Raw genomic sequence first — 115,343 nt, 5'->3', positions numbered from 1 at the left:
ATGGCGATCGAGGCGATGAAGGCGGGCGACAGGCCGAATGCGATCGGCGAGCTGATGCCGTCGACGGCGCTGCCGATGTATTCCGTGCGCGAATTGGTCACCTGATACGCGAGGCCCCGCGCCATTTCCAGCACGCCCAGAGACACAATGAACGAGGGAATGCGCCAGCCGACGGAAATGAGGCCAGTCGTCGCGCCGCACAGGGCGGCGACGAACATGCCCAGCAGGGCCGCGCTCCACACGGGCCAGCCCCAGTGCACGACGGCCAGGGACAGCACGGAAGCGGCCAGCGCCATCACGGAACCGACGGACAGATCGATGCCGCCGATGATCAGCACGAACGTCATGCCGACGGCCATCACGACCAGCGTGGGGATATTGTTCGACAGGGTGCTCAGGGTGGCCAGGGTGAAGAAATTTTCGCTGGCAAACGAGAACAGCACGCACATGGCCAGCAGGGCGCCGATCAGGCCCGCATAGTTTTTCAGGTCGGCCAGGCTGCGCTGCAGATACGATGGGGAAGAAGTAGTGGTCATGGGAATCTTTCCGGCGGATCAGGCCGCAGCTGGAGTGGAATTAGGGGTCAAATAGCCGGAGAAGGCGGCCGACAGCAGCGCGTCCTGGCTCCAGGCGCCGCGCTCGAAGGTGTCGACGATGCTGCCCGCGCTCATGACGGCGATGCGGTCGCAGATCAGCATCAGTTCGCGCAAGTCGCTCGAGACGATGACGAGGCCCTTGCCCTGGCGCGCCTGTTCAGCCAACACCTGATAAATATCAAACTTGGCGCCGATATCGATGCCACGCGTGGGTTCGTCGAACAGCATCACGGGGCAGTCGCGATACAGCCAGCGGGCGATCACCACCTTTTGCTGGTTGCCGCCGGAGAGCTCGGCCACCGTTTGCGCGCTGTTGCGCGAGCGGATGCCCAGGCGCTCGATGTAATCGTCGGCCACCGTCGCTTCGGCCGCGTCGTTGAGCCAGCCCGCGCCACTGACGGTGTCGAGCGACGCCAGGGTCGTATTCACGGCGATCGACTGGCGCAGCAATAAGCCTTGTCCCTTGCGGTCTTCCGTGATCATGGCGATGCCGGCTTGCACTGCGGCCTGCGGAGAGTGCAAGGCGGCGGGCGTGGCGCTGTCACCGAGGAAAATTTCACCGGCGTCGGCGCGGTCGGCGCCGAAGATCAGGCGCAGCAATTCCGTGCGGCCCGAGCCGATCAGGCCGGCGATGCCGAGGATTTCACCGGCACGCAAGTCGAACGAGGTCGGGTTGACGACCTTGCCGCGCGCCAGTCCGCGCACGCGCAGCAGCGGCGCGCCGATGGTGCGGCCGCTCAAGTCGACCGCATCGTCGGCCGAACGGCCCACCATCAGGCTGACCAGGTCGGCGGCGGAGTGGCCCGCGATGTCGTCGTCGCACACGAGCTGGCCGTCGCGCAGCACGGCGATGCGGTCGGCCACGCGCTTGAGTTCTTCCAGGCGGTGGGAAATATAGATGATGCACACGCCGTCGGCCTTCAGACGCTCGATCTGCAGGAACAGCAGCTCCACTTCGCGGTGCGTCAGCATGGCCGTGGGCTCGTCGAGCACCAACAGGCGGCAGGCGCCGATCAGGTTGCGCGCGATCTCGATCATTTGCTGGTGGCCGATGCCCAGCTCGCCGACCAAGGTCCACGGATCGAGGCCGCCCAGGCCGACTTTTTCCATCTGTTCGCGCGCATCGCGTTCGAGGCGCGTACGGTCGATGAAGCCGAAACGCTGCGGCAGATTCTTCAGGTACAGGTTTTCCGCGATCGACAGGGTGGGAATCAAATTGAGTTCCTGCATCACCATGCGGATGCCCAGCGCTTCGGCGGCGCCGCGCGAAGCGGGCTGGTAGGGTTTGCCGTCGAGCAGCATCGTGCCCGTGGTGGCTTGCTCCAGGCCGCAGATGATCTTCGACAAGGTGCTCTTGCCCGCGCCGTTCTCGCCCGTCAGCGCCAGCACCTGGCCAGGGGCGAAGCGCAGGCCCACGCCACCGAGGACGGGGCCGACATAGGACTTGCCGATGTTATCGAGCGTTAACAAGGGGATGGCGGCTGGCGCCGGGGGAATGTCGGTGGGCATGATAAAACTCCGCGGTGGTGGCGGCGGGGCCGGCGCGCGCGTACTCAGAAGTATGCGCAGGCGCCGGTCCCGGCGGGATCAAACGATCAGGACTTGGCGCCCTTGGCGACCAGTTCGACCTTGGTTTCGATGACGCCACCAAGCTCGGCCTGTTTCTTCTTCTGCGCCAGGGCTTTCAGCACGGTCTCGATGCCGAACACGGCTTGCTGCGAACCGAACTGGTCGGCGGTAGCCAGCACGCGGCCATCGGCCAGCATCGGCTTGATGGCGTTGATGTTGTCGTAACCGACGACGAACACTTTGCCCGTCTTGCCGGCCGCCTTGATGGCGGAGACGGCGCCGATGGCCATGTTGTCGTTACCGCACAGCAAAGCCTTGATGTTCGGGTTGGCGTTCAGCATGGCGGCGGCCACCGTGTTGGCGGGAGCGATTTCCCACTGGCCCGACTGCACGCTGACGACCTTGGCGCCGGCCGCGTTCATGGCGTCCTGGAAACCCAGGGTGCGCTGCTGCGCGTTGTAGGTGGTGGAGACGCCTTCGATGATGCCGACCGGATCGCCCTTCTTGATTTGCTGGGCCAGGAAGTCGCCGACGACCTTGGCGCCCTTGCGGTTGTCCGGACCGACGAACGGCACGGTGATGCCCTTCTCTTTCAGGGCGCCCGCGTCGAGCTTGTTGTCGATATTGACGACGATGATGCCCGCGTCGATGGCTTTTTTCAGCACCGGCACCAGCGCTTTCGAGTCGGCCGGGGCGATCACCAGCGCATTGACGCGCGAGACGATCATTTGCTCGACCAGCTTGATCTGGCTCGACGTATCCGTTTCATCCTTGATGCCGTTCGACAGCAAGTCGTACTTGGCGGCATTGGCCTTCTGATGCGCCTTGGCGCCATTTTCCATGGTCAGGAAAAATTCGTTGGCGAGCGACTTCATCACCAGCGCCACCTTCGGTTTGGCAGGCGTCTGCGCCATGGCCGGCACGGCGGGCAAAGCACATACCAGGACAGCGGCGGCAATCATTTTCAGGCGAATACGGGATGTCATGAGCGTCTCCAGAGTTGTTGGTCAAGCACGTGTACTGCATGCTTTTTAGGAAATTCGTTGCGCGCAAACGTTTGCGCGAAGCGAATAGTGCCTCAATGCCCTATTACAGTGCAAGCAAAACTGTATGTGCGGTGCAGCAAAAAGGGAGCGCCCAGAGGGAAAGGGACAGGCCGAGGCGATCGGCCTGCCGAGGGGAAATGCGCGGAAGTCAGGCGTTTGTTGCGGGACGGGCGCTGACCCACTGCACGGCCAGCACGCTGGCCAGCACCAGCAGCAAGCCCAGCATCGACCAGCCCGTCATGGCCTGGTCCAGCAAGGCCCAGCCCAGCACGACGGCCATCAGGGGACTGAGCAGTCCCAGCGAGGAGACGGCCACGGGCGACAGCCTGGCGATGCCGCGGAACCACAAGGCATACGCCAGCAGGGCGCCGGCCAGGCACAGGTAGGCGTAGGCCAGCACTTGCTGCGCGGACAAGGCCGGCAAGGGCGCGTCAGCCAGCCACGCGACGGGCGCCAGCATCAGGCCGCCGAGCAGCAATTGCCAGCCCGTCAGCGCCAGCACGGGCAAGTCCGGTTTCCAGCGCCGCGTCAGGTAAGTGCCGGCCGCCATGCAAGCCGTGCCGCCCAGCGCGGCGGCGATGCCGACGGGTTCCCACACCGTGCGCGGCGACAACAATAAAACGCCCATGCCGGCCACGCCCAGCACGCTGGCCCCCAGGGCCAGGCGGGCCGGACGGCGCCCTTCCACGCCCCAGGCCAGGCCCATCACCAAGAGCGGCTGGATGGCGCCCACCACGGCCGCCAGGCCTCCCGGCAAGCGGTAGGCGGCCACGAACAGCAGCGCCTGGAACACGCCGATATTGAGCGCGGACAGGACCAGCACGCGGCCCCAGTCGCGCCGAGCGGGCAGGCGCCGCATGATCAGCAGCAACAGCAGGCCGGCCGGCAGCACGCGGATCAGGGCCGCCGTGAAGGGCCGGCCGGGCGGCAACAGTTCGGACGTGACGATATACGTGGAACCCCATATCAGGGGCGCCAGCGCCGTGAGCAGAATATCGCCCCAGGCGGGACGGGCAGAAGAAGAACTCATGCAACTATCTCGACATTAAGATAAAAGGCCAGTGTGGGCGCGAACTATCTTGATGTCAAGATAAATACCTGCCTTCCCTGCCTGCCTGGCGGCGAAAAAAAACCCGGCATGGCCGGGCTTCTGGAATGCTGCAAGGCGGCAAGCTACGCCGCCTGGACAGATGCTTAATCGCGCATGCGGCGCAGGGTGGTCACCCGCATGCCGCCCATGCTGATCTGCGCCGTGCTGCCATCCTCGCTGACGATAATGTCCATGGCCGCATCGCCCGCGCCTTCCGGCGTGATCGTCACGGTATTGCCTTTGGTGCTGAAGGTGGCCTTGGTCGAGGTCCCGTTATTGATCACGCTGTCGCGTGTAAATTCCAGGACATTGCCCATCGCCGCCTGCCATTTCCCCACCGCCGGGTGGCCGCCAAAGCTGAACACGCTTTTCAGCTTGTCCAGCATGCCCGCGCCCTGCGCGGCCGGCGATTTGCCCAGCACACCGGTCATGGCGGCCTGGCTCATCTGCGCTTCGTCGATGACTTGCCACTGCTTGTCGACCAGCGCCAGCGGCAACCGCACTTCCAGGTCGCCGTCCGGCAGGCGCTGCAGGATCAGCGCGCGGTCCGGCGACTTGGCAAACCACGCCGCCTCATCGGTCAACGCCAGGGTCGCCTTGGCCATCGCCACGTGCTGTGCGCCCAAGTCGCGCACCTGATCGTAGCCGCTGACCTTGGCCACTTTCACGCCCTTGGCCACGCACAGCTTGTCGCCGCGCAAGGCCGCCTTGCCCGGCGCGGCCAGCGCGTAGACAAATTGCGATTGCGCAACCCAACCGCCGCTGCTTTGCTCGACGGGAGCGCTGTACAGCCCGCTACGCACGAGGATATCGAGCCATTGCCGAGTGGAACTATCGTACGACGCCACGCGGATCTCTTCCTTCTGGTACGGCAAGTTGGCAAGGCACAGCAACTTGTCGCGCGCCGCCTCATCGGTCGCCAGGTGGGCATCGATGGCGCGGCTGAAACTGCTGGACGAGGCTGCCTCTGGCGCCAGCAACCACGCCAGGGCGCCGCCGGCCACGATGACGACCGCCAGCACGCCGCCGGCAATGACGAGGTGGCGCCGCTGCACGCCGGACAGCGCCGGTGTCGCGGCCGGCGCGGGTGCCGGGGCGGCGTTGACGGCCTTGCCGCACTCGTCGCAAAAGCGCGCGTCAGGCGCGTGGGCGGTGCCGCACTGTTTACAGAATTGCGCCATGGTCTGCCTTACTTGAGTTTATGCGCGCATTCGCCGCAGAACACGTCATCGGACGCGACCGGAGCCTTGCAGCTGGGGCACTGCAGGCTGTCAGCCGACGCAGCGGGAGCGGCTGGCGCGGCGGGGGCGCTCGCCTGCTCGGCCAGGGCACGCGCGCGCTCGCGCGCTTCCTCGGCTTTTTTCTTGACCGTGGCCAGGCCGTCGTTCAGGCTCGCTTCCGAGGCGCTGAAATCGACATTGCGCGTGGCGCCCAGATAAATGATGCACACGCCCTTGGTAAAGATCAAGCCTGGCACCACGGCCGCGGCCGCCATCAGCAAACCACCGCCCAGGCCGGCAGCGACGATGTAGCCGGAACCGTAGCCACCGCGGCCCAGGCCCGTAGCCATCGCATACAGATCCATCTGGCCCAGGCTGAGGATGCCAGCCGACATGCCCGAGGTGAGCGACACGCCGGTACCGAGCACGCCAAAGATCAGCAGGGCCACAAACGCGGTGATCAGGAACAGCAGCACTTCCAGCAAGATCACGGACACCAGCTTGGTGCGCACGATCTGGTTCAGGCGGGCAATGATCTGGAACACGCTGGCGCCCGACCAGGCGGCAGGGCCGGCCAGCGGCAGCATCACGTAGAACAGTGCAAACACCAGCACGCCCAGCACGATGGCCGACAGCGGGAAAACGACCGCGTACAGCACGGGGCCGAGCACGGGGATCTTGCAGACGAACAAGAGGATGGCGATGGCGATCATGGCCGCCAGCACGATCAGGAATTCAAGGAAGACGACCGCGATCAGGCGATGGCTCGTGTACAGCGAAACGAGCACGGCATCCACCAGGCTCATGCCCGGCTGGCCTTGCGCATCGCGCATCAGCAGGATGCCCACGGCGTTGGAACCGTAAAACATCACGAGGAAGGCCATCAAGCCACCGAAAAAGGCCAGCAGCGGACTGCTCATGCTGCCGGCAAGCATCGTCAGGACGCCACCGACAAGCACGGCGCCGATAAAGGTCAGGGCCAGCAAGGCAATCGCGCGGAAGTTCCTGATGGCATCGGTCGCTTCGATCAGCGAACCCACGGCGGAGGAAAAGGGAAGAGGTTGATGTGCTTCGGTGGAAATGGTCATGTCTAGCCTGGAAGGGGGAAATCGGAAGGGGACGGCCTACCCGGCCGCCCCTTGGTATGGATGTGTCAGTAGGCCAGCGCCAGTTGCAGGTCGGACGCAGGCGCCTGGCGCTGGACGATCTGCAGCTTGACGTCCTGGCCACCGACGCGCTTGCTATTCAGGTACAGGGCCGTGCGTACCGGATAAATACCCTGCGGCACGCCTTCCGGCATGGGAATCGAGAAGCCGCCCTTGTAGGCGCCGCTGCCGTTATTGCTGCTGACCACCTTGCGCACGGTTTTGATCAAGTCGCCATTTGGCTTGTACAGGCTCAATTCCTCTTCCACCAGCGGGTTCGGATCGCGCGTGCCGGCCGCCACTTCGATATACGAATTGGTCTGCGCTTTCTGGCCCGGACGCACGGAGGAAGGCGTAAAGCCCGTCTCGTATTTCACCAGGGTCGACTGCTCGGGCAGCTTGCCCTTGTTGGCCACCTTGTAGTCGGTTTGTACCTGCTGCGCCGTCTTGACTTGCTGGCTTTGATAATTCAAGGCCACGCAGGCGAGCGCGCCCAGGCTGGCGCCGAGGGCCGCGCCGCGCACGGTATTGTTGCCACCGCCCAGCAAGCCGCCCACGACGGCGCCGATGCCGGCCAGCATGGCCGTATTGCATTCGCCGCTGGCCGCTTCCGTGCCTGCGTTGCCGGTATTGCCGGTATTGCCGGTATTGCCGGTGGCGCCAGGGCCGCCTGGCGCGGCGCAGCCGGCCAGCATCGAGGACACGACCAGCATCGCCACCAGGGGCTTGGCCTTTTGTTTCAAGTTTTTCACGTTATTCTCCGGGAAGTTCAAAATAGGGGGAAGGCAAGCAGCGCGGCTTACTCGATCTGGATTTGCGACAGCGCCTTGTCCTGCGCTTCTTTCGCCTTGCGCTTGATGTCGAGCGCGTAGCGGTTGCCCGTGTCCATGCGCAACACGGCATTCGCGTTGGCAACGGCACAGTCGTATTTGCGCTGGCTCATGCAGTGGCTCGCTTCCGACAGGCTCTCCGTGATCACGCTTTCCAGGCCGCTAGTCTGTTTGACAGGCGCCGGTGGCGGCGTCACCTTGACGGGCTTGGCCGGCTTTTCCGCGACAGGTGCCGGTGCCGGTGCAGGAGCCGGTGCAGGAGCTGCCGCTGGCTCAGGCTCAGGCTCGGGCTCAGGCTCGGCAGCAGGTGTCGCGGCTAAGTCGGCCGTCGTGGCGCCATCGAGCGCCGGGTCGCTGATGGCCAGCGGCTGCTCGGCGTCAGTCGTCGTTTCTTCGGCGGCAACCGTCGGCGTGGGGACTGGCCCGGGTTCGGCAGGCTTAGCTGACAGGTAATAGTATCCCCCTGCCGCACCCACGACCACCACCGCCGCGACGGCTGCGACGATCAGCTTGATGCGGCTGCCACCGGCCGGGCTGTCGGCCGGCACCTCGGATGAGGGAGCCGGCGCTGGTTCGGGATCAGCACGGCGCTTTTCCAGCACGGGCGGTGGCGGGGGTGCGACAGGCTCCGCCACTGGCGCCGGGGCAGGTTCAGGGACGGGCTCGATGATGGGCGCATTGACCGGCTCCGGCAGCGGCACCGGCGCGGCAACGGGCGCCACGGCAAAGCTGAATGCGCACTTGGGGCAGAACTTGGCATCCGGCTTGCAATCATGGCCGCACTGGCCACAGGATTTGCCCGGCGCGGGGGCGGCGGCGCCAGGAGCAACGGCAAACGTCGTACCGCAGAAAGCGCAGAATTTTGCGCCCGGCTTATTCTCGGCCTGGCAGGAAAGGCATTTCAATTGGCATCTCTTTTCATATCAACGCTGGAAGTCGCGTACGCTGGCGCTTGCCAGAATGGCAGCTTTGTTGCCGTACGGCTAAATATCCAACGAGTATATTTTCAAACACCAAGTTGCCACAAGGGAAAATTGCCTTTTGCTCTATTCAATTCTTAAATATTGGTAAAAATTCTGCCGCCCCCACATTTTTGCGCCCCATCCTGGTGCGCAGATAACAAAAAACCCGGCAACGCTGTCTGCGTTGCCGGGTTTTCAGGCGATGCCCGGGGTGCCGAGGACCGTTTACTTGCGTCCGCCCCGTGCCGGCGCGGCATGGCCGCCCTTGGCGGGCGGCTTGCTGCCACGCCCCATCGGCACGGCGGCCGGCTTGGCCTTCGTCTTGATCGTCGACAGGATCGATGGGCGCACCTTCGACTCGACGGCGGTCGCCTTCGGCGCGGCGGCCGTGCCGCCCAGGGCGATGCGGTTCTTGCCCGGCGTGACCTTGAACTTGTCCGGCGTGCCGGCGCCATGCGTCTGACGGCTGCGTTCGCCCGCGGCCAGGCCGCCCGATTCCGACGACGTCCAGGCCGGGATCAAATGCTTGTCGCCATTGCCGATCAAGTCGCCACGGCCCATGTTGACCAGCGCTTCGCGCAGGATCGGCCAGTTGGCCGGGTCCTGGTAGCGCAGGAACGCCTTGTGCGTGCGGCGGATCTTGCCGCTGCGCGCCGTTTCCACCACTTCCGAGTCTGCCGTGACCTTGCGCAAGGGATTCTTGCGCGTGTGGTACATCGTCGTGGCCATGGCCATCGGCGTGGGCATGAAGGTTTGCACCTGGTCCAATTTAAAATTGTTCTTCTTCAGCCACAGGGCCAAATTGAGCATGTCCAGGTCCGTCGTGCCCGGATGGGCGGCGATGAAGTAGGGAATCAAATACTGCTTCTTGCCTGCTTCCAGCGAGAAACGGTCGAACATTTCCTTGAACTCGTCGTACGCACCGATGCCGGGCTTCATCATCTTCGACAAGGTGCCCTCTTCCGTGTGCTCGGGCGCGATCTTCAGCAAGCCACCGACGTGGTGCGTGACCAGTTCCTTGACGTACTCGGGCGAACGCACGGCCAGGTCGTAGCGCAAGCCCGAGCTGATCAGCACTTTCTTGATGCCCGGAATGGCGCGCGCCTTGCGGTACAGCGAGATCAGCTTGCTGTGGTCCGTGCCCAAATTCACGCAGATGGACGGATACACGCAGGACAGGCGGCGACACGACACTTCGATCTCTTTTTCCTTGCAGGCCAGGCGGTACATATTCGCCGTCGGACCACCCATATCGGAAATGGTGCCCGTAAAGCCTTTGGTCTTATCGCGGATATGCTCGATTTCGCGCAGGATCGACGGTTCCGAACGGCTCTGGATGATGCGCCCTTCGTGTTCCGTGATCGAACAGAAGGTGCAGCCGCCGAAGCAGCCGCGCATGATGTTGACGGAAAAGCGGATCATTTCCCAGGCGGGGATATGCGCCTTGCCATAGCTCGGGTGCGGCGCGCGCGCGTAGTTCATGTCGTACACGCCATCCATCTCGTCCATGGCCAGCGGCAGCGGCGGCGGGTTGAGCCACACGTCGCGTTCGCCGTGCGCCTGCACCATGGCGCGCGCATTGCCGGGATTCGATTCCAGGTGGAACACGCGCGAGGCGTGCGCATACATGACGGGGTCATCCTTGACGACGTCGTAGGACGGCAGGCGCACGACCGTCTTGTCGTGCTTTTCCTTGGCCATGGCCAGGCGCTCTTCGCGGCTCATGATGCGGATCGGCTTGATGACTTCGGCCGATTTCGACGCATTCTCCGTCGCGCAGGCGGTCTTGTCTTCCTGCACCATCTCGTACGGGCTGTAGTGCGGGTCGATCTTGCCGGGCACGTCGACGCGGGTGGAGTTGTGCACGCCCCAGTCGTCGCCGGGCAGCCAGCCGGCCGGCACCATGAAGGCCGTGCCGCGCAAGTCGCGGATATCCTTGATCGATTCGCCAGCGGCCAGGCGGTGCGTCAGGTCGACCAGCGCCCGCTCGGCATTACCGAAGATCAACAAATCAGCCTTGGAATCGGGCAAGACGGAACGGCGGACCTTGTCCGACCAGTAATCGTAATGGGCGATGCGGCGCAGCGACGCTTCGATGCTGCCGATGACGATGGGCACGTCGGAATACGCTTCGCGCGCGCGCTGGGCGTACACGGTGACGGCGCGGTCCGGGCGTTTATTGGGTTCCGCATTCGCCGTGTAGGCGTCGTCGGAGCGGATCTTGCGGTCGGCCGTGTACTGGTTGACCATGGAATCCATGTTGCCAGCGGTAATGCCGTAGTACAGGCGCGGCTTGCCGAGGATGCGGAAGGCGTCGGCCGACAGCCAGTCCGGCTGGCTGATGATGCCGACGCGATAACCCTGCGCTTCGAGCAGGCGGCCGACCAGGGCCATGCCGAAGCTCGGATGGTCGATGTAGGCGTCGCCCGTGACGAGGATGACGTCGCACTGGTCCCAGCCCAGCGCGTCCATCTCGGCACGCGACATCGGCAGGAAAGGCGCCACGGCAGCGCGGGCAGACCGCTTGGGAACGGTCGCAAATAAATTGGTAGGGGAGCTCATAGGGTACGGATTGTACCGGAATTGGCCATTTCCAACCTGACGGCCTGCTTTTTACTGTTGGATTTGCGTACAAAAAAACGTTTATTTTTCAAACACTTGGGGAAAGAAGGCCCGTCCCGGCAGGACAAGGCCCAGCATTTCCCGCAACTTGCTTAAATGCCCATGTTGGCGAGAATTTCACCCAATTCCCGCAGCGCCGGCTCCAGTTTCGGATGCTTGACGGCGAATTTGGCCGACAATTCCTGGCTGCGTTCGGCCAGGCCATAGGTGGTCGACTCTTCTTCCTGCTCCTGCGCGGCGCGCTTTTCCATCAGCAACTTGATGTCGACATCGAGTTTTTGCAGCAAACCATGCAGTTCTTCATCAACGGGGCCGCTGGTTGCCAGTGTCGAATGCAGTTGTTGCAGCGATTCCTTGAGTTTGCTATCCATGTTTTTTCCTGTCAGTCAGTAAATTGCGTGTCCAGGAACAATTGTTCCACCTTGCTCCTGGCCCACGGGGTCTTGCGCAAAAACTTCAGGCTCGACTTGATGCTGGGATCGCTGATGAAGCAATTGATATCGATGTGCTTGGCCAGACCGTCCCAACCGTAGTGGGCGTGCAGGCGCGTCACGATCGCTTCCAGGGTGATGCCATTCAAATCTTGCTGACTCATATACTCTTTCGACTGCCTTGTTGTTTCTATCTTACTCAATTCTACGCCGCCGGCACGGAAAGCTTGCGTGCGCCATGTCAACGCAACGCAAGCTTCTGATGAGGACGGCTTACTTGGCGTTCAAGCCGCGGCGTTCCAGCAGCGGTTCCACGGTGGCGTCGCGGCCGCGGAAGTCACGGAACAGTTGCAGCGCATCGACGCTGCCGCCGCGCGACAGCAATTTGCTGCGGAACCAGTCGCCATTCTTGCGCGTCAGGCCGCCGTTTTCCTTGAACCAGTTGACCGATTCCGCATCCAGCTTTTCCGACCACAGGTAGGCGTAATACGCCGCCGAGTAGCCGCCCGAGAAACTGTGCGAGAAGTAGCTGGTGCGGTAGCGCGGCGGCACGGGCGCATAGTCGACGCCCGCCTCCTTCAAGGATGCCGCTTCAAAAGCCAGCACGTCCGTCGGGATCTGGCTTGGCGCCAACTGGTGCCAGCGCTGGTCCAGCAGGGCCGCCGACAGGTATTCCGTCGTCATGAAACCCTGGTTGAATTTCTTCGCCGCCGTCACTTTATCGAGCAATTCCTGCGGCATGGCCGCGCCGCTCTGGTAGTGCTTGGCGTAGTTTTGCAGCACTTCCGGCCACACGGCCCACATCTCATTGACTTGCGACGGATACTCGACGAAGTCGCTCGGCACGCTGGTGCCGGCAAAGCGCGGGTATTTCACGTTCGAAAACATGCCGTGCAGCGCATGGCCGAATTCGTGGAACATGGTCGTCACTTCATCGAACGTCAACAAGGTCGGCTGGCCGGCTGGCGGCTTCGGAATGTTCAATTGGTTGGCCACCACCGGATGCGTGCCCATCAGAGACGATTGCGACACGTATTCATTCATCCACGCGCCGCCATGCTTGTTGCCGCGTGCATAGAAGTCGGCGATGAACAGGGCCAGCGGCTTGCCGTTGGCGTCCAGCACGTCGTAGACGCGCACGTCCGGGTTGTACACCGGCAAATCCTTGCGTTCTTTGAAGCTGATGCCGTACAGTTTATTGGCGGCAAAGAAGACACCGTTGTTCAGCACCCTGTTCAATTCCAGGTACGGTTTCAGCTCGTTTTCATCGAAATTGAAGCGCTGCTTGCGCAATTTGTCCGTGTAGATGGCCCAGTCGGCTGCCGCCACCTGGAAACCGCCTTTTTCCGCGTCGACCACTTGCTGCAGGTCGGCCGCTTCGCGGCGCGCGTTGGCGACGGCCGGCTTGGCCAGTTCCGACAGCAAGGTGTTGACGGCCGTCGTCGTCTTGGCCGTCTGGTCTTCCAGCGAATACGCGGCATAGTTGGCGTAGCCGAGCAGAGTCGCCCGTTCGGCGCGCAGCTTGGCCAGCTTCAGCACGATGGCGCGGTTGTCGAACTCGCCGCCCTGGCTGCCGCGGTTCAGCGACGCATCCATCAGACGCTGACGCGTCTTGCGATCCGTCAATACCGCCAGCGGCGGCTGGCCGCTGGTGTTCACCAGGGCGATGAGGAACTTGCCCGTCAAGCCACGTTCCTTGGCGGCGGCGGCAGCCGTGTCGATATCGCTGTCCGTCATGCCGGCCAGCTCGGCGCGCGTGTCGACGACGATGCTCTTGGCATTCGTTTCCTTCAGCACGTTTTGCGCGAAGGCCGTTTCCAGGCCCGCCTGCTCGGCGTTGTAGGCTTTCAGCTTTTCCTTGTCCGCATCGGACAGCTTGGCGCCGGCGCGCACGAAGTCCGTGTGATAGCGTTCCAGCAAGCGCAAGGATTCGGCATCGAGGCCCAGCTTGTCGCGCTTGGCGTACAAGGTGTCGATGCGGGTAAACAGTTTCGGATTCAGGGTGATGGCGTCGCCATGCGCGGCCAGTTTCGGCGACACGTCCACTTCCACCGCTTCCAGCACGGCATTGGTATTGGTCGAGGTCATGTTGCTGAAGATGCTTTGCACGCGGTGCAGCAGCTGTCCCGTGCGCTCGAGGGCCACGATGGTGTTCTCGAACGTGGGCGCCTGGCGGTTGTTGGCGATCGCATTGACTTCGGCCAGCTGGCGTTTCATGCCTTCGGCAAACGCCGGCGCGTAGTGCTCATCCTTGATCAGGCCGAACTGCGGCATCTGGAATGGCAGCGGGCTGGCTTTCAGCAGGGGATTCTGCGTACTGACGGCGGCGGCCGGTGCGGCGGTGGCCGCCAGGGCGGAAGGGGCGGCGTGGGCCAGCATGATGCTGGCGGCGATGACGAGCAGTTGTGGACGGATCATGACATCTTTCAGAAAGCGCGGGGAAGAGCCGCGATCGCGTCGCGGGCCAGTGGCAGATCATAGCAGCCTGTCACACAGGCGTCATCCGGCACGGCGGATACTGTGGCGCATCCCGCCAACTGCGCGGTTTACCACGGTTTTCAATCACAATCTCCAAATAAAAATGGCCGCCCGTTGCGGGGCGGCCATCGATGTTCTGCACCGGCCAGGCCGGTGACGGGGGATTACTTGCCGTTCAAGCCACGGCGTTCCAGCAGCGGCTCGATCTTCGCATCGCGGCCGCGGAAGTTGCGGTAGATGTCGAGCGCATCGGCGCTGCCGCCGCGCGACAGCAATTTGCTGCGGAACCAGTCGCCGTTCTTGCGCGTCAGGCCGCCGTTTTCCTTGAACCACTCGACCGTGTCGGCGTCGAGCTTTTCCGACCACAGGTAGGCGTAATAGCCGGCCGAATAGCCGCCCGCGAACGCGTGCGAGAAATAGGTGGTGCGGTAGCGTGGTGGCGCCGGGGCGAAATCGACGCCCGCGTCGCTCAAGGCGGTTTTTTCAAACGCCAGCACGTCGGTGGGGATCTGTGCCGGGGTCAGCTGGTGCCAGCGCTGGTCCAGCAGGGCCGATGCCAGGTATTCCGTGGTTTTATAGCCCTGATTGAAATTGTCGGCCGCCGTCACTTTCGCCAGCAGCTCGGCCGGGATGGCCGCGCCCGTCTGATAGTGCTTGGCGTAGTTTTGCAGTACTTCCGGCCACAGCGCCCACATTTCATTGACTTGCGACGGGTATTCAACGAAGTCGCGCGGCACGCTGGTGCCGGCGAAGCGCGGGTATTTCACGTTCGAGAACATGCCGTGCAGCGCATGGCCGAATTCGTGGAACATGGTGTTGACTTCGTCAAACGTCATCAGGGTCGGCTGGCCCGCTTCCGGCTTGGGAATGTTGAGGTTATTCGCAATCACCGGCTTGCGGTTCAGCAAGGTCGACTGGCCCACGTAGGCATTCGCCCAGGCGCCGCCGCGCTTGTTGCTGCGCGCGTAAGGGTCCAGGGTGAAGATGGCCAGCTGCGTGCCGTCTTCGTTGAAGACGTCGTACACCAGCATGTCGGACGTGTAGACGGGCAAGTCGGTGCGCTGCTTGAAGGTCAAGCCGTACAACTTGCCGGCGGCAAAGAACACGCCCTTGGTCAGCACGCTGTGCATTTCAAAGTACGGTTTCAACTGATTTTCATCGAAGTTGTAGCGTTCGGCACGGACCTTGTCGCTATAGAAAGCCCAGTCGGCGGCGCCCACCTTGAAGCCGCCTTTGCCTGCATCGATGACCTTCTGGATATCGTCCGCTTCACGGCGCGCATTGACGACGGCCGGCTTCGCCAACTCGCCCAGCAGGGCGTTCACGGCGGTGGTGTCGTGCGCCGTCTGGTCTTCCAGCGAATAGTCCGCATAGTTCGGGTAGCCCATCAGCGCGGCACGTTCGGCCCGCAGTTTTGCCAGTTCCAGCACTTCCTGGGTGTTGTCGAACTCGCCGCCACGGCTGCCGCGCGCCTGCGAGGCGGCCATGATGCGTTCGCGCACGGCGCGGTTGGTCAGCAGCGACAGCGGCGCCTGGCCCGTCGTGTTGACGAGGGCGATCACGTATTTACCGTCCAGGCCGCGCTTCTTGGCCAGGCCGGCGGCCACTTCGATGGCGGCCGGCGACAGGCCGTCCAGTTCTTCACGCGTATCGACGACGACGGCCGATGCGTTCAATTCCTTCAGCACGTTTTGCGCGAACTTGGTCGACAGGGCGGCCAGCTGGCCGTTGTAGGCGCGCAGTTTTTCCTTGTCGGCCGCCGACAGCTTGGCGCCGGCGCGCACGAAGTCCGTGTGATAGCGCTCGAGCAGGCGCTTCGACTCCGCATCGAGGCCCAGCTTGTCGCGCTTGGCGTACAGGGTGTCGATGCGCTTGAACAATTTGTCGTTGAGCATGATCGCGTCGCTATGGGCCGCCATTTTCGGCGCCAGCTCGCGTTCCAGGCCCTGGATCGTCTCATTCGTGTTCGAGCCGGACATCACGGAAAACACGGTGCGCACGCGGCTCAGCAACTGGCCCGAGCGCTCCATGGCCACAATGGTGTTGTCGAAGGTCGCTGGCTTCTTGTTGTTCGCAATCGCGTTGATTTCCGCCAGGTTGGCGGCCATGCCGGCCGTAAAGGCGGGCGCGTAGTCAGCGTCCTGCACCTTGTCGAACGGTGGATAGTGGAAGGGCAGGCTGCTGGCCTGCGCAAACGGGTTCGAAACGGGCAAGGCGGCGGCCGCGGTAGCGGCAGTGGTTGGCGCGGTGCTGGCGGTAGCGGCAAAGGCGGCTGGCGCCAGCATCAGGCTGGCGGCGATGACGAGCATTGTTGGACGGGTCATGTCTTCTTTCAAGAAACGCAAGAGAGCCGCGATTGTGTCGCGGGCCAGCCTGAAATAATAACAGCCTGACACACTTGCGTCACCAGCAACTACTGATGGTAGCGCGCCGGCCGGTGATGAACGGTTTTCATGCGCTCCGCACCACGATGCCGATTTAGTAATGCGGCGGACGTTCGTTGACCAGCCCGCCATTCGCCTGCTGCGCCCCGTCGCGCACGTGCTCGCCCAGCTTGTGCAGCATCGCTTCCAATTGGTCGATGCGCTTGCCCTGCTGGTACACCATCTGGTTCAGCGATTCGACCAGGTCCTCCTGCTGCGCCAGCTTGATTTCGATATCGACGAAACGTGTTTCCATCTGTTCTGCATTGTCCATGGTGCTCTCTGTGACTCCTGACTGAAAGCGGCATTCTACCGCCGCAGCGGCGTGAGCCAGGACAAACCTCGTCCATTCCCCATCGGTCAGACGGCCATTTCTGCCTATTCTTCCCTGATGGCTGGATCAAACCGCTTGACGAATGAGAACAAACGATTACAATGATTGAACCAACACCAACCGAGCCACTGCTGATCGACACGCGCAAGACGGCCGAATACCGCCGCTGGGAAGACTCCCTGCACGACGTGGCGGCCGCCGCCATTGACGCGCGCATCAAGCATTTGCAGCACGGCAAAAAGGGCGACTGGCGGGCAGTGGGCGAAGGCGTGTGCGAGCTGCGCTTTTTGCAGACGGGGCCAGGCTGGCGCGTGTATTTTCACGAAACGAATCGGGGCACCCTGATCTTGCTGCTGCTGGGTGGCAATAAATCGAGCCAGCAACGCGACATCAAGCAGGCGCAAGCGATACTCAAGGACTTGAAAGCCCGGCAGGCGACCCTGAAGAAAGCGGCGGCGGCATCCACAGGAGCACGAAAGAAATGAACCAAGACATCCATAGCGACACCTTCGACCTCGACGACCTGGAAGCATTAGGCCTGAGCAAATTCGACCCGACGCAACACCTGACCAGCAAGGCCGCCGTGGCCGCCTACATGAGCGAAATCGTCGCCACGGGCAACGCCGAACTGTTCCAGTCGGCCATGAACGACGTGGTGCGCGCCTATGGCATGGGCAAGGTGGCGGCCCGGGCCGACATCACGCGCGAAGGCGCCTATAAAGCCTTGCGCGAAGGCAGCAAACCGCGCTTCGACACCATTTTGAAGATGCTCGATGCGCTGGGCATGCAACTGGCCATCGTGCCGAAGGCCACGCCGGACGGCACCGTGGAAGCCTGAGCGCCGCTCACGCCTTCGGCGCGGCCAGCAAGGCCTTCATGCGCGCCAAGCGTTCCTTGGGCGAAATCACTTCCGCCTCCGTGGGCACGGCGTCGCCCACGTCGAGTTGCATTTCCTTGATGAAACGCGACGGGTCGCAATGGACTTGCTCGCCCGCCCGCTTGCGCTTCTTGCACCAGGTGACGTGCAAGGTGCGCTGCGCGCGCGTGATGCCCACGTACATCAGCCGCCGCTCTTCCTGGATGCGCGCGGCGATGGTTTCGGCCGGCGCGTCGGGGTCGCCCTTGTGCGGCAAGATGCCCTCTTCCACGCCGACCAGAAACACGTGCGGAAACTCCAGCCCTTTCGACGCGTGCAGGGTCGACATGCGCACGGCGTCCTGCTCCTCGTCCTTGCCTTCCAGCATGGTCATCAAGGCCACCATCTGCGTCAGTTCCAGCACGTTCTTTTCTTCGCCATCGCGGTCCTTGCCGCCACGGCCCCGCTCCTTGAGCCAGTTGACGAATTCCAGCACGTTCTGCCACTTGCTTTGCGCCTGCCGTTCCTCGAAGGCATCGTACAGATACGATTCGTAGTGAATTTCCTTCATCATGTCGTCCAGCACTTCGGCCGCGTTGTCGCCGCTGCCGGCCGCGCCCGGGCGGCTGGCGCGCGATTCGAGGTCGTTGATGAAGTTGCAGAAGTCGCGCAGCGGCCCCAGCTGGCGGTCCGTCAGCTTGGCCTCGATACCGCCCTTGAACACGGCCTGGAACAGCGAACATTGCCACTGCCCGGAAAACGCGCCCAGCACTTCCAGCGTCGACTGCCCCACGCCGCGGCGCGGCGTCGTCACGGCGCGAATAAACGCCGGATCGTCGTCCTCGTTCGCCAACAGGCGCAGGTAGCTGATGATGTCCTTGATCTCGGCCTTGTCGAAGAAACTCTGGCCGCCCGAGATCGTGTAAGGGATGCGCTCCTTGCGCAGACACTGTTCGATGATGCGCGCCTGGTGGTTGCCCCGGTACAAAATCGCGTAATCGGAAAATTTGTTCTTGCGCTCGAAATGGTCGGCCGAGATCATGATGGCGACCTGCTCCGCCTCCTGCTCGTCCGTCTGCATGCCCAGCACCTTGATCGGCTCGCCCAGGCCGTGTTCCGACCACAGCGACTTTTCAAACAGCTTCGGGTTGTTGCCGATGACGGCATTGGCCGCGTTCAGCACGCGCATGGTGGAGCGGTAATTCTGCTCGAGCTTGATCACCCGCAGATCGGGGAAATCCGTCTCCAGGGTTTTCAGGTTTTCCACGGTGGCGCCGCGCCACGCATAGATGGCCTGGTCGTCGTCGCCCACGGCCGTAAACATCGGCTTCTTGCCGATGCCCGTCACCATCAGTTTCACCAGTTCGTACTGGCAAGTGTTCGTGTCCTGGTATTCGTCGACGAGCAGGTAGCGCAGGCGGCGCTGCCACTTGTCGCGCACGGGGCCGTTGTTGCGGAACAGTTCCACGGGCAAGCGGATCAGATCGTCGAAATCGACGGCCTGGTAGGCGGAGAGCGTTGCCACATAGCTGCGGTAGATGCGCGCCGCGTTGGCCTCGTCCTCATCCTTCGCTTGCGCCAGCGCCATGTCCGGGTCGATCAAGCCATTTTTCCACAAGGACATGGCGTTCTGGATGCCACGGATCACCTGTTTATCGGTGGTAATGGCGAGGTCTTGCACCAGCGAAAAACAGTCGTCGCTGTCCATGATGGAAAAGCGATCCTTCAAGCCCACGCCATTGGCTTCCTGGCGCAGGATTTTCACGCCCAGCGAATGGAAGGTCGACACCGTCAACTGCTTGGCCTGGCGCGGCTGTTTCAATAGCTTGGCGATGCGTTCCTGCATTTCCAGCGCCGCCTTGTTGGTGAAGGTCAAGGCGGCGATGGTGCGCGGGTCGTAGCCCCGGTCTTCGATCAGATGGGCGATCTTTTGCGTGATCACGCGCGTCTTGCCCGAGCCGGCGCCCGCCAGCACGAGGCAAGGGCCGTCGAGGTAGGTAACCGCTTCGCTTTGGGGCGCATTCAGACCGAACTGTGGTGCTTTGGACATCAGGGTATTTCCGCAGGGAACAGCAGCCCATTGTAACAGCGTCGCACCCGCCTTTTGCACGATGACACCTGCCTGAAAAACAGGCAATGGCATTGATATATCGCCATATGCCGCCATCTTGGCCGATGTAATGTGTGCGGCGATGTCACGCCTGGAGTACCATTCCGCCTATATCGCCCGTGCGCGCCCACTTACCGAATGGCAGTCCCATGAAATTTGAACACTTGATTGAAATCAACGATCCGCTCAACCCGCTGATCGACACCTTGAGCCTGGAACAGGTCTGGCGCGGCCTCGTCCTGCGTGCCGAGTCGCCGAAGCTGTTCGTGCCGCACCTGGACGAGTGCCAGATCAGCGAGCGCAGCGACGCCGGTTTCGCGCGCAGCCTGCGCTATGGCGAACTGGTCATCAACGACAGGGTGGTGCTGATACCGCAACTGCAGGTGCGCTACGAAGTGCCGGCGCAACAGGATATCAGCGCCTCCTCGCTGGTGATGACCATCGAAATGCCCGACGAAGCCAGCATGTGGGTGCGCTTCCAGTATGACGACGGCCACGACGCGGCCACCGATGCGGCCAACGCCCTGTACGACGACTTCCGCCGCTCCGCCTACAAGGAGTCCGACATCGACACCGTGCGCATCATGCGCGAACTGGCGCTTGAGGGACGGCTCGATGCGGGTCTGCTGAACTAAATCAAACTCGCGCGCTGCGGCCCCACAGCTGGTCGGGCCGGAACTGCAAGCCCGCCTGTTCCGCGCTGAGCACTTCGCGGATGGCGTGCAAGTCCACGCGCGTATCGCGCCGCAGCGGCACGTCCAGGCGCGCGCCACGCGGGCCGATCAGCGACTGCACATGGGGCGTGGTGGCGTTCAAGCCCTTGCGCGTGACGACGCCGATTTCCCCATTGAGCAATTTGACGAAGGTGCCGACCGGGTAGATGCCCAGCTCGCGCACCAGCAGCGATGCCAGCGGCGCATCCAGGGTGGCCTTGTCGGCCATCAGCATTTCGCGCAGGGCCACGTTCGGCAGCAAGGGCTGGCGGTAGCTGCGCTTCGACACGCGTGCGCAATAGCGGTCCGCCAGCATGATCAGGCGCGCGCCGATGCCGATCGCCTCGCCTTGCGTGCCCAGCGGATAGCCGCTGCCATCGATATTTTCATGGTGCTGCAGCACGGCCTGCAGCCAGACGGCGTCCGTGACACCCGTCGCGCGCAGCAAGTCGACACCGGCTTGCGGATGGGCGCGCAAATAGGCGCGCTCCTGCGCGTCCAGCGGCCCCGCCTTGTGCTGGAAATCCGCATGGCGTTCCAGCATGCCCACGTTCATGCTCAGCGCGGCCAGCACCACGCTGCGCACGACCTCATCATCGAGTTTCAGCGCACGCGCCAGCAAAGCCGTGATGACGGCCGTGTCGACGCTGTGACGCACGGCAAAGTCGCCCGCGCCCTGGTTGTGCAGGATGCAGGCCAGCGCCACGTCGGCGTCCAGCACAACGGCCTCTTCCACCAGCTGCGCCAGCGGCCCCAGCGTCAGGTGGCTGCCCGCCTGTCCGGCGGCAATGACCGGCAAGACAAGGGCCAGGCCAGCCGTGACGAGGTTCAGCATGCGCAGGGCCGACGGCGCTTCCGTGGCCGTGCGCGGCACGTCGGCACTGGTATCGGCGATGACGCCGCGCGCCAGCAGCAAGGCGATCTGGTTCTCGCTGCTGATGACATGGCCCAGCCTGGCAAGCAAGCCGCCCGTTTCGCCATGCACGTCCCAGGGCAGGGCCACGCCCAGCGCGAGTTCTCCCGCGTAAATGCGCCGAATTTTCACATCGTCTCCGTCATCGCTAGCCGCTCCCCCTTTTTACCATCAGGGTGTCGTGGGCATGAACCATTTGAAATGTTTTTTGCTATTAATCAATATTTCAATGTGGCAGCGATGATCGCGCAATCATGTGAGCTTGTCTACAAAATTATATAAATAATAAAATTGCATCAGACACCAGGCGAGCAATCGGCGCAGCCGGGCGCGTGTTCCGGGTCTTTTTCCAGGTGCAGCGCCAGCTCGCGCAGGGCCGTGCGCACGCCTTCCTCGATGACGGGGTGGTAGAACGGCATGTCGAGCATGGCCGGCACCGTCAGCTGCGCCTGGCACGCCCAGGCCAGCAAATGGCCCAGGTGTTCCGCCCTCGGGCCGATCAGCTCGGCGCCGAGAAAGCGCTTGCTGCCAAATTCCGCATACACGCGCAGCAAGCCCTGGTTTTGCAGCATGACGCGGCTGCGGCCCTGGTTGCCGAACGACACGGCGCCCACGGCGAAACGGCCCGCGTGGCTCACGCACAATTGCTGGTAGGTCGCGCCCAGGGTGGCGATCTGCGGCTCCGTGAAGGCGATCGTCAACGGCGTGCGGCGCAAGCCCGGTTTGACGTCAGGAAAGCGCGCCGCGTTCTCGCCCGCGATGCGGCCCTCGTCGGCCGCCTCGGGCAGCAGTGGCAAGGCGTTGTCGGCATCCCCGGCGATGAAGATGGCGCTCTTGCCGCACTGCATGGTGTGCCGGTCATGCAGGGGAATGCCATGGCGGTCGAGTTCGATCTGCGCCGTTTCCAGGCCGATCTGGTCCACATTCGGACGGCGGCCGATGGCGGCCAGCAGATACTCGAACTGCTCGGTTTTTTCCACGCCCGCATCATCGCGGCTGGTCAGCAGAATGCCGCTGCCGTCCGGCGTTTTTGCCACGTGCGCGACGCCGGTCATGAAACGGATATCGAGTTCGCGCGCCAGCACGGCGTCCGCCTCGCGCAGCACCAGCGGGTCCGTCAGCTGCGCGACTTTATTGCCGCGCGCAAACAGGGTCACGCGCACGCCCAGCCGCGCCAGCGCCTGGCCCAGTTCCAGGCCGATCACGCCGCTGCCGACCACGGCGACCGATTGCGGCAAGTCCGTCCATTCGAACACGGCGTCGCTGGTGATGACCCTGTCGCCGCCCGCCTGCCACTCGGGCGGCACGATGGCCGTGGAACCGGTGGCGATCACCACGCTGGCCGCTTCCACCACGGTATGTTCATCGACTTGCAATGTGCCGGGGGAAATAAACCGCGCATGGCCGCGCAGTTTTTCCTCATCGGCAATGGCGTTGACGCCATCGAGCACGAAGCCGACAAAGCGGTCGCGCTCGCTGCGCACCCTGGCCATCACTTGCCGGCCATCGATGCGCACGGGGCCAGGATGCACGCCAAACGCCGGCGCGGCGGCCACGGCATGGGCCGCCTCGGCGGCCGCGATCAAGAGTTTGCTGGGCATGCAGCCGACCCTGGCGCAGGTCGTGCCGTACGGCCCGCTTTCGATCATCAGCACGCGCTTGCCCTGCATGCGCGCCGCCTTGTGCGCCGTCATGCCGGCCGTGCCGCCGCCGATCACGGCCACATCCACTCGTATCGTCTTCATGCTGCTATCCATCCACTGAGGTTGCTCACAGCGTTCGATACTACCCGTTTGGTGAAAATAAGGTTTTACTTTGCAGCAATATATGCATTAGTATAACTAATCATTTTTAAAATTTATAAGCTGAGCTAATGGGATCACTCGATTATCGCGCGCTGGCCGTGCTGGACGCCGTCGCCAGCCATGGCAGTTTCGACAAGGCCGCCCTGGCGCTGGGCATCACCCAGTCGGCCGTCTCGCAGCGCATCAAGGCGCTGGAAGACGCCAGCGGGCGCTTGCTGATCATCCGTGGCCAGCCAGCCGTGCCGACGGGCCTGGGCCAGCGCCTGATCGTGCATCACCGCAACGTCAAGCTGATGGAAGCCTCGCTCGACATCGACCTCGGCAACAGCGTCAGCATGCCGGAAATCGCCATCGCCATCGATGCCGACAGCCTGGCCACGTGGTTCCCCGACACCTTGCCCGCCCTGCTGGCGCCGCCGCGCTGCCAGCTCGACGTGCGCCTGGCCGACAGCGATAGCGCCCTGCAAATGGTGCGCGACGGCTCCGTGTTTGGCTGCGTGTCGGCCGAGGCCGGCACAGCGCTCGACGCGGCGGCCGCCACCAGCGTCACGCCGCTGGGCACCTTGCGCTATGTCTGCGTGGCCACGCCCATGTTCGCCGGGCACTGGTTCGGCGACGGTTTTATGGCCGAAGCGGTGCAACTGGCGCCCGCCGTCGTGGGCCAGCACGGCTTGCTGGCGCGTTTTCTCGCTGAACAATTGAATCTGCGCGAGGCGTTTCCGCACCACACCTTGCCGGTCGAAGCGGCGCGCCGCGCCTGCGTGCTCGACGGCCTGGCGTACGGCCTGATGCCGCAGCGCCTGGCCGCGCAGGCGCTGGCGACGGAGCGTCTCGTCGATCTGCTGCCGGGCCGCACCCTGGACGTGCCGCTGAGCTGGCATGCGTGGACCCTGGACACGCCGTTTACCAAGCTGCTGTCCGAGCAGATCGTCAAGTCGGCGCGCGATTATCTAAACTAATTCAGTGAATTAATTTAAATATCCAGCGGGTCCACTTCCAGCGACCATTTCACGCGCGTCTTCATGGCGCGCAATTCCGCCAGCCATTCTTTTAAAAACGCCTGCAAGGCGGGGCGCGAGGGCGATTCCAGCAGCAGCTGGGCGCGGTCCACGTTGTACACGCGCGTCATGCTCATGGGAATCGGGTCATTGATGGTCACCTGCGGGTGTTCCATGCACTCTTTCGCCGCCTGCAGGAATTCGATGGCAGTGGCCAGCTCGGGCGCCTCGGCGCGCAGCAGGGCCTGGAACAGATACGGCGGCAGCGCCGCCTGCGCCCGCTCTTCCAGCAAGGTCGTGGCGAAATGGTCGTAATCGTGGTTGACGACGGCGTCATACAGCGGATGGCGCGCATAGCGCGTCTGGATCAGCACCTCGGACACGCTGCCGCCTTCCGTCTGCGCGGCGCGCCCGGCCCGGCCCGCCACCTGCATCAATTGCGCGAACAAGCGTTCGCTGGCCCGGTAATCCTGGGAAAACAGGGCCGTGTCCGGATTCAAGATGCCGACCAAAGTCAGCTTTTTGAAGTCGTGGCCCTTGGCCACCATCTGCGTGCCGATCAGGATATCGACTTCGCCCCGGTGCACGGTGTCGAACGCTTCCTGCGCGCTGCCCTTCTTGCGCGTGGAATCGGCATCGATGCGCAGAATCCGCGCCTCGGGAAACAATTGCTGCAAGCCCTCTTCCACGCGCTGCGTGCCGCGTCCCAGCGGCTGCAAATCGACGTTACCGCACGTGGGGCAATGACGCGGAATGCGCAATTCCAGGCTGCAATGGTGGCAGCGCAGCCGGTGTTCGGGCTTGTGCAGCACCATGAAGGAGGTGCAACGGGTGCAATTGCTGATCCAGCCGCACGATTCGCAGCAGATGACGGGCGAATAGCCGCGCCGGTTCAGGAACAGCAGCGACTGCTCGCCCCGCTCCATGCGCAGTTTCAAGGCGGCTACCAAATGCGAAGTCAGGCCATCTTTCGGCCGGTCGCGCTCCATGTCGAGAATCTTGACGCGCGGCAACACTGCATTCTTGACGGCCCGTTCGCGCAACTCCAGCTTGCGGTAGCGCCCCGTTTGCGCGTGGTGCCAGCTTTCCAGCGACGGCGTGGCCGAACCGAGCACGATGGGAATCTGCAATTGCCAGGCGCGCCACACGGCCAGGTCGCGCGCGGAATAGCGCAAGCCTTCCTGCTGCTTGTAGGACGGGTCGTGTTCCTCGTCGATGACGATCAGTTTGAGCTTGGGCAAGGACGCCAGGATGGCCAGCCGCGTGCCGAGCACGATGCGCGCCTGGCCCTGGTGCGCGGCCAGCCAGTGCAGCATGCGCTCGCCTTCGGACAGGCTGCTGTGCAGGGTGGCCAGCATGACGCCGGGAAAGCGCGCGCGGATATTGCCTTCCAGCTGGGGCGTCAGGTTGATCTCCGGCACCAAAATCAGGATTTGCGCATCGTCCTCGCGCGCCAGCACCTGGGCGCAGGCCTGCAGATACACTTCCGTCTTGCCGCTGCCCGTGACGCCATACAGCAGGGTCGGCTTGAAGCCTTGCGCACCGCCGATGGCGTCGGCCGCCTCTTGCTGGGCAGGGTTGAGCGCCGGCATGTTCAGCGGCGTGCCGTCGTGCGCATCGGCCAGCTTGGCCAGCTTCTTGATGGCGCGGTCGAGCGCCACGGTGGTGAGCACGCGCAAGTTCTTCGGCAAGCCCGGCAGCGCCACTTCACCGAGCGGACGCTGATAGTAGTCGGCGGCAAAGGCGGCCAGCGCCAGCCACTGTTCCGACAGGGGCGCCAGCTGGCTGCGCACGGCCAGCACGTCCTTCAATTTCGCGGCGGGCACGTCGGTGCTGTCGGACACGCCGACGATCAGCCCCATCACTTCGCGCCGGCCGAACGGCACCAGCGCCAGCTGCCCCACTTGCGGCAGCGGCACGGCAACGTCCGCATCCGCCGCCGCGTTCCAGCGGTAGTCGAACAGGGCGTTCAAGGGCGTGTCGAGCGCGATGTTCAGGATGCACGACGTCAAAATGCGCTGCGACATGGGGGTAGGGCCTATCTCAATAAAAAAGCGCGCCGCACGGTCCATGGCGCGGCAGGATGTCAGGCATCAAGCCAGCCGGCCATGATACTTGTTTCGTCCCTCAAACGCCTAACGGCAGGCAGGACAGCACGCCCTCGTGCCTGAAGAAAATTCTGTGGATAACTTTGTGGACAAAGCAAAATTAACTTTCGGAAAAATGTGGACAGAAAATTTCGATCGCCGTCAAGAGCGGCACGCAAGAAAAATTAACCATTCAAAATCAATGACTTAAAAATTGATGCCCGGGAGCCTGGAAAACCGCCGGGCATTTCCGCCGCTGTGCATAACTGAACCATTTGTAATTTATTCAGGCAGAAATCAGCACCATTTTAAGGCGCCCGATCCGGCAAAACAGGGGCGGAAGGCGGCAAAGTTGACAATTGCCGGGCAAGCGTTCGTTTTTAGCTGCTGAGCGGCGAAACATTGTTCAATTATCATGCAGTGCAACATGCACTTCAGGCGAAACCTGAACATCGACGCTAAGTATCGGTTAACAAAATACTTTTCAATTTTATCCACAGAATCTGTTGATAACTTTGTGGACAATGAAGGAATAAGGCTGGCAAACAGAAGAACAACCTTATCAATTGCAACAAAGTCCGCCGAACAAGGCATTTTTTATGTCTTAATAATCAAGCACTTGCGGAGAGTTCCCGGGCATGGCTTTTCGACTGCCTCTTATTTCCGCAGCAAAAAAAATTGTGCATAAGTCGGTATTTTCTTGCTAGGGCGTAGCAAAGAAAAAGGCAGGCTTCCACTGGAAAGCCTGCCTTGTGCGCCCCTTGCGCCAGGGGAAGCGGGTGCTTACTGGCCGCTGCGCATGGCGCGGCTCATGCTGTGCACGGCTTCCACCATCGCTGCCACGGATTCCGGCGGCGTGAACTGGGAAATGCCATGGCCCAGGTTGAACACGTGGCCCGTGCCGGCCGACGGGGCACCGAAGGCGTTGAGCACTTTCGCCACTTCGGCGCGGATCTGCTCCGGGCTGGCGAACAGGATGGCCGGGTCGAGATTGCCCTGCAAGCCCACTTTATGGCCCACCAGCTGGCGCGCGCGCGTCAGGTTGACGGTCCAGTCCAGGCCCACGGCATCGGCGCCGATGTCGGCGATCTGCTCGATCCATTGGCCGCCGCCCTTGGTGAACACGATGGCGGGAATCTTGACGCCATCCTTGTCGCGTTTCAGCTGCGCCACCACTTGCTGCATGTAGGCCAGCGAGAACTCCTGGTAGGCGCCATCGGCCAGCGCACCGCCCCAGGAATCGAAAATCATCACGGCTTGCGCGCCGGCATCAATTTGCGCATTCAGGTACTGCGCCACGGAAGTGGCGTTGATGGCCAGGATGTGGTGCATCAGGTCCGGGCGGTTGTACAGCATCTTCTTGATGGTGTGGAACTCCTTCGAGCCGCCACCTTCCACCATGTAGCACGCCAGGGTCCACGGGCTGCCGGAAAAACCGATCAGCGGCACACGGCCATTGAGTTCCGTGCGGATCTGCGTGACGGCCTTGAAGACGTAGTCGAGCGACTCCAGGTCCGGCACTTGCAGCGCCTTCACGTCCTGTTCCGTGCGCAGCGGGCGCTCGAACTTCGGGCCTTCGCCATCGGCGAAATACAGGCCCAGGCCCATGGCGTCAGGCACCGTCAGGATGTCGGAAAACAGGATGGCCGCGTCGAGCGGGAAACGCTCCAGGGGCTGCAAGGTCACTTCCGTGGCGTAATCGGGATTCTTTGCCAGGCCCAGGAAGGAGCCTGCCCGCTCGCGCGTGGCGCGGTATTCGGGCAGATAGCGGCCAGCCTGGCGCATCAGCCAGACGGGGGTGTGCTCGGTCGGCTGGCGCAACAGGGCGCGCAGGAAAGTGTCATTCTGAAGCGGAGCAAATTGTGGCATGGCAGGCAATCGAGCTTGGAGAAGCGGTATTATCGCATCCAATCGCCGCCATTTCATTGATTCCGGTGCCGCTTTGCAGCATTTGCCACGCACAGCGATGACTTTCGTTGTGCCGGCCCTTCCATTATGATGATGCACGCCGCCGCGCGCCCTGACCCTGCCTGGCGGCCCGACGATCCCCTCACTATACGGAGCCCGCATGACCTCGACCGCATCCAGTACCCCTTATGGCACCTGGCCATCGCCGATCAGCGCGACCATCGTCGCCGCCGGCGCCTCGCCACTGACGCAGCTGGCCCTGGGCGGTGCGGATGGGAACGATGTGTACTGGCTGGCCGGGCGCGCCAGCGAGGCGGGCCGCAACACCCTGCTGCGCCAGCGCGGCGCGCGCATCGATGAACTGACGCCGGTGCCCTTCAATGTGCGTACTCGCGTGCATGAGTACGGCGGCGGCGCGTATGCCGTCGCCGGCGATACCGTGTATTTCTCGCATTTCGCCGACAACTGCCTGTACCGCGTGAGCGGCGACGGCGCGCCCGCAGCGTTCACCACGGGCGGCAACACGCGCCATGCGGACTTCGTCGTCGATGCGGCCCGTTCGCGCCTGATCGCCGTGCACGAACAGCATCCGGACGCAGGCCATGCGCAGCCGGAAAACTGCCTGGCCGCCGTCGGCTTCGACGGGCGCGAAACGGTGCTGGCGCACGGCCACGATTTTTATGCGGCGCCACGCCTGTCGCCGGACGGCAGCCAGCTGGCCTGGATCAGCTGGGACCACCCGCGCCTGCCGTGGCAAGGCACGGAACTGTGGCTGGCCGACGTGCATCCGGATGGCAGCCTCGGTTCGCCGCGCCTGATCGCCGGCGGCGCGCGCGAATCGATTTGCCAGCCGGAATGGTCGCCCAGCGGCTTGCTGCACTTCGTTTCCGACAGCAGCGGCTGGTGGAATCTGTACCGCCTGCACGGCGCCGACATCGAAGCGCTGTGTCCGATGGAAGCGGAATTTGCCACGCCGCACTGGACCTTCGGCGGCAGCATGTACGGTTTTCTTTCCGACGACGAGATCGTCTGCACATATATCCAGGCCGGCATCAGCTACCTGGCGCAACTGAGCGTGGCGGCGGCCAAGCTCGAGCCGATTCCCCACCCGTACCAGGAAATCCGCGAACTGCGCGTGGGGCCCGGCTTCGTCGCGCTGCTGGGCGGCAGCCCCACCATCGCGCTGGAACTGGCGCGCATCGATTTGTCTAACCATGAGCTGGAAGTGCTGGCGCAATCGATCGCACAGTTACCCGCACTCGATTATCTGTCGGTGCCGCGCAGCTTGAGTTTCCCCAGCAACAATGGCCGCACGGCCCACGCCTTCTTTTACGCGCCCACGAATGGCGACGTGCAGGCACCGGCGGGAACCTTGCCACCCGTCATCGTCATCAGCCATGGCGGCCCCACCAGCATGGCCAGCAATACCTTGAAACTGGCGACGCAATACTGGACCAGCCGCGGCATCGGTGTGCTCGACGTCAACTATGGCGGCAGCAGCGGTTTCGGCCGCGAATACCGCGACGCGCTGCGCGGGCAATGGGGCATCGTCGACGTGGAAGACTGCATCGCCGGCGCGCGCTACCTGGCCGCCAACGGCCTGGCCGACCCCGAGCGCCTGATCATCCGCGGCGGCAGCGCGGGCGGCCTGACGACCCTGTGCGCATTGACCTTCCACGACGTCTTCAAGGCGGGTGCCAGTTACTATGGCGTGTCCGACCTGAAGGGCCTGGACGACGATTCGCACAAGTTCGAATCGCGCTACACCGATTACCTGATCGCTTCGCAGCCGCAAGCCGAGGCGCTGTACCGCGAGCGCTCGCCCATCCACCACACGGATAAATTGTCGCGCCCGATGATCTTCTTCCAGGGCCTCGATGACAAGGTCGTGCCGCCGCAACAGTCGCAGCTGATGGTCGACGCCCTGCAGGCGCGCGGCGTGCCCGTCGCCTACGTGCCGCTCGAGGGCGAGGGCCACGGCTTCCGCAAGGCGGAAAACATCGCGCGCACCTTGGAGGCGGAACTGTATTTCTACCAGCGCGTGTTCGGCCTGCCCGTGGCGGCCGGCGATGCGCCCGTGCAGATCGCCAACTTGCCCGCATGAGCGAACCGAGTGTAGACCAACAGCTGCTGGACGAGTTCGCCGCACTGGAGCAGCACGAACAGATGATCCTGGCCTTGCTGGCGATCACGGGCGAACCGGTGGGCAAGCATGCCGTGTATGAACACTTGCAGCGCGCCAACGTCGTCGAGCCGGACGGCACGCCGTTTTCCCTGCTGGTGGTCACCAACATGCTGCAGCGGCTGACGCGTCTGGCGCTGGCGTCGGAAATCGTGGGACGCGGCTTTGCCTGCGAAGCGCGGCTGCGCTGGCCCGCCATGCGCGCCGCCATCGAGCACCTGGTGTTTCGCGACCTGTGCCAGGCCATCGAGCTGATCAACCCCGTGCGCCGCAACTGGGATGGCTATGTGGAATTGCGCAGTTACCGGCAAGGCGTGGCGCGCCTGCGCATCGCCCTCTTGCGCAACGATGAGGTACGCCACGTGGCCGCCATCCTGGCCGCCTGCATGGCCTGCTATGAAGCGCAGCAGCTGCATCCGCTGATCGAGATTTTCGGCCGCCCGTTCGAGCCGGAGATGCTGTCTTTCGTCATGCCGCAACTGCAGGACGACATCCTCGCCGTACTGCTGGGCAACGCCCCGCGCGAGCCGGCCACGGCGCACGCCATCCGCGCCTATGCGCGCGCCCACCACGCGCGCCAGGCGGCCGCCGGCGACCATATCGGCGCCGCCCTGCCGCTGGCACTGGCCGAAGACGCGCTGCTGTGCGGCGAACTCGACACGGCCGCGCGCTACCTGGCGGGCCGGCAGGGGCCGCAGGTGCTGTTTATCGACAGCAGCATCGCCCTGTTGCGCGGCGAACATGCGCACGCCGTGGCGGGCTTCGAGACGGCCCTGAAAGGGTTGCGCAAGGAAGCGGGCAAGCGCAAGCTGTGCTTTACGGGCATCGGCGGCCACCTGTACGTGCTGGCCCTGCTGCGCGGCAACGACGCCAAGCTGCTGAAAAGCGCGGAAACCTACCTCGACATCGCGCTGCACGCGCAGCCGAACCACGACAGCATCGTCTACCAGCAACTCAACACCTTGCGCCTGGTGCGCGCCGGCGTGCAGCTGGCGGAAAGCATCCCCACGCGCAGCTGGGAAACGGCACTGCAGGCGCAGCTGTTCCAGGGCTTGCTGTACTACTGGCTGGCCCTGCCGCAATTGAACGAACGCAAGGATCAACTACGCCTGCTGGTGCAGCAAGCGGACGCGGCCGGCTACGATTTGATCGCCGCGCAGGCGGCCGGCTTGCTGGGCTTGATGGGCGAACCGCAGCAGGAGCGCTATGCGACGGCCAAGCGGGCGCGGCACGGCTTGACGGACATGGCGCCATGGTTCGAGCGCCAGGAAGCGTGGCAGCGCCAGCTGAGCGCCCTGATCAACCTGCAACAGAACGCGCCCGCCGAAGCGCTGGGCGGCGTCTCGCGCCTGGTGTGGCTGGTGGCGTTCGACCCGCGTTTCGGCTTGACGGCCGTGGAAGTGCGCGAGCAGAAACGCGATGCGCGGGGCGGCTGGAGCAAGGGCCGCGCCATGGGCTTGAAACGCCTGGCCGAAGAGGCGGGCGACATCGATTTCCTCACGCCGCAAGACGCCCGCGCGGCCGGCAGCATCGCGCCTTTTAAACAATATTATTCGTCGGCGCCGCGCTATGAAGTCGAGCTGGACAAGGCGGCCATCTTGCTGGTGGGCCACCCGCTCGTCTTCTGGCTCGACCACCCCGACACGCGCGTGGAATTGATCGCCGGCGCGCCCGAGCTGCTCATCAAGTCGCACGAGGGGCAACTGTGGCTGGGCATGCAGCCGCCCCTGCCCGACAACGGCAGCAACGTCGTGGTGCAGCGCGAGACGCCGACGCGCTTGCGCGTGGTGCATATCCTCGACGAACACCGGCGCATCGGCGCCATCGTGGGCTTGGGCCTGTCCGTGCCCCTGCATGCGGAAAAACAGGTGATGCAGGCCATCGGCGCCATCTCGTCCATGGTCACCGTGCAATCGGATATCGGCGGCGGCGCCGGCGACGCGGAAGTCATCATGGCCGACCACCGCCTGCACGTGCACCTGCTGCCCTACCAGCAGGGTCTGAAAATGCAGATTCTGGTGCGCCCCCTGCTCGACAATGGCGCCTATTACGCACCGGGCAGCGGCGCCGAGAGCGTGTTTGCCGATGTGGCGGGCCGGGCCGCGCAGGCGCGGCGCGACCTGAACGCGGAACGCGAAGCGCAGCGCCAGCTCATTGGTAAATGCCTGGTGCTGGAAGAGGCGGAAGAAGAGCATGGCGAGTGGCTGCTGGGGCAGCCCTCGCTGGGCCTGCAACTGCTGGTGGAACTGCAGGCGCTCGATCCCGCCGGCATGGTGCTGGCGTGGCCCGAAGGCGAAACCATGCGCGTGTCGAAACGCATCGACAGCGGCCAGATGCGCCTGAACATCAAGAGCGAGAAAGACTGGTTTGCCGCCAGCGGCGAAGTGCAGATCGATGAAGACAAGGTGATGGATTTGCGTGCCCTGCTGGATTTGATGCAGAACAATAAGAGCCGCTTCGTGGCCCTGGGCGACAACCAGTTCCTCGCGCTCAGCGACGAGCTGCACCGGCGCCTGTCGGAGCTGGCCGCGTATGGCGAGGCGCATGCCGATGGCGTGCACATCCACCCGCTGGCCGCCTTCGCGCTGGAAGAGCTGGCCAACGACGCGGGCGGCGTGCAGGCCGACAAACTGTGGCGCGAACACTTGCTGCGCCTGCGCGCCCTCGACGACTATCAGCCGCAGCTGCCCAGCACCCTGCAGGCGGACTTGCGCGACTACCAGCTGGCCGGCTACCAGTGGCTGGCGCGCCTGGCGCACTGGGGCGTGGGCGCCTGCCTGGCCGACGATATGGGACTCGGCAAGACTCTACAGGCGCTGGCCCTGATCCTGGCGCGCGCGCCGAACGGCCCCACCCTGGTCGTCGCCCCCACGTCCGTGTGCATGAACTGGATCAGCGAGGCGCAGCGCTTCGCGCCCACCTTGAACATCAAATTGTTCGGCAGCGGCGACCGCGCCGACATGCTGGACACCTTGCAGCCATTCGACGTAGTGGTGGCCAGCTATGGCTTGCTGCAGCAGGAAGCGGCGATGTTTGCCGCCGTGCATTGGCATACGATCGTGCTCGACGAAGCGCAAGCGATCAAGAATGGCGCCACCAAGCGCTCGCAAGCCGTGATGGCGCTGCAGGGCGACTTCCGCATGGTGGCCAGCGGCACGCCGCTGGAAAATCACCTAGGCGAATTATGGAATTTGTTCCGCTTCATCAACCCCGGTTTGCTGGGCAACCTCGACCAGTTTAATTTGCGCTTCGCCGGCCCCATTGAGAAAGATCAAGACAAGCGGGCGGCAGCCGGCGCGCGCCTGCGCTTGCGCCGTCTGATCGCGCCGTTCATCTTGCGCCGCACGAAGACGCAAGTGCTGTCGGAATTGCCATCGCGCACGGAAATCGTGCTGGAAGTGGCATTGTCGCCGCAGGAAACGGCGCTGTACGAATCCTTGCGCCGCGAAGCGCTGGAAAAGCTGGCCATGGTGGAAGGGCCGGCGTCGAAGAAAGCCATCCAGATCCTGGCGGAAATCATGAAGCTGCGCCGCGCCTGCTGCAATCCGCAACTGGTGGCGCCCGAGCTGGGCCTGGCCAGCAGCAAGCTGGCGGCCTTCGCGGAGCTGCTGTCGGGCTTGCTGGAAAACCGCCACAAGGTGCTCGTCTTCAGCCAATTCGTCGACCATTTGACCCTGATCCGCCAGCACCTGGAGCAGCATGGCGTCAGCTACCAGTATCTCGACGGCAGCACCCCCATGCAGGAGCGCAAGCGCCGCGTCGACGCCTTCCAGGCGGGCGACGGCGATGTCTTCCTGATCAGCCTGAAGGCGGGCGGCATGGGCATCAATCTGACGGCGGCCGACTACGTGATCCACATGGACCCGTGGTGGAATCCGGCCGTGGAAGACCAGGCTTCGGACCGCGCCCACCGCATGGGGCAATTGCGCCCCGTCACCATTTACCGGCTGGTGGCGAAACATACGATCGAGGAAGGCATCGTCGAATTGCATCAGCACAAGCGCGACCTGGCCGACAGTTTATTGGAAGGCAGCGACGCGGCCGCGCGCATGTCGGCCAATGACATGCTGGGCATGCTGCAGGAGGGCTTGAAGCGATGAGATTGAAAAAATAAGCGGCGCCGCCGCGTTCCATGCGATGATCCTTTTTCCCAGTTTCTCTCCCACGCCATGACCGACTATATCGCCACCAGCGCCGGCCAGCGCGCCACCTTTTTGTGCGGCAAATCCTGGACCGCCTACGTCAGCACCTTCCTCATCGCCGTGCTGCTGTTCTTTGCCGCCCTGCCGCTGGCCTTCAAGTACAACGCGCGCGCCGCTTTCGTTGTGCTGATCGGCTCGGCCCTGATCGTCGGCTACCGCCTGCTGACGATACGCAGCTATCAGCTGTATTACGACGAGGCGGGCGTGTGGCTGGCGTCCGGTATCTTGCCGTGGAAAAAGAAGCTGACGGGCGTCAAGTGGCGCGACATGGATGAAGCCGTCTATGAAACGAACTTCTGGAGCTGGCTGTTCCAGTCCTACACGGTCAGAGTCAGCCAGCGCTACACGCAGGACATCGAAATCCACGCCACCGGCATGGCGCGGGGCAAGGATGCCGTGGCGGCCATCAATGCGCGCCACCAGGACATGCTGCGCGGCAGTGCCATCGTCGTCTAGCGCCGCGCGCGCCCGGCGCAAAAAACTGCGCAGCGGCGGCAATTGATGCTAATCTTTGGGCCGCCCAGGCATGCAAGGCCAACCTTTCAATAGTTGTTTGTTACCTATATTATCAGTTTATTATTTTCTGATGAAGGCAAACAACAAAATATTCAAGAGATAAACTATGCTGATAAAAAATAAAGTTGCGCTCGCCGCATTGATGATGGCCTTTACCCTGACACCGGCCAGCGCCGCCAAGAAGCCGCAGAAGCAAGGCAAGGCAACGAGCAGCAGCAGCAAGAAAAAAACCGTCGCCAAGAAGGCGGCCGTCGTCAGCGCCGCCACGGCAGCCACAGTGGCCGCCGTCGCCAGCGAGAACAGCAGCGACCGCTCCATGAATAACCTGAGCGGCCAGTTCCTCACGGCCCTGTGGCGCCTGGACCCGGAAAGCGCGATTTCGGTCGGCAAGTATGATGGCGCCGCCAACCTGAGCATTCCCGACGCGGCCAGCCGCCAGAAGCAACTGGCCTTCATCGAAGAATGGCTGGGCAAGTTCGGCAAGCTGAATGCCGGAAAAATGTCGGACAAGCAACGCACCGACCTGGCCTTGCTGATGAATAAACTGCAATCGGACCGCTGGTATCTGACCACCTTCCGCGAATTCGAATGGAATCCCGCCCAGTACAACGTGGCCGGTTCCATCGACTTCATCCTGAACACGGAATACGCGGCCCAGCCGCAACGCCTGCGCACCTTGCTCAAGCGCATCGCCACCGTGCCGCAATACTATGCGGCCGCGCGCGCCAGCATCGTCAACCCCACGCGCGAACACACGCAACTGGCCATCGCCCAGAGCGCCGGCGTGCTGAGCGTGCTTGACGACCTGAACAAGACGGCACAGGGTTCCATCCTGACACCTGCGGAAAAGCAGCTGTACAACGCGCGCATCGCTGCGGCCCGCACGGCCGTGCAAGGCTATGCGGCCTGGCTGACGGAACAGGATGCCGCGCTGGCGCAGAACGGCAACGCGCGCTCCTTCCGCATCGGCAAGGAGCTATATGAGCAAAAATTCGCCTACGATATCCAGGCCAGCGTGAGCGCCGAGCAGATGTACCAGAAAGCCCTGGCGGCGCGCGAAAAGCTGCTCGAGCACATGGATAGCCTGTCCGATGAACTGTGGGTGAAAACCATGGGCGCCACGGCCAAGCCGGCGGACCGCACGGCGAAGATCGGGATGGTGATCGACAAGCTGTCCAGCAACCACGTGGCGCCTGCCGATTTCGTGCCGGAAATCCGCCGCCAGATCCCCGAACTGCAGGAATGGGTGACCAGCCACAACCTGCTGACGATGGACCCGAAAAAGCCCCTGGTCGTGCGTGAAACGCCGGCCTACCAGCGCGGCGTGGCCGGCGCCAGCATCGAGGCGCCCGGTCCGTACCGCCCGCAGGACCGCACCTATTACAACGTGACGCCACTCGATGGCGAAACGCCGGAACAGGCGGAAAGCAGCTTGCGCGAGTACAACCACTGGATCTTGCAGATCCTGAATATCCACGAAGCCATCCCCGGCCACTACACGCAGCTCGTGTACGCCAACAAGTCGCCGTCGCTGGTCAAATCCATCTTCGGCAACGGCGCCATGATCGAAGGCTGGGCCGTGTATGGCGAGCGCATGATGCTCGAATCGGGCTATGGCAACAACGCGCCGGAAATGTGGCTGATGTATTCGAAGTGGAATTTGCGCAGCGTCACCAACACCATCCTCGACTACAGCGTGCACGTGCTGGGCATGACGGAAGCGCAGGCGCTGGACCTGCTGACGCGCCAAGCCTTCCAGACCAAGCGGGAAGCGACGGAAAAATGGCGCCGCGTGCAGCTGAGCTCGGTACAACTGACCAGCTATTTCAGCGGCTACAGCGAAATCATGGATTTGCGCGAACAGCGCAAGCAAGCGCTGGGCAGCAAATTCGTGCTGAAGGATTTCCATGAGCAATTCCTCAGCTACGGCAGCGCCCCCGTGAAAGTCATCAAGGAACTGATGAATTAACTGGCACTCGCCGTCAGCTTGCAAAGGGCGCCGCGGCGCCCTTTTTTTGCCTTTGCATCAGCATTTGCGCCAGCGCAAACCGTCGCGGCCCATGGGCGTTAATCTGCTGTGAAGGCAGGCGCCACCGCACTCCTCACTGGCAATTGCCGATTTTCCTGCTAGGCTGGATATAGGAGCGTCCATGCATATGCCCATCCAGTTCGACACCCTCGATTACGCCAAACGCCTCGCCTCGGCCGGGGTACCCACACAGCAGGCGGAAGCGCATGCGACGGCGCTGGGTGAAGTACTGGGTTCGGCCGTGGTCGTGCATGGCGAGCTGGCGGCGCTGGAGCGCAATGTGCTGGGGGAAATCAAGCTGGTGGCGCAAAAGGTCGACACCCAAGCGGGCGCCCTGGAGTTGAAGATCGGTGCGCTGGAACTCAGACTCGATACCCGGATCGACGCGTTGGAACTCAGACTCGATACGCGGATCGATGCGCTGGAGCACAAATTCAATACCAGGTTAGACGCATTGGAGCAGAAATTCGATGCCAAGTTAGGGGTATTGGAACAAAAATTCGATACCAAATTAGAGGCATTGGAACAAAAACTCGATGCCCGCTTGGAACGCATGGACTTGCGCCATGGCGCGGACATGAAACACGTGTACTGGATGATGAGCACCCTGATCCTGCTCAACCTGGGCATCCTCAGCAAATTGATGCTGCAGTAAGCACGCACTCACTTTCTCGGCAATGAAAAGCCGCGGCTCCCGAGGGAGGTCAGCGGCTCGTATCGGCACGCGTTGCGGGCCGTCTAGGATGCCTCTTCCGGCGCTTGCGTGGCCTTGACGAAGATGGGCGCCACCAGCAAGCCCAGCTCGAACAGCAGGCACATGGGGATGGCCAGCGAGAACTGGCTGACGACGTCCGGCGGCGTAACGATGGCGGCGATCACGAAGGCGCCGACGATGATATAGGGACGCACTTCCTTGAGTTTCGCGATGGAAACGAGCCCCATGCGCACGAGGATCACCACCACCACCGGTACCTCGAAGGTGGCGCCAAAGGCCAGGCACATCGACATGACGAAATCGAGGTAGTTTTCGATATCGGGCGTCACGGCGATCGATGATGGCGAAAAGTCGCTGATGAAGTGGAACACGCGGCCAAACACAAAGAAATAGCAGAAGGCCACGCCGGCCATGAACAGCAGGGACGAGGAGATGACCAGCGGCGCGATCAGGCGCTTTTCATGCGTGTACAGGCCGGGGGCGATAAACGCCCACATCTGGTACAGCACCCAGGGCAAGGCGACGATGAAGGCGATCACCAGCGTCACTTTCATCGGCACCAGGAATGGCGAGATGACGCCGGTGGCGATCATTTTCGAGCCGGCCGGCAGCGAGGCGATCATCGGCGCGGCAATAAAATCGTAGATATGCGACGGCCCGGGCCAGTAAAACAGGATGGCGCAGACGACGGCGATGCCGATCGAGGCCTTGACCAGGCGGTTGCGCAGCTCGACCAGATGCGAGATAAAAGTTTCTTCCACCGGGGATTTGCTACTCATGAGTAAAAGGAGGAGGAACTGGCGCGCGGACGGAAGCGCGCCACGCGGGCGGCCGCCGACTGCACGTGCAGCTTGCCGCCATGGCGCTGCTTGTACCAGCCAGGGATGGCGGAATTGCGCACCAGCTTCTTGCGGCGGAATTCGCGCGCCTTGCGGGCCAGGTCATCGTTGGTGGCGCGCAGCATGGCTTCATGGGCATCGTGATGCCCCTCATACGAACTGGCATCGCCGCGCCAGGCGTTTTCCACCTCGGCCAGGTTGCCGGAGATCGAGTTTTCCACGCCATGCATGGATTTCTCCACGCTTTGCTTGACGGAATGAGCCGCATCCTGCACTTCCTTCTGCAGGTTTTTCAGCTCTTCCATTTCAATTTCGCGCGAGACTTCGGATTTCACCTGGTTCAGGTAGCGTTGCGCGCGGCCATACAGGGTACCGGCCATGCGCGCCACTCTCGGCAACTTTTCAGGGCCGATGACTATCAACGCAACCACGCCGATGATGGCGATTTTTGAGAGACCGAGATCGATCATAAGCGGACAAGGGCTGTTACCGGACGGGGCTAGCGCCCCGCCACGCTATCAGAACTTGCTTTTCTCTTTCGTCTCGACGTCGATGGTGCTTTTGTCGGCCACTTGCGATGGCGCAGCAGGAGGGGTATTGGCTGCCGGCGCGTCATCGTCGCCCTTGACGCCATCCTTGAAGCCTTTGACGGCCTTGCCGATATCACCGCCGATGTTGCCCAGTTTCTTGGTGCCGAAGACCAGCATCACAATGACCAGAACGATCACCCAGTGCCAAATACTCAATGAACCCATCACATTCTCCTTGCGGGACGGTGCCCGAATAGCGTCAACCAATGCCGGTAGTATACACGCGAACCCGGTGTACGGCGAAATCAGTGCTGGCCGCGCCAGGGGCGGGGACCGCCGTACACATGCATGTGCAGGTGATACACCTCTTGACCGCCGTTCGGGCCGCTGTTGATCATGGTCTTGAAGCCGCCGGCAGGCGTGCCATCGGCGTCATACGTGACGGCGCAGCCAAACTCGGCAGCAAGTTTCGGCGCCAGGCGCAGCAACTTGCCCAGCATCTCCACATGGCTGTCATCGCAGTCGGACAGGGTCGCCACGTGGCGCTTCGGGATCAGCAGCAGATGCACGGGAGCGGCCGGGTTGATGTCCTTGAAGGCCAGCAAGTCCTCGTCTTCATACACGATGGACGAAGGAATTTTTTTTGCAGCAATCTTGCAGAAAATACAGTTATCCACGCACGCTCCAGTCAGTCAGTGTTTGTCTGTTTCGCCAGCGTCGCGCAATGCATCCTTGCGCGCCGCCTTTTCTTCCAGGCCGGACAGGCCTTCGCGGCGCGCCAGCTCGTCGAGCACCTGCTGCGGCGTCAGATCGAACTGCGCCAGCATCACCAGACTGTGGAACCACAGGTCGGCGCATTCGTACAGAACCTTCGACGGGTCGTTGTCGCGCCGCGCATCCTTGGCGGCCATCACGGTTTCCGTGGCCTCTTCGCCGATCTTTTTCAGGATGGCGTCATCGCCCTTGGCAAACAGGCGCGCGACATACGATGTGGCGGGGTCGCCGCCATTGGCCAGCTTGCGCGATTCGATCACGGCGGCCAGGCGCTTTAAAGTTTCACTCATTTGCTCTTGCTTTCCGCGTAAATCGTCTCAGGGTCTTTCAGCACCGGGTCGGTGATCTGCCATTCTCCCGTTTTTTCATCGCCTTCGAATTTCTGGAAGAAGCACGAATGGCGGCCCGTATGGCAGGCGATGCCGCCCGCTTGCTCGATTTTCAGCAAGACCACGTCCTCGTCGCAATCGAGGCGGATTTCCAGCACCTTTTGCGTGTGACCGGACTCTTCGCCCTTGTGCCACAGTTTCTTGCGCGAACGGCTCCAGTACACGGCTTCGCCCAGCTCCACCGTGCGCGCCAGCGCGTCGCGGTTCATCCAGGCGAACATCAGCACGTCATTGCTGCCCGCTTCCTGCGCGATCACGGGCACCAGGCCGTGTTCGTCCCACTTGACCTTTTTCAGCCACTTGGCATTGCTTGCTACGATGGTTCCGTTTTGCATGTTCTGTATCCTGGGTACTATTTTATTTACGCCAGGCGCATGGGAATGCCCTGCTGCGCCATGAAACGCTTGGCTTCCTGCACCGTGTGCTGGCCGTAATGGAAGATGCTGGCGGCCAGCACGGCGTCCGCGCGGCCCACCTTGATGCCATCGACCAGATCCTGCAAGCCGCCCACGCCGCCCGAGGCGATCACGGGGATGCTGACGGCGTCGGACACGCCGCGCGTCAGGCCCAGGTCGAAGCCCACCTTGGTGCCGTCGCGGTCCATGCTGGTGAGCAAGATTTCGCCGGCGCCCAGGCTTTCCATTTTACGCGCCCAGTCAAAGGCGTCCAGGCCCGTGGCGGTGCGTCCGCCATGGGTAAACACTTCCCACTTGCCGGGCGACACCTGCTTGGCGTCGATGGCGACGACGATGCACTGCGAGCCATGCTTTTGCGATGCCTCGTACACCAGTTGCGGATTCGTCACGGCCGAGGTGTTGATGCTGACCTTGTCGGCGCCCGCGTTGAGCAGCCGGCGCACATCTTCCACCACGCGCACACCGCCGCCCACAGTCAGCGGAATGAACACTTGCGACGCCACCGCTTCGATGATGTCGAAGATCAGGCCGCGGTTGTCGCTGGACGCGGTAATGTCGAGGAAAGTGATTTCGTCGGCGCCCTGCTCGTCGTAACGGCGGGCGATTTCCACCGGGTCGCCGGCGTCGCGCAATTCCGTGAAATTGACGCCTTTGACGACGCGGCCGTTGGTCACGTCGAGGCAGGGGATGATACGTTTTGCAAGCATGATGGTATCCAGATTGTCGCCAGGCCGGGCATGCGCGCGCACGCCCGGGCCAGGCAGGCTTAAACGGCGGCGTCGGTCAATTCGTCGGCGCGTTCCTGCGCCTGCGCCAGGTCGATCGTGCCTTCATAGATGGAACGGCCGCAGATCACGCCTTCGATGCCTTCGGCCTGGACGGCGCACAGCGCTTCCACGTCGCCGATATTGTGCAGGCCGCCAGAGGCGATGACGGGGATCTTGACGGCTTGCGCCAGCTTGACGGTGGCCTCGATATTGATGCCGCCCATCATGCCGTCGCGGCCGATGTCCGTGTAGATGATCGACTCCACGCCGTAGGCTTCGAATTTTTTCGCCAGGTCGATCACTTCGTGGCCCGACATCTTGCTCCAGCCATCCGTTGCCACCTTGCCATCCTTGGCATCGAGGCCGACGATGATGTGGCCCGGGAAGGCGCCGCAGGCGTCGTGCAGGAAGCCGGGGCTTTTCACGGCCGCCGTGCCGATGATGATGTAGGTGATGCCGGCGTCGAGATAGCGCTCGATGGTGTCGAGGTCGCGGATGCCGCCGCCCAGCTGCACGGGGATTTCCTCGATGTCATTTTCCACGGCGAAATCCTGCACAGCCTTCAGGATGGCCTTGACGGCGCCTTCGTTCTTCGGCTTGCCGGCAAAGGCGCCGTTCAGGTCGACCAGGTGCAGCCGGCGCGCGCCTTGCATCAGCCAATGGCGGGCCATCTCGGCCGGGTCTTCGGAAAATACGGTGGCAAGTTCCATATCGCCTTGTTTCAGGCGTACGCAGTGACCGTCTTTCAGGTCGATGGCGGGAATAAGCAGCATGGTCAGTGTGGTGTCAGAGTGAGTGAGGAGCGAAGCCGGAATGGCCACGAAGGTACATCAAAAGGTACGTCAGGGTTGCCAGTGAACGAAGTTCTTGTATAGCTGCAAGCCAGCGGCAGCACTTTTTTCAGGGTGAAACTGTGTCGCGAAAATATTATCACGGGCGACGGCGCAAGCGAACGGCGCACCATAGATAGTCTCACCCACCGTGTGCGCCGCCTCTTGAGGTTGAGCAAAATAGCTGTGCACAAAGTAAAAATACGCATTGTCGGCAATGCCATCCCACATCGCATGGGACGCCGTTTGGCGCACTTGGTTCCAACCCATTTGCGGCACCTTGAAGCGCGAACCGTCTTCCTGCACCTGGCCGTCGAGCTGGAAGCGCACGACTTTGCCTGGCAGCAAGCCCAGACCGGCCGCGTCGCCCTCTTCGCTGCCGTCGAACAGCATTTGCTCGCCGATGCACACGCCCAGCACGGGCTTGCTGTCGGCGGCGCGCAACAGCGCTTCGAGCACGCCCGATTCGCGCAGGCTGCGCATGCAGTCCGGCATGGCGCCCTGGCCCGGCAAGACGATGCGGTCGGCGCTGTCGATGTCGCCAGCGAGGCCGGAAATACGTACATCGGCTTCCGGCGCCACGGCGCGCAGCGCCTGCGCCACCGAGCGCAGGTTGCCCATGCCGTAATCCACCACCACAATTTTATTCATGTTTGATCCCGGAATCTACAGTATAGCGAGAGCGGCGCTTACAGGCTGCCCTTGGTCGATGGAATGATGCCGGCCGCGCGCTCGTCGAGCTCGGCAGCCATGCGCAGCGCGCGGCCAAAGGCCTTGAACACGGTTTCGCACTGATGGTGGGCATTCGTGCCGCGCAAGTTGTCGATATGCAATGTCACGCCCGCGTGGTTGACGAAGCCGCGGAAAAATTCCAGCGTCAGGTCGACGTCGAAGCCGGCGATCATGGCGCGCGTAAACGGGATGTGGTATTCGATGCCCGGGCGGCCCGAGAAATCGAGCACCACGCGCGACAGCGCCTCGTCCAGCGGCACGTACGCGTGGCCATAGCGGCGGATGCCCTTCTTGTCGCCGATGGCCTTGGCCACGGCCATGCCCAGCGTGATGCCCACGTCTTCCACCGTATGGTGGTTGTCGATATGCACGTCGCCCGTCGCTTCGATATCCAGGTCGATCAAGCCGTGACGGGCGATCTGGTCCAGCATATGGTCGAGGAAGGGCACGCCGGTGTTCAGCTTTTGCTGGCCCGTGCCATCCAGATTGAGGGCGACGCGAACTTGCGTCTCATTGGTGTTGCGCGTGATTTCTGCGGTGCGGTTCATGGGAGGCTCTGGCGATAGGCTAAACGAGGGATGCCTTGAAGGCATCATAAAAAAGGGAATTCTCTTCCGGGGTGCTGACGCTGATGCGCAGGCAATTGGCCAGCGCAGCATGCATTTTACTCATATTTTTAATTAAAACCCTGCGGGCAAGCAGTTTTGCGCAAACATCGTCGGAATCGGCCACACGAATCAGAAGAAAATTTGCCTTCGAGGGAAACACGGTCACGCCGGGCAGCTCCGCCAGGCGCCGCGCCAGGTCGTCGCGCGCGCTGTTGAGCAAGGCAGCCTGGGCGTTGAGCACGTCGAGGTGCTCGAGCGCGAATTCGGCCGCCGCCTGCGTCAGCACATTCACATTGTAGGGCGGGCGCACTTTCTCGAATTGCGCCAGCAGGGCCGGCGCGGCCGACATGTAGCCGAGGCGGATGCCGGCCAGGCCCAGTTTCGACACGGTGCGCATCACCACCAGGTTCTCGAACTCGGGCAGGCGGCCCATGAAACTGTGCTGCGCAAACGGCTCATACGCTTCGTCGACGACAGCGATGCCCGAGTCGCCCAGGGCGGCCAGGATGCGCTCGATGTCGGCGCCGGCAAACAGGTTGCCCGTCGGGTTGTTCGGATACGCGAGGAACACCAGCGCCGGACGGTGTTCTTCAATGGCCGCCAGCATGGCCGGCATGTCCAGGCTGAAGTCCGGGTTCAAGGGCACGCCGACGAAATCCATGCCGGCGAACTGCGCCGAGCGCGCATACATGACGAAGGCCGGCACGGGCGCCAGCAACACGGCGCGCTGGCCCGGCTCTTGGCGGGCGCAAGCCATGGCCAGGATGGAAATGAGTTCATCGGAGCCGTTGCCCAGCATGACGTCGTAGTCGGCGGGCACGCCCAGATTGGCGCAGATGGCTTTTTGCAGGCTGGCGTACGATGGCGGATAGCGGTTCAGCGCCACGCCGGCCAGGCGCGCGCCCAGTTCCTCGCGCAGATGCGGCGGCAGCGGATACGGATTTTCCATCGCATCGAGTTTGATGTAACCGCTGGCATCGGCTACCTGGTAGCTCTTGACTGCCCGCACATCGGAGCGCACGGTGTTGCTGATTAACTGATCGAGGAAAGACATGCTGCAAACACTCCTGATGAAATTAAATGGAGACTAAATGACGACGTCTTCCGGCACGGCGGCGCTGCGCGCCTTGCGGGCCGGTGCTTTTTTCACGGCGGGCGGCTTTTTCGCCGCCGCCGGCTTCTTGACGGCGGCCGGTTTTCTCGCTGCCGCCCTGGCCGGCTTGGTCGCGGCCGGCGCGGCCAGCTCCTGCGTCAAGGCCGCCAGCCGTTGTTCGATGATGGCGCAGTAATCGGGATTCAATTCAAAACCGACGAAATCACGCCCGCAGCGCTTCGCCGCCAGCGCCGTGGTGCCGCTGCCCATGAACAGGTCGAGCACCACGCCGCCCGGCGGGCACGAGGCCTTGACCATGCGCTCGATGATCTCGAGCGGCTTTTGCGTCGGGTGGTCGGCCCGTTCCGGGTGCTCCTTGTGCAGGCGCGACACGCTCCACAAGTCTTTCGGGTTGTAGCCCACTTCCAGCCATTTGGCGCCGATGAAGATCGAGCGCGAACGGGCTTTCTTGGTGGCCGCGTCATAGGCGATGCGCACCGCGTCAAGGTCGAAGTAGTAATCCTTGCGCTTGACGAAGAAGCCGATGGTGTCGTGCACCGATGAAAAGCTGCGCACGCTGCCGCCCATGGACGGCACGCGGCGGTCCCAGATGATTTCATTCATCATCGCCATGCGCTGTTTCAGCATGACGAAGATCTCCGGCGAATAGCGCCAGGTGAGGAAAATATACAGGCTGCCGTTGGCTTTGAGCTTGGGCAGCGCCGCATCGATCCACTGTTCCGTCCAGCGCAGGTAGTCGGCCACCGACTGCTGGTCCGACGCGTTGCCGTAATCCTTGCCCAGGTTGTACGGCGGATCCGTCAGGATCAGGTCCACCGAACCATCGGGAATGCGCGCCAGCCCCGCCAGCGCGTCTTCGCAATAGACCCGGTTGACCCAGTCTGGCTGCTCCGCCCTATTCGTCATGGCTGCGGCTTCAGACGCAGTTCGGCGCTGCGCGCGTGCGCCTGCAAGCCTTCGCCATACGCCAGGGTGGCGGCGACACGGCCCAGGGTTTGCGCGCCCGCTTCGCTGACGTGGATGATGGACGAACGCTTCTGGAAGTCGTACACGCCCAGCGGCGACGAGAAACGCGCCGTGCGCGAGGTCGGCAGCACGTGATTGGGACCGCAGCAATAGTCGCCCAGCGATTCGGACGAGAAGCGGCCCAGGAACATGGCGCCCGCATGGCGGATCTGCTCGGCCCACTGCTGCGGGTTCTCCGCCGAGATTTCCAGGTGTTCCGCGGCGATGCTGTTGGCGATCTCGCACGCTTCGGCCATGCTGCGCACCTTGACCAGCGCGCCGCGGTCCTGCAGCGACGTGCTGATGGTGGCCTGGCGCGGCATCGTCGGCAGCAGTCTGGCGATGCTCTCCTCCACTTTGGCGATGTAATCGGCGTCGGGGCACAGCAGGATCGCTTGCGCCAGCTCGTCGTGCTCGGCCTGCGAAAACAGGTCCATCGCGACCCAGTCGGGGTCCGTCGTGCCGTCGCACAGCACCAGGATTTCCGATGGTCCGGCGATCATGTCGATGCCGACGATGCCGAACACGCGGCGCTTGGCGGCGGCCACGTAGGCGTTGCCGGGACCGACGATTTTATCGACGGCGGCGATCGTCTGCGTGCCGTAGGCCAGCGCGCCGACGGCTTGCGCGCCGCCGATGGTGATCACGCGCGTCACGCCGGCGATCGCGGCGGCGGCCAGCACCATCTGGTTTTTCACGCCATCGGGCGTCGGCACCACCATGATGATTTCGCCCACGCCCGCCACGTGCGCGGGGATGGCGTTCATCAGCACGGACGATGGATACGCTGCCTTGCCGCCCGGGACGTAGATGCCGACCCGGTCCAGCGGCGTGATCTTCTGGCCCAGCACCGTGCCATCGGGCTCGGTGTAGCTAAAGCCGCGCAGCTCTTCGCGCTGGCGTTCGTGGAAGGCGCGGATGCGCTGCGCGGCGATCTGCAGCGCCTCGCGCTGGGCCGACGGCAAGCCGTTCAGGGCCGCCTGCAATTCGGCTTGCGAAATATCGAAGGCCGCCATTTCCGCCGCGCCGCCATGCGGGATGCGGTCGAAACGGTTGGTGTATTCCAGTACGGCGGCGTCGCCGCGCGTTTTCACATCGGCCAGGATTTTCGCGACCGACGTTTCAATCGCCGCATCGGTGCCCGCCTCGAACGCCAGCAGCGTATCGAGCGATTGTTGGAAACCATCCTGGCTTGAATCGAGCTTGCGTATCTGTATCGGCATAATCGGCTTTCTGCTACTGAGTGTCTAGGCTTGCGAGGCGCGTTCAAACGCCTCGATGATCGGCTGCAAGCGCTCGCGCTTGAGCTTTAGTGCCGCCTGGTTGACCACCAGGCGCGACGAAATTTCCATGATGTGCTCGACCTCGACGAGGTTGTTCGCGCGCAGGGTGCTGCCCGTGCTGACCAGGTCGACGATGGCGTCGGACAGACCGACCAGGGGCGCCAGCTCCATCGAGCCATACAGCTTGATCAGGTCGACGTGCACGCCCTTGGCGGCGAAATGCTCGCGCGCCGTGTGCACGAACTTGGTCGCCACGCGCAGGCGCGCGCCCTGGTGCACGGCCTTTTCGTAGTCAAAACCGGCCTGCACCGCCACCGACATGCGGCAGGCGGCGATATTCAGGTCGATCGGCTGGTACAGTCCCTCGCCGCCGTGTTCGAGCAAGACATCCTTGCCCGCCACGCCGAAGTCGGCCGCGCCGTACTGCACATACGTCGGCACGTCGCTGGCGCGCACGATGATGACGCGCACGTTCGGATCGTTGGTGGCCAAAATCAGCTTGCGCGAAGTCTCCGGGTTTTCCAGCACCTTGATGCCGGCCGCTTCCAGCAGCGGCATGGTGTCCTCGAAAATGCGGCCTTTCGAGAGCGCCAGGATCAGCTGGGAGCTGTCACCGTTGTTCGATCCGTTCATGCTCGTTCCTTTTCTTGTTTTTACTTGATGCGCACGATGTTCGCGCCGACGGCCGACAACTTCACTTCCATGCGGTCGTAGCCGCGGTCGAGGTGATAGATGCGGTCGATCAGGGTTTCGCCGTCGGCGGCCAGGGCCGCGATCACCAGCGACGCCGAAGCGCGCAGGTCGGTCGCCATCACGGGCGCGCCGCGCAACTGCTTGACGCCGGCGATGATGGCCGTGTTGCCCTCGATGGTGATGTCGGCGCCCAGGCGGTTCATTTCCTGCACGTGCATGAAGCGGTTCTCGAAGATCGTCTCGGTGACGCGGCTGGCGCCGTTGGCGATGGTGTTCACCGCCATGAACTGCGCCTGCATGTCGGTCGGGAAGCCCGGGTATTCCGTGGTGCGGAAGCTGACGGGGTTCGGACGGGCCGACATCTCGGCGCGGATCCAGTCGGCGCCGAAGGTCATCGTCAGGCCCATGGCGCGCAGCTTGTCGAGCGCCGCATCGAGGATATCGGTGCGCACGTTGCGCAGGGTGATATCGCCGCCGGTGGCCGCCACGGCGCACAGGAAGGTGCCCGTTTCGATGCGGTCGGCGATGACCGCGTGCGAGGCGCCGTGCAAGGACTCGACGCCCTGGATCACCAGGCGGCTGGTGCCGATGCCGTCGATCTTCGCGCCCATGGCCACCAGCAGGTGCGCCAGGTCGGTCACTTCCGGTTCGCAGGCGGCGTTTTCCAGGATGGTCTCGCCTTCGGCCAGGGTCGCGGCCATCAGCAGATTCTCGGTGCCGGTGACGGTGATCATGTCGGTGACGATGCGCGCGCCTTTGAGCTTGGCGCACTTGGCGTAGATGTAGCCCGCTTCGATGCGGATCTCGGCGCCCAGCGCTTCGAGGCCCTTGATGTGCTGGTCGACGGGGCGCGAACCGATGGCGCAGCCGCCCGGCAGCGAGACCTTGGCTTCGCCGAAGCGCGCCAGCATGGGGCCCAGCACGAGGATCGAGGCGCGCATGGTTTTCACCAGTTCATACGGCGCTTCCAGGGTGTCGATGGCGCTGCCGTTGAGAACCACGCGGTCGCCGTCCTGCTGCACTTTCAGGCCCGTCTGGCCCAGCAGTTTCAACATGGTGGCCACGTCGTGCAGGTGCGGCACGTTGGTCAGGTCCAGGTCGCCCGCGGTCAAGAGACCCGCGCACAGGATGGGCAGGGCGGCGTTTTTCGCGCCGGAGATGGCGATGTCGCCGTTCAGGCGGTTGCCGCCGTTGATGAGGAGCTTGTCCATGTGCTTATCCTTGGAATTCTTCGGGTGTCAGGGTTTTCATCGACAGCGCGTGGATTTCTTCGCGCATGCGGTCGCCCAGCGCCGCGTAGACGATCTGGTGGCGGGCGATCAGGCGCTTGCCGGCAAACGCGGGCGAGACGATCACGGCCTGGAAGTGCTGGCCATCGCCCTCCACTTCGAGGTGCGTGCATTCGAGGCCGGCCGACAGATAGCCGTGGATCAGTTCTGGAGTGGTGGTCACGATAAGTCCTTGATATTGAATAATGTAGTGATGTGATGTGCCGTAATCAATGGCGCAAACGATAGCCGCTTTTCAGCAAGCGGATCGACGCCAGCGCCAGGATCACGAGGAAGCCGGCGACGATGGAAAGACTGAGCCACGGGCTGACGTCGGACACGCCGAAGAAGCCGTAGCGGAAGCCGTCGATCATGTAAAAGAACGGGTTCAGGTGCGATACCGTCTGCCAGAAGGCGGGCAGCGAGTGGATCGAATAGAACACGCCCGACAGGAACGTGGCCGGCATGATCAGGAAGTTCTGGAAGGCGGCCAGCTGGTCGAATTTCTCGGCCCAGATGCCGGCGATCAGGCCCATGGTGCCCAGCATGGCGGCGCCCAAAAAGGCGAAGACGACGATCCACAGCGGCGCGACAAACGACAGGTCGGCGAACCAGCACGTGATGGCAAACACGCCAAAGCCCACGGCCAGGCCGCGCGCGACGGAAGCGAGTACATACGCCGAGAAGATTTCCCAGTGCGACAGAGGCGTGAGCAGCACGAACACGAGGTTGCCCGTGATCTTGGACTGGATCAGCGAGGACGAGGAATTGGCGAAGGCGTTTTGCAGCACGCTCATCATCACCAGGCCGGGAATCAGAAAGGCCGTGTAGCTGACGCCGGGGCTCGGCTCCACGCGGCCATCCAACACATGGCCAAACACCAGCAGGTACAGCATCGACGTGAGCACGGGCGCGGCCACGGTTTGCGTCGCCACTTTCCAGAAGCGCAGCGTCTCTTTGTAGACGAGGGTGCGAAATCCTGTCGAAATCATACGGTACCTTTATCCATGATCTGCAAGAAGATATCTTCCAGGTCGGCTTGTTGCAATTGCATTTCATCGATTTCGACGCCCGCTTCGCGCAGGCGGGCGAGGATTTTCTCGACTTCGCTGTATTCGTTGACGCGCAGGCTGAACTTGTTCGGCGCCTGCTGCTCTTCCGGGTGCAGCACCAGGTGCTGCAGGTCGGCCGGCAGGCTGCCATTCTTGAGGTGCAGCTGCAGCTGTGAACCGGCGATGCGGCGGATCAGCGCCGACATGGTGTCGAGCGCCACCACCTTGCCGGTTTTCAGCATGGCCACGCGCTGGCACATGGCTTGTGCCTCTTCCAGGTAGTGGGTGGTCAGCACGACCGTGTGGCCGCCTTCGCGGTTCAGGCGCGAGATGAACTTCCACAGGGTCTGGCGCAGTTCCACGTCGACGCCGGCGGTCGGCTCATCGAGCACGATGACGGGCGGCTTGTGCACCAGCGCCTGGGCCACGAGCACGCGGCGCTTCATGCCGCCGGACAGGGCGCGCATATTCGTGTCGGCCTTGCCGGTCAAGTCGAGGTTTTCCATGACCTCGTCGATCCACTTGTCGTTGTTCGGCAGGCCAAAGTAACCGGATTGCAAACGCAGGGTTTCGCGCACGGTGAAAAACGGATCGAACACCAGTTCCTGCGGCACCACGCCCAGGTTGCGGCGCGCATTGCGGAAGTCCGTGACCACGTCGTGGCCGTGGATCTTGACGCTGCCCGCGTCGGGGCGTATCAGGCCGGCGATGATGGAAATGAGGGTCGTCTTGCCGGCGCCGTTCGGGCCGAGCAGGCCGAAGAACTCGCCTTCCTCGATGGCCAGCGACACGCCGCCCAGCGCCTTGAGCGATTTATAGCTCTTTTCTACATTCGTGATTTGAATTGCGGTCATGTGCTTGTTTCAAGTGTAATGCGTCTGGTGTGATGCGCCAGTTGCCGGGGACATCCAGGCCGGCAGGCCGGTGCAGGGCGCCGCCTTCAGGCGAGGACGGCGCAACAGTCAATTATAGTTGGAAACTTCGTGGAACACTTGGAGATCAATCCGGCGGCGCTGCTGGCCTGCCGGCTTGAAAGCTACTGCTGATGCGGGGAGTGGGACAGGATCAATGATGATGCAGGTCGGACGGGCTGCGTTCGGCGTGGCCGCCGGCGCTGGCGCAGTCGTCGGCGCTCAGGGTGCTCGACACGAGCGAGCAGACGCCATACAGCTTGGTGAGGTTTTTCAGGTTGTTCGGCAGGTTTTTCAGCTCCAGCACGGCGCCGGCATCCTGCGCGGCGCGCTGCCACGTCAGCATGACGGAGACGGCCGCCGAATCGACGGCCTTGACGTTGCGCAGGTCGAACTTGGTCTGACCCGAGCGGATGGCGTCCAGACCCTGCTCCAATGCCGAAGTGGCATTGTGCACGGTCAGGGAAGTCAGGGACTGCAAGGTGTCGAGAGAGTCGGGCATGGCGTCGGGCTGCGCTGGTCTGGAGCTATATGATAGCCGATTATTTGGCTTTGGCGACGGGACGGCTGGCCAGGGCCTTGTTTTTCGCGGCCAGGGTCTTGATCAGGCCATCGATGCCGCCCTTGCTGATCTCGCTGGCAAAGCTGCTTTTGTACGTTTCCACCAGCCACGCGCCCAGCACGTTGATGTCATAGATCTTCCAGCCGGACGGGGTTTTCGCCACGCGGTAGTTCAGGGGCACGGGTTCGCCGCGCGCCACGTTCACCTGCGAGCGCACTTCCACTTCCATGTCGCTAGGGTCGGCGCGCAGCGGCTTGAATTCCACGGTTTCGTTCTTGATCTGCGACAGGGCGCCCGAATACGTGTAGATCAGCAGGGTGCGGAATTCCGCGGCCAGCTGCTTTTGCTGGTCCGGCGTGGCGTCGCGCCAGAAGCGGCCGGCGGCCAGGGCCGTCATGCGCTGGAAATCCACGTAGGGCAAGATCTTGCTTTCCACCAATTCGGTGACGCGCTTGATATCGCCAGCCTGGATGGCCTTGTCGTTCTTGGCCGTGTCGATCACGTCCTGGCTGATGCGTTTGACCAGGACGTCCGGCGCTTCCACGGCGGGGGCGGCCTGGGCGGCGGTGGCAAAGGCGATGGTGGCCATCGCCAGCAGTTGTTTCATCAATTTCATGGTTCTACCTTTCATGGTGTTGCTATGCACCGGCTGGCGTTGATCGCAGCCGTGGTGTTTCTGTACCGCAGTTTACTCCTGAGGCTTTGCCTGGGAAGCCACGGTATTGCTACCAGATGTTACGAGGTCAGCCGGGGCCACTTCGGCCGCGGCCGTCGCAGGCGGCGTTTCCGCTGGGACGGCTTGCGGTTTTGCCTCGTACTCCGGCTCATAATCGCTGCTGTCGTTTTTTGGCACTTTGCGGTCGCGGCGGTCCGTATCGCCATCGAACACCTTGCTTTCGCGCGCCTGCAGGAAGCCGTCGCGGATGAATTCATAACGGTCCAGCGCGGCCGCTTCCATCAGGTTGGTCGCGTCGAGCAGCGCGGCGCGCTTGTCGACCACGCGCGTCACCGTGCCGATATTGCGCACCGAGACAGGGTCCTTGTAGCGCCATGGGTCGCCCGTGATATCGAGCGGCAGGGCCACCGTGTCGCGCACGGTCGATGGGCCCAGCAGCGGCAACATCACGTAGGGACCAGGCTGGACGCCATACCAGCCCAGGGTCTGGCCAAAGTCTTCGCTATGCTTGGGAATGCCCGCCTGCGACGCGATGTCGATCAGGCCAAAGATGCCGAAGGTCGAGTTCATGCTGACGCGCACGACGTCTTGCAAGCCCGCTTCACCCTTGCCTTGCAGCAAATTGTTCACGGCGCTCCACACGTCGGACAAGTTGCCGAAGAAGTTGCCCACGCCTGTTTGCACGAACGATGGCGTGACGGTCTTGTAGGCCGTGGCGACCGGCTTCAGGGCGACCTGGTCGACGGTGTCGTTGAACTTGAACATGGCGCGGTTGTACCCTTCCAGCGGGTCGCGCGGATTGGTGCCGGTGGCGCAAGCGCTCACGCTGGCGGCGATGGCCAGGGCCAGGCTGATACGTACCAGACTGCCTTGGGATTGCTTGATCGACTCGCTCATTTGCTGTCCTTTCCTTCCGCTGCCTTGCTGTAGATGAACTGATTGATCAGGTCTTCCAGCACTGTGGCCGATTGAGTACGGGCGATCTTGTCGCCCTCTGCCAGGTTCGCCAGATCGCCGCCTGCTTCCAGGCCGATATATTGCTCACCCAGCAAACCGGCCGTCAAAATCTTGGCCGAGCTGTCTTTCGGAAATTTGTAGCCATCTTCGATGTCGAGTTTTACCAATGCCTGGTAAGTCTTGTCGTCAAACCGGATCTCCGCCACGCGCCCCACCACCACGCCAGCGCCCTTGACGGGCGCCTGCGGCTTGAGGCCGCCAATATTGTCGAACTTGGCCGTAATGGTATACGTCTTGCTGAATGACAGCGAGCTCATATTGCCGGCCTTGAGCGCCAGAAACATCAATGCCGCCACACCCAGCAAGACGAACAAGCCGACCCAGACATCCAAAGATTTACGTTGCATAAACAATCCTAAATAATTTTTACTTGCTGCCGCCTGCGCAACATCCTGCCCAGGCCCGCTGTTTTGTCGCTGATCGGCAATTACTTGCTAAACATCAACGCCGTCATCATGAAATCGAGCCACCACACCATCAACGACGAAATGACCACCGTGCGCGTGGTGGCGCCGGACACGTCTTCCGGCGTCGGCTGTGCCTGGTACCCCTGGAACAGCGCGATGAAGGTCACCGCGATGCCGAACACCAGGCTCTTGATGGTGCCGTTGCCCACTTCTTTCCAGACATCCACGCCGCCTTGCATCTGCGACCAGAACGAGCCTTCATCGACGCCGATCAGCACCACGCCGACCAGATAGCTGCCGATGATGCCGACGGCCGTGAAGATGGCGCCCAGGATAGGCATGGCGATCACGCCGGCCCAGAAACGGGGTGCCAGCACGCGCTGGATCGGGTTGACCGCCATCATTTCCATGGCCGACAATTGCTCGCCCGCCTTCATCAAGCCAATTTCCGCCGTCAGCGAGGTGCCGGCGCGGCCGGCGAACAGCAGGGCCGTGACGACGGGCCCCAGTTCGCGCGTCAGCGACAGCGCCACCAGCAAGCCCAGCGACTGCTCGGCGCCATACGTGGTCAGGGTGTAATAGCCTTGCAGCCCCAGCACCATGCCGACGAACAGGCCGGAGACGGCGGTGATCACCAGCGAGCGGTTACCGATAAAAAACAGTTGCTCGATCACCAGGCGCGGACGGCGCCACAGGCCGCCCGACGAGGCGATGATGATGAAAAACGAGCGCACGGCAAAGCCGAGGTCTTGTACCGCATTGCGCAACCATGCTCCGATCGACGCCAGGAAACGCGCGATCATCGGCCCGCTCCCGCGTGCAAGCCCAGGTCGTCGGCCAGCGACTTGCCCGGATAATGGAACGGCACCGGACCATCGGCCTCGGCATTGACGAATTGCTTGACGTACGGATGCGTCGACACGGCCATCTCGGCCGGCGTGCCGTGCGCCACGATCTTGCCCGATGACAGAAAATAGACATAATCAGCGATGGCGAAACACTCCTTCACATCGTGCGATACCAGGATAGACGTGGAGCCCAGCGCATCGTTCAGATTGCGGATCAAATTGGCCGTCACGCCCATGGAAATCGGGTCCAGGCCGGCGAACGGCTCGTCGTACATGATCAGTTCGGGATCGAGCGCGATGGCGCGCGCCAGCGCGACGCGGCGGCCCATGCCGCCCGAGATCTCGGCCGGCTTCAATTGCGCCGCATTGCGCAAGCCGACGGCGTGCAGCTTCATCAGCACCAGGGTGCGGATCAGCTCTTCATTCAAGTCCGTGTGTTCGCGCAGGGGGAAGGCCACGTTCTCGAACGCCGTCAAGTCCGTAAACAAGGCGCCGTGCTGGAACAGCATGCCCATCTTGCGGCGCAGCTGATATAACTCGTCGGTCCCCAGCGTATGCACGATCTGGCCGTCGACATTCACGGAACCGGAACCGGGGCGCAACTGGCCGCCGATCAGGCGCAGTACGGTCGTCTTGCCACTGCCGGAGCCACCCATGACGGCCACAACTTTTCCACGTGGGAAATCCATTTGAAGGCCCGATAAAATCGAACGTTCTCCATAGGCAAAGTGTAAATCACGGATCTCAACAAGATTTGGCACGACGAAGCTCACTATTTTAATGGCGTATTGTAGTGCAGAAACGCCAACCTCTGCTGAGACACCCCTCGGGACAGCCCCGTAAAGGGGAAGAATACAACACTAATGAATCGAAAGTCAGATATTGTAGTGGAAATTTGACCACCCCATCGCGTCCCTGCCCGATCGCCTTCGCAGCTGTTGACTTGACAGGCAAAAATAACAAAGGCCACGTCGCGCTGCGCGCCGTGGCCCTGGCAAAAAAACGAACAATTGCTCGTTAATTAGCGCGGCAGCAGGGATGCCCCCATCAGGAACTCATCGACGGCGCGCGCGCACTGGCGCCCTTCGCGGATGGCCCACACCACCAGCGACTGGCCACGGCGCATGTCGCCGGCCGCAAACACCTTGGCCACCGAGGTCTGGTAGCAGCCGGCGCCATCCGTTGTCGCCTTGACGTTGCCGCGCGCATCCGTATCGACGCCGAACGCTTGCAGCACTTGTTGTACAGGGGAAACAAAACCCATGGCCAGGAAGACCAGGTCCGCCTTCATCTCGAATTCCGAGTTCGGCACTTCGCTCATCTTGCCGTCCTTCCACTCGACTCTGCAGGCGATCAGCTTTTCCACCTTGCCGCCCTTGCCTTCGAAACGCTTGGTGGCCACGGCCCAGTCGCGCTCGCAGCCTTCCTCGTGCGAGGACGAGGTGCGCAGCTTGGTCGGCCAGTACGGCCAGACCAGCGGCTTGTTTTCCTGTTCCGGCGGCTGCGGCATCAGTTCGAACTGGGCCACCGAGGCGGCGCCATGGCGGTTCGAGGTGCCGACGCAGTCGGAACCCGTGTCACCGCCGCCGATCACCACCACGTGCTTGCCCGTGGCCTTGATCTGGTCCTTGAGCTTGTCGCCCGCGTTGACCTTGTTTTGCAGTGGCAGGAAATCCATGGCGAAGTGCACGCCTTTCAATTCGCGGCCCGGCACGGGCAAGTCGCGCGGCTGCTCGGCGCCGCCGGCCATGATGACGGCGTCAAATTCCTTTTCCAGGTCTTCCGGGAAAATGGTTTCCTTGGCCCAGTTGTTGACATGGGCAGGGAAATCCTTGCCGACCAGCACGCTGGTGCGGAACACGACGCCTTCGGCTTCCATCTGTTTCACGCGCAGGTCGATGTGCGACTTTTCCATCTTGAAGTCGGGAATGCCGTAACGCAGCAGACCACCGACCCGGTCGCTCTTTTCAAACACGGTGACGGCATGGCCGGCGCGCGCCAACTGCTGCGCCGCCGCCAAGCCGGCGGGGCCGGAACCGACGATGGCCACTTTCTTGCCCGTGCTGAAGCTTGCCGGCTGCGGCGTGACCCAGCCGTGCTCCCAGCCCATGTCGATGATTTTATGTTCGATCGACTTGATGCCGACCGGATCTTCGTGGATGCCCAGGGTGCAGGCCGATTCGCACGGCGCCGGGCAGATGCGGCCCGTAAATTCCGGGAAGTTATTTGTCGAATGCAAGATGTCGAGCGCTTCGCGGTAGGCGCCGCGGTACACCAGGTCATTCCAGTCGGGAATGATGTTGTTCACGGGACAGCCCGTGGTGCAGAAGGGGATGCCGCAATCCATGCAGCGCGCGCCCTGCACGGTCGCTTGCGCGTCCGACAGGTGCAGCACGAATTCCTTGTAGTTCTTCAGACGCGCGGCAGGCTCCAGATAGTGTTCGTCCTGGCGCTTGAATTCCATGAAGCCGGTAATTTTACCCACGATGTTTCCTTTGTATTTGGCTGGCGGGGAGCGGCCGGGCCGCTCCCTGCTCATTCATTTGGCAATGAGCTTGGCTGGCTCAGGCGGCGACGGCTTGCACTTCCATGGCGGCGTCAGCTGCCATCTCGATCAGCGCGCGCTTGTATTCGTTCGGGAAGACCTTCACGAACTTGCCGCGCGCCGCGGCCCAGTCGTCCAGCAGGACGCGGGCGCGGGTGCTGCCCGTGTGCTTGAAGTGACGCTCGATCAGGCGCTTGAGGATGACCTCGTCCGCTTCCGGCACGCCGTCGCGGTGCTGCGTATGCCAGGCGTCGCGGTCGACATGCTGTTCCGCCGCCGACACGACCTTGTCCAGGCTGACCATGGCCGTGTTGCACTTGCTGGCAAAGTCACCAAGCGGGTCATATACATAGGCGATGCCGCCCGACATGCCGGCCGCGAAGTTGCGTCCCGTGTTGCCCAGGACCACCACCGTGCCGCCCGTCATGTATTCGCAGCCATGGTCGCCCAGGCCCTCGACCACCGTGGTGGCGCCCGAGTTGCGCACGGCAAAGCGTTCGCCGGCCACGCCATTGAAGAACGCTTCGCCGGCGATGGCGCCGTACAGCACCGTGTTGCCGATGATGATGTTGTCCACGGCCCAGCCACGGAATTCCGTATTCGGCCGCACGATGATGCGTCCGCCCGACAAGCCCTTGCCCACGTAATCGTTGCCTTCGCCCACCAGGTCGATCGTGATGCCGTGCGCCAGGAAGGCGCAGGCCGACTGGCCCGCCGTGCCTTGCAGCTGGATGTGGATGGTGTCGTCCGGCAAGCCGGCGTGGCCGTATTTCTTCGCCACTTCGCCGGACAGCATGGTGCCGACCGTGCGGTTCAGGTTGCGCACGGGCGAGATGAAGGAGACGCGCTCGCCCTTTTCCAGCGCCGCGCGCGCTTGCGCGATCAGCTTGTGGTCGAGCGCCTTTTCCAGCGCATGGTCCTGGAATTCCACGTGGCGGCAGGCTTGGCCATCCGGGGTTTCCGGCTTGTAGAAGATGGACGAGAAGTCCAGTCCCTGCGCCTTCCAGTGCGAAATCGCCTTCGATTTGTCCAGCAAGTCGACACGGCCGATCAGCTCGTCGTACGTGCGGATGCCCAGCTGCGCCATCAATTGACGGGCTTCCTCGGCAACGAAGAAGAAGTAGTTGACGACATACTCGGGTTTGCCCGAGAACTTGGCGCGCAGCACCGGATCTTGCGTGGCCACGCCCACCGGGCACGTATTCAAGTGGCATTTGCGCATCATGATGCAGCCTTCCACCACCAGCGGCGCCGTGGCGAAACCGATCTCGTCGGCGCCAAGCAGGGCGGCGATGACCACGTCGCGGCCCGTCTTCATCTGGCCGTCGGCCTGCACGCGGATGCGGCTGCGCAAGCCATTCAAGACCAGCGTTTGTTGCGTTTCGGCCAGACCCAGCTCCCACGGCGTGCCCGCATGTTTCACGGACGACAATGGGGAGGCGCCCGTGCCGCCGTCATGGCCGGCGACGACCACGTGGTCGGCTTTCGCCTTGGTGACGCCGGCGGCGACCGTGCCGATGCCCACTTCCGACACCAGTTTCACGGAGATCGACGCGCGCGGATTGGCGTTCTTCAAGTCATGGATCAGCTGTGCCAGATCTTCGATCGAGTAGATGTCGTGGTGCGGCGGCGGCGAAATCAAGCCCACGCCCGGCACGGAAAAGCGCAGGCTGGCGATGTATTCGGACACCTTATGGCCCGGCAACTGACCGCCTTCGCCCGGTTTCGCGCCCTGCGCCATCTTGATCTGGATCTGGTCGGCCGAATTCAGGTAGGCGGCCGTGACGCCGAAACGTCCCGACGCCACCTGCTTGATGCGCGAGCGCATGGAATCGCCTTCCTGCAGCGGAATATCGACGACGATCTGCTCGCTGCCCACGACGGACGCCATGGTATCGCCCTGGCGGATCGGGATGCCCTTCAATTCCTGCGTGTAGCGGTTCGGATCTTCGCCGCCCTCGCCCGTGTTCGACTTGCCGCCGATGCGGTTCATGGCGACCGCAAGCGTTGCGTGCGCTTCCGTGCTGATGGAACCGAGCGACATGGCGCCCGTGGCGAAGCGCTTGACGATTTCCTTGGCCGGTTCCACTTCATCGAGCGGGATGGCCTTGGTCGGGTCGAGCTTGAACTCGAACAGGCCGCGCAGGGTCAGGTGACGACGGCTCTGGTCGTTGATGATTTGCGCGTACTCCTTATAACTGGAGAAATTGTTGCTGCGCGTGGAATGCTGCAGCTTCGCAATCGCATCCGGCGTCCACATGTGGTCTTCGCCGCGCACGCGGAACGCGTATTCGCCGCCCGCGTCGAGCTTATCCGACAGCACGGGATCGTTGCCGAAGGCCAGCGCGTGCAGGCGCAGCGCCTCTTCCGCCACCTCAAACACGCCGATGCCTTCCACGTTCGAAGCCGTGCCCTTGAAATATTTGTCCACCAGCGACTTGTTCAAGCCGATGGCTTCGAAGATTTGCGCGCCGCAGTAGGACATATACGTCGAAATACCCATCTTCGACATGACCTTCATCAAGCCCTTGCCCACGGCCTTGGTGTAGTTGTAGATGGCTTTCTCGCCCGACAGGTCGCCCGGCAAGCCGTGCGCCATCTCGGCCAGGGTTTCCATGGCCAGGTAGGGGTGGACGGCTTCCGCGCCATAGCCGGCCAGCAAGGCGAAGTGGTGCGTTTCGCGGGCCGAGCCCGTTTCCACGACGAGGCCGGTGGAGGCGCGCAAGCCCTTGCTCACCAGGTGCTGGTGCACGGTGGACGTGGCCAGCAGCGCGGGGATCGCCACCTGGTCGGCGCAGATGGCGCGGTCCGAGACGATCAGGATGTTGTGGCCAGACTTGACGGCGTCGACGGCTTCCGCGCACAGCGAGGCCAGGCACGCTTCCACGCCTTCCTTGCCCCAGGCCAGCGGGTAGCAGATGTCCAGTTCGTACGACTTGAACTTGCCGCCCGTGTGGGCGCTGATGTTGCGCAGGCGCGCCATGTCGTCAAAGCCCAGCACGGGCTGCGCCACTTCCAGGCGCATCGGCGGATTCACGTTATTCGTGTCCAGCAAGTTCGGTTTCGGGCCGATGAAGGACACCAGCGACATCACCATCGCTTCGCGGATCGGGTCGATCGGCGGATTCGTCACTTGCGCGAACAATTGCTTGAAGTAGTTATACAGCGGCTTCAATTTGTTCGACATGACGGCCAGCGGCGAGTCATTGCCCATCGAGCCCGTCGCCTCTTCGCCGGCCAGCGCCATCGGCGCCATGAGGAATTTCAAGTCTTCCTGCGTATAGCCGAACGCCTGCTGGCGGTCCAGCAACGATGGCTGGGCTTTTTCGCCCTGGGCGCGGTCCTGCTTGGCTTGCCCTTCGGCCAGCTTGATCTCGTCGAGCTTGATGCGCACCGAGTTGATCCACGCTTTATAGGGCTTGGCGTTGGCGTAGGTGTTTTTGAGTTCCTGGTCGTCGATGATGCGGCCCGCTTCCAGGTCGATCAGGAACATCTTGCCAGGCTGCAAGCGCCATTTCTGGATGATCTTCGACTCGGGAATAGGCAGCACGCCCGATTCCGACGCCATCACCACCAGGTCGTCGTCCGTGACGATGTAGCGGGCCGGACGCAAGCCGTTGCGGTCCAGGGTGCCGCCGATGTGGCGACCGTCCGTGAACGCCATGGCGGCGGGGCCGTCCCACGGTTCCATCATGGCCGCGTGGTATTCATAGAAGGCGCGGCGGTTGTCATCCATCGTCGTGTGGTTTTCCCACGCTTCCGGAATCATCATCATCATCGCCTGGGCGATCGGGTAGCCGGCCATCAACAGCAGTTCCAGCGCATTGTCGAAGCACGCCGTGTCGGACTGGCCTTCATAGATCAAGGGGAACAGCTTTTGCAGGTCGTCGCCCAGCACGGCCGACTTCATCACGCCTTCGCGCGCGCGCATCCAGTTGAAGTTGCCTTTCACCGTGTTGATCTCGCCGTTGTGGGCGATCAGGCGGTACGGGTGGGCCAGCGGCCATTCGGGGAAGGTATTCGTCGAGAAACGCTGGTGCACCAGGGCCAGGGCCGAGATGCAGCGCGCGTCCTGCAAGTCCTTGTAGTACACGCCCACTTGGTCGGCCAGCAGCAAGCCTTTATAGACGATGGTACGGGCCGACATCGACGGCACGAAGAATTCCTTGCCGTGCAGCAGTTTCAAGGCCTGGATGGCGTGGCCCGACGATTTGCGGATCACATACAGTTTGCGCTCGAGCGCGTCGGTGACCATGATGTCCGGGCCGCGGCCGATGAAGATCTGGCGGATCACCGGTTCCTTGGCGCGCACGGTGGGCGACATCGGCATATCCGTATCGATGGGCACGTTGCGCCAGCCCAGCACGACCTGGCCCTCGATGCGCACGGCGCGTTCGATTTCCTGTTCGCAGGCGATGCGCGACGCGTGTTCCTTCGGCAGGAAGACCATGCCCACGCCGTATTCGCCAGGCGGCGGCAATTCCACGCCCTGCTTGGCCATTTCTTCGCGGTAGTACTGGTCGGGAATCTGGATCAGGATGCCGGCGCCATCGCCCATCAGCGCATCGGCGCCCACGGCGCCCCGGTGATCGAGGTTTTTCAGAATCAGCAAACCCTGTTCGACGATCGAATGGGTCTTGTTGCCCTTGATATGGGCGACGAAACCGACGCCGCAGGCATCGTGTTCATTGGCTGGGTCGTACAGGCCTTGCGCTTTCATGGGCTTCTCCGCTGCATATGACTATCGAAAAACTAGAGTAGTGCAACGCAACAAAAAACTCAACTAGAACAATTAGGGTCGGAGTCGAATTAAATTCAATTCTGTCGCTCTAAAAATTTAATAGGGACATAGTCGACACGATTTCAATAAAGGCGCGGAAAGGAACCATTTTTTGTTTTAGCTGCCAATACTTTTCACGGCGTCCGCTGCGGCGACGATTTTGCGGGGACGGCCCCGCTTGGCAGGCAGCACTTGCCGCTGCATTTTCTGCTCCAGCGCCTGCTTGAACGCGTCGGAACCCAGCGGCCAGCCCTTCAACACGGCCTGTTCCACCACCTTCACCTGGCTGCTGCCCAGGCCTTGCTCGAACAGGCGCAGATACGCCGCCTCGCGGTCGAACGGCGTGTTGCCCAGCGCCCAGTACAGCGCATGGTCGGTGATGACGGGATCGGGCCGCACGCCGGCATGGTGGGCATAGCTGGACCAGCTGTAATCGAGCGCCTGGCCCGCCAGGCCCGTTTGCACGGGCACGCACTCCAGATAGCGGCAGCAGGTGAGGAAGAAATTGTCGGGATCGATGACGGAAGTTTTGTAGCGTCCCTGCCACAAGGCACCTTCGCGGCCGTATTTCTGGTTGAAATACGGCACGTAATAGCGCCCCAGCCACTGCATCAGCTGCCCCAGGCCCGTCGCATCGGCCGGCGTGGCCAATAAATGTAGCTGATCCGGCAACAAAACATAGGCGTGGATGGCCACCTTGAACATTTTCGCGCCCGTTTTCAGCCAGGACAAGCATTGCGCGTAGTCGGCCGCATCCTGGAACACGGGCTGGCGGTTGCTGCCGCGCTGGATCACGTAATGGGGCAGTGCAGGGATAATGAGACGGGGCAGACGGGCCATGGCAGAATCGGTCAAAAGAAGGCTAAGGCCTTGATTTTACACACTTGCGCGCGCAAGAAACGACTCTGACCCCGTTTTATTTGAAATCGTAAAAAAAGCGGTTGACTCTGTCCCTTTTTATGCAACCACCCGTGTGCGGGTGGCTGGCGCCGGGTATCAGGACAGGTTGAAACTGGCCGACAGGCTGTAACCCTCGCCATACGCACTGCGCAGCGGCAAGTCCTGGCCCAGGCCCGTCTTGGCTTTCTTGCGCAGGCGATACACGAGCATGTCGACCCGGCGGCCCGCATCGGGGTCTTCGCCGCCCATGCCGGCCACGATGACGTCGCGCGGCACGGGGCGGGTGTTGATGGTGAGCAGGTGCAGGAAGTTGAATTCCTTTTCCGTCAGGGCGATGACGGCCCCCATCAATTCAAGTTGGCGAGCGCTCACTTTCAAGGTCCATTTGCCCGGCTCGGGCACGGGGTCTTGCGGCCCGACGCGGCGGTCGAGCGCCTCGATGTGGGCGGCCAGTTCGGGGAATTTGATCGGCTTGGTCAGATAGTGGTCGGCGCCCAGGCGCAAACCGAGGATGCGGCTGTCGAAGGCGACGCGCCCCGTCAGCACCAGCACGCCAATTTGCGGATACAGCTGGCGCATGCGGGGGATGACGTTGAAGCCGTCCTCATCGGGCAGGCCCAGGTCCAGCACGACCACGCCAACATTGCCATGGCTCAACGCCGTCCACATCCCGCCAGCGGAGCTGGTGATATGAACTTCGTGTTCGAGCTCAACGAGAAACTCCGCCATGTCTTCGGCGTAGTCCAGATTGTCTTCGACGATCAGTATTTTCGTCATTGCAACGCCATTCTTCCGTTAGTGAGCTACCGTGGGCAAACCATGCCATTCACTTCTGCACCATGATGGACGGCACAATAGGTTTACGTCAAGGAATTATCACGGTTGCCTTCAGCGGAAGCAACTTTTTTCTAGTCTAGCCAGGAAGCGGCAGCCAAATGCGGAAAAGCGCCCCGCCTTCGGGCAGATTATGCCCCTGCAAACTCCCGCCATGCACGTCCACCACGGCGCGCGCCATGTACAGGCCCAGGCCCGCGCCCGGATGCGTGGCATAGCTTCCACGGAAACCTTTACCGAACAATTGCGCCACTTCGTCCTCCCGCAAGCCGGGCCCCGCATCGCGCACGCACAGCGCCACGCCGCCCTCGGGCACCAGCCTGGCCGACACGGTGATGGGACTGCCCGGCGGGCTGAACTTGACGGCGTTGTCCAGCAGGATTTTCAGGCACAGGGCCATGCCGGGCACGTCGCAGCGCAGCCGGGCCGGCAAGTCCTCGTCCAGCTCCAGCTGCACGCGGTGGCTGTCCGGCACGGTGGCGGCCGCCTGCTGCAGCAAGGCCAGCGGCGCGATGCCGTCGGCGGCCCGCTCCCGGCCGATGGCCGCCATGCGCTCGGGCGACAGGTAATCGTCGATCATGCCCAACAGGCGGTCGACGGCCGTCTGGATTTTCACGTAGCGCTTGCGCGTGGCCTCGTCCGCCTCGGTGGACGTCGAGACGAGACGCTGGATGGCGCCGTCGATGGTGGCCAGCGGCGTGCGGAATTCATGCGACAGCATCGAGGCGAAGCGCTTCTGCTCCTTTTCCCGCTCCGCTTCCTGCGCGTGGGCGGCGCTGACGTCGCGCACCGTGCCCGCCACGGTGATACCCCGTCCCGCCGCGGCGGGCACGATGGTGGAATGGATTTCCAGCGCCAGCAGGCGGCCGTCGGCATGCGCCAGCTCCACTTCGCGCAACAGGGTCAAGCGGCTGGCGTCGCCGTCACGCCAGCGCTGCAGCCGGGCCGGCACGTCCGCCGCCAGTTGCGCCGCATGCGCGCGCAAGGCGGCCAGATCGTGGCCCGTCAGGCGCTGCGCGGCAGGGCTGATGTAGAGCAATTCGAGGGTGGTGGCGTCGAGCAGGAAGGCCGCGTCGCGGCCATGCTCGGCCAGCAGGCGGAATTGCGCTTCGCCCGCCCGCGCGCGCAGCAGGGCGCGGCGCAACTGGACGAAACGCAGCGCCATGAGGATGACGCCGGCAAGCAGCAGGAGGAGAAAGGGCAGCATGCGTTATACCTGGCGAGAAAGAATCGCCAAGTATAAGCGCGCGGCAGCGTCAATCTTCCAGCGGAGCGAAAATCTGCTGCAAGTCTTCCTGCGTGAGGGCCATCTTTTGCGATTCGCCTTCCGCCAGGATCGATTGCGCCAGCTCCGATTTCTTTTGCTGCAGCAGCTGGATTTTTTCTTCCAGCGTGCCCTTCGCGATCAATTTGTAGACGAACACGGGCTTGTCCTGGCCGATGCGCCAGGCGCGGTCCGTGGCCTGGTTTTCCGCCGCAGGGTTCCACCACGGGTCGTAGTGGATGACTGTGTCGGCCGCCGTCAGGTTCAGGCCCACGCCGCCCGCCTTCAGGCTGATCAGGAAGATCGGCACGGCGCCCTGCTGGAAGGCTGCCACTTGCGCGCCGCGGTCCTTCGTTTCGCCCGTCAGCAAGGCATATGGGATGTCGCGCGACTCCAGCTCTTCCTCGATCAATTCCAGCATGCTGGTAAATTGCGAGAAGACGAGAATCTTGCGCCCTTCGTCGAGCAAGTCTTCCACCATCTGCATCAGGTCGAGCAGCTTGGCCGAACCGGCCGACTGCTTCTTCGCCGGCAAGGATTTCACGAGGCGCGGGTCGCAACACACCTGGCGCAGTTTCAGCAGCGCTTCGAGGATGACGATCTGGCTGCGCGCCACGCCCTTCTTGTCGATTTCTTCGCGTACTTTTTGATCCATCGCCAGGCGCACGGTTTCATACAGGTCGCGCTGCGGCCCCGTCAATTCCACCTTGCGCACCATTTCCGTTTTCGGCGGCAATTCCTTGGCCACATTGTCCTTCGTGCGGCGCAGCAGGAAAGGCTTGATGCGGCGGTTCAAGAGCATGCGGCGCAGCGGGTCGTCCTGGCGCTCGATCGGATGGCGGAACTGGGTGTTGAACGTCTTTTCGTCGCCAAGCAAGCCCGGTAGCAGGAAGTGGAATTGCGACCACAGCTCGCCCAGGTGATTTTCCAGCGGGGTGCCGGACAGGCACAGGCGGTGGCGCGCGCGCAGCAGGCCCGCGCTTTGCGCCGCCTTGCTGCGCGTATTCTTGATGTAGTGCGATTCGTCGAGGATGACGAGGTGGAAATCGTGCTCGCGCAAGGTTTCCTCGTCGCGCGGCAGCAGCGCATACGTCGTCAGCACCAGGTCGCACTGGTCGATCTGGTCGAATTGCTGGGCGCGGTCCTTGCCTTGCAGCAGCAGCACTTTCAGGCTGGGCGCGAACTTGGCCGCCTCGTCCTGCCAGTTGCCCATCAAACTCGTCGGTGCAATCACCAGGGCCGGATGCGTGAGGCGTCCCGCTTCCTTTTCCACCAGGATATGCGCCAGGGTTTGCACGGTCTTGCCGAGGCCCATGTCATCGGCCAGGATCCCCGCCAGGTCGTGGTCGCGCAGGAATTGCATCCACGCCAGGCCATCGGCCTGGTAATCGCGCAGGGTGGCCTGCAAGCCGGCTGGCGCCGCCACTTTTTGCACGGAGCCGAACTGGCTCAGCTTGCGGCCCATGGCGCGCAGCTGCTCGCCGCCCGTCCACTGCATCTCCAGGCCGCGCGCCAGCTCTTCCAGGCGCGCCGCATCCAGGGTCGACATGCGCACGGCATGTTTGATCTTGTCGCTGAAATACAGTTCCCCCAAGGTGTTGAGGATGGGGCGCACCCGGCCCCACGGCAGGGCCACGCGCGTGCCGTCTGGCAAGGTCGCCAGCATCTGGTCATCGTCCGCATGCGCTTCGATGACTTTCGGGTTGAAATCGTTGGGCGCGTTGCGGATCAGCTGCACCAGCACGGGCAGCAGCGACACGCGCTCATGGTTGACGACGATGCCCAGTTCCAGCTCGAACCAGGCGTTGCCGCTGTCCGGGTCCTGGTCGTCGATCTCCGCGTACCAGTCGCCCACGTCGCTCACGTCGTAGCGGTACTTGGCCGTCTTTTCCACGATCCAGCCCTGCTCCAGCAAGGCATCGATACCGGACTCGGCAAAACGCAGCCATTCGGCCTGCGAAGGCAGCAGCAGCGCACCCTTCAAGCCGCTCAAGGGGGCGGAGCCCGGCTTCTTGAATTGCAGCTCGGCCAAGGTGGCCAGCGCGCGCGCCTCGTCGACCGTGTTTCTCTGGATAATTTCCGTCACCTCGCCCACTTGCCGCACGACGCGCTGCGACGGGTCGAACGAGACGCGCTCGCCATCGTAGTCGTAGGACAGCACGGCGAAGTCGCTCCAGCGCTGCGCGCTGCCATCGGCCAGCATGGCGCTGTCGAGCAGCAAGACCGGTTGCGCCGGCACGTCCTTGCGCAAGCGCTGCGGCAACGGTTGCGGCAGCGGCATCAAGTGCTGCAAGCCCTGCGCCAGCAGCAGTTGCGACACGCGCACCTTGTCGTTCGCGTTCAACGGCGGCGCCTGCGCCACCAGCGCCTGCAGATCGGCGAGGGAAATGTCGGAGCCGCCTTGGTTCAGTTCCAGCACGCCGCACGACAGATTGTCGATGTACCACGGCGGATCGGTGGGCAGCATGTAGTCGATCTGGTCGGCGCCATGGTGCTTCGCGCCTTCCGGCGGGTCCACTTGCCAGCCCAGGCGCATGGTCTTGCCTTCGTCGCGCCAGAACAGGCGCGCGGGACGCACGGGGCCTTCCTTCAACGGATACACGAGACCATTGCCGACGTCGGCCCAGGAATTGGCCCACAATAATTTATCCTGCTCGGCCAGCATTTTCAGCAGGGCCGCGCCCACCTTGCCCTTCGGCTCCGTGGCGCTGCCCGTCTGCGAATTCTGCCCGCTGCGCATGGCCACGAAGAAACGCACGAGGTCTTCGTCGGCCGGCGTCAGGAACGTGGGCGGCGCCGACAGCAGGGAAAAGATTTCGCTGATGGGAGAAGCGGCGGCCACGTCGCCATTCGGCCGCAGCCGCGCCTTGTACAGGCACAGTGCCACGTGGCGGCCACCGCTGGTGGGCGCCAGCACGTAGATCAAACGATGCTGGTTGAGTTTGGGATCGGGCTCGGCTATCGTCAGCACGGCCTTCGGATGGGCGGCAGCCTCCACCCGCTGCAGCCAGGTGGCGACGGCATACGGCAAAGGCGCTCCCGGCGCGCTGGCCGGGGCAACTGGGGTTTCACTGGTTTCGTCGCGGGTAAAATCCATGGGGCGCATTTTTGTGTAAAGGTCGTATCCAAATCGGCAACAGGCAATATTATCCGCCATACAGGCGTTGCTGGCTTGATTCACACACGCTCTTTGAGCAGTTTTCATGCGCGATGCCTAAAAAATAAGTATTTAATACGACACTTGGGACCCGCAGACGGCAAAAAAGGCCCGTCATGGGCCTTTTTTCACCGCCTTTGGCCCGCTTGTCAGGCCGGCACAGTTTCTTCTTCTGCCACGCTGGCGGCCTCGACCACCGGTGCGGTGCTCGTATCGGCCGGCGTAAAGTTGCGCAAAAACAAGAAGAACTGGCCCATCATCTGCGTCCACAGTTGCAGATTGATATTCAGGTACTCGCGGCTGACGCCACCGGCGACCAGCACATCCATTTCCAGCACGACAAAATCGCCATGCTGGGCCACGCGGGCGAAACGCTTGCTGCGGTGCCATTCGGCCAGCAAGCCGGCCGGCAAGTCGCCGCCCTGCACGCGCAGCGGGCAGCTCAGGGTCAGGTCCGCGTACTGGCCAGGCGCTGCTTCATTGCCCCACAACACCTGAAAGCCGATGCCATGGCTGGCGCTATGCAGGCGCACGACGCCGTCGTGTTCGATGCTGGTCACGGCACAGCCGGCCGCCTTGATGGCCTCGGCCGTTTGTTCCGCATTCAGGGTGGTCAACAAGTCGATATTCGTGTGTTCCATCGTCATTCCATTCAGTTCAAAAAGTAAAATTATTGGGGGGCCGGCGCGGGAGCGGCCGGTGTGTCACTGGTTTGACGCGCATCAAAGCGGCCCTGGTACAGCTGGTCGCCGTACTGCTGCGCGATTTGCTCGAGTTTCACTCTGCTTTGCGCGGCGAACGGCTGGCGCGCCTTCATGACGTCCAGCACATTCAGCGACTCGTACGCTTGCAGGATTTCCTGCCCGGTCGCATACAGCTTGGCATTCTTGCTTTCGCAGCGCGCCAGGGCGCCCCGCTGGGCCGTCACTTCGCCGTCGAGGCGCGCGCGCTCCGCCGCCAGTTGCTTGCCCGTCGCGGCCAGCTGTTCGCTGGCCTGGCGCAATTGCGCCAGGTTGGCGGACGCCTCTTGCGCGGCGGCGGCGCCGCGCTGTTGCTCGGCAGCCAGTTTTTCCCGTTGCGCGCGCTCCTGCGCCAGTTGCGACTGGCTGCGCGCCAGCTCCTTTTTCAAGCCATCGCTGGCGGGCGCGGCGACTGGTGCGCCCTTGGCTTTGAGTAATTCCAGCTCGCCGCGCGTCTGCTGCAGCTGCGCCGTGACATTGCGCAATTCGGCGCGCAGGCGCTCCTCCATGCTCTGGCCCTTCTGTCCCTGCGCCTGGGCGGTGCCGGCCAGCAGCATCAGCAGCAAAACCGGCAAGCGCGTTTTGTTGAAAATCAACATCATGGCTCCTTAGAAACGCGCGTTCAATTCGATTTGCAGGGTGTCGATCGACAGCGCCGAACCGAACACTTCGCGGCTCGACGTCCAGCGGCCATTGAGCCAGGTATTCTTGTCGAGCGCATACGCGCCGCCCAGGTAATACCCGCGCGCATTCGTGCCGCCCAGGTGGAAGGTGGAATCGTTGTAAGCGTCAGGCAAGGCATCCGGTTCGATGCGCTTGTAGCCGAGTAAAACGTTCCAGTCGCCGCGCGCCGCCGGGCTCGCCTTGCCCAGGGTCGCCTGCAGCATGTAGGCGTTGCCGCCGCTCCTGAAATCGGCTTGCGAGACGCCGCCCGTGCCGCCGAAGTTGTTCATGATGCCGCCCTTGGCGCGCGCCCACATTTCGTTCTTGTCGTAGGCCATGTTGCGCACATAATCGCCTTCGATGCGCAAGTCCGTGCCGCCGGCCACCCTGCTATCCCAGCGCGCATTCAGGTTGGCCAGGCGGAATTTCGACGCCAGGCCCACGAATTGCGGCTGCGGCGTGTTCGCCGGGTCCAGCGGGTTCAGGGCGATATTGCGCAGCAACATCAAGCTATTGCCCTTTTGCATGCTCGACGGACGCGACCAGTCCGTGCTGCAGCCATCGGCACCCGCGTACAGCGCGCACGGCTGCGAATACTCGCCGCTGATGTTGCGGAAGTTGTAGTAGGCCAGGGCGCCGCGCAATTGGTGGTCGCTATTGATCTTCCACGAGGCGCCCACTTGCGCGCCCAGCAGCCATTTGTTTTCGCTGGACATTTTTGCCTGGCTGCGGCTCGGCGCATTGTCGGACGAATACTCGAGCGGAATCAGGCCCAGCGTGCCGAACACGGTGACGTCCTTGGCCGCGCCGACCGGCTGCTGCACCTTGGCGGCGATGCCGTCGAAATTGAGTTCGCTGGAAAACAGTTCGTCGCCGGAAACGAAGGGATTGTCGAAGCGGCCCGCCGTCAGTTTCAGCCAGGAAGCCGGCTGGTACGACAGCCAGGCCTGATCCAGCCAGATGTTTTTCTTGCCCAGGCCGCCGCCGAGGGTTTGCGTGGTGGACACCGGGCTGTCGTCGTTGCCGCTGGCCAGGCGGATGCCCGCTTGCGTGCTGTCGGAAATGTCGGCCAGGATGCCCAGGCGGGCGCGCGCGCGCAGCAAGTGCTTGCGGTCTTCGCGCGTGTTCAGCAGCGCCGGCAGGGCCAGGTTGGTGTTCGAATTGACGTCGTAGCCGCTGCCGTTGTTGAGCGAGCGCCAGTCGATCTCGATATTGCTGTTGGCCATGTCGTAATAGCGCGATTCGTAGCGCGCGCGCACATCGCCTTCGACGCGGATGCGCTTGGTCCAGGCCGGCGTCTCATTCGGCGCCGCCCAGCCGCCCGCCTTCGCCTCGGCCAGCACTTGACCCTTAATTTCGTCGCGGATCTGTTCGCGCACGGTGTGCGAAATGTAGGGCACGCGCACGTCGCCCGGCTGTACCTGCGCCAGGGCCGCCGGCGCGGCGGCCGGACGGGCTTGCGCTTGCGCCAGCGCTTCGCTCTGCGCCTGCGCCAGCAAGGCTTCGCCGGCATCCTTGTTGAGGGCGCCGCTCTGCATCAGGCCGCGAATCAGCTTGACCATGGTGCTGTCGGCCGGCGCTTGCGCTTGCACGGCGCCTGCGGCCACGCTCAGGGCCAGGGCAGCGAGCGCCAGCGGAAGGCGGCGCAGGCGCTGTGGGGAAGAAAATAAGGAATTCATTGTTTCTCTCGAAAAAAATTAATATGAGTTGGGGGCGCTATGGCCGGCGGCCCTTGATCGACACGCGGGCCGGGAAACGCAGCGACGCCGGTGGCCGCTCATCGGCGCGGAAGTCGCGCACCATGGCCAGCACTTGCTCATCCGTCTGCGCATTGCCCGTGCCTTGCACCAGCTGCACCTTCGTCGTCTTGCCTTCCGTATCGAGCCACAGGTCGACGCGGATATCGCTGAACGCCAGCTGGCGCGTGCGCGGGTCGCGGGCAAAGGCCAGCTGCAGCGCGTTGGCCACATAGCGGCCATACGATCCCGCGCCGAGGCCGCCGCCACCACCGCCGCCCGTCATGCCGCCGCCGCGTCCGGCCTGGATGCCGAAGGCGTCGCTGCCGGCCTGCGCCGCGCCATCGATGGTGACGGGGTCGCCCTTGTCCGGCGACGGGCTTTCCGGCGCGTCATCCATGGGCTTGTCGGCCGGCGTCGGTTCCGGCTCCGACACTTCCGGCACCACCTTGTCGGGCGTCGGTTCCGGCAGTTTTTCCGGTTCCGGCGGCGGTGGCGGCGGGGGTGGCAGCATCAGCATCGGCGGGGCCGCCACTTCACGCTTGGTGGCCGCCGTGTCCGACAGCAAATACCAGACCAGCGCGGCCAGCGCGCCGGCCAGCAGCACGCCGCCGGCTACGCCGCCCCAGCGGCGCCACCACTGCGCCGCGCCCGACGATTCCGAGGCGGCCATCTTCATCATGTCGTCACGCTTCACCTTGCGCTCCTCATGCCGGCTTGCCGGTCACCAGGCCCACCTGGTTCAGGTCGATCCGGCGCAGCAAGTCGAGCACTTCGACCACTTTCGCGTATTGCACGGCGGCGTCACCGCGCACGATCACGGGGAAGTCGGGCGTCAGGGCCTTTTCCGTGCGCAGGCGCTCTTCCAGCTCGGGCAGGGTGACGGGATAGGCATCGAGGAAGACCTGGCCCGCGTTGTCGATGGTGATGGCCTTGGTCTTCGGTTTTTCCAGCGCCATGGCCGAGCTGGCCTTGGGCAGGTCGACCTTGATGCCGGGAATGCTGGCATTGCTGGTCAAGATGAAGATCACCAGCACCACCAGCAGCACGTCGACGAAGGGCGTGATGTTGATGCCGCCGCTACGCTTGCGGGGGGTAAACTTGGCGGAGGTGGCCATGGTTATGCGCCCCCTCACGCCTGATGCAGCGCGGGACGCATCTGGCGTCCGTCGCCCTGCTCTTCCGCCAGACGCGTGGCGAATTCATCGACGAAGACGGCCATGTCGGCGACGATGGCGTCCGAACGCGAGGACAGCCAGTTGTAGCCGAACAGGGCGGGAATCGCCACGCCCAGGCCCGCCGCCGTACACAGCAGCGCTGCCGCCATGCCCGGCGCCACCGAGTTGATGTCCACGGCGCCGGCCATGGCCGCCACGACGAACACCAGCATGATGCCGATCACGGTGCCGAACAGGCCAACGTATGGCGCGCCTTCGATGGTGGTGGAGAGCCAGATCATGCGTTTCGACATGCGCTCGCTTTCGCGCACCATCACGCCATCCATGGCGGCGCGGATGGCGCCGATGGTCGCGTTGGACACGGCGTTCAGGTCGTAGCCGCGGTCGTGGCGGCGGCGCATCTCGTCGATGGCCACGTCGTACAGGCGCCACAGCGAGGAATCCGTCTTCACGGAAGCGCTCAGCTTGCCGTTGCGCGCCAGGTGGTCCAGCGGCGCGCCGGCCGCTTCGTGGAACGACTGCATGAATTGCGCATTCGCGCGCGAGATGGCGCCATAGCTGCGGCCCTTGCCGATCATGATGATCCACGACAAGACCATCATCAGGCCCAGCACGCCGACGACGATCCACGCGTCGAGCGGCATGGCGGCGATGATGAATCCGAAATGGCTTTTGCCGGCCTGCTGTTCATCGGCGCCAAACACGGCCAGGCGCGATTCGGAACCTTGCGAGACGGCGTCGGCCAGCAGCAGGGCATCGGGACGGGCCGTGCGCGACAGGCGCAGCTCGTCGATGGCGCCCGTGAAGTTGTTCAGGGTGGCGGTGCCGGTGGCGACCGGCGGCGCATCGGCACCCACCGAAGCGGCGCTGGTGAATGCCGGCAGCGCGGTGGCCAGCGACACGGCCGGACGGCCGCCCACGTACAGGGCCACGTTGGCCTTGTCGGCCTTGACGGCCAGGTGCGACCATTGCGCGGCCTGGATCGGCTGGCCCGGCTTGCTGCGCTGGCCATTCACCTGCACGAAGGGCACGCCCTGGTCGACGCCGATCAGCAATTCATTGGCGCCGTCGCGGCGCGCATACAGCACTTGCTGCGGGCCCAGGTTGTCGGGACGCACCCAGGCGGAAAAGGTGAACGGCGCGCCGGCGGCCAGCGCCAGCGAAGGCGAGGCCGGCAGCATCAATGGCGCCGTACCCAGGCGGGCGCCGGCGCCGATGACGGAACCGTCCAGCGCCGGCACGGCCGTCTGGGCATGGTTGCCGTAGGCGGTGCTGTCGCGCGAGGGTACGCCAGGCTCGGTGAAGTGGTACACGAGGCTGTAATCGGGGTCGAAGGTACGCTGGCCGTTGCCGGACGCGGGCGCCTTCGGATTGCCGTAGTACATCCACAGCTGCTGCGGCGTACCGGCCGTCAGTGCCGGCACGTCGACCCAGATCAGGGCGATGCCCAGCAGCGGGTTGAATTGCTCGATCTGGTGGTTCAGCACCGTCTTGTCGTCGCCCGCCACGAAGCGCAGGTCGGCGCCATTGTCGCTGACGCCTTCGAAGTTGAAGTTACCCGAATGCAAGCGCAGCAGCACGGGAATACGGCCAGGATCGCCGCCCACGGCGCCCGCCTTCGGGCCGGCGTCGACGGTGACGGGTTTGCGGTAAGCCCAGTCGGGCTGCCACCAGGCATGCGCCAGGCCGGGAACGAGCGTGCCCAGGATCGTGAGCAAGAATAAGAGACGTCGAAAACGTTGCATGACAGTGATTCTCCGAAGAAAAGTCTAAAAAAGTGCAGTGCTGGTGAGCTGGCCCGTCAGTAGCTGGCCGACAGGTTGAAATTGATGCGGCGCACGTGTTTGTGCGTGCGCGGGCCATCGCGCAGCGGGTAAGCGAAATCGATGCGGCCGTTCAGGTAGCGCAGGAACTGGAAGCTGCTGCCCACGCCCACGGACGCCAGGCCGAACAGGTCTTTCTGCTCGATCATCGGGTCGCGCAGGCGCAGGCGCGCGCCATCGGCGAAGGCAAACAGGCGCCAGTTTTCCAGGCGGCTGAAATACGTCAGCTGGGGCGTGCGCCATTCGACGGTGCCGGAAATGCCATAGTCGCCCGTCGCTTCGGCCGACAGGTAGCCGCGCACGGAATTGGCGCCGCCGGCGGCCATCTGCTCGCCCGACACGAGCGCCGCGTCGGCCAGCTGGCCCGACATGCGGCCATGCAGCTGCGCGCCGCTGCCCAGGGTGTAGGTGGCGTTGGCGTCGCCCTTCAGCACGAGGAAGCTGGGCGAAGCCTTGTAGCGCTTGTTGTCATAGGCGGCGCTGTCGCTGCCGTAGCCGAACGAAGCGCGCGTGCCGGCCACCAGCGACAGGCCCAGGCCGTACGTCGCCGCATCCGTCTGCGCAAAGCCGTTATACGACACGCTCAGGGGCACGTACTTGAGCGGAATATTGCTGCCCGTGCCATTGAGCTTCAAGGCTTCCTGGTTATCCTTGAAATCGATGCCGGCAGAAAAGCTGTGCCACCAGATGCCGCTGTTGGGCACCGTGTAGTTGACTTTCATGCCCAGCGCGTGGCCCTTGCCCAGCACGCTGGTGCCGCCCGTGCTGGCCACGTTGCTGTTCGACTGGTAGCCGGTCGCTTCCACGCTCCAGCCCTGCGTGCCGATGGGCGCCACGTACGAGGCGGACCACACCTTGGTCTGGTTCAGGTCGCCCGGCGTGCCGAAAAAGCTGATGGTGGCGCTATGCCCCATCTGCCACAGGTTGTCGTGACCGACCGACATACTGGTGCGCAATTTTTTGGTATCGGCGCTGTAATCGTTGTTCAAGCCGACGCTGGCGCGCCACGGGCTGCTGTCATCCACTTTCAAGTCCACGTCCATGGTGCCGGGCAGGCTGCCCTGCTTGACCAGCGGCATCACCTGGCGCTTGGGTCCCCGGTTCAAGGCCGTCAGTTCCACTTGCGCCTGCGTAAAGTCGGGCACCTTGCCTTCCGTCAGGGCCGGCACTTGCTGGCGCACGTCGAGCGGCGAGTTGTATTGCGCACCGACGACGCGCAAGCGTCCCACCTTCGTTTCGCTCACCTGCAGCACCACCACGCCCTGCTCCACTTGCTGCTCCGGCAAGTCCACATAGACGGACTGGTAGCCGCGCGCTTGATAGGCAGCAACGAGGGCGTCGCGCGCCCCTTCCACGTCCTTCAGGGTGCGGCCCGGCCCCAGGAAGGGCGTGACCGCCTCTTCGATGGCACGCGCATCGAGCACGGTATTGCCGCGCACCAGGTATTCCTCGATCGTCACCTGCCGTTCCGGTGCGGCCACGGGAGCGGCCGCCGGGACCGCGTCCTGCGCGCGCGCCATGCCGGGCAACGCCAGCATGGCCAGGCACAGCATCGTCAAGGCGGTCGCGGGTACCGCGGGTGCCGCCCCCTTGCCCTGTTTTGTCATCTCACGCATCTTCCATTCACCTTAAAATCAAACGGTTGCCCTGTGTTGCGGCGCTGGGCCGGCGTTTTTTTGTTGCTAATGCTGATCTACTGATGCCTAGACAGCCGCCGCGCGCGGCGACTGCCGAATGTCATCAAATGTTCATAAAACTCCGCTCAAGGCTGTAAACCGCGCCGCTCGTTCGGCGTGAGCGCTTGCAGCTGCGGCGCCGTCAACGGCCCCGCCCCCAGCACCTGCACCACGCCGGCCGGCTGGTAGCTGGACGCCTGCGGTTCGCCGCCCTGGTGCTTGCCAACACCGGCTTCGTCCGCCTGCTCGTTGCCAAAGCCCAGCACCTTCACCGTGAACAGCGACGGCTGCGCCTGGCGGGTGGCGGCCCGTTCGCGCTGCAGCACGTCCTGCGCCGCCGTCACGGCTTGCGAGGCGGCCGCGCTGGCGTTGCTGAGCGCACCCACGTTCACCGAGGCGATAGTTGGCACGCCCGTAGCCTTGCCCTGTACCTGGATGTTTTCCGCATTGACCACCTGCAAGGCCGCCAGGTTGACGTTGCCCGAGACGCGGATGCCCGCCTCGCCCGCGTCGATGGTGCCCAGCGGGGCGATCAGGTCGATGTCGCCAGGCGGCACCTCCGGGATCGGGTTCAGGGTGGCGATGCCGGCGCCCGTCGTCGGCGTGCTCGGCGACAGGCTGACGAGGCCGATGCTGTCGTATGCGCGGCGCTGCGGCGTGTAGACGACGGTGGACTTGGTGCCGCGGCCCGCATTGATGTCCCCCGCGGCCGACCAGGCCAGGATGTTGCCGCCGAAGGTGGTGAAGATGCGGCTCTGGCCCAGCAGGATGCTGTCTTTCGCATACATCTGGATGTCGCCCTGTCCCTGCGTCAGCACGCCCGAACCTTCGCCCGGCGCATAGCCGCCGTCGACGCCGATCAGCGCGCGGCCGCCCGGCACCGTGATGCCGATGTCGCCGCCGAAATCCGTGTGGATGCCCGCATCGTTGACGGTCACGTAAGGCACGTTATAGTCGGGACGGCCCGCTTCGGCCCACTCTTGCGGACTCAGGTAGCGCACGCCCGCGACCGGCCGCTTGGTGAACACGCCGCCGTAGCCGCTGACCGTGTACAGCGCGCTGCTGAACATCGTCAGGTCGCCCTTGTACTCGATCTTCTTGCCCGCCTTGTCCTGCGCGGGGAAGAGGGTGGCGATGGCTTCGCGGCCGCGCAGGTAGCTGCCGCGGCGCACGCCGTCCGGATCGTTGTACTCGCGTCCGGCCGCCTTCAGCTCGGCAAAGTAGATATTGCTCAGGTACACCTGCTGCTGTTCCTTCGGCAAGGCGGCAAAGAAGCTGCGCGCATCGGTGGCCGGGTCGTAGCGGATGCCCAGGCCGCTGTCGCCGCCAAAGCGCGTCGTCAGCCAGTTCACCAGGTGCAACTGGCTGACCTGCGCGTATTCGCGCGCCAGGTCGCGCCGCACGCCGCCCGTTTGCTGGCCGGCCTTTTCCAGTTCCACCTGTTTCGTGCCGAGGAAGGCGGCAGCGCCCGCCTCGTCGCCTTTGTAGCCGAACTGGCCGCGCAGCCAGTCGGCCAGGGTCAGCTTGCCGCCGTAGACATACACGGCGCTGCCGGCCTGGTCGGCCAGCGGACGGCCCGGGTCGGCCAGCTTGGCCGGGTCCAGGTAGCGCGCCGCGAAGGCCGCATAGTCGGGGCCATTGCGCCCCACGCCGGCGGCCACGGCGATGCCGGCGCCATTGCCGCGCTCGCCGGGACCGGCGCTGACGATGGAACCGAGGCTGCGCAGCTCGCCCTTGTCGGCCATGTACAGGTCGCGTCCGGCGCTCACATTGAGCTGGCCGGGCCCCGCCACATAGAAGGTGCTGTAGCGGATATCGCGCCCGGCGCTGACGACGGAAACGTCATCGGCATGGCGGTGCACGAACAGGTTGCCGCGCGCGGAAGAGCCGCCCGAGACGACCGGCTTGTCCGGAAAATCGGGCCGGCCGACAAAGGCCTGGCTGGTCCATCCGGCCGCGCCGTCCGGCACGCCCTCGACGCTGCCGAGCGGCGTGCCCGAGTTGACGATATCGCGTCCGGCGCGCACGGCCACGGCGCCGCCGCCCTCGTACCACAGGCCCAACGCGCCGCCGACGCCCTTCAGGTTGCCCCGGTACACGATGCCGCCCGTGCGCAGACCGACGATGTCGCCGCTGTTGGCATAGAAATGCGCGGGCAGCTGGCCTGCCGGCACATAGTCGGACACCGTCGGCGGCGTCATGCTGAACAGCGGATACAGTTGTTGCCCGGCATCGCTGGCACCGTTCGAGGTCAAGCCGAACCATTTCAGCGCACCGGGCGCCAGCGCATTCGCGCTGACGTTGTGCAGCGGTAGCAGGCCGTACCAGACTTGATCCAGGGCGCCGACAAAGCCCGGATTGAACGGGTTCGGCAGCAGGCGCGGGTCGGCGCCCGATGGCGTGATCGGATAGCCGGCCGCATGGATGGAATCGGCGGCCAGCATTTCCAGCTGGCCCGTGCCCGTCTTGACAAATTGCGGCGCCACCGGCGACGGCGCCAGGATCACGCCGTTTTGCGGCATGTCGACCCTGCCGCCCTCGCCCAACCGGCCCAGGCTGGCATTGCCGTAGTACAAGCTGCCGCTGGCGGCCACGGCGCGCAGCACGGACGGCATGACGAAGCGTGCATCCGTCGGCGCGTGGTTGTCACCGATCGTCGCATTGATCCAGGACGAGGTGGGCGTCAAGTTGCCGCCCGCGCTGAACAGGTCGATGGCGGTGGCCGGCGTCCACAGCGAGAACCAGCTCCAGCCTTCGCCGGTGCGCGCCACGCCCTGGTAGTTGAACGGCGAACCGTTGCCCAGCTGCTTCACACGGCCCGCATCGGCCGTGCCGCCCAGCACCAGGTCGCCGCGCGCATCGATGCGCACGCCGCTGTCGCCCGGCACCAGGACAGGTCCGCCGCTGGCAATCGCCGTGCCCGCCGTATAGGTTTCGTACGGCCGCGATTCCGTCGGATCGGCACGGTCGAAACGCAGTTCGACGCCGCCCACGGCGCCCGCCTCCATGCGCAGCGCGCCACGCAGGTTGGTGAAGGTGCTGTTGAGCGTGGGATACTGGCGCTCGAAGCGCGTATCGGCATTCGCGAAGTCGCCGTTGCGGTCGAAACTGCGCACCGCGGCAACCGGATTGAGGCCGCCGCCGATGCGGATGTCGAGGTCGCCCCCGCCCGTCAGCAGCAACTTGCCGTCCGGCGTCACCCTGCCCGTGCTGCCCACGGCCACGTTCAGGCCCTGGCTGCGCGGCGCGAATTCGCCGGCCGGATCGGCGCGCGAGGTCAGCATGCCGGCGTCGCCGCCCGCCTGCAGCAGCACATTGCCGCCGCCCAGGGTGCCGATGCCCGTAAAGCCCGACAGCACCGGCAAACCGGCAAACAGGTCGGGACCTTCGGGGCGCGCGACGTAGGTGCCGAAATTGATCCACCACGCCGTCGGCACGCCCGCGCCCGTGCTGCCGCTGCCCTGGCGCCACAGCCAGCTGCCGATATCGCTGGTATCCTGCTGTGCGTTGAGGAAACCGATGGCATCCTCGCGGCGTTGCGTGGAGGTGCCCAGGGTATCGCCCTTGACGTCGCCCTGGGTGCGCAGCAGCAGATTGCCGCCGTGCTCGGGATACCAGGCGCGGTACAGGCTCTGGCTACCGCCATCGACAAACGCTGTAAAGTCCTTGCCCAGCGCACCGAGCAACTGGCCCTTGGCGTTCAGGCCGCGCGGCAAGTTGAACAGATCCTTGCCATCGACCAGCGGCGAGGCCGACTGCGTGCCCGCCGTGTAGACGCCATACAGCGAACGCATGTCGAAGTCGCCCGCGGCCAGCAAGTCGAGGTCGCCCGTGCCCGTGCGCAGCACGCTGAACAGGGGCTGGCGCGCCGGCGCCACAGTCGTCACGTAGTCGGGCGGCGTGCCGTCGGCCACCTTGATCACCAGGTAGCCATAGCTTTCCAGCATGTTTGCCTCGTCGCCAAACCAGCTGATGTCAACCTCGCCTTCCGGCCATCCTTCGGCAATCGCCGCCTCGCTGAAAATATATTTGTTTGGCAGACCCGTGCCCGGCACGACGGATTTCACCGTGCCCATGCCGTAATGCGTATCGGCCAGCATCAGATGCGCGTCCTTCGCATGCGGCCGCAGCGCGCGCGTGTCGGCCGCGGCCGTATCGGCGCCGCCCACCAGGCGCAGCGACCACGCTTGCGAACCCGGGGCCAGCATGGGCGCCAGCGCCAGGTTGCGGCCCTGGCTGCCGCTGCCATCCTCGCTGCGCAGCGCCACCATGGTCGCGTCGCCAGGCAGCTTGACCAGCGTGCCGGCTGGCAGCACGCTGCCCTTGTCCAGCGCCAGCGCGGAGGCCAGCACCACGCCATTGACGGAATTGACGCTATCGCCCGTGTCGCGCGGTTGGCCTTCCGGGAAGGGCAAGGCCACATTCGCCGGCCACACCATGGCCGCCACCTTGGCCGCGCCAGGCAGGCGCAGGCCGGCATCGAGCTGCATGCCACTGGATAAGGTCAGCGCCTTCGGCAAGACGGTGCCGGCCGCGTACAGCACGCTGCCATCGGCATTGCGCACGGCGCCGCCCAGTACGCTGCCTGCTGGCAAGTTCAACTCCGCCGTCAAGGTGGCGCGCGCCGCCAGCAAGGTGCCGCTGCGCAACTCCATGGCTTTCATCGGCACGTCGAAATTGACGCTCGTACCCGATTTGAAATACGTGTCCTCGGCCAGGGTCACCAGGTTCGCGGCGGGCACGACGACCTCGCCGCCCCACGGCAAGCGGCCCTTCACCAGCTGCCAGCCCTTGTCGTCCGACGTGACCGGCAGCTTGCTGGTATCGAAACCATCGGTGATGCTGCCAAAGACGCTGAGCTTGCCACCGGCGCGCAGCACCAGCGCACCGGCCTCGCCCGAGCCGTACACGCCGCTCAGACGCGCCAGCGGATTGACGCCGTCGTAGCGGTGGCCGGACAGGTCGATATCGCCATCGATATGCAGGTCGCCGCCCGGCGTGGCGCTGACGATCTCGACGCCGGGACGCAGGTGGAAGGCGTTCGCATCGCCGCGCAAGCCGCGCAATTTGCTGTTCATCAAGTTGCCGTTCGCCAGCGCATTGACCATGAAGGCCTGGCTGTCCCCGTGCTTCTCGCCCAGGTAAGCCTGGTTGATGCTCTGGTAGCTGCGGCCGTCCGCATCCTTGCCGGCGCCGGCCGGGGCATCCTTGTATTGCCAGAAGGCGTTGACGTTGACGGTGCGCGCGCCGGCGATGTTCAGCGCGCCGGCCGCATCGATGTCGATATCGTCGCCCGTGGCGCCGCCCAGGCGGCGCGCGTTCAGGTCGATGCTGCCGTAGTTGCCGCCCTTGTCTCCGCTGCGCAGGTCGAAGCGCGCGCCGTTTTCCAGGGTCAGGCGGCCGCCAGGCGACGCCAGTTCGATCACGGCGCGGTTCGGCGCCTCGATCACCTGGCCATAGCTGTCCGTGCGCAGCAGCGTGCCGTGCGCGTCGAGCACGGCGCCGGACCGGATGGTGACGCCGTCGCGGCCGGCCAGGCGGATGCTGCCCACCTGTTCGCCGCTGGCGTCGATGCGGCCGTTCACCGTCAGCGCGCCGCCATCGACGGACACGCTCACTTCGCGCGCCTTGAGCTCGTCGCCGATGGTCAAATTGCCCTGTTTGAGCTGGAAGCTGCGGCTGCCGTACACCTTGCCCGTGTTCAGGCGCTGGTTCAGGCCGGCGAAGTCGCCAACATGTTGGGCGCGAATCTCCACGCCGCCTGCCGCGTAGGCTACCTGGGTGCCGCCCGCGTCATAGCTGCCGCTGGCGCCGCCCAGCAAGGTGCCGCGCAAATCGACGCTGCCGGCCGCGTCACCGGTGGCTGTCGCGCTCAGCTTGCCGGCGCGGTTGTTCACGGCCGACACGTCGATCACGGAAGCGGCCGCCTGGCGCACATCGCCTTCGCGGCTGTCGAGGATCACGTCGCCGCCCCAGCTGTACTTGCTCGTGTCGTAGAAATCGATCTTGCGCCCCGCCAGGTCCAGCTTGGCCTTGTCGCCCAGCAGCACATCGCGCTCGGCCGACAGGGTCAATTTTCCGCTTGGCAAGACCACCGACGTATCCACGCTGACATTGTTGCCACTCAGCGCCACTTCGGCGCCCAGGGCGCCGGCCAGCGCCGCATTCGTCGGCGTGGTGGCGGCCGCGCCTGCCGGTGCGCTCACCTTCAGGTCGCCGCCCGCCGTGATACGGTTGACGGAGCCGGCCGCGCCCGTCAGCAGCGGCGTATTGATCAGCAAATCGCCGCCGCTGTAGCGGTAGCCATTGGTGGCCGTATCCCACGCGCTTTGCGACTGGTAGACGGACAGGCTGCCCTTGTTGTTGGCCGTCAACTGTTCGCTGGCATTGAGCGCCACCTGGCCGAAGCCCAGCACCAGGCGGTCCAGTTTGTGGATGGTGTCGGGACGGCTGTCCGGCGTGAAACCAAACTCGATGCGCTTGGCATCGACCTGCAGGCGGCCGCTGCCCGTGCCGGGGCCCGCCGTGACGACGGCGCCGGGCGCGTTCGTCGCGCCCTGCCACACGAGGGTGTCCGTGTGGATGCGCGCCAGCGCGTCCGCGCCGCCATAGCCGTAGATGGCCGGTGTATTGAGCACTAGGCGCGACAACGACGACTTGCCCGTGGCCGCATCGATGGTCGACAGCTGCGACGAATCATAGAAGTTGAAGGAGTTGCGCGCCGTCAAGCCCAGGCTTTCCAGCGCCGGTGCGCCCGTGCCGGTGTCGCCGCGCAGCAGGCGGTCGAGCACGCCCTGGTTCAGCGCCAGGCCGTCCGGCAGGGCGCCGCGGGCGCTGGCGTCCGCCAGGGACGCCTCGCTGCCGACATTGATCGCCCCCATCGCCAGCACCAGGTTGCGCGTACCGTAGCGCACGTTGTCGCGCAGCGTAAACGCGCGCTCCGTCACGGCGGCGATGGTGCCCTCCGAATACAGCGAGGTGCTGCCGCCGCAGGCGCCGTCCGCCTTCTTGCAGGCGCCGATATCGATGATGCCGGGGCCATACGATTCGGACGATGGCGCGGCGGCCGGCAGCATGTCCAGCCAGCCGTTCGAGACGGCCAGCACGCTGCCCATGGGCAGGTACGCATAGCCGTCGCGCGAGTCCCAGGCCGCCTTGCCGCGGCCCAGCGTATTGATGCCGGAACCCTGCTCGAGGATGATGCCGTCGTCTTTTCTCGCCGTCACCAGGAACACTTCGGCCGCCTTCAGCACGGCGCCGTCGCGCAGCACGATGCCGCCCGCCGATTCGTTGATGGCGGCGATATTGGCGCGCTGGTTGCTGCCCGTGGCGAAATCGCTGTAGGTCACGCGCGGCATGCCGCCGATGCCCACGCGCTGGGCGCCGAAGGCATTGATCTGCGACGCGTGCACAGAGACGCCATTGAAATCGGCCAGCGGCGCCGTGCCGTCGGCCAGCACTTCGTAGCGCGTCGATGCGTGGTTTCCCGTGCCCAGCAGCAGGGAGCCGCCGAAGCCGCCCTCGGCCGGCGCGTACAGGGCGCTGCCATCCATCATCAATGGCGTATGGTTATTCTCGACGCTGTGCAGGGACGGAGCGATCAGTTGCAGCCGCACGCCCTTGGCGTCGCGTTCGAGCATGGCGCGCGGCACGCCGTCGCGCGTGGCTTGCGCCACGGCGAAGGCGGCATAGCCCGTTTCATTGTATTGCGAATAGCTGCGCAGCACGTCGGCCGGCGTCAGGATGGCTTGCTGCGCCACCACGTCGCGGAACGCCGTGCCCGCCACGCCCGTCTGCGCCGCGGTGGCAAACGAGCCATTGCGCATGGCGATCGTGCCGCCTGTCTCGACGGCGCCGGCCAGGCCATTCAATTCCACGCGGAATGCACCGGGCAGCAGGGCGAAAGTCGATGGCAGCAAGGTGTAGGTGCCGGCCGCCAGGCCGGGCACGCCCGCGGCTATGGTGATCTGGCGTCCCACGGCGGGCTTGCCCGCGCCCTGCTCGGCCGTCAAAGGCGCCACGTCCGGCTGGACGCCGGGAATGATGGCGTACACGGGATTGGTGTTCAGGCCGGGCAGGGTGAAGCCGCCATTCGGCTTCATCTGCACCAGCGGATTGAGGCGCGCATCGGTGGAGCCGCCGCGTCCGGCCAGGAAGGCCGCGCCCGTCAAGGTGCCGCCGCCTGACAGGTCGAGCACGGCGCCGGCCTGCACGTCGACGGCGGCGCCCGTCAAGGCGATCTCGGGGCCGTTGCCCACGCCCTTGAACACGACGTCGTTGCCGTCATACAGGTAGCTGAGGCCATCGAGCGTGCCGCCGTACGGCATCGTCAAGCCTTTCGCGCTGACGGACGTCAGGCTGCCTGGCAACAGATTGACATGGCCCGTATTGGCTTCATAGCCTTCGGCGCCCAGGTTGATCTGGCCCAGCGGCGCGCGCAGCACGCCATGCTGGTTGATGGTGGGTGCGACCAGGCTCAGGGTGCCGAACACGGAGAACGGCTGGTTCGGCGTGGCGCTGCCGGTGCTGCGCTCGATATTCAGGGTGCGCAGCGGATCGAGCGTGACGCGGATATTCCCATATTCGTCGATGGCGCTGCTCTGGCCCACCGTGACCATGCCGCTGTCGCCCGTGGCCGGGTAGATTTGCGCGGCCACCAGGGTGGCATTGCCCGGCTGGTACAGGGCGGCGCTATTCGACAGGCGCATGTCGCCGCGGCTGTTGAGGGTCAGCTGCTCGAAGGCATCGCGTTCGACCACCAGGTCGGCGCCGCTGCTCTGCGCGATGGTGCCGCGCGTACCCATGTTGACCTCGCCCGCGATATCGAGCATGCCCGCATCGATCTGCAGCAGGGAATCCTCGGCCACCAGCGGCACGCCCAGCATGCCGCGTCCCCTGCCCAGGTTTTTCGAGCCTTTCACGGCATTGGGCACGATGTAGTCGTCCTTCTGCGCACGCACGGCCGTGCCCAGGCGCACGTACGGCGCAGCCAGATGCACCTGGCTGGCAAGGCTGCTCGCCTTGTCCTGGCCATCGAGCAAAGGCTGCTGCGCCAGCCCCAGCGAGGTGGCGCTCAGGCGCAGGCTCTGGCCCAGCGACAGCTTGACGTCGCCGTCAAAACCGAGCATGCCATTCACATGCAGGGCCAGGTTGTCGAAGCCGCCCGCCTGCACGCGATCGGCGCCCAGGCGCGCGCTGCCGTAGCGCAGCGCCGCATCCTGCTGGCCGGCGCGCAAGTCGACGGGCAAGGCGCTCTCGCCCTGCACCTGCGCCAGCAGCATTTCGCGCGGCACGCGCACCACGTTGTCCACGTTGCCGCCTTGCAAGTTGTAGCGGTCGACCTTGCCATAATTGGGCGTGTCCAGCGCCAGCGCCAGGGTGCCGCCGGCCGCACCGGCGCCTCCGGCCGCGGCGCGCAGGGTGCCGTCGGCAAAGATGCCGTTGTACGAACTGAGCGAAATCAAGCCGCCATTGCCCGCCACGTTGACGGCGCCCTGGTTCGGTAAGTCCAGTGCGGCTTGCGCGCCGCTGGCGTCGAGCAGGGCGCCAGGACGCACGACGACAAAGGCATCGGCCGCGTCGACGCTGGCGGCGTCAGCCTTGTAGCGGGCGCCGATTTCAATGCTGCCGCCCTGGTCGGCGCGGCCGTAGCGCCCGCCCCGCATGTCGGTGGCGACCGTGGCGCGGCCGGCGACATCGAGCACGGCCTTGTCGCCGATCCAGATCGACGTCGCTTGTCCTTTGCCGTTCGGCAAGTCCACATCATTGCCCGTGCCAAACGTGCCCGGCAGGATGGCGATCTTGCCGCCCCAGGCGTCCAGCCGCCCATCGACGGTGATCTGGTCATTGCCCGTCAGGCTGATCTGGCGGCCCGGATCGACCTTGATGACGGCGCCTTGGGCCACCGCCAGGGCGCCCTTCACGTGCGGGCTGCCGGCCGTCAGCGACAGGTTGGCGCCGGCGCGCTGCGTCAGACGGGCCTTGCGCGCATCTTCCTGGTACAGCTCCGGCGTCCACAGTTCCAGCGCGGCGCCCGGATCGGTGCCGCCCGCCACCGTATGGCCCGTGGCGGGATTGAAGCGCAACACGGGCATGGTGACGTCGATATGCGCATCCTTGACCACCGCGACGCCATCGCGGCCCGTGATGGCGTAATCGGCAAAGCCGCTCTGGAACAGGCTCGCGTCCAGCGCCAGCAGCGGCTTGACGGCCGCGTCGCGCCCCAGCACGATGCCGGCCGGCAGCACCAGACCAGGCGGCGCACGCAATTCTTCGGTGGCGATGCTGCCCGCCGCGTACTGCGTCGTCACCGGTACGATAGGCAAACCCTGCGGAAAGGCCGCCGCCGACACCACGAAGCCGGCATTCAGGCCATTGATGACCGTCAGCACGCTACCGGCTGGCACGATGGAGCCCTCCCATACATACGTCGCGTTGTTGATGACGACGTGCGCGCCAGGCGGCAACAGCAGGTCGGCTCCCAGCACCAGCGGTTTTTGCACCGACACATCCACCACCACGGGTTTGCTCAAGGCCTGGCCCGGCTTGATCACGCTGGTGGTCAAGGTGAAAGCCAGGGGGATCGTCTCGCCCTTGGCGATCAGCAATTCATCGGCCAGGCGCAGGGCCAACGGCGAACTGCTGCCACCTGGCAACACATCGCCATCGAGCAGCTGGCCGCCGATGCTGACGGCCGCGCCGCTGTCGATCACCAGGCGACCGCCGCCCTTCACCCCATGGCCGCGCAATTCGCCATCGAGCTTGAGCATGGCGCCCGTCGGCGCCTTCTCCGTCGGCAGATCGACCGCCAGGGTGATGTCGCCGCCGCGCCCGCCCTGCAGGCTGCCATTGCCCATCAGGGCCGCGCCGGACGAGACGTCGATGACGCTGCCGCGCGTCAGGTCGATGCCGCCCGAGCTCTTCAAGGTGACCTTGCCGCCATTCACATACGGCAAGCCGGCGACGGCGCCCGGATCGAGTTCCAGGTTGCTCCACAGGCCGCGCGCATCGAGGCGTACGCCGGGCGCCACGCGCACGCCGGCCTTTCCCGTGGGACGGTTGTCCGGCACCAGCTTGCCATCGGCCCATACCGCGCCCGCATTCGCCAGGTAGCGCGAGACGATGTCGCCGGCGGCGATGCTGCCGCCGCGCGCGCTCACGTTCGCTTTCAGCGCCACGTCGGTGGCGTGCAGGGCGATGTCGCCGCCATCGGCCACGCGCACGTCGGCATTGACGTCGAGTTTGTCGTAGGCATAGATATTCAGCGCGCCCAATTCCAGCCCGTTGAGCCAGTCGGCATCGAGCTGCAAGGTCTGGCTGCGCGCGGCCGGCAAGGCGGCGTCCAGCAGCTGGCCATCGGCGATGCCGGCCACCTTGCCGATTTGCACCTTATCCAGCACGGCTTGCGGGCTGTCGCGCAGCTGACCCGTCTTGGTATCGAAGACGGGTGTCATTTTGCCGACGATCAGTTGACCGGCGCGCGCCGCCGCCGTCTGCGCCTGCTTGTAGCCATCCACGCCGTCATCGCGCTTGCGCTGCTGGCGCTCGCCCTGGAACACGGACGTATCGATATCGCCTTCCAGCACGGCCGCGCCCGTGGAAACGATCAGGCGGCCCGCATCGCGGCCCACCGTATAGCCGTTTTCCAGGCGTTCGCGCGGGCCGATCAGGGCATTCGCATAGGTTTCCGTCGTATTCGCGCCCCAGCGCGCATGCGTGCTTTCATAGCCGCGGTACAAACCCGTGTACAGATTGTCGCCCGGCGCCGTGCTGAGCTTGTACATCGCGCCATCGGCGCCCTTCAGCCACGTCTGCTTGACCATGCCCGTCTGCACGTCCAGCGAGCCGCCGGCGATATTGATGCGCGAACCGGCCTGCGTCACCACTTCGCCGCCGCCAAAGCCGACAGTGCCGCCCTGGGCCGCCCATTCGCCGACGCCGTGGCCGCTGGTGTTCAGGTAACCGCTCACTTCCAGCAAGCCGCCGGCCGTGTACCAGCGGTCCGTGGCGTAGCCATTCGTGCCGGCCGGCACCAGCACCAGGTCGCGGCGGTCGACCCACACGTCGCTGTTGTTCAGGTATTTGGCGTCGCGGCTGCCGGGCGCGTCGCGCTGCTCGTTGCCCTGCACGTTGATCAGCACATTGTTGCTGCTCATGTCGACCTTCACGCCGACGGCGCCGGAGACGTCGATGGCGGCATCGCGCGCCACGTGGCTGCGGCGGGCCGCGTCGACCAGCACCTGGCCGCCCGTGGCGAGGGTCAGCGAATCGCCTTCGAACTCCACGTTGCCGGCCGAAACGATGCGCACCAGCGACTGGTCGCGCCGGTCCAGCGGCGTGTCCGTTCCCTTGCCCGTGTCTTTCAGCAGGGTGTCGCGCTGCACATCGAGCGCCGTGGCGCCGTTATCGTCGATCAGAATGGCGCTGACGCTGCCGCGTCCCATGGTGACCTTGGCGTCGTCGCCCGCCGCCGCCAGGTGAATGGCGCCGCGTCCGTTGACGGAGGTGCTCGACAGCAGCACGCCGTCCTGGCGCAGCGTGTTGCCGCTCAGCGTGATGTCGCCGCCGGCCGACTGGATCAAGCCGCTGTTGACGACGGCGCCGGCGTCGCTGCCGGCCACGCGCAGCATCCCGACTTCATTGCCGCGCGTGCTCGAATACTGGTTCTTGTCCGTGCCCTGGCCCGGGCGCACGACGATGGCGTCGCCGGCGGCCAGGGTCGTCTGGCCATTCGGCGTGGTGATGGCACCCGCGTTGTCGACGCCGCGGCCGGCCAGCAGCACATAGCCGCCGCCTTCCGTCACCGTCTGCGGCTTGCGCGTGTCGATGCGCGCGCCGGCGGCGACGACGACATCGCCCTCGGCCTTGCCATGTTTGAAGGTATTCTGGTCAAGTAACAAGTCATTCGCAAAGGTCGGCACGGCGCCCGTGCCCTGCGCCTTGCCGTACAGGCCGCTCTTGAACTGGCTGTCGCTCATGCCCATGGCGGCGGCCGCCAGATTGCGCGTATCGACCTGGCTGCTGCCCGTAAACACGATGCCGTTGCGGTTGACGATCATCACCGTGCCATCGGCCTTGATCTGGCCCTGGATCTGGCTGGGGCGCGCCAGCGGATCATTGACGCGGTTCAACACGGACCAGTTCGATTTCTGGTCGAACTGCAAGGTGGTGTTCTTGCCGACGTTAAAACTTTCCCAGTTCAGTATCGCCTTGTCGTCCGTCTGCACGACCTTCACGACGGTCTTGCCGTCGGCCTGGGTCTGCACCGGTCCCTGGGCATTGAGCCAGCCGGCCGTCAAGCTGTTGCTGTCGACCTGCAAGCCGCCCTTGACCAGGCCATCGGGGGCGCCGCCCGCCGCCAGCGCCGCCTGGCGCGCGGCCGCCTGCACCGCCTGCTCGGCGGCGATGCCGCGCGCGGCCAGCAACAGGTTATTCAGCGATTGCTGCAGCTTGCCTTCCGCCTTCTGCTGCTGCAGCAAAGGATTGTTCAGCGAGGTGGCTGGCTGGCCGTTCGGCAAGCGTCCCGTGCTGGCGGCCGTGCCCTGCTGCGCGCCCTTGCCGGCAAACCAGGCGCCGCTGAACGGCTGCTGCGCCTGCGCGCCGCCCGCCTGCAGCAGCATGGCGATGGCCAGCGCCAGCGGTTTCAGGCGCACCGGGTGACCGGTCCGGTTGCCCGCCATGGCGGAGGAGGATGCGTGTTTCGTGACCGACTTGCTTCGCTGCATGGCGACATTCCCTTTTCATGTTCCGTTGCTGACCGATATCGCGAGGCGGCGCGCGGCACGCACGGGGCGGGCGGCAGGCACTGATTCGCGGCTTCCAGCAGCATTGACAGGGAACAAGGTCCGGGACTGCAAAAGGTCATGAAAATGTCATAATTGGCGAGATGCCATCGGCGTGCATCGCTAGCCAAACAGCACGATGCCGCCCGGCAGCCGCGTCACGCGCGCGCCATATGCATCCTGGATCAGGGCGATCACGTCGTCGAGGCGGTCGAGCGAAAAGCTGGCCTGTACGCGCGTGTGTTTCAAGGCGTCGCCATTGAGGATCAGCTTGCCGGGACGGTAGCGGTTCACTTCATCCACCACCTCGGCCAGGGTGCTTTGTTTAAATACCAGCAGGCGCTGGCGCCACGCACTGACGTCGCTTTTTATCACCGCGCGGGCGATGCCGAAATGCTCGGGCCAGTAGCGCAATTGCTGGCCGGCCGCCAGCTCCGCATCGTTGCCGGCCTGCGCCACGCGCAGGCGGCCCGCCAGGCAGGTCACGCATACTTCCTGGCCGAACAGGCGGATATTGAAACGCGCGCTGCCGGCCGACACCATGCCGTCGCCCGCCTGCACGCGCACGCGCGCCGCGCCGCGCGCGCCGGCCTGGAATTCCGCCTCGCCCGCCAGCAGCACCAGCGCCGTGGCGCCATCCTGCGGGGGCGCCGCGTCGAGGCGCGTCTGCGTATTCATCTGCACCAGCACGCCGCCGTCGAGCGCCACTTCGCGCTGCTCGCCCGTGCCCGTGGCATAGTCGGCGGCCAGGCCCGCCACGGCCGGCCACAGGTCCGTGGGCGGGCGCAGCACCAGCAAGCCCAGCGAGGCCGCCACGGCGCCACCGAGCCAGGCGCGCCGCGCCATGCTGACAGGCGCCTGCGCCCGCTTGACGGCGCGCGCGGCCGGCGCCATGGCGCCCCACACGGCGCGCGCCTCGGCAAACGCGTTGGCATGCTTGCGGCTGCGTGCGCACCAGTGGCGAAACACTTGCGCATCGCGCTCGCTGACCTGGCCCGAGGCCAGGCGCACGACCCACGCCTGCGCTTCCTTCTGGATGACACCCATGTCGTCTTCCGCTTGTTCAATCATGATGTTTAGACGTTTTTCCCGCGCCGGGACCGAAGCGCTGAATGAAATCGCGTCCCATGCGCTCGCAGCAATGTTCGAGTCCCGCGCGCAATTCCTTCTCCACCGTGCGGGCGGAAATGCCGAAGCGCTCGGCGATGTCGCGGTGCGGCAACTGGTCGACGCGGGCGGCGATGACGATGGCGCGCCGGCGTTTCGGCAACTCGTGCAAGGCCCGCTCCAGTTCTTCCAGTTCGGCGCGCGCGCTGTAGGTGCGGGCCGGGTCGGCCAGTTCATCGGCCATCTCGTACAGGTCGTCGATGTCAGGCAGGCTGAGCAGGCGCGCATTGTCGCGGCGTTGATCTTCCGCAATGTTGATGGCGATGCGCATCAGGTAGGCGGACGGGTAGCTGATCGCCTCGGGCGCGTTCATCCGTTCCACGCGCAAATACGTTTCATGCAGCGCATCGTTGGCCAGGTCTTCCGAACCCAGACGGCGCTGCAAGTGGCGGCGAAACTGTCCGTAGCGTTCCAGGAACAGCTTGCGCAAGGTGGTTTTGAGTAATTCCGGCATGTCAGGGCGCCCCGGCCAGGCGGTAGGGCGCGCAATCGGCGCCCGGGTCGGGCCGCGGCGTCAGTAAAATCGTCAGCGGCTGCGGCAAGCCCGCAGGCGGCGCGCCATCCATCAGCAGGCTGCGCAAGCGCTGCAGCACGGCGCGGTCGCGCTGTTCCACGCCGCTCGCTTCGAGCACGTGCACGGCGCGCACCTTGCCCCGCTCATCGAGCCACAACTGGAAGGCCAGGCGGTAGCGGCCGAACGCGTCCGGATGCAAGCGGCACAGGGCGCGCGTGAGCGAGCGCTGCAGGATGGCCGCATACCCCTGCAACGGTGGCGCGGCGGGGACGGCCTCGGCCGGCACGGGCGCCGGCGCCACGGGGGCGTCGGCCAGCGCCAGCAAGGTGAACGCATTGCTGCCGCTGAAGCGCGCGCCCAATTGGGTGCCGACGAGCAGGCGCTGCAGCGCTTCGGCCGGCGTGTAGTCGCCACGCACGGGGGCCGCCACTCTCCCGGCCGCCAACTGGCTGCTGACCAGCACGGAATACCCGGTCACTTCGCCAAACGCCACCAGGGCCGCGTCGAGCGGCTGGGCGGGCAAGTCGAAGCGCAGGGTCGCGTGCGCGCTGGCATCCGCACCGTCCGCGCCCGCAGCCGGCCGCACGAATGTCATCAATGTCATCAGCAAACAGGCGGACAAGGCCAGGGCATTGCCCGTTGCGGTGCGGCGGTGGGTTCGTGTCATTTTCCAGGGAAATCAACGAAAAGAGCCTGCTTATGAAGTGTCTTGACTGCAATGTTGTCTGCAGAATGGCAAGATGGTAGCTTCGTAAAATGACAACTGCATGACATTGCGCATGCGCGGGCACGCGTGCGTGTCATCACCGCGACATAGGACCTTGCTATGCTGGCAGCCTGTTCACCGCTCCGGGAGCCGCCATGGCACGCCTGTTATCACTGTTGCTGTTGGCCTGCGCCGCCCTGCCCGCGCAGGCGGACGAGCACACCGTCGTCGTGCAGGCCGCCGCGCCGCAAAAAGGCTGCGTGGAAGTGGAAGTCAATGGCCAGCGCGCTCCATCGATGTCTTGCTTGAATGAAAAATTATTGCCAATTAGCAACACATTGAACCGCCAGCCACCGGCCCTGTCCGGCGCGGAAGCGATCGTGCAGCGCCCGTCGAACCAGCTGGGCCTGTACAACCGCGCCGCCCTCGAACACCGCATGGGCAATGCCTTTGGCAAATCCGTCACGCCGCAGAGACCGGCGCCGGCGCCGCCCGCCAGCCCGCTACTGCCGCCGCGTTGACGCTGTTGTCAACGCACAGTCCATTTGCGCTGTCAAGATTGCGCAATCGCGCCGATTGCGTATCATTCCAGGCTTGATCGCTCTGGAAACAACCATGCTGCCCACTATCGAACAACGTCTTGCCCTTGAACTTGCCGCCAAACCGGTGCAGGTTGCCGCCGCCATCGAACTGCTCGACGAAGGCGCCACCGTGCCCTTCATCGCCCGTTACCGCAAGGAAGCGACCGGCGGCCTCGACGATATCCAGTTGCGCCTGCTCGAAGAGCGTTTGCGCTACCTGCGCGAACTGGAAGAGCGACGCGCCGCCATCGTGGCGTCGATCACGGAACAGAACAAGATGACGCCCGAGCTGCTCGACGCCGTCATGCACGCGGAAGACAAGACACGCCTGGAAGATTTGTATCTGCCGTACAAGCAAAAGCGCCGCACGAAGGCGCAGATCGCCATCGAAGCGGGCTTGATGCCGCTGGCCGACGGCTTGCTGGAGAACCCGGAACTGACGCCGGAAATGGAGGCGGGCAAGTTCCTGCGCGAACCGTTCACGAGTGCCGACGGCAACAACCCGGGCGTGGCCGACACCAAGGCGGCCCTCGACGGTGCGCGCCAGATCCTGATGGAGCGTTTCGCCGAAGATGCAACGTTGCTGCAAACCTTGCGCGAATACGTGCAGGAACACGGCATCGTCGAATCGAAAGTGGTGGAAGGCAAGCAGGACGAAGGCGAAAAATTCGCCGATTATTTCGATTACTCGGAAACCATTTCCACCGTGCCATCTCACCGCGCGCTGGCCCTGCTGCGCGGCCGCCGCGAAGGCATCCTTGACGTCACCCTGCGCCTGGATACGGAAGCGGAAAAACCGAAATGGGATGCGCCGCACAACCCATGCGAAGGCCGCATCGCCGCCCGCTTCGGCATCAAGCAACAGGGCCGTCCGGCCGACAAATGGCTGGCCGATACGGCGCGCTGGACGTGGCGCGTGAAAAGCTTCATGCACCTGGAAACGGAACTGATGGGCGCGCTGCGCGAACGCTCGGAACTCGACGCCATCAATGTCTTCGCCACCAATCTGAAAGCGCTGCTGCTGGCCGCGCCGGCCGGCCAGCGCGCCACCATGGGCCTCGATCCTGGCCTGCGCACGGGCGTCAAGGTCGCCGTGGTCGATGCCACGGGTAAAGTGGTCGACACGGCCGTGATCTACCCGCACCAGCCGAAGAACGACTGGGACGGTTCCTTGCACACGCTGGGCCGCCTGGCCGCCAAGCACAATGTGTCCTTGATTTCCATCGGCAACGGCACGGCCTCGCGCGAGACGGATAAACTGGCGCAGGACCTGATCAAGCAGCATCCGGAAGCGAAGATGACGAAGATCGTCGTCTCGGAAGCGGGCGCGTCGGTGTATTCGGCGTCCGAATTCGCCTCGAAAGAATTGCCGGACATGGATGTGTCGCTGCGCGGCGCCGTCTCGATCGCGCGCCGCCTGCAAGACCCGCTGGCCGAGCTGGTGAAAATCGACCCGAAATCGATCGGCGTGGGTCAGTACCAGCATGACGTGAGTCAAAGCCAGCTGGCCCGCTCGCTCGATGCCGTGGTGGAAGATTGCGTGAATGCCGTCGGCGTGGACGTGAACACGGCGTCGGCGCCGCTGCTGGCGCGCGTCTCCGGCCTGTCGGCCAGCGTGGCGCAAAGCATCGTCACCTACCGCGACATGAAGGGCGCGTTCACCTCGCGCGCGGCCTTGAAAGCCGTGCCGCGCCTGGGCGACAAAACGTACGAACAGGCGGCCGGCTTCCTGCGCGTGATGGGCGGCGAGAACCCGCTGGACGCCTCGGCCGTCCACCCGGAATCCTACCCGCTGGTGGAAAAGATCCTGGCCGATATCAAGAAGGATATCAAGGCCGTCATCGGCGAAACGGCCCTGCTGAAAACTTTAAGCCCGGCAAAATATGCGGATGAAACGTTTGGCGTGCCAACCATTTCCGACATCTTGAAGGAACTGGAAAAGCCGGGCCGCGACCCGCGTCCGGAATTTACCACCGCCACCTTCAAGGAAGGCGTGGAAGAAATCCGCGACTTGCGCCCGGACATGATCCTCGAGGGCGTGGTCACCAACGTGGCCGCCTTTGGCGCCTTCGTCGACATCGGCGTGCACCAGGATGGCCTCGTGCACATCTCGGCCCTGTCGAACACCTTCGTGAAAGACCCGCACACGGTGGTCAAAGCGGGACAAGTCGTGCGCGTCAAAGTGCTGGAAGTCGATGAAAAGCGCAAGCGCATCGCGCTGACCATGCGTTTGACGGATAGCGCGCCGCAGGCGGGCAGCAAACCGGAACAGCGTGGCGACCGCAACGACCGCCGCAGCATGGCGCAGCACCAGTCGCAGTCGCGCAACGCACCGGAACCGGCCGGCAGCATGGCCGCCGCGTTCGCCAAGCTGCGCGGTTAAGTTAGTGGCCGCCAGGCAGGACCTTGTCATCCTGGCGGCGGACGCGGCCGGCCCGGATGCGCAGTTGCTGCTCGACGCATTGTCGGAAGCATTGCTGCGCATCAACGGCGACAGCGGCCGCTCCTCGTTCGACGTCGAAGCGGCCACGCCGCGCGGCGGCTTTTATATTGCCCGCGATGGCACCGGTGACCTGCTGGGCTGCGCCGCCCTGCGGCCGCTGGGCGAGCCGGACAGCGCCACGGCGGAGCTCAAGCGCATGTATGCGCGCCCGGGCAGTACTGGCGTGGGCGCGGCCCTGCTGGCCCATGTGGAAGCGCAGGCGCGTGGGCATGGCTATCAGGCCCTGTACCTGTCCACCCGCGTGGCGAATGCCCGCGCGGTGGCCTTTTATGCCAGGCACGGCTATGCACCCGTCGTTGCCTGGGGAAAATACGTGGGCGCCGCACAATCGACCTGCCTGGGCAAGCAGTTATAAACTCCAACGTGGCTGACTTGCCCGATTTATGACTTGAGCGCATACCCGTGCCGTCGTTTTCTTATAAAATGACGGCATCTATTTATTTACCCATCAGAGGCAGCTATGAGCGACGTACAAACCTGGATCAAAGAAACCGTGACGAACACGCCAGTCGTGCTGTTCATGAAGGGCACGGCCCAGTTCCCGCAGTGCGGCTTTTCCGGCCGCGCCATCCAGATCCTGAAAGCGTGCGGCGTGGAAAACATCGCCACTGTCAACGTGCTGGATGACCCGGAAGTGCGCCAAGGCATCAAGGACTACTCGAACTGGCCAACCATTCCGCAGCTGTATGTCAAAGGCGAGTTCATCGGTGGTTCCGATATCATGAATGAAATGTTTGAATCGGGCGAACTGAAATCCCTGCTCGATGCCTGATAGTCAACAGCAGCGGCCGCGCCGTATCGTCGTGGCCATCACGGGCGCCACGGGCGCCGTGTATGGCTTGCGGCTGCTGCAATTGCTCGCCGCCATCCCCGGCGTCGAGACGCATCTGGTCTTGTCGGATGCGGCCGTACTGACCCTGCACCAGGAAACGGGCGTGGGGCGCAAGAACATCGAAGCGCAGGCGCACGTGGTGCACAAGCTGCGCGACATCGGCGCGAGCATCGCCAGCGGCTCGTTTCAATCGGATGGCATGGTCATCGCGCCATGCTCGATGAAGACCTTGGCGGCCGTGGCGCATGGCTTGTCGGATAATTTGATCACGCGGGCGGCCGACGTGGTGCTCAAGGAGCGCCGCCGCCTGATCCTGATGGTGCGCGAAACGCCGTTCAACCTGGCGCACCTGCGCAACATGACGGCCGTCACCGAAATGGGCGGCATCATCTTCCCGCCATTACCGAGCTTCTATCACCACCCGCAGAGCATCGCGCAGATGGTCGACCATACTGTGGCGCGCGTCATCGACCTGCTCGGCATCGAGCACGCCCTGGCGCCGCGGTGGAATGGTTTGAAAGCCTCAGACCAGTCAGCAACAAACTAACAGACTACATCACCAACTACGCACGTCACGATGCCTGACAAAAGCGTAGCGAGCGGAAGGAAGAGGTGGCCGAGAAGCACAACCGTGCTCTAGCACGGGGGCGCCGAGCTGGTGAGCATCGCAGACCGCCTATGCCGACGCGCAGCAGCTTTGGTCAGGCATCCATCACCGCTTCTCAAACTGAACGGCACTGGCCTGCTTCAAATCCCTGGCTTCTTCAACCATCCTGCGGTGGGCGATCCGTTTGCGCATCACTTCCGCATGTTGCGCGGCAGTCATGGGGGGCACGGTCATCAAGTCCTTCAGCTGCGCGGTATTGCTGTAGTTACTTTTCATAAGACGGCTCAAATGCTCGGCTCCGTAGTGGATGAACTGGCTGCTTCTGATGTGATTATGCGCTGGTATTGGCCGCTGCGCCGCTGCGTACGGGATTATTGTCAAATAATTCCGCTGCAGCGCAACATGCGAAGTCTTATTGTGCGGCAAAATCATGTCTCCAGTATGACGCTGCGCAAATAAAAAGACAGGGGGAGCACCATCGGCGAAAAGCGGACGGTGCCGGCCGGGGAAGGCCTGAATGCTTACTTTTGGTAGTTGACGCGCACCAGCATGCGAATAAATTCTCGCGCGATTTGACGATGATGTTCATCTAATCTTTGCAAATCGGCAATTAATTTCACATCGGCGGACTCGAAACGCGACAAAGCGCTGCCCGCTTCGCCGTTCGGCGTGGCGCTTTCCGGGCCGCCAAAACGCAACCATTCCGCGGGAACACCCAACCATTGGGCAATCATGCGCAATTTCTCTTGCGTGGGAATTGCTTCACCTACTAACCATTTCCTAGCTGCATGCACGGTAATCGGGCGCCCGTCGAAACGGATATTGAATTCCCGGGCCAGTCTGGTCGGGCTGTCTGGAGAATAATGGGCGTTTTTGAGAGCCAACTGAAGTCGCTGGCTGAAGCTTTCGCGTTCGTTAGAAGAATTCATAGGTGTACTATTTCATGTTGTAACATGAAAGTCAGTTTCTTGAATGACCATACAGATTGTTACATTTGAAAAGAGTATAAATTAACAATTAACACTCTGGCCGGGCTTTTCAAGTCAAAAAGTGGGCCGAATTTTCTCTTGTGATTCTGTGTGGCTTCGGGTCAAATTCGCGGCTAGCCTTGATTTTCGCACTGCAGCACGATTCAAAGCCTCGGTTTGGCATTACAACGTACGGTATCGGATAATGCCCTCCTCCAGCGATACGCGCAATGCCCATGCCATACAATTTCTCGTAGACAAAGTTTTCAGAAGGGCCATCTTGTTTTCAATATGGAAACGATCTATGCGACATGCGCACGGTGAAACGTTGTTTTTTGATCGTGCCTACTGGAAAGAATGTGCGCCAAAAAATTTTACTGCCATCGCAGCGAAAAGAATGTCGCTGTTATGCCAGGAAAGCTCTTTTTGGTGTCATCTTGGCCACCAACTCTCGATCTTAAGCGTGTTTGCGCCAGAAGAATCAATTTATTTTCAGTAATTGTTGCCTTATTCGCCAAGTTATCCTCTGCATGCCCTCTTTTTTCTTTGTTGCAGCACGGGCAGGGCACGCTACAATAGAATTGACGTTGACGTAAACGGCACTTTGCCACCCATTGCTTCGCCGCACCCCATCTGACGACCGACCACCCATGCAACCGACACCGCCCGCACCCATGACGACCTATACCATTACCGAACTGGCGCGGGAATTCGACATCACGGCGCGCGCCATCCGTTTCTATGAAGACCAGGGCTTGCTCAGTCCGAAACGCGAAGGCGCCGGCGGGCGCAGCCGCGTCTACACGCCGCGCGACCGCACCCGCTTGAAACTGACCCTGCGCGGCAAGCGCCTGGGCCTGGCGCTGTCGGAGATCAAGAGCCTGGTCGACATGTACGAGTCGCCGAAGGACACGCGCGCGCAGATGGACCGCTTCCTGGGCGTCCTGGCGCAGCACCGGCAGACTCTGGAGCAGCAGCGCATCGACATTGAAATGGCGCTGGCGGAAATCAGTGCGCATGAAGACGCTTGCGCGCGCATGCTGGCGGACTTGAACCTTGATCAGGCGCAAACCAACTAGGCATCGGTGCGGCGGCGCTTGCCGCGCGCATCACTTGACGTTTACGTAAACGTCACAACTGAGTATCATAGCTTCACTGACCCGGCACCCATGACCGCCACACTTATAACGACGAGGACGACATGCTCCATCTCCCAGGCTTGACCTTTGACCACGGCGACGACATCGCCTCGCTAAGAGTAGCGATCCAACAATTCGCCGCCGCTGAAATCGCACCGCGCGCGGCTGAAATCGACCGCACCGACCAGTTCCCCATGGATCTGTGGCGCAAGATGGGCGACATGGGCTTGCTCGGCATCACCGTCAGCGAAGAATACGGCGGCGCCGGCATGGGTTACCTGGCGCACATCATTGCCATGGAAGAGATCTCGCGCGCCTCGGCCTCCGTCGGCCTGTCCTACGGCGCCCACTCGAACCTGTGCGTCAACCAGATCAAGCGCAACGGCACGGCCGAGCAAAAAGCCAAATACCTGCCGAAGCTGATCACAGGCGAACACATTGGCGCCTTGGCCATGTCGGAACCGAACGCGGGCTCGGACGTCGTCAGCATGAAGCTGCGCGCCGACTTCAAGGGAGACCGCTGGGTCTTGAACGGCACCAAGATGTGGATCACCAACGGCCCTGACGCGGACGTGCTGGTGGTGTACGCCAAGAACGACCTGGAAGCGGGGCCGCGCGGCATGACGGCGTTCCTGATCGAAAAGAATTTCAAGGGCTTTTCCATCGCGCAAAAGCTCGACAAACTGGGCATGCGCGGCTCGCACACGGGCGAACTGGTATTCCAGGATTGCGAAGTGCCGGCCGAAAACGTGCTCGGCGGCCTGGGCAAGGGCGTCAATGTGCTGATGTCGGGCCTCGATTTCGAGCGCACCGTGCTGTCCGGCGGCCCGCTGGGCATCATGCAAGCCTGCATGGACCTGGTCGTGCCATACGTGCATGACCGCAAGCAATTCGGTCAGCCCATCGGCGAATTCCAATTGATGCAGGGAAAACTGGCCGATATGTATTCGACCATGATGGCGTGCAAGGCCTATGTGTATGCCGTGGGCCAGGCCTGCGACCGCGCCACCACGCCGGAAGCCGTGCGCCAGTTGCGCAAGGACGCGGCCGGCGCCATTCTGTATAGTGCGGAGAAGGCGACCTGGATGGCCGGTGAAGCGATCCAGGCCCTGGGCGGCAACGGCTACATCAACGAGTATCCGGCCGGCCGCCTGTGGCGCGATGCCAAGCTGTACGAAATCGGCGCCGGGACCAGCGAGATCCGCCGCATGCTGATAGGCCGCGAACTGTTTGCGGAAACCAAGTAAGCACGGGCGCGCGACTATCGACTGGGTGAGGAGCCATTCATGCGAGCACAGATATGACGCACATTGCCTTCCCCAAATTGCTCTCTTCGCAGATTGCATTCGATATCGCGCGCACCATCCGCGACGGCTTCGACAAGCATTACCGCCTGTTCCGTGAAACGAGCCAGCACGCCAAGCGGTATTTCGAGCAAGGCGCCTGGTCCGCGGCGCAGACGGCGGCCCGCGAGCGCATCGACTTCTATGACAAGCGCGTGCAGGAATGCGTGCAGATGCTCGAAGATGAGTACGAAGAGTCGGAGTTGAGCGACGAAGTGTGGCGCGAACTCAAGCTGCACTATATCGGCATGCTGACGGAACACAAGCAGCCGGAACTGGCGGAAACCTTCTTTAATTCCGTCTGCTGCAACATCCTGCATCGCACGTATTTCAATAACGACTATATTTTCGTGCGCCCCGTCGTGTCCACGGAATACATCGACACGCAAGACCCGGTGCCCACCTACCGCGTGTATTACCCTGGCCAGGACGGCTTGCGCCACACCTTGACGCGCATGGTGAACAACTTCCAGCTGGACTGCGCATTTGCCAACCTGGAACGCGACGTGGCCCAGGTGGAAGCGCGCCTGCAGCAACTGTTCGGCGCCGACCGGCTGGAACCGAACCACCAGCTCCAGGTCCTGACCAGTTTGTTCTACCGCAACAAGGGCGCCTATCTGGTCGGCAAAGGCATCAACGGCAACCGCGAATACCCGTTTGTCGTGCCGATCCTGCACAACCGTCACGGCGAGCTGGTGCTCGACACGGTGCTGTTCGAGCAGCAGCAGATTGCCGTGCTGTTTTCATTTACGCGCGCGTATTTCCTGGTCGATATGGAAGTGCCGTCGGCCTATGTGCAATTCCTGCGCAGCTTGCTGCCGCGCAAACCGCGCAGCGAAATTTATACGATACTGGGCCTGCAAAAACAGGGCAAGACGCTGTTTTACCGCGACTATCTGCAGCATCTGAAACACTCATCGGACCACTTCGAAAGCGCGCCCGGCATCCGCGGCCTGGTGATGCTGGTGTTTGCCCTGCCGTCGTTCCCCTATGTCTTCAAGGTAATCAAGGATTTTTTCCCGCCGCCCAAGGAAACGACGCGCGCGCAAGTCCAGCAAAAGTATTTGCTGGTGAAGCATCACGACCGCGTGGGCCGCATGGCCGACACGCTCGAGTATTCCAACGTGGCCTTTCCCCGCACCCGTTTTGCCGCGGAACTGCTGGCCGAGCTGAAACAGTTCGCTCCCTCGCTGATCGAAGAAGACCACGAGCAGATCATCATCCGCCACCTGTACATCGAGCGGCGCATGGTGCCGCTGAACATGTGGCTGAGCAATGCCGAGAAGGAAGGCCGCGCCGACCTGGTCGAACACGGCATCGTCGAATACGGCAACGCCATCAAGGAACTGGTGGCGGCAAATATCTTTCCGGGGGACATGCTGTACAAAAACTTTGGCGTCACCCGTCATCAGCGTGTCGTATTTTACGATTACGATGAAATCGAGTACATCACCGATTGCCAGTTCCGCGTCATCCCCGAGGCGCGCACGGAGGAGGAAGAAATGTCGGCCGAACCGTGGTATCCCATCGGCAAGCACGATGTGTTTCCCGAACAATTCGGCACCTTCCTGCTGGGCAATCCCCGCATCCGCAGCTATTTCATGCAGCACCATGCCGACCTGCTGACGGCGCAATATTGGCAGGCGCGCAAGCAGCGCATCGAAGACGGCCATATCGAGGACGTCTTCCCTTATCCGCAGCACCTGCGTTTTTGTATGCAGTCATCATCCCTACCCTTAACCGGAGATCCAACATGAATGATCCAGTCGTAATCGTCGGTGCCGCGCGCACCCCCATGGGCGCCTTCCAGGGCGATTTTGCCAACGTCACCGCCAGCGACCTGGGCGCCGTGGCCATCCGCGCCGCCGTCGAACGGGCCGGCGTGGCGCCGGATGCCGTTGAACACGTGTTTTTCGGCAATTGCCTGATGGCCGGCCAGGGCCAGGCGCCCGCGCGCCAAGCCTTGCGCAAGGCTGGCTTGCCCGATTCCACCGGTGCCGTCACCCTGTCGAAAATGTGCGGCTCGGCCATGCAGACGACCATGTTCGCGCATGACACCTTGCTCGCCGGCAGCGCCGACGTGGTGGTGGCGGGCGGCATGGAATCGATGACCAACGCCCCCTACCTGGTGCCGAAGGCGCGCGGCGGCTACCGCATCGGCCACGGCATGATCTATGACCACATGATGATGGATGGCCTGGAAGACGCCTACAGCCGCGATGAAAAGGGCAATGCCCGCTCGATGGGCACGTTTGCCGAAGAGTGCGCCAGCCAATATAGCTTCACGCGCGAAGCGCAGGATGCCTTCGCCATCGAATCCGTCAAACGCGCGCAAGCGGCCACCAAGGATGGCAGTTTCGAATGGGAAATCGTGCCCGTGACGGTCTCCGGCCGTGGCGGCGACACCATCGTCAGCATCGATGAAGGCCCGCAAAAAGCCCGCCTGGAAAAAATCCCGACCTTGAAGGCGGCGTTCAAGAAGGACGGCACCATCACGGCCGCTTCGTCCTCGTCGATCAACGACGGCGCGGCGGCCCTCGTGCTGATGCGCGAGTCGACGGCGAAAAAACTCGGCTGCACCGTCATCGCGAAAATCCACGGCCACGCCACGCATGCACAGGCGCCGAACGAATTCACCACGGCCCCCATCGGCGCGGTGAAAAAGCTGTACGCAAAAACGGGCTGGAGCAGCAGCAACGTGGACTTGTTCGAGATCAATGAAGCGTTCGCCGCCGTGCCGATGGCCGCCATGCACGACCTCGACATTCCGCACAGCAAGATCAACATCCACGGCGGCGCGTGCGCGCTGGGCCACCCGATCGGCGCCTCGGGCGCGCGCATCATCGTCACCCTGCTGGGCGCCTTGAAGAAAACCGGCGGCAAGCGCGGCGTGGCAGCCCTGTGCATCGGCGGCGGCGAAGCGACGGCGATGGCGATCGAACTGGTATAAGCTCTTCCTGAGCACGGGCGCGCACCGCGGTTCACGGTGCGCGCCCTTTCATTTTATTTTCAGGGAGAACACATATGCCTACCGCATTGATCATCGGCGCCTCGCGCGGCATCGGCCACGAGCTCGTCCGTCAATACCGCCACGATGGCTGGCGCGTCATCGCCACGGCGCGCACACCAGACGCTTGCGCAGAGCTCAAGCAACTGGGTGCGGAAGCGCACCAGCTCGACGTGACGGACGTGGAAGGCTGCGCCGGCCTGGGCTGGAAGCTCGACGATGAAAAACTCGACGTGGCCATCCTCAACGCGGGCGTGTATGGACCCCGCCACGACGGTTTTCCCGCGCAAGCCGATTTCGACCTCGTCATGCACACGAACGTGCTGGCGGCCATGCGGCTGCTGCCGATCCTGGCGCCGCTGGTGGCCAACGCGAAAGGCAAGCTGGCCGTGCTGTCTTCGCACATGGGTTCCTTGAGCGAACGGGGCAACCCCAGCGGTTCGCTGTACCGCGCCAGCAAGGCGGCCTTGAATTCCGTGCTGATCGACACCGCCCTCGTGCATGGCCCGCAAGGCGTCAGCTGCGTGGCCTTCCACCCGGGCTGGGTACGCACGGACATGGGCGGCGCCGGCGCCGACATTTCGCCGGAGGAAAGCGCCGCCGGCATCCGCGCCACCCTGGCCAGCCTGCCGGCCACGGACAAAGCGGTGTTCCGCAACTACGACGGCAAGCCCATAGCCTGGTAATTCCCACACACCATAAAAACAAACGAGACGACGTCCCATGATACTCAACGAAGAACAGACCATGATCCAGGAAGCGCTGCGCAGTTTTTCGCGCGAGCGCCTGGCGCCCAACGCGGCCCGCTGGGACAAGGAACATCATTTCCCCAAGGAAGAATTGCAGGAGCTGGCCGCGCTGGGCGCCTTTGGCGTGGCCGTGCCGGAAGCGCTCGGCGGCGCCGGCCTCGACTATGTGTCCTTGGCCCTGGTGCTGGAAGAAATCGCCGCCGGCGATGGCGGCACGTCGACCATCATTTCCGTCAACAATTGCCCCGTGTGCAGCATCGCCATGATGTATGCCAACGATGCACAGAAGGAACAGTGGCTGCGCCCGCTGGCGCAAGGCACGATGTTGGGCGCGTTTTGCCTGACGGAACCGCACACGGGCAGCGACGCCTCGGCCCTGCGCACGACGGCCACGCGCGACGGCAATGACTACGTCATCAACGGCACGAAACAGTTCATTACAAGCGGCAAGTATGCGGACGTGGCCATCGTCATGGCCGTCACCGACAAGGCGGCCGGCAAGCGCGGCATCAGCGCCTTCTGGGTACCGACGAACACGCCCGGCTACATCGTGGCGGGACTGGAACAGAAGATGGGCCAGCACTCGTCGGACACGGCGCAAATCCTGTTCGAGAATTGCCGCATCCCGGCGGAAAATTTGATCGGCGAAGAAGGACAAGGCTACAAGATCGCCCTGTCCGGCCTGGAAGGCGGACGCATCGGCATCGCCTCGCAAGCCGTGGGCATGGCGCGCGCCGCGTATGAGGCAGCCTTGAGCTATGCGCGCGAGCGCGAAAGTTTCGGCAAACCCATCTATGAACACCAGGCCGTGCAATTCCGCCTGGCCGACATGGCCACGCAGATCGAAGCGGCGCGCCAGCTGATACGCCACGCGGCGGCCATGAAGGATGCAGGCCTGCCCTGCCTGAAGGAAGCGGCCATGGCCAAGCTGTTCGCGTCGGAAATGGCGGAAAAAGTGTGCTCGGACGCCATCCAGGTGCACGGCGGCTACGGTTATGTGTCCGACTTCCCCGTCGAGCGCATCTACCGCGACGTGCGCGTGTGCCAGATTTATGAGGGGACCAGCGATATTCAGAAGATTTTGATTGCGCGGGCTTTATAAACCCCACGGCAAATGCTGGGGTCAGACCCGCCGGGTCTGACCCCGAGCGACTGCCAACGATGGACGAAAAAAAAGCCCGCTAGCGCGGGCTTCGTTCCAATGTATTACCAATGCTTTAATCGTGTCATGGACGCCAGTGCTATCTGCAAAGTGCCTCCTGATTTTCGGACTCCCATGCTATCTGCATGGTGACTCCAAGTGTAAATCGACCATCGTATCCGGAATTACAAAATCCATTTCTTCGCACTGTCACGCCATCGACATTACACGTGTCGGTCGCCGCGCTGAAACTGGACGGTGAGATAATTTGCTGCCAAATCTCAATCACTGAACGGAGTATAGCACAGCCTTTTGTGCAACGCAACAACCTTTTTAAATCAAGTCCTTAGCGCCAGCGGCTTGTCTTCTTCGCCGCCACGGGCCACTCTTTCGTATTCGGAAATCACTTGCGCGCCCAGCAGCAGCAGGGTGGCGCCGATTTCCAGGCTGAACATGACGACGATGGCTGTCGTCATCGAGCCATACACGACGTTGACCTGCGACAAGGTGGAAAAATACCAGACCAGCACATGGCGGGCGATTTCCCACAGCAAGGCCGCCGTCACGCCGCCGATCAGCGCATGCGTGATCGATAATCTTCCGACCGGCATGACCAGGTAAATCGAACTCAGTACGAGAATTTCGCCCCCCAGCCCCAGCAAATACAGCAGCACGCCGGAGACGCCTTCCAGGCCCCAGTCGTGCCGCAGGAAGCGCACGCTTTCCTCGCCCATCACCTGCAAGCCGCCCGCCACCAGGGTAATCAGCAAAATACCGATGCCCAGGCACAGGATGTAGCAGTACGGCAGCACGGCGGAAATGAGGAAATGGCGGCGGCGGATGGCCACGCGGTGGATGAAAATCACGCTCATGGCGTTTTCCAGCACGGTAAACGCCAGCGAGCTGAAAAACAGCATGGTCAGCAGCAGCAACCAGCCGATCACGCCCCGGTTGTTGAGAAAGTGCGCGATCTCGCCCACGATGGCCTTCGATTGTCCCGGCACCAGCCATTCCAGGTAATGGCCTATGGTTTGCAGCAATTCGTCCTGCGCGATCACGTGCGACAGGGCCACCACCACCAGCATCAGCAGCGGCACGATGGATAGCAGCGAGTAATACGCGACGGCGCCCGCCAGCAGCAATCCCTGGTTGGCGCGGAAACCCTTCAGCACCTGCAGCACGAAGGCCAGCGGGTGGCTGAGGATGTAGGTACTGGCGTGGCGGTTGATCATGTTGTAAACGGTAAAGAAAGCGGCGCGGCCTCGTGCCACGCCTGCAATCACACTAGCATACTGACAATCGCCCCGCTGCACCGTACGCTAGCAGACGGCCGGCTCCAACAAGGTCAAGGTTTGCCGGTCCGCATCGAGCGTGGCGAGGATGCCCATCGGTATCGTGAACTGGTGGCGGATGTGGCCAAACGAATAGCCGCTGACGGCCGGCACGGCCAAGGGCTGCAGATGCTGCTCCAGGGTGGCATCGAGGCTCAGCGCCGTATCTCCCTCGGCCGCCTCGCAATGCTCGAAGATGCCCAGCATCAGCGCCGCCGCCTTGGCAAACCCCACGGACAAGTCGAGCTGGCACAGCATCCGGTCGATGCGGTAGGGCACTTCGTTGATTTCTTCAAGGAACAGGATGTGCTCGCGGAAATCGGCCGCATACGGCGTGCCGGCCAGCGCGCTGACCATGCACAGGTTGCCGCCAGTCAAGCGTCCCGTCGCCTGGCCGCCATGCACGGTGCGGATGGCGAAATTCGGCTGCGTCTGCGCGCGGCGGTGATTCTCCAGTGCCATCGGGATCGTGTAACTGTCTTGCGGCGTCATCAGCACGTTTTGCAGCTGCGTCACCGTGTAGTCGGAAAACGTGGACGAGGCCACGGGGCCGTGGAAGGTCACCAGCCCGGTCTGGCTGGCGATGGCCAGGTGCAGGGCCGTGATGTCGGAATAGCCGATCAGCACTTTCGGGTTGCGCCGGATCAAGGCATAGTCGAGCAGCGTCAGCAGCGAGATGCAGCCGGAGCCGCCGCGGATGGCCCAGATCGCCTTGACCTCGGGGTCGGAAAAAGCCGCGTGCAAGTCGTCGAGGCGCTGCTGCACCGTGCCAGCATAGTTGCCGTGCACGGCGCGGATGTTCGCGCCCAGGCTGGCGCGCAGTCCCAGCGATTCGATATTGCGCTGGGCCTTGGCGATGGCATCTTCATCCGTAAAACCGCCGGGCGCGATGATGGCGACCAGGTCGCCCTGGCGCAGGCGCGCCGGTTTGATCAATGCGTGTTGCTGTTGCATGCGTTTGCCCTTCCCTTGCGCGGCCGCCGCCCATGCCGGTGTGCCTGCCGCCCCGAGGGTGGCGGCCAACAAGCCGCCGAAGCGGCGCCGGCTGAGATTGGTCTGACTGGACATGCGGCCCTTTCCTGGAATAAAAACGGCGACGCCAGGCGCCGCCGCACGAGGTTAGCATGCCGGCGGGATCGCCGCCGGCATGGCCGCCTTACATGAACTTGTACTTCAGCTGGAACGACAGCGAACGGCCGCGCGGGTCGGCCACGCGCGGGTCCCAGCCGGCGCCCACCACTTCATCCACGTTGTGCGCGGTGAATGGCGGATCGCGATCGAACAAGTTCTGGATACCCACGGTGATGGTGGTATTTTTGAAGCCCGTGTACGTGCCCGACAGGTTATACGTCGTGTAGCTGGACACGTCTGGCTTGAAGCCCGGTGGCGGCGCGCCCTTGCCGCCGTTCGGCAACTGGTCCTTGTAGCCCGACGAGAAACTCTGGATCAGCAAGCCGCTCCAGTCGCCGCGCGACACGCCGAAGCTGGCATTGTGTTTCCAGCGCAGGTACAAATCGCGCGTATAAAACTTGCCGACCAGCTCCTGGTATTCCTGGCCTTGATATTCCGCAAACTTGAAACTGTCCATATACGTGCCGTCCAGGGTCGCCGTCCATTTCGCGTCCTGGATCTTGCCTTCGCCGCGCAAGCCCACGTCGAGGCCGCGCACGCGGCTGCCTGCCGCATTGATCCAGCCCGCCTGCACGTACTCGATGGTGCCGTCCGGATTGCGGTGGATGTACTGGTTCAGCGCCTGGTAGTTGGCCAGCACGATTTGCGGCGTGCGGTTCAGGATGCGGTCCTTGGTGTTGATGGCCCAGTAGTCGAACGAAGCGGAATATCCCTTCACCGGCTCGATGACAAAACCGACGCTGCCCTGCTTCGACGTTTCCGGCTTCAGATTCGTGTTGCCGCCCGTCTTGTAATCGAGGCGGTCGATGGCGCAATACTCGGGTACGCCCGGATGCTTGGCGCAACCTTCCTGGTCGACCACGCCGTTCGGCAATTCCTGGCTCAGCGAACCGGAATACAGCTGCTGGAAGCTTGGAGCAAGGAAACCCTTGCTGGCCGAACCACGGAACAGCAGGAAGTCGGTCGGCTGGTAGCGGAAAGCTACTTTCGGATTCGTCGTCGCGCCCACCAGGCTGTAATCGTCGCGGCGGATGGCCAGCTGCATTTCCAGGTCCTTCGTGACCGGCACCAGCAGCTCGGCATACACGGCCTTGACGGTACGGCTGGCATCTTTCAATGCAGCATTGCCCGGCGCCAACAGAATCAAATTGGCGTCGACATCCTGCTCAAAGCTGTAGCCTTCGCGGCGCAAGTCAAAGCCGGCCGCCATGGCCAGCGCCCCGGCCGGCAACTGGAACAGTTCGCCCGAAACGGAACCATCGATCTGCGTCAGGGTCGTCTTGCCATGCTGGAAGTCGCCACGGAACTTGGTCGATTCGATCAATTGCTTGGCCGCTTCCGTCTGGCTCTGGCCCGCGCCCACCCACGGATTGATGATGCCGCTGGCCAGTGCCGCGTACAGCTTGTCCGTGTAGGAATAGCCATCCGTCAGCTTGGTCTTGGTGCTGCTTTCGGCGCGCGAAATGCCGGCCTTGTAATCCCACTTGCCGAAGTTCCCCTCAAAGCCCACCAGCACGCGGGCATTGTCGGTGGTGTTTTCCTGCGTGCGGTTGCCCACGTCATTGGCGCGCCATTTGTAGGAAATCGGCTTGGTCTTGTCGAACGTGGGGATGTAGGCCGACAGATCCTGGTAATACGCGCCACCGACCGGATACAAATTCTTGTTGGCGACGGTCGCCTGCACCTGCATCGGCGTCAAAATGGCCGTGGCCTTGGTGCGCGAACCGAGCACTTCGACAAACATGCGGTGGTCGGGCGCCAGCTGGAAAGTGCCGCGCGACAGCAGATTGGCCCGTTCGACGGGGAATTGCAGCACATAGTCGGCGCCATAGTCGTACGCGCACGAATACTTGGTGCGCAGCGGGGAGGTCACGTCTTTCCACAGTGCCGTCTGATACTGCGACATGCCGGCGATGCTGTCGCACTTGCCCTGGAAACTCAGCGGATTGGCTTGTAGATACACTGTCGGATCGCCAGGCAGGTTATAGCCACCGATAAATTTCCCTGGATTTTTGGGGTCAGGAATCTGCAGCGCCGTGCCCGGCCCCGACATCTGATTGGCGAATGGCGTGCCCGTGGTATCGGGCGACAGGCCACGGCCCGGCTGGAAGCCGTTGACGAAGGAGCGGTCGCGGCCGTTGAGCTGCTGCGCCTTGTCGACGGTCAGGCTGGCCATGATGTTGTAGCGGTCCGACTCCAGCGAACCCGTGCCGGCCAGGAGAGAGGCGCGGCGCGTGGCGCCGCCGCCTGCCTGCGTGTCATTGGTGGAAACGGACGCTTCCACGCCGCTGTAATTGGTTTTCAGAATGAAATTGATCACGCCGCCAATGGCGTCCGTGCCGTAGATGGCCGAGGCGCCATCCTTGAGAATTTCCACGCGTGAAATCGCGCCCAGCGGAATCGAGTTCAGGTCGACCGACTTGCCGCTGGCGCCGTGCGTGGCGATGCGGCGACCGTTCAGCAGCACCAGGGTGCTCGACGGTCCCAGGCCGCGCAGCGAGGCGAACGAGGCGCCGCCGCTGACCCGGTCGGCATCGGCGCCAAACACGTTGTTACCCGAAGTCATGTTATCCGCACCCGTGCCATTCGCCGACAGGGTGCGCACCAATTGCTCGGTCGTCGTGATGCCCTGCTTTTCAATCTGCTCAAACGAAATGACTTGCACCGGCAGCGCGCCTTCCTTGGCCACCCGCTTGATGCTGCTGCCCGTGACTTCGACCCGTTGCATCGCTGGCGCCGCCGCGTCCTGTGCCACTACCGGCCCCACCACCCCCATCAATGCCACCAACTGCGCTAGCTTCTTCAATTTCACAGGTCTTCTCCTTGTTGGGCAATCGAAACTTGAGTTATCAAGTCAGGCTGTTAGATATGTCGCAACGTCTGTCTCGCGGTACATTTTTTTATGACATTTGCGCATGACTTTATTTGTTTTCATTTTCAGAGTAGCGCGATGCATCCGGGCCCAGCCAATGAAAAATGCTTTCCTAACCATAACTTTTTGGAATGAATGCCCTTTTCAACGGCGTGCTCACTTGCCTGCGGGGCGCCCCTTGGCGGGATCGACGTCCAGGTAGCGCCAGGACGTGAATTCCACGGGGTGGCGCCTGTAGTTTTTTAGCCACGGTTGCTGCAGGTCGGCAGAGATGGGATGCGTCAGCAGCACCCACGGCGTGTAAGCGTGGATCAGCTGAAACAGGTCGAAGTACAGACTGCGTCGGCGCGGCGTATCGGATAGCAGGCGCGCCTCCTCATAGCGTTTATTGTAATCGGGCAAGTTGAAGCGGGCATAGTTGGCGCGGCCAACGTTGCCACCATACAACAATTGCATAAAGTTATCGCCATCGGGGAAGTCGGCGATCCAGTTGGTCTCGAACATCTGCACCTTGCCCAGGCGCGAGGCCTTGATGATTTCCGTCTTCTTGTCGCTCTTGAACTCCACGCGCACGCCGATGGCGTTCAGGTTGCGGCGCCACAATTCATCGCGCAGCCGCCCCACCGTGCTCGGCTCCGTGTGCATGGTCAGGATCAAGGGCGTGCCATCCGGCTGCGTGCGGAAACCGTCGGCGCCCGCCTTGTAGCCAAAGCGCTCCAGCAAGGCGCGCGCCAGCGCGGGATCGTAGCCGACGGGACTGCGATAGCTCTTGTCGTAACCGAGCACATTCGGCGGCAGCGGCGATTGCGCCGGCAAGGCCAGCCCTTTTTTTAGCAGCGCGATATCTTCGCGGCTGTTGTAGCTGAGGGCGATGGCGCGCCGCAGGGCCAGCTTGTCCTTGCTCGTGCCGCCCAGCACGGGGTCGTCCATGTTCATCCACATGTAATACGTCTGCAGCACGGGAAAGCGCGTCAGCCGCAAGCCCTTGGCGGCCAGCGCCGGCTTCAGGGTGCCGTTTTCCAGCACCATGTCCGTCATCGATTCGGGCACTTGCTCCAGGTAATCGAATTCGCCTTTCAGAAAGCCCAGCATGCGCGATTGATATTCCTCGACGATGCGCACCTCGATGCGCTCGACCAGGGGCAAGCGCTGGCCTTCCAGCGCGGTCGCGATGGCGCGCGCGTCAACCGGCAAGGCGGCCAGCGTCTTGGTTTCCGTATGGAACACGGTGGGGCGGAAAGTCGGATTGGCCTGCAGCACGATCTTGTCGCTGCGCTTCCACTCCTTGACGAGGAACGGCCCCGTGCCCACGGGGTGATTGCCGATCTGCCCCGGCGCCGCATACGCTTCGGCCACTTCGCGCGCCACCACGGCTGTCGCCGGCATGGCCAGGTAAAACAGGAAGTTCGGATCGACGCCGTTCAGGCGGATGCGCAAGGTGTATTTGTCCAGCGCCTGCAGGCCGGCGATCGGCGTGTCGTAGCTGAAACGGCTTTTCAGGGCCGCATCGCCGACCAGCTTATCTTCCAGCAAGAACAGCCACGGCGACTTCAGGGCCGGGTCGTACAGCCGCGTAAGGCTGTACACATAATCCTGCGCCGTCACTTCGCGCGGCTTGCCCTTGAAGGCGGGATCGGGTGTGAAGAAAATACCGGGCTGTATTTGAAAGATATACGTGCGGCCGCCATCCTCGACCGTCGGCATGCCGCGCGCCGTATTGCCCTGCAGTTGCACGGGGCGCGCCAGATAGTCATAGCGCAGCAGCGGGTCGAAGATGTTTTCCATCAAGTTCAGGCTGGCCAGATCCGACGCCACGGCCGGGTCCAGGCCCGTCTCGCTGGTGCTCAAAAACAAGTGCAGGGTCTTGTTCGCGCGGGCATCGGCGGCGGCATGCGCGGGCGCAGTGAAAAGCGTCAACAGGGCCAGGCCGGCGGCGCAGGCGGTTTTGCGTAAAAACATCATCAGTGATCCAGTACAGACAAGGGTAACGAACAGCGATAAGCGACAGGCATCCCCCACACTACGCGGGCAAGCGACGGGGCGCCAATGAAAACAGGCTGCCAGCTTATAACTTTTTGGCATGCGATTGCTGCATTCTTTCATCAACTCGTATCGGGCTGCCCCTATACTTTGTTTGCAGACATTTTTCACTCCCGATACACAGAACTGATCGCATATGGCACTTAATTACATCTGGTCCGGCTTTTTCCTCGTTGGCTTCCTGGCCGCAGTGCTGCAGTGGCTGTTTCTCGGCGATACCGATATCTTCAAGCGCATCATCGATGGCACGTTCGAAACGGCGCGCATGGGCGTGATGGATATCGCTCTGCCGCTGGCCGGCGTGATGACCTTGTGGCTGGGCATCATGAACATCGGTGAAAAAGCGGGCATCGTCGGCTGGCTGGCGAAAGTGATCGCGCCCTTCTTTTCGCGCATCTTCCCGGAAATTCCGAAAGACCACCCGGCCACGGGCCACATGGTGATGAATTTCTCGGCCAACCTGCTGGGCCTGGACAATGCGGCCACGCCGTTCGGCTTGAAGGCCATGGAAAGCCTGCAGACCTTGAATCCGAACAAGGAAGAGGCGACGAACGCGCAGATCATGTTCCTGGTGCTGCACACCTCGGGCCTGACCCTGATTCCGCTGGCCATCATGGCGCAGCGCTCGATTCTCGGCGCGGCCGACCCGTCCGACATCTTTATCCCCTGCATGATCGCCACCTATGTGGCCACCATGGTCGGCATCATCACGGTGTCCATCAAACAACGCATCAACTTGCTCAACCGGGTCGTGCTGGGCTGGATGGGCGGCATGACGAGTGCCATCGTCGCCATGATCTGGTACTTCACGCAATATCTGACGAAGCAGGAAATCGAGCTGGTCTCCAAAGTGGTCAGCAACCTGGTGTTGATCAGCGTCATCGCCATCTTCATCATCGGCGCCCTGCGCAAGAAGGTGAACGTGTATGACGCCTTCATCGAGGGGGCGAAAGGCGGCATTCAGACCTCGATCACCGTGATTCCCTACCTGGTCGGCATGCTGGTGGCCATCAGCGTGATCCGCAACGCGGGCGTATTCAATTTCCTGATGAGCGGCATGAACTGGTTCTTCGCCAACCTGGGCATCAATACGGACTTCGTGCCCGCCCTGCCGACGGCCATGATGAAGCCGCTCAGCGGCTCCGGCTCGAAAGCCATGATGATCGACGCCATGAATACCTACGGCGTCGACTCCTTCGTCGGCCGCCTGGCCTGCGTCTTCCAGGGCTCGGCCGACACCACCTTCTATATCGTGGCCCTGTATTTCGGTTCCGTCGGCATCCGCAAGACGCGCTATGCCATCACGGCCGGCCTGATCGCCGATCTTGCTGGCGTGATCACGGCCGTCTTTGTCGCCTACGTCTTTTTCCATTAAGGAGCACCATGTTACGTCCTGTCCTGATGGCTGCGCTGTTGGCTGGTCTCGGCCTGTCGACGGCCCACGCGCAATTGCCCGAATCCGTCAGCCTGCTGCTGCGCAGCGCGAATATCCCCGAAGACGCCATGGGCGCCATCGTCTTGCGCGGCAACGCTACCTTGCTGTCGCATGGCGCCGAGCGCAGCATGCAGCCAGCCTCCACCATGAAACTGGTGACGACGGCCGTGGGCCTGGAGCAGCTCGGTCCCATCTTCCGCGGCCGCACGGAGTTGCGCACCAGCGCCGACGTCATCAATGGCGTACTGAAGGGTGATTTGATCCTGCGCGGCGGCGCCGACACGGATTTCAATGCGGACGTGCTCGCGCACATGCTGCAAACCCTGCGCAACCAGGGCATCGTGAAAATCAAGGGAGACCTGATTCTCGACCGCCAGCTGTTCCAGCCGGCCCGGCCCGATATCGGCGCGGCCCCCTTCGACGAGTCGGCGGAGTTCCGTTACAACGTCATTCCCGATGCCTTATTGCTGAACACCAATCTGCTCGATATCAACATGAACTCGACGGACCGGCAATTGAGCATCTTCATGCAGCCGCCGCTCGAGAACGTCAGCATCACGAGCGACATGAAGCTCGTCAAGGGCAGCTGCGCCAGGTGGGAGGACGGCTGGCGCCCGCCCGAATACCGGCGCGATGCGAGCGGCAAGCTGCAGGTAATACTACACGGCACCTTCCCGCAAAATTGCAGCAAGGCCACCAGCATCAATGTGCTCGACCGCAACGATTATGCGGACCGCCTGTTCCGTGCGACCTGGAAACGCCTGGGTGGCACGATCACGGGCGCGGTGCGTGAAGCACCGTTCACGGGCTTGCCGCCGACGGCCGAACCGGTCGGCACGCGCATGCTGGCCGACCATGTGGCGCGCGCCTTGCCAGAGGTCTTGCGCGATATCAACAAGACCTCCGACAACACCCTGGCCCGCACCTTGTTCCTGAGCCTGGGCAGCTTGCAAAGCGATGGTTGGCTGGGCAGCCGCCCCGTCGCCATGGCGGCGCCGGAAGACACGGCCACGCGCGCGCGGCAAGTGATCCAGGAATGGTTCCAGCGGCACCATATCGATACCCAGGGCATGCTGGTCGACAACGGTTCCGGCCTGTCGCGCACGGGACGCATTGCGCCGGCACAACTGGCCGGCGTGCTGCAAGCGATGCAGCAAAGTCCGTGGGCGCCCGAGTTCCAGTCCAGCCTGCCCATCGCCGCACTGGACGGCACCATGCGCAAGCGCATGCTGAACAGTCCTGCCGCCGCGCGCGCGCGCATCAAGACGGGCACCTTGAAAAATGTCGTGGCCATCGCCGGCTACGTGCCCGACGCCAACAACCAGCTATGCGTGGTGGTCGCCATGATCAATAGCGACCTGGTGGGCAATGGCAATGGCCGCGCCGCCGTCGATGCGCTGATCGAGTGGGTCGCGAGGAGCGGCGCCACGCCGGTGGTAGCAGGCCAATAAAAGGGAAGCAAAGACAGAAAGGCACCGCGTAGCGGTGCCTTTTTTTACGCCGGTATGCCGTGAAAAAAAACCAGCAGACGAAAAAAAACCCGACCATTGCTGATCGGGTTTTTCTCTACTGCGAATAACAAGCCTGACGATAACCTACTTTCACACTGGTTGCAGCACTATCATCGGCGCAAAGTTGTTTCACGGTCCTGTTCGGGATGGGAAGGGGTGGGACCAACTTGCTATGGTCATCAGGCATA

Annotated in this window: 88 protein-coding genes, 1 rRNA gene and 1 pseudogene (1 of these 90 running past the window's edge); 23 read left to right on the top strand and 67 right to left on the bottom strand. The window is 63.5% G+C overall.

The genetic code is table 11. The features are described from left to right. The 15 genes and pseudogenes from GCN78_RS17510 to GCN78_RS17445 form a co-directional block, all read right to left on the bottom strand. Positions 1–536 carry the 5' portion of an ABC transporter permease gene (locus tag GCN78_RS17510; protein WP_152252821.1) on the bottom strand. 436 nt of this gene lie to the left of the window's left edge, so 536 of the gene's 972 nt are visible here — the first part of the coding sequence; its start codon is at positions 534–536; its stop codon lies off the left edge, out of view. Positions 537–554: 18 nt separating this feature from the next. Continuing rightward, a complete protein-coding gene (locus tag GCN78_RS17505; protein WP_152252820.1) occupies positions 555–2,105 on the bottom strand; it encodes a sugar ABC transporter ATP-binding protein in 1,551 nt (516 codons plus the stop codon). Positions 2,106–2,191: 86 nt separating this feature from the next. Next, positions 2,192–3,151, bottom strand: a complete 960-nt coding sequence (locus GCN78_RS17500; RefSeq protein ID WP_152252819.1) for a sugar ABC transporter substrate-binding protein — start codon at positions 3,149–3,151, stop codon at positions 2,192–2,194. A 208-nt stretch (positions 3,152–3,359) separates the two neighbouring features. Next, positions 3,360–4,241 (bottom strand): EamA family transporter, encoded by an 882-nt coding sequence (locus GCN78_RS17495; RefSeq protein ID WP_152252818.1) that lies wholly within the window; start codon positions 4,239–4,241, stop codon positions 3,360–3,362. Positions 4,242–4,405: 164 nt separating this feature from the next. Then, complete coding sequence (locus GCN78_RS17490) at positions 4,406–5,482, bottom strand: zinc ribbon domain-containing protein (RefSeq protein ID WP_152252817.1); 1,077 nt, start codon at positions 5,480–5,482, stop codon at positions 4,406–4,408. Positions 5,483–5,490: 8 nt separating this feature from the next. After that, positions 5,491–6,609 carry a zinc ribbon domain-containing protein gene (locus GCN78_RS17485; protein ID WP_152252816.1) on the bottom strand — a complete coding sequence of 373 codons (1,119 nt, stop codon included), beginning with the start codon at positions 6,607–6,609 and terminating at the stop codon, positions 5,491–5,493. A gap of 65 nt (positions 6,610–6,674) precedes the next feature. Then, entirely contained in the window at positions 6,675–7,418 is a 744-nt protein-coding gene (locus tag GCN78_RS17480) for a hypothetical protein (protein WP_152252815.1), read from the bottom strand. Positions 7,419–7,465: 47 nt separating this feature from the next. After that, positions 7,466–8,218: a hypothetical protein gene (locus GCN78_RS17475; protein WP_226939698.1), complete on the bottom strand. Its 753-nt coding sequence runs from the start codon at positions 8,216–8,218 to the stop codon at positions 7,466–7,468. Positions 8,219–8,293: 75 nt separating this feature from the next. Then, positions 8,294–8,401: pseudogene (locus tag GCN78_RS30040) on the bottom strand (zinc-ribbon domain-containing protein); the annotation flags it as partial. Between the two features lie 282 nt (positions 8,402–8,683). Then, the gene (locus GCN78_RS17470; RefSeq protein ID WP_226939695.1) at positions 8,684–10,945 is read right to left on the bottom strand and encodes a YgiQ family radical SAM protein; all 2,262 of its coding nucleotides are present in this window, start codon (positions 10,943–10,945) and stop codon (positions 8,684–8,686) included. A gap of 227 nt (positions 10,946–11,172) precedes the next feature. After that, positions 11,173–11,451 (bottom strand): DUF4404 family protein, encoded by a 279-nt coding sequence (locus GCN78_RS17465; protein WP_099411273.1) that lies wholly within the window; start codon positions 11,449–11,451, stop codon positions 11,173–11,175. Between the two features lie 11 nt (positions 11,452–11,462). Continuing rightward, positions 11,463–11,675, bottom strand: coding sequence for a VF530 family protein (locus tag GCN78_RS17460; protein ID WP_152252812.1), 213 nt, complete (start codon positions 11,673–11,675; stop codon positions 11,463–11,465). 109 nt (positions 11,676–11,784) lie between these two features. Beyond that, a complete protein-coding gene (locus GCN78_RS17455) occupies positions 11,785–13,929 on the bottom strand; it encodes a M3 family metallopeptidase (protein WP_152252811.1) in 2,145 nt (714 codons plus the stop codon). A 224-nt stretch (positions 13,930–14,153) separates the two neighbouring features. Continuing rightward, on the bottom strand, positions 14,154–16,298 hold the full coding sequence (locus GCN78_RS17450) for a M3 family metallopeptidase (protein ID WP_152252905.1): 2,145 nt from the start codon (positions 16,296–16,298) through the stop codon (positions 14,154–14,156). Between the two features lie 169 nt (positions 16,299–16,467). After that, positions 16,468–16,686 (bottom strand): SlyX family protein, encoded by a 219-nt coding sequence (locus GCN78_RS17445; RefSeq protein WP_070290273.1) that lies wholly within the window; start codon positions 16,684–16,686, stop codon positions 16,468–16,470. 161 nt (positions 16,687–16,847) lie between these two features. Between GCN78_RS17445 and GCN78_RS17440 the strand changes: the two genes are divergently transcribed. Beyond that, positions 16,848–17,231 (top strand): type II toxin-antitoxin system RelE/ParE family toxin, encoded by a 384-nt coding sequence (locus GCN78_RS17440; protein ID WP_226939685.1) that lies wholly within the window; start codon positions 16,848–16,850, stop codon positions 17,229–17,231. After that, positions 17,228–17,584 carry an addiction module antidote protein gene (locus tag GCN78_RS17435; RefSeq protein ID WP_152252810.1) on the top strand — a complete coding sequence of 119 codons (357 nt, stop codon included), beginning with the start codon at positions 17,228–17,230 and terminating at the stop codon, positions 17,582–17,584. The genes GCN78_RS17440 and GCN78_RS17435 overlap by 4 nt, the downstream gene beginning before the upstream one ends. Positions 17,585–17,591: 7 nt before the next feature. Here GCN78_RS17435 and GCN78_RS17430 read toward each other — a convergent pair whose 3' ends face one another. Then, positions 17,592–19,652, bottom strand: coding sequence for a UvrD-helicase domain-containing protein (locus tag GCN78_RS17430; RefSeq protein WP_070219613.1), 2,061 nt, complete (start codon positions 19,650–19,652; stop codon positions 17,592–17,594). A 209-nt stretch (positions 19,653–19,861) separates the two neighbouring features. Between GCN78_RS17430 and GCN78_RS17425 the strand changes: the two genes are divergently transcribed. Continuing rightward, complete coding sequence (locus GCN78_RS17425) at positions 19,862–20,347, top strand: SRPBCC family protein (protein WP_152252809.1); 486 nt, start codon at positions 19,862–19,864, stop codon at positions 20,345–20,347. Between the two features lies 1 nt (position 20,348). Here GCN78_RS17425 and GCN78_RS17420 read toward each other — a convergent pair whose 3' ends face one another. Together GCN78_RS17420 and GCN78_RS17415 are read right to left on the bottom strand one after the other, a co-directional pair. Beyond that, complete coding sequence (locus GCN78_RS17420; RefSeq protein ID WP_226939684.1) at positions 20,349–21,470, bottom strand: HD-GYP domain-containing protein; 1,122 nt, start codon at positions 21,468–21,470, stop codon at positions 20,349–20,351. A gap of 164 nt (positions 21,471–21,634) precedes the next feature. After that, positions 21,635–23,083: a dihydrolipoyl dehydrogenase gene (locus GCN78_RS17415; RefSeq protein WP_152252808.1), complete on the bottom strand. Its 1,449-nt coding sequence runs from the start codon at positions 23,081–23,083 to the stop codon at positions 21,635–21,637. A gap of 128 nt (positions 23,084–23,211) precedes the next feature. Between GCN78_RS17415 and GCN78_RS17410 the strand changes: the two genes are divergently transcribed. Beyond that, entirely contained in the window at positions 23,212–24,102 is an 891-nt protein-coding gene (locus GCN78_RS17410; protein ID WP_152252807.1) for an ArgP/LysG family DNA-binding transcriptional regulator, read from the top strand. A gap of 14 nt (positions 24,103–24,116) precedes the next feature. Here GCN78_RS17410 and GCN78_RS17405 read toward each other — a convergent pair whose 3' ends face one another. Together GCN78_RS17405 and hemE are read right to left on the bottom strand one after the other, a co-directional pair. Further along, on the bottom strand, positions 24,117–26,168 hold the full coding sequence (locus tag GCN78_RS17405; RefSeq protein ID WP_152252806.1) for a primosomal protein N': 2,052 nt from the start codon (positions 26,166–26,168) through the stop codon (positions 24,117–24,119). A gap of 843 nt (positions 26,169–27,011) precedes the next feature. After that, the gene (gene hemE, locus GCN78_RS17400; protein WP_071075009.1) at positions 27,012–28,097 is read right to left on the bottom strand and encodes a uroporphyrinogen decarboxylase; all 1,086 of its coding nucleotides are present in this window, start codon (positions 28,095–28,097) and stop codon (positions 27,012–27,014) included. 199 nt (positions 28,098–28,296) lie between these two features. Between hemE and GCN78_RS17395 the strand changes: the two genes are divergently transcribed. From GCN78_RS17395 to GCN78_RS17375, 5 genes are all read left to right on the top strand, one after another. Next, positions 28,297–30,240, top strand: a complete 1,944-nt coding sequence (locus tag GCN78_RS17395; protein WP_152252805.1) for a dipeptidyl-peptidase 5 — start codon at positions 28,297–28,299, stop codon at positions 30,238–30,240. Beyond that, positions 30,237–34,418, top strand: a complete 4,182-nt coding sequence (locus GCN78_RS17390) for a DEAD/DEAH box helicase (protein WP_152252804.1) — start codon at positions 30,237–30,239, stop codon at positions 34,416–34,418. Before GCN78_RS17395 ends, GCN78_RS17390 begins: the two co-directional genes overlap by 4 nt. 69 nt (positions 34,419–34,487) lie before the next feature. Next, positions 34,488–34,976: a hypothetical protein gene (locus tag GCN78_RS17385; RefSeq protein ID WP_152252803.1), complete on the top strand. Its 489-nt coding sequence runs from the start codon at positions 34,488–34,490 to the stop codon at positions 34,974–34,976. Between the two features lie 169 nt (positions 34,977–35,145). Further along, entirely contained in the window at positions 35,146–37,005 is a 1,860-nt protein-coding gene (locus tag GCN78_RS17380) for a DUF885 domain-containing protein (protein WP_152252902.1), read from the top strand. A gap of 181 nt (positions 37,006–37,186) precedes the next feature. After that, a complete protein-coding gene (locus GCN78_RS17375) occupies positions 37,187–37,720 on the top strand; it encodes a hypothetical protein (protein ID WP_152252802.1) in 534 nt (177 codons plus the stop codon). A gap of 83 nt (positions 37,721–37,803) precedes the next feature. Here GCN78_RS17375 and tatC read toward each other — a convergent pair whose 3' ends face one another. The 41 genes from tatC to GCN78_RS17170 all read right to left on the bottom strand — a co-directional run bounded on the left by tatC (position 37,804) and on the right by GCN78_RS17170 (position 91,926). After that, positions 37,804–38,559, bottom strand: coding sequence for a twin-arginine translocase subunit TatC (tatC, locus tag GCN78_RS17370; protein ID WP_152252801.1), 756 nt, complete (start codon positions 38,557–38,559; stop codon positions 37,804–37,806). Further along, entirely contained in the window at positions 38,556–39,089 is a 534-nt protein-coding gene (tatB, locus tag GCN78_RS17365) for a Sec-independent protein translocase protein TatB (RefSeq protein WP_099379216.1), read from the bottom strand. The genes tatC and tatB overlap by 4 nt, the downstream gene beginning before the upstream one ends. Positions 39,090–39,137: 48 nt before the next feature. Next, on the bottom strand, positions 39,138–39,374 hold the full coding sequence (tatA, locus tag GCN78_RS17360; protein WP_071075001.1) for a Sec-independent protein translocase subunit TatA: 237 nt from the start codon (positions 39,372–39,374) through the stop codon (positions 39,138–39,140). A gap of 80 nt (positions 39,375–39,454) precedes the next feature. Then, complete coding sequence (locus GCN78_RS17355; RefSeq protein ID WP_152252800.1) at positions 39,455–39,826, bottom strand: histidine triad nucleotide-binding protein; 372 nt, start codon at positions 39,824–39,826, stop codon at positions 39,455–39,457. Positions 39,827–39,841: 15 nt separating this feature from the next. Further along, the gene (locus tag GCN78_RS17350) at positions 39,842–40,213 is read right to left on the bottom strand and encodes a phosphoribosyl-ATP diphosphatase (RefSeq protein WP_092801512.1); all 372 of its coding nucleotides are present in this window, start codon (positions 40,211–40,213) and stop codon (positions 39,842–39,844) included. Continuing rightward, positions 40,210–40,647 carry a phosphoribosyl-AMP cyclohydrolase gene (gene hisI / locus GCN78_RS17345; RefSeq protein ID WP_070219635.1) on the bottom strand — a complete coding sequence of 146 codons (438 nt, stop codon included), beginning with the start codon at positions 40,645–40,647 and terminating at the stop codon, positions 40,210–40,212. Before hisI ends, GCN78_RS17350 begins: the two co-directional genes overlap by 4 nt. A gap of 26 nt (positions 40,648–40,673) precedes the next feature. After that, entirely contained in the window at positions 40,674–41,435 is a 762-nt protein-coding gene (gene hisF, locus GCN78_RS17340) for an imidazole glycerol phosphate synthase subunit HisF (RefSeq protein WP_152252799.1), read from the bottom strand. Positions 41,436–41,494: 59 nt separating this feature from the next. Continuing rightward, positions 41,495–42,268, bottom strand: coding sequence for a 1-(5-phosphoribosyl)-5-[(5-phosphoribosylamino)methylideneamino]imidazole-4-carboxamide isomerase (hisA, locus tag GCN78_RS17335; RefSeq protein WP_070219639.1), 774 nt, complete (start codon positions 42,266–42,268; stop codon positions 41,495–41,497). Positions 42,269–42,337: 69 nt separating this feature from the next. After that, positions 42,338–42,976: an imidazole glycerol phosphate synthase subunit HisH gene (hisH, locus tag GCN78_RS17330; protein ID WP_152252798.1), complete on the bottom strand. Its 639-nt coding sequence runs from the start codon at positions 42,974–42,976 to the stop codon at positions 42,338–42,340. Positions 42,977–43,014: 38 nt separating this feature from the next. Continuing rightward, positions 43,015–43,605, bottom strand: coding sequence for an imidazoleglycerol-phosphate dehydratase HisB (gene hisB, locus GCN78_RS17325; protein ID WP_010402123.1), 591 nt, complete (start codon positions 43,603–43,605; stop codon positions 43,015–43,017). Positions 43,606–43,624: 19 nt separating this feature from the next. Continuing rightward, positions 43,625–44,719, bottom strand: coding sequence for a histidinol-phosphate transaminase (hisC, locus tag GCN78_RS17320; protein WP_152252797.1), 1,095 nt, complete (start codon positions 44,717–44,719; stop codon positions 43,625–43,627). 33 nt (positions 44,720–44,752) lie between these two features. Then, positions 44,753–45,685, bottom strand: a complete 933-nt coding sequence (locus GCN78_RS17315; protein WP_152252796.1) for a DNA-methyltransferase — start codon at positions 45,683–45,685, stop codon at positions 44,753–44,755. Then, positions 45,682–47,007, bottom strand: coding sequence for a histidinol dehydrogenase (gene hisD / locus GCN78_RS17310; RefSeq protein WP_152252795.1), 1,326 nt, complete (start codon positions 47,005–47,007; stop codon positions 45,682–45,684). Before hisD ends, GCN78_RS17315 begins: the two co-directional genes overlap by 4 nt. Before the next feature lie 24 nt (positions 47,008–47,031). Beyond that, positions 47,032–47,700 carry an ATP phosphoribosyltransferase gene (gene hisG / locus GCN78_RS17305; RefSeq protein ID WP_034753828.1) on the bottom strand — a complete coding sequence of 223 codons (669 nt, stop codon included), beginning with the start codon at positions 47,698–47,700 and terminating at the stop codon, positions 47,032–47,034. A gap of 20 nt (positions 47,701–47,720) precedes the next feature. Next, positions 47,721–48,971: a UDP-N-acetylglucosamine 1-carboxyvinyltransferase gene (gene murA, locus GCN78_RS17300; protein WP_152252794.1), complete on the bottom strand. Its 1,251-nt coding sequence runs from the start codon at positions 48,969–48,971 to the stop codon at positions 47,721–47,723. A gap of 4 nt (positions 48,972–48,975) precedes the next feature. Beyond that, positions 48,976–49,212, bottom strand: a complete 237-nt coding sequence (locus GCN78_RS17295; RefSeq protein WP_010402134.1) for a BolA family protein — start codon at positions 49,210–49,212, stop codon at positions 48,976–48,978. Between the two features lie 46 nt (positions 49,213–49,258). After that, on the bottom strand, positions 49,259–50,020 hold the full coding sequence (locus GCN78_RS17290; RefSeq protein ID WP_034753822.1) for an ABC transporter permease: 762 nt from the start codon (positions 50,018–50,020) through the stop codon (positions 49,259–49,261). Beyond that, the gene (locus GCN78_RS17285; protein WP_152252793.1) at positions 50,017–50,934 is read right to left on the bottom strand and encodes an ABC transporter ATP-binding protein; all 918 of its coding nucleotides are present in this window, start codon (positions 50,932–50,934) and stop codon (positions 50,017–50,019) included. The genes GCN78_RS17290 and GCN78_RS17285 overlap by 4 nt, the downstream gene beginning before the upstream one ends. 211 nt (positions 50,935–51,145) lie before the next feature. Next, complete coding sequence (locus tag GCN78_RS17280) at positions 51,146–51,493, bottom strand: STAS domain-containing protein (protein ID WP_035823111.1); 348 nt, start codon at positions 51,491–51,493, stop codon at positions 51,146–51,148. A 40-nt stretch (positions 51,494–51,533) separates the two neighbouring features. After that, a complete protein-coding gene (locus GCN78_RS17275) occupies positions 51,534–52,169 on the bottom strand; it encodes an MlaC/ttg2D family ABC transporter substrate-binding protein (protein ID WP_152252792.1) in 636 nt (211 codons plus the stop codon). Positions 52,170–52,241: 72 nt separating this feature from the next. Then, positions 52,242–53,126, bottom strand: coding sequence for an MlaA family lipoprotein (locus tag GCN78_RS17270; protein ID WP_152252791.1), 885 nt, complete (start codon positions 53,124–53,126; stop codon positions 52,242–52,244). Next, complete coding sequence (gene mlaD / locus GCN78_RS17265; protein WP_070219660.1) at positions 53,123–53,593, bottom strand: outer membrane lipid asymmetry maintenance protein MlaD; 471 nt, start codon at positions 53,591–53,593, stop codon at positions 53,123–53,125. Before mlaD ends, GCN78_RS17270 begins: the two co-directional genes overlap by 4 nt. Before the next feature lie 80 nt (positions 53,594–53,673). Further along, positions 53,674–54,456: a lipid asymmetry maintenance ABC transporter permease subunit MlaE gene (gene mlaE, locus GCN78_RS17260; protein ID WP_152252790.1), complete on the bottom strand. Its 783-nt coding sequence runs from the start codon at positions 54,454–54,456 to the stop codon at positions 53,674–53,676. Continuing rightward, entirely contained in the window at positions 54,453–55,262 is an 810-nt protein-coding gene (locus GCN78_RS17255) for an ABC transporter ATP-binding protein (protein WP_152252789.1), read from the bottom strand. Before GCN78_RS17255 ends, mlaE begins: the two co-directional genes overlap by 4 nt. A 260-nt stretch (positions 55,263–55,522) precedes the next feature. Further along, a complete protein-coding gene (locus GCN78_RS17250; RefSeq protein ID WP_070290321.1) occupies positions 55,523–56,986 on the bottom strand; it encodes a glutamate synthase subunit beta in 1,464 nt (487 codons plus the stop codon). Positions 56,987–57,065: 79 nt separating this feature from the next. Continuing rightward, the gene (locus GCN78_RS17245) at positions 57,066–61,766 is read right to left on the bottom strand and encodes a glutamate synthase-related protein (protein WP_152252788.1); all 4,701 of its coding nucleotides are present in this window, start codon (positions 61,764–61,766) and stop codon (positions 57,066–57,068) included. A 177-nt stretch (positions 61,767–61,943) separates the two neighbouring features. Then, positions 61,944–62,666, bottom strand: a complete 723-nt coding sequence (locus GCN78_RS17240; protein WP_152252787.1) for a transposase — start codon at positions 62,664–62,666, stop codon at positions 61,944–61,946. Between the two features lie 156 nt (positions 62,667–62,822). Beyond that, positions 62,823–63,503, bottom strand: coding sequence for a response regulator transcription factor (locus GCN78_RS17235; protein ID WP_034753797.1), 681 nt, complete (start codon positions 63,501–63,503; stop codon positions 62,823–62,825). Between the two features lie 136 nt (positions 63,504–63,639). Continuing rightward, the gene (locus GCN78_RS17230) at positions 63,640–64,767 is read right to left on the bottom strand and encodes a PAS domain-containing sensor histidine kinase (RefSeq protein WP_152252786.1); all 1,128 of its coding nucleotides are present in this window, start codon (positions 64,765–64,767) and stop codon (positions 63,640–63,642) included. 49 nt (positions 64,768–64,816) lie between these two features. Beyond that, positions 64,817–67,921 (bottom strand): DEAD/DEAH box helicase, encoded by a 3,105-nt coding sequence (locus GCN78_RS17225; RefSeq protein ID WP_152252785.1) that lies wholly within the window; start codon positions 67,919–67,921, stop codon positions 64,817–64,819. 209 nt (positions 67,922–68,130) lie between these two features. Continuing rightward, positions 68,131–68,622, bottom strand: coding sequence for a YbjN domain-containing protein (locus tag GCN78_RS17220; protein WP_226939683.1), 492 nt, complete (start codon positions 68,620–68,622; stop codon positions 68,131–68,133). Positions 68,623–68,651: 29 nt separating this feature from the next. Then, the gene (locus GCN78_RS17215; protein ID WP_152252783.1) at positions 68,652–69,320 is read right to left on the bottom strand and encodes a hypothetical protein; all 669 of its coding nucleotides are present in this window, start codon (positions 69,318–69,320) and stop codon (positions 68,652–68,654) included. A 9-nt stretch (positions 69,321–69,329) separates the two neighbouring features. Then, positions 69,330–71,063 carry a putative porin gene (locus GCN78_RS17210; protein WP_152252782.1) on the bottom strand — a complete coding sequence of 578 codons (1,734 nt, stop codon included), beginning with the start codon at positions 71,061–71,063 and terminating at the stop codon, positions 69,330–69,332. Positions 71,064–71,100: 37 nt separating this feature from the next. Continuing rightward, entirely contained in the window at positions 71,101–71,817 is a 717-nt protein-coding gene (locus GCN78_RS17205) for an energy transducer TonB family protein (protein WP_226939682.1), read from the bottom strand. A 10-nt stretch (positions 71,818–71,827) separates the two neighbouring features. Next, the gene (locus GCN78_RS17200) at positions 71,828–72,238 is read right to left on the bottom strand and encodes an ExbD/TolR family protein (protein WP_034753784.1); all 411 of its coding nucleotides are present in this window, start codon (positions 72,236–72,238) and stop codon (positions 71,828–71,830) included. A 14-nt stretch (positions 72,239–72,252) separates the two neighbouring features. After that, positions 72,253–74,043 (bottom strand): DUF2341 domain-containing protein, encoded by a 1,791-nt coding sequence (locus GCN78_RS17195; protein ID WP_152252781.1) that lies wholly within the window; start codon positions 74,041–74,043, stop codon positions 72,253–72,255. A 56-nt stretch (positions 74,044–74,099) separates the two neighbouring features. After that, positions 74,100–75,737: a ShlB/FhaC/HecB family hemolysin secretion/activation protein gene (locus tag GCN78_RS17190; RefSeq protein WP_193316769.1), complete on the bottom strand. Its 1,638-nt coding sequence runs from the start codon at positions 75,735–75,737 to the stop codon at positions 74,100–74,102. Positions 75,738–75,883: 146 nt separating this feature from the next. Continuing rightward, positions 75,884–89,521 (bottom strand): filamentous haemagglutinin family protein, encoded by a 13,638-nt coding sequence (locus GCN78_RS17185; RefSeq protein ID WP_152252780.1) that lies wholly within the window; start codon positions 89,519–89,521, stop codon positions 75,884–75,886. A gap of 180 nt (positions 89,522–89,701) precedes the next feature. Next, on the bottom strand, positions 89,702–90,649 hold the full coding sequence (locus GCN78_RS17180) for a FecR family protein (protein WP_152252779.1): 948 nt from the start codon (positions 90,647–90,649) through the stop codon (positions 89,702–89,704). Then, positions 90,642–91,199 carry an RNA polymerase sigma factor gene (locus GCN78_RS17175; RefSeq protein ID WP_152252778.1) on the bottom strand — a complete coding sequence of 186 codons (558 nt, stop codon included), beginning with the start codon at positions 91,197–91,199 and terminating at the stop codon, positions 90,642–90,644. The genes GCN78_RS17180 and GCN78_RS17175 overlap by 8 nt, the downstream gene beginning before the upstream one ends. Position 91,200: 1 nt before the next feature. After that, positions 91,201–91,926: a secretin and TonB N-terminal domain-containing protein gene (locus GCN78_RS17170; protein WP_152252777.1), complete on the bottom strand. Its 726-nt coding sequence runs from the start codon at positions 91,924–91,926 to the stop codon at positions 91,201–91,203. A gap of 194 nt (positions 91,927–92,120) precedes the next feature. Here GCN78_RS17170 and GCN78_RS17165 point away from each other — a divergent pair, with 194 nt between their 5' ends. From GCN78_RS17165 to GCN78_RS29380, 6 genes are all read left to right on the top strand, one after another. Further along, positions 92,121–92,486 carry a hypothetical protein gene (locus tag GCN78_RS17165; protein ID WP_152252776.1) on the top strand — a complete coding sequence of 122 codons (366 nt, stop codon included), beginning with the start codon at positions 92,121–92,123 and terminating at the stop codon, positions 92,484–92,486. A 94-nt stretch (positions 92,487–92,580) separates the two neighbouring features. Next, positions 92,581–94,929, top strand: coding sequence for a Tex family protein (locus tag GCN78_RS17160; protein ID WP_152252775.1), 2,349 nt, complete (start codon positions 92,581–92,583; stop codon positions 94,927–94,929). A gap of 4 nt (positions 94,930–94,933) precedes the next feature. After that, positions 94,934–95,404 carry a GNAT family N-acetyltransferase gene (locus tag GCN78_RS17155; RefSeq protein WP_226939681.1) on the top strand — a complete coding sequence of 157 codons (471 nt, stop codon included), beginning with the start codon at positions 94,934–94,936 and terminating at the stop codon, positions 95,402–95,404. 105 nt (positions 95,405–95,509) lie between these two features. Further along, complete coding sequence (gene grxD, locus GCN78_RS17150; protein WP_034753766.1) at positions 95,510–95,821, top strand: Grx4 family monothiol glutaredoxin; 312 nt, start codon at positions 95,510–95,512, stop codon at positions 95,819–95,821. Next, entirely contained in the window at positions 95,814–96,428 is a 615-nt protein-coding gene (locus tag GCN78_RS17145; RefSeq protein WP_152252774.1) for a UbiX family flavin prenyltransferase, read from the top strand. Before grxD ends, GCN78_RS17145 begins: the two co-directional genes overlap by 8 nt. A gap of 111 nt (positions 96,429–96,539) precedes the next feature. Continuing rightward, positions 96,540–96,947 (top strand): hypothetical protein, encoded by a 408-nt coding sequence (locus GCN78_RS29380; RefSeq protein WP_193316768.1) that lies wholly within the window; start codon positions 96,540–96,542, stop codon positions 96,945–96,947. A 62-nt stretch (positions 96,948–97,009) separates the two neighbouring features. Here the strand turns inward: GCN78_RS29380 and GCN78_RS17135 are convergent, their stop codons facing one another. Beyond that, positions 97,010–97,417 (bottom strand): hypothetical protein, encoded by a 408-nt coding sequence (locus GCN78_RS17135; protein WP_034753756.1) that lies wholly within the window; start codon positions 97,415–97,417, stop codon positions 97,010–97,012. Positions 97,418–98,130: 713 nt separating this feature from the next. Here GCN78_RS17135 and GCN78_RS17130 point away from each other — a divergent pair. The 6 genes from GCN78_RS17130 to GCN78_RS17105 all read left to right on the top strand — a co-directional run bounded on the left by GCN78_RS17130 (position 98,131) and on the right by GCN78_RS17105 (position 104,796). After that, entirely contained in the window at positions 98,131–98,535 is a 405-nt protein-coding gene (locus GCN78_RS17130) for a MerR family transcriptional regulator (protein WP_071074963.1), read from the top strand. 122 nt (positions 98,536–98,657) lie between these two features. Further along, on the top strand, positions 98,658–99,842 hold the full coding sequence (locus GCN78_RS17125; RefSeq protein WP_152252773.1) for an isovaleryl-CoA dehydrogenase: 1,185 nt from the start codon (positions 98,658–98,660) through the stop codon (positions 99,840–99,842). A 53-nt stretch (positions 99,843–99,895) separates the two neighbouring features. Next, positions 99,896–101,695: a bifunctional isocitrate dehydrogenase kinase/phosphatase gene (gene aceK, locus GCN78_RS17120; RefSeq protein ID WP_152252772.1), complete on the top strand. Its 1,800-nt coding sequence runs from the start codon at positions 99,896–99,898 to the stop codon at positions 101,693–101,695. Beyond that, on the top strand, positions 101,692–102,888 hold the full coding sequence (locus GCN78_RS17115) for an acetyl-CoA C-acyltransferase (protein WP_070313414.1): 1,197 nt from the start codon (positions 101,692–101,694) through the stop codon (positions 102,886–102,888). The genes aceK and GCN78_RS17115 overlap by 4 nt, the downstream gene beginning before the upstream one ends. 74 nt (positions 102,889–102,962) lie before the next feature. Beyond that, complete coding sequence (locus GCN78_RS17110) at positions 102,963–103,631, top strand: SDR family oxidoreductase (protein WP_152252771.1); 669 nt, start codon at positions 102,963–102,965, stop codon at positions 103,629–103,631. 37 nt (positions 103,632–103,668) lie between these two features. After that, positions 103,669–104,796, top strand: a complete 1,128-nt coding sequence (locus tag GCN78_RS17105; RefSeq protein ID WP_152252770.1) for an acyl-CoA dehydrogenase family protein — start codon at positions 103,669–103,671, stop codon at positions 104,794–104,796. A 377-nt stretch (positions 104,797–105,173) separates the two neighbouring features. Here the strand turns inward: GCN78_RS17105 and GCN78_RS17100 are convergent, their stop codons facing one another. The 4 genes from GCN78_RS17100 to GCN78_RS17085 all read right to left on the bottom strand — a co-directional run bounded on the left by GCN78_RS17100 (position 105,174) and on the right by GCN78_RS17085 (position 112,128). Next, entirely contained in the window at positions 105,174–106,067 is an 894-nt protein-coding gene (locus GCN78_RS17100) for a YihY/virulence factor BrkB family protein (RefSeq protein WP_152252769.1), read from the bottom strand. Positions 106,068–106,154: 87 nt separating this feature from the next. Further along, positions 106,155–107,234: a S66 peptidase family protein gene (locus GCN78_RS17095; RefSeq protein ID WP_152252768.1), complete on the bottom strand. Its 1,080-nt coding sequence runs from the start codon at positions 107,232–107,234 to the stop codon at positions 106,155–106,157. 88 nt (positions 107,235–107,322) lie between these two features. After that, a complete protein-coding gene (locus GCN78_RS17090) occupies positions 107,323–110,109 on the bottom strand; it encodes a TonB-dependent receptor (protein ID WP_226939680.1) in 2,787 nt (928 codons plus the stop codon). Between the two features lie 216 nt (positions 110,110–110,325). After that, positions 110,326–112,128: an ABC transporter substrate-binding protein gene (locus GCN78_RS17085; RefSeq protein ID WP_152252897.1), complete on the bottom strand. Its 1,803-nt coding sequence runs from the start codon at positions 112,126–112,128 to the stop codon at positions 110,326–110,328. 217 nt (positions 112,129–112,345) lie between these two features. Here GCN78_RS17085 and GCN78_RS17080 point away from each other — a divergent pair, with 217 nt between their 5' ends. Further along, positions 112,346–113,584, top strand: a complete 1,239-nt coding sequence (locus tag GCN78_RS17080; protein WP_034753725.1) for a nucleoside recognition domain-containing protein — start codon at positions 112,346–112,348, stop codon at positions 113,582–113,584. Between the two features lie 8 nt (positions 113,585–113,592). Continuing rightward, positions 113,593–115,095, top strand: a complete 1,503-nt coding sequence (gene dacB, locus GCN78_RS17075; protein WP_152252767.1) for a D-alanyl-D-alanine carboxypeptidase/D-alanyl-D-alanine endopeptidase — start codon at positions 113,593–113,595, stop codon at positions 115,093–115,095. A gap of 131 nt (positions 115,096–115,226) precedes the next feature. Here dacB and rrf read toward each other — a convergent pair. Beyond that, positions 115,227–115,339, bottom strand: a 5S ribosomal RNA gene (gene rrf / locus GCN78_RS17070). Between the last annotated feature and the right edge of the window lie 4 nt (positions 115,340–115,343).

This window comes from Janthinobacterium rivuli, from assembly GCF_009208735.1.
Taxonomy (GTDB): domain Bacteria; phylum Pseudomonadota; class Gammaproteobacteria; order Burkholderiales; family Burkholderiaceae_D; genus Janthinobacterium.
Note: the sequence above shows the minus strand (reverse complement) of the source record. Positions and strands in the feature narration are given on the sequence as shown.

What these genes read in the sequence shown, in the direction of transcription:
- GCN78_RS17505 (WP_152252820.1), bottom strand. Translation starts at nt 2,105, where the DNA reads ATGCCCACCGACATTCCCCCGGCGCCAGCCGCCATCCCCTTGTTAACG.
- GCN78_RS17500 (WP_152252819.1), bottom strand. Translation starts at nt 3,151, where the DNA reads ATGACATCCCGTATTCGCCTGAAAATGATTGCCGCCGCTGTCCTGGTA.
- GCN78_RS17495 (WP_152252818.1), bottom strand. Translation starts at nt 4,241, where the DNA reads ATGAGTTCTTCTTCTGCCCGTCCCGCCTGGGGCGATATTCTGCTCACG.
- GCN78_RS17490 (WP_152252817.1), bottom strand. Translation starts at nt 5,482, where the DNA reads ATGGCGCAATTCTGTAAACAGTGCGGCACCGCCCACGCGCCTGACGCG.
- GCN78_RS17485 (WP_152252816.1), bottom strand. Translation starts at nt 6,609, where the DNA reads ATGACCATTTCCACCGAAGCACATCAACCTCTTCCCTTTTCCTCCGCC.
- GCN78_RS17470 (WP_226939695.1), bottom strand. Translation starts at nt 10,945, where the DNA reads ATGTCGCGTGCCGAGATGGACGCGCTGGGCTGGGACCAGTGCGACGTC.
- GCN78_RS17465 (WP_099411273.1), bottom strand. Translation starts at nt 11,451, where the DNA reads ATGGATAGCAAACTCAAGGAATCGCTGCAACAACTGCATTCGACACTG.
- GCN78_RS17460 (WP_152252812.1), bottom strand. Translation starts at nt 11,675, where the DNA reads ATGAGTCAGCAAGATTTGAATGGCATCACCCTGGAAGCGATCGTGACG.
- GCN78_RS17455 (WP_152252811.1), bottom strand. Translation starts at nt 13,929, where the DNA reads ATGATCCGTCCACAACTGCTCGTCATCGCCGCCAGCATCATGCTGGCC.
- GCN78_RS17450 (WP_152252905.1), bottom strand. Translation starts at nt 16,298, where the DNA reads ATGCTCGTCATCGCCGCCAGCCTGATGCTGGCGCCAGCCGCCTTTGCC.
- GCN78_RS17445 (WP_070290273.1), bottom strand. Translation starts at nt 16,686, where the DNA reads ATGGACAATGCAGAACAGATGGAAACACGTTTCGTCGATATCGAAATC.
- GCN78_RS17440 (WP_226939685.1), top strand. Translation starts at nt 16,848, where the DNA reads ATGATTGAACCAACACCAACCGAGCCACTGCTGATCGACACGCGCAAG.
- GCN78_RS17435 (WP_152252810.1), top strand. Translation starts at nt 17,228, where the DNA reads ATGAACCAAGACATCCATAGCGACACCTTCGACCTCGACGACCTGGAA.
- GCN78_RS17430 (WP_070219613.1), bottom strand. Translation starts at nt 19,652, where the DNA reads ATGTCCAAAGCACCACAGTTCGGTCTGAATGCGCCCCAAAGCGAAGCG.
- GCN78_RS17425 (WP_152252809.1), top strand. Translation starts at nt 19,862, where the DNA reads ATGAAATTTGAACACTTGATTGAAATCAACGATCCGCTCAACCCGCTG.
- GCN78_RS17415 (WP_152252808.1), bottom strand. Translation starts at nt 23,083, where the DNA reads ATGAAGACGATACGAGTGGATGTGGCCGTGATCGGCGGCGGCACGGCC.
- GCN78_RS17410 (WP_152252807.1), top strand. Translation starts at nt 23,212, where the DNA reads ATGGGATCACTCGATTATCGCGCGCTGGCCGTGCTGGACGCCGTCGCC.
- GCN78_RS17405 (WP_152252806.1), bottom strand. Translation starts at nt 26,168, where the DNA reads ATGTCGCAGCGCATTTTGACGTCGTGCATCCTGAACATCGCGCTCGAC.
- hemE (WP_071075009.1), bottom strand. Translation starts at nt 28,097, where the DNA reads ATGCCACAATTTGCTCCGCTTCAGAATGACACTTTCCTGCGCGCCCTG.
- GCN78_RS17395 (WP_152252805.1), top strand. Translation starts at nt 28,297, where the DNA reads ATGACCTCGACCGCATCCAGTACCCCTTATGGCACCTGGCCATCGCCG.
- GCN78_RS17390 (WP_152252804.1), top strand. Translation starts at nt 30,237, where the DNA reads ATGAGCGAACCGAGTGTAGACCAACAGCTGCTGGACGAGTTCGCCGCA.
- GCN78_RS17385 (WP_152252803.1), top strand. Translation starts at nt 34,488, where the DNA reads ATGACCGACTATATCGCCACCAGCGCCGGCCAGCGCGCCACCTTTTTG.
- GCN78_RS17375 (WP_152252802.1), top strand. Translation starts at nt 37,187, where the DNA reads ATGCATATGCCCATCCAGTTCGACACCCTCGATTACGCCAAACGCCTC.
- tatC (WP_152252801.1), bottom strand. Translation starts at nt 38,559, where the DNA reads ATGAGTAGCAAATCCCCGGTGGAAGAAACTTTTATCTCGCATCTGGTC.
- tatB (WP_099379216.1), bottom strand. Translation starts at nt 39,089, where the DNA reads ATGATCGATCTCGGTCTCTCAAAAATCGCCATCATCGGCGTGGTTGCG.
- tatA (WP_071075001.1), bottom strand. Translation starts at nt 39,374, where the DNA reads ATGGGTTCATTGAGTATTTGGCACTGGGTGATCGTTCTGGTCATTGTG.
- GCN78_RS17350 (WP_092801512.1), bottom strand. Translation starts at nt 40,213, where the DNA reads ATGAGTGAAACTTTAAAGCGCCTGGCCGCCGTGATCGAATCGCGCAAG.
- hisI (WP_070219635.1), bottom strand. Translation starts at nt 40,647, where the DNA reads ATGCAAAACGGAACCATCGTAGCAAGCAATGCCAAGTGGCTGAAAAAG.
- hisF (WP_152252799.1), bottom strand. Translation starts at nt 41,435, where the DNA reads ATGCTTGCAAAACGTATCATCCCCTGCCTCGACGTGACCAACGGCCGC.
- hisA (WP_070219639.1), bottom strand. Translation starts at nt 42,268, where the DNA reads ATGCTGCTTATTCCCGCCATCGACCTGAAAGACGGTCACTGCGTACGC.
- hisH (WP_152252798.1), bottom strand. Translation starts at nt 42,976, where the DNA reads ATGAATAAAATTGTGGTGGTGGATTACGGCATGGGCAACCTGCGCTCG.
- hisB (WP_010402123.1), bottom strand. Translation starts at nt 43,605, where the DNA reads ATGAACCGCACCGCAGAAATCACGCGCAACACCAATGAGACGCAAGTT.
- hisC (WP_152252797.1), bottom strand. Translation starts at nt 44,719, where the DNA reads ATGTCTTTCCTCGATCAGTTAATCAGCAACACCGTGCGCTCCGATGTG.
- GCN78_RS17315 (WP_152252796.1), bottom strand. Translation starts at nt 45,685, where the DNA reads ATGACGAATAGGGCGGAGCAGCCAGACTGGGTCAACCGGGTCTATTGC.
- hisD (WP_152252795.1), bottom strand. Translation starts at nt 47,007, where the DNA reads ATGCCGATACAGATACGCAAGCTCGATTCAAGCCAGGATGGTTTCCAA.
- hisG (WP_034753828.1), bottom strand. Translation starts at nt 47,700, where the DNA reads ATGAACGGATCGAACAACGGTGACAGCTCCCAGCTGATCCTGGCGCTC.
- murA (WP_152252794.1), bottom strand. Translation starts at nt 48,971, where the DNA reads ATGGACAAGCTCCTCATCAACGGCGGCAACCGCCTGAACGGCGACATC.
- GCN78_RS17290 (WP_034753822.1), bottom strand. Translation starts at nt 50,020, where the DNA reads ATGATTTCGACAGGATTTCGCACCCTCGTCTACAAAGAGACGCTGCGC.
- GCN78_RS17285 (WP_152252793.1), bottom strand. Translation starts at nt 50,934, where the DNA reads ATGACCGCAATTCAAATCACGAATGTAGAAAAGAGCTATAAATCGCTC.
- GCN78_RS17280 (WP_035823111.1), bottom strand. Translation starts at nt 51,493, where the DNA reads ATGCCCGACTCTCTCGACACCTTGCAGTCCCTGACTTCCCTGACCGTG.
- GCN78_RS17275 (WP_152252792.1), bottom strand. Translation starts at nt 52,169, where the DNA reads ATGAAATTGATGAAACAACTGCTGGCGATGGCCACCATCGCCTTTGCC.
- GCN78_RS17270 (WP_152252791.1), bottom strand. Translation starts at nt 53,126, where the DNA reads ATGAGCGAGTCGATCAAGCAATCCCAAGGCAGTCTGGTACGTATCAGC.
- mlaD (WP_070219660.1), bottom strand. Translation starts at nt 53,593, where the DNA reads ATGCAACGTAAATCTTTGGATGTCTGGGTCGGCTTGTTCGTCTTGCTG.
- mlaE (WP_152252790.1), bottom strand. Translation starts at nt 54,456, where the DNA reads ATGATCGCGCGTTTCCTGGCGTCGATCGGAGCATGGTTGCGCAATGCG.
- GCN78_RS17245 (WP_152252788.1), bottom strand. Translation starts at nt 61,766, where the DNA reads ATGAAAGCGCAAGGCCTGTACGACCCAGCCAATGAACACGATGCCTGC.
- GCN78_RS17240 (WP_152252787.1), bottom strand. Translation starts at nt 62,666, where the DNA reads ATGGCCCGTCTGCCCCGTCTCATTATCCCTGCACTGCCCCATTACGTG.
- GCN78_RS17235 (WP_034753797.1), bottom strand. Translation starts at nt 63,503, where the DNA reads ATGACGAAAATACTGATCGTCGAAGACAATCTGGACTACGCCGAAGAC.
- GCN78_RS17230 (WP_152252786.1), bottom strand. Translation starts at nt 64,767, where the DNA reads ATGCTGCCCTTTCTCCTCCTGCTGCTTGCCGGCGTCATCCTCATGGCG.
- GCN78_RS17225 (WP_152252785.1), bottom strand. Translation starts at nt 67,921, where the DNA reads ATGGATTTTACCCGCGACGAAACCAGTGAAACCCCAGTTGCCCCGGCC.
- GCN78_RS17220 (WP_226939683.1), bottom strand. Translation starts at nt 68,622, where the DNA reads ATGGAACACACGAATATCGACTTGTTGACCACCCTGAATGCGGAACAA.
- GCN78_RS17215 (WP_152252783.1), bottom strand. Translation starts at nt 69,320, where the DNA reads ATGTTGATTTTCAACAAAACGCGCTTGCCGGTTTTGCTGCTGATGCTG.
- GCN78_RS17210 (WP_152252782.1), bottom strand. Translation starts at nt 71,063, where the DNA reads ATGAATTCCTTATTTTCTTCCCCACAGCGCCTGCGCCGCCTTCCGCTG.
- GCN78_RS17200 (WP_034753784.1), bottom strand. Translation starts at nt 72,238, where the DNA reads ATGGCCACCTCCGCCAAGTTTACCCCCCGCAAGCGTAGCGGCGGCATC.
- GCN78_RS17195 (WP_152252781.1), bottom strand. Translation starts at nt 74,043, where the DNA reads ATGCAACGTTTTCGACGTCTCTTATTCTTGCTCACGATCCTGGGCACG.
- GCN78_RS17190 (WP_193316769.1), bottom strand. Translation starts at nt 75,737, where the DNA reads ATGCGTGAGATGACAAAACAGGGCAAGGGGGCGGCACCCGCGGTACCC.
- GCN78_RS17185 (WP_152252780.1), bottom strand. Translation starts at nt 89,521, where the DNA reads ATGCAGCGAAGCAAGTCGGTCACGAAACACGCATCCTCCTCCGCCATG.
- GCN78_RS17180 (WP_152252779.1), bottom strand. Translation starts at nt 90,649, where the DNA reads ATGATTGAACAAGCGGAAGACGACATGGGTGTCATCCAGAAGGAAGCG.
- GCN78_RS17175 (WP_152252778.1), bottom strand. Translation starts at nt 91,199, where the DNA reads ATGCCGGAATTACTCAAAACCACCTTGCGCAAGCTGTTCCTGGAACGC.
- GCN78_RS17170 (WP_152252777.1), bottom strand. Translation starts at nt 91,926, where the DNA reads ATGACACGAACCCACCGCCGCACCGCAACGGGCAATGCCCTGGCCTTG.
- GCN78_RS17165 (WP_152252776.1), top strand. Translation starts at nt 92,121, where the DNA reads ATGGCACGCCTGTTATCACTGTTGCTGTTGGCCTGCGCCGCCCTGCCC.
- GCN78_RS17160 (WP_152252775.1), top strand. Translation starts at nt 92,581, where the DNA reads ATGCTGCCCACTATCGAACAACGTCTTGCCCTTGAACTTGCCGCCAAA.
- grxD (WP_034753766.1), top strand. Translation starts at nt 95,510, where the DNA reads ATGAGCGACGTACAAACCTGGATCAAAGAAACCGTGACGAACACGCCA.
- GCN78_RS17145 (WP_152252774.1), top strand. Translation starts at nt 95,814, where the DNA reads ATGCCTGATAGTCAACAGCAGCGGCCGCGCCGTATCGTCGTGGCCATC.
- GCN78_RS17135 (WP_034753756.1), bottom strand. Translation starts at nt 97,417, where the DNA reads ATGAATTCTTCTAACGAACGCGAAAGCTTCAGCCAGCGACTTCAGTTG.
- GCN78_RS17130 (WP_071074963.1), top strand. Translation starts at nt 98,131, where the DNA reads ATGACGACCTATACCATTACCGAACTGGCGCGGGAATTCGACATCACG.
- GCN78_RS17125 (WP_152252773.1), top strand. Translation starts at nt 98,658, where the DNA reads ATGCTCCATCTCCCAGGCTTGACCTTTGACCACGGCGACGACATCGCC.
- aceK (WP_152252772.1), top strand. Translation starts at nt 99,896, where the DNA reads ATGACGCACATTGCCTTCCCCAAATTGCTCTCTTCGCAGATTGCATTC.
- GCN78_RS17115 (WP_070313414.1), top strand. Translation starts at nt 101,692, where the DNA reads ATGAATGATCCAGTCGTAATCGTCGGTGCCGCGCGCACCCCCATGGGC.
- GCN78_RS17110 (WP_152252771.1), top strand. Translation starts at nt 102,963, where the DNA reads ATGCCTACCGCATTGATCATCGGCGCCTCGCGCGGCATCGGCCACGAG.
- GCN78_RS17105 (WP_152252770.1), top strand. Translation starts at nt 103,669, where the DNA reads ATGATACTCAACGAAGAACAGACCATGATCCAGGAAGCGCTGCGCAGT.
- GCN78_RS17100 (WP_152252769.1), bottom strand. Translation starts at nt 106,067, where the DNA reads ATGATCAACCGCCACGCCAGTACCTACATCCTCAGCCACCCGCTGGCC.
- GCN78_RS17095 (WP_152252768.1), bottom strand. Translation starts at nt 107,234, where the DNA reads ATGTCCAGTCAGACCAATCTCAGCCGGCGCCGCTTCGGCGGCTTGTTG.
- GCN78_RS17085 (WP_152252897.1), bottom strand. Translation starts at nt 112,128, where the DNA reads ATGTTTTTACGCAAAACCGCCTGCGCCGCCGGCCTGGCCCTGTTGACG.
- GCN78_RS17080 (WP_034753725.1), top strand. Translation starts at nt 112,346, where the DNA reads ATGGCACTTAATTACATCTGGTCCGGCTTTTTCCTCGTTGGCTTCCTG.
- dacB (WP_152252767.1), top strand. Translation starts at nt 113,593, where the DNA reads ATGTTACGTCCTGTCCTGATGGCTGCGCTGTTGGCTGGTCTCGGCCTG.